The organism is Mesorhizobium sp. L103C119B0 (assembly GCF_000502235.1).
In the GTDB taxonomy this organism is placed as follows: domain Bacteria; phylum Pseudomonadota; class Alphaproteobacteria; order Rhizobiales; family Rhizobiaceae; genus Mesorhizobium.
The window spans coordinates 1-115,343 of record NZ_AYXE01000023.1 but is presented as its reverse complement, the minus strand read 5'-3'; the positions used below and the strand labels follow the sequence as shown (position 1 = coordinate 115,343).

Here is a 115,343-nt window from a genome sequence, read left to right as displayed (position 1 = left end):
GGTGTCGAATTTCGGTGGCCTGATCCAGGGCGTCGGCGCCGCCTGGATGATGACCACCATCGCCACGTCGCCCTATCAGGTGGCGCTGGTCCAGGCCTCGGCCACTCTGCCGATCATGCTGTTTGCACTCGTCGCCGGCGCCATCGCCGACAGCTTCAACCGGCGCAAGGTGATGCTGATCGCCCAAATCTTCATGCTGGTCGTCTCTGCACTTCTAACGCTGTTCACCTGGAACGGCTGGATGACACCGTGGACGCTGCTTGCCTTCACCTTCCTAATCGACAGCGGCACGGCGCTCAACAACCCGTCCTGGCAGGCATCGGTCGGCGACATGGTGCCGCGCAACAAGCTGCCGGCCGCGGTTGCACTCAATTCACTGGGCTTCAACCTGACACGCAGCGTCGGCCCGGCGATCGGCGGCATCATCGTTGCCGCCGCTGGTGCGGCTGCTGCGTTCGCCGCCAATGCGCTGAGCTATATAGGTCTCATCATCGTGCTATTCCGCTGGAAGCCGGAGCTGCCGGTCTCGACGCTACCGCGCGAGACGCTGGGCGCCGCCATGGGCGCCGGCCTGCGCTATGTCGCCATGTCGCCCAACATCGGCAAGGTGCTGGTCAGGGGCTCCGCCTTCGGCTTCAGCGCCGGCGCGGTTTTGGCGCTGCTGCCGCTGGTGGCGCGCGACGTCGTCAAGGGCGATGCCTTGACCTACGGCATCATGCTCGGCGCCTTCGGCATCGGCGCCGTCGGCGGCGCGCTGATCAGCGTGCGTCTCAGACAATTGCTATCCAGCGAGACGATGGTGCGGATGGCGTTCGCCGGCTTTGCCGTCTGCGCCTTCAACGCCGCCATCAGCCTCAATGCCTGGCAGACTGCGGCGGGTTTGCTCATCGGCGGCGCCTGCTGGGTGATCGCGCTGTCGCATTTCAACGTCACGGTGCAGATGTCGACGCCGCGCTGGGTCGTCGGCCGGGTGCTGTCGGTCTACCAGACGGCGACCTTCGGCGGCATTGCGCTGGGCAGCTGGATCTGGGGCGTCGTTGCCGATGCGCATGGCGCCGAAACCGCGCTGATTGCGGCGGCCATCGCGATGCTTGTTGGCGGCGCCATCGGCCTGTTCCTGCCGCTGCCGCAGCAGACGACTCTCAACCTCGACCCGCTCAACCGCTTCAAGGAGCCGCATCTCGGCCTCGACCTGAAGCCGCGCAGCGGCCCCATCGCCATCATGATAGAGTACAGTATCCGCGACGAAGATGTACCCGAATTCCTCGCCACCATGGCCGAGCGCGGGCGCATCCGCCGCCGCGACGGCGCCCGCAACTGGACGCTGGCTCGGGACCTAGAAAATCCCGCAGTCTGGATCGAACACTACCACACGCCGACCTGGCTGGAATACATCCGCCACAACCGGCGCGCCACCCATGCCGACGCCGTCGTCGGCGAGCGGGTGCGGGCGCTGCACAGCGGCGACGAACCGCCGCGCGTGCGCCGCCTGATCGAGCGCCCGACGACCGCCGGCACCGCGCTGGTCTCGCCGAAGGGGCCGATCGATCACTGAGCTCGCCATAGCCGTAGCGCCGGTCAGCCGGCGCTCTGGATCATGTAGAGCTTGCGCGTGGTCTCGCGTATCAGCCACTCGCCCTTCCAGCCCTGCGGCAGGACGAGGAGATCGCCCGGACCGAGTTCCCGCACCTCGCCATCGATGCGGCTCAGTTCCACGCGCCCCGAAATGATGTGGCAGATCTCCGACGAGTCCGAACGATCGGCGGTGAAGCGGCCGGGCGTGCATTCCCAGATGCCGACATCGACAGTCCCGTCCGGCGATTGAAAGAACGAGCGCACGGCCTCGACCTGATCCCCTTCAATCGAGGTTGGCTTAGGAGAGAACGCGCCGATCTCGGCCTTGGCGAGATCGTGGAAGGTCGAAAGATCGATCAAGTCTAGCTCCATGGATAAGAGCAATTCCAGGAAAGCGGTCTGCCCCGGAATTGCGTGAGAACAAATGGCTTTAGTGGCCGGTGATGCTGTCGGCCAACGCGGCCAGCTTCGAGGTGTGCGCAAGGCCTGCCGCCTCACGGCCATCGGCAATGCGATAAAGCTGGTACATCGAATGCACGCCCAGCCAGCGGAAGGGCTCCGGTTCCCATGGCCTGACCTTGCGGTTGACCCAGGGCAGCTTCGTCAGCTCGGTGTTTGCCCCGAGAACAAGGTCAGCCAGCGTGCGCCCCGAAAGGTTGGAGCTGGACACGCCGAGGCCGACATAGCCGCCGGCCCAGCCGATGCGGGTCGCGGGATCGAGGCCGACCGTGGTGCACCAGTCGCGCGGCACGCCGAGCACGCCGCACCAGGCGTGATCGATGCGGCATCCCTTGGTCTGCGGCAAGAGCGTCGTCAGGANGCGGCACGCCGAGCACGCCGCACCAGGCGTGATCGATGCGGCATCCCTTGGTCTGCGGCAAGAGCGTCGTCAGGATCGTGTGCAGCTGGTCGATCGTGGCCTGCTGCGTCTGGCCGTTGACGTCGGTGCGCGAGCCGTAGCGATAAGGCACGCCGCGTCCGCCCATCGTGATGCGTCCCTCACGCGTGCGCTGGGCATAGCAATAGGCATGCGCCGCATTGCCGAGCAGTTCGTGCCCTTCCCAACCGATGTCGCGCCACAGGTCGGCAGGCAGCGGCTCAGTCACGATCTGCGCGCTGTTGAGCGCCAGCCAGGTCCGCTCCTCGCCGGGGATGCCTGATGTAAAACCCTCGGTCGCGCGGATGATCGTCTCCGCCTGCACCGTACCGCGGTCTGTCGTCACGCTGCCCTTGGCGATGCTTGTCACCGTCGTCTTCTCATAGATCGGCACGCCCAGCCGCTCGACGGCATCGGCAAGCCCGCGCACCAGCTTGGCCGGCTGCACCCGCGCCTGGCCATGGACGACGAAGCCGCCCATGACGTTACGGATGTTGATGCGCGTGCGCGTTGAGGCGGCGTCCAGCATCTCGACGCGGTTCGGGTCGACATCCCAGGAACGGATCGTCTCGCATTCTTCGCGCACGCGCTCCAACTGCGCTGCGTTGGTGGCCACCGTCAGATTGTCGACGCGGCGAATGTCGGCGTCGATGCCTTCCTCGGTCGCGACCCGGATCACTTCATCAACGCAGCCTGCCATCGCCGCCTGCATCGCCATCACGCCTTGGCGGCTCGATGTCTTGAGATATTTTTCGCGCGACCAGCTGAAGCCGCCCGACAGCCAGCCGCCATTGCGCCCCGAAGCGCCGAAGCCGGCAAATTCGCGCTCGACGATCACGACGCGCAGCGATGGCTTCGCCTTTTTCAGATAGTAGGCGGTCCACAGGCCGGTATAGCCGGCGCCGACAATGGCGACATCGGCCTCGATGTTTCCAGGCAAGGACGGGCGCGGAACGGGAACCGCCCCCAGATCCGCATACCAGAACGATATGTCGCCGTTGCGCTTGGCTTGCATGGAATGACTTTCAGATGGGATCAGGCCAGATGGGATCAGGCCAGATGGAATCAGGTGAGTGTGGTGTCGGCGCTTGCGTCGTCCGCGAGCAGCTTGGCATCGCTGCCGTCGAAGCAGAGCTCGACCTTGTCGCCGAGGCCAAAACTCTCGCCGGTCAGTGGTGAGCGCACGATCGCGGCCGAGCCGTCGGCGAGCTTAACTTCGTATTTCGATTCCGAGCCGAGATAGATGGCTTCCGCGATCGTCCCCGACAGGCGGTTGGCGCCATTGGCAGCACTTTGGCCGGCTCTTCGGATCGCGAGCTTTTCGGGACGCAGCAGCATCACCGGACTGGCTTCTCCCGACAGCTTACGCGGTACCGTCACCGTCTCGCCGGCGATGCTCAGCGCGGTGCTGTTGCCATCGCTGCGCGCCTTGCCGCGCAGCACGGTGGAATCGCCGATGAAGCGGCCGACGAACAGCGTTGCCGGCTCGTCATAGAGCTGGCGGCCGGTGCCGACCTGCTCGATGCGCCCGCGGTTGAACACGGCGATGCGGTCCGACAGCACCAGCGCCTCTTCCTGATCGTGCGTGACATAGACGAAGGTGGTGCCGAGTTCGCGATGGATGCGCTTGATCTCGAGCTGAAGCCATTCGCGCAGCTTCTTGTCGAGCGCGCCGAGCGGCTCGTCCATCAGGAGCAGCGGCGGGTCGAAGACGATGGCGCGTGCCAACGCCACGCGCTGCTGCTGGCCGCCCGACAATTCGCTGGGATAGCGATGCGCGAAATCGCCCATCTTGACCATGTCGAGCGCCCTTGCCACGCGTGTCTGCCTCGTCGCCTGGTCGACGCCGCGAAGCGTCAGCGGATAGGCGACGTTGCGGCCGACGCTCATATGCGGGAACAGCGCGTAATGCTGGAAGACGACGCCGATGTTGCGCTTGTGCGCCGGCACGCCGACGACGCTTTTTTCCCCGACCAGAAGCTTGCCGCTGGTGACATCGGTGAAACCGGCAATCACGTTGAGCGTCGTCGTCTTGCCCGAGCCGCTGGGGCCGAGCAGCGTCATGAACTCGCCGGGCTCGATGCGCAGCGACACGCCGTCCAGCGCCTTGAAGCCGCCATAGGCCTTGCTGATCGCTTCGAGATCGATCGCCGCGCCCTTGCTTGTCGGCTTCGGATTCATTGGCGTCCTTTCCGCTCGCGGCCAAGAAGGAGCATGCCGCCGCCGATCAGGATCGTGGTCGCGAAAAGCAGGATCGTGCCGACAGCCGCCACCGTCGGATCGGCGTCGCGCGTGATCGAGGCAAAAATCTGCACCGGCAATGTCTTGAGATAGGGGTTCGTGATGAACAGCGACACGACAATCTCGTCGAACGAGGTGGCGAAAGCGAACAGCAGGCCTGAGAGCACGCCCGGCGCGATCAGCGGCAGCGTCACCGTGCGAAACGTGGTCAGTGCGCCGGCGCCCAGGCTCGCGGCGGCTGTCTCCAGCCGGCGGTCGAACACTTCGAGACTGGCCGAGACCGCGATCAGCACGAAGGGCAGCGCAAGGATGGTGTGGGCCAGCACGAAGCCGAGCAGCGTGCCGACGAGCTGCGTGTCGAGATAGACGGCATAGATGCCGATCGCCAGCACCACGCCCGGCACCACCATCGGCGTCAGCATCAGCATACGCAAAAGGTTCGCCGGCCGCGCCTTCATGCGGTCGAGGCCGAAGGCGGCAAGCGTGCCGAGCACCGTTGCCAGGACGGCAACGATGGAGGCGACTTTCAGCGAGTTCAGGAAGCTGTTCGACCAGTCCGGATTGGTGGCGAAATTCTGGTACCACTGCCAGGAAAAGCCTTGCGGCGGAAACGCCAGCGATTTGTTTTCGTTGAACGACATCGGCACCACGACCAGCGTCGGCGCCACCAGCCATATCGCCACCAGCAGGCAGACGAGCCCGAGAAGAACGCGGGTGAGCGGCTTCATCTCCATCAGCGCCGCCCCGCTTCCCGATGACTGGACCGCATCACAGGTGCTGCCAGCGCCAGCAGCACGAAGGTGGTGACCAGCAGAACGACGCCCATGGCGCCGCCCCTGCCCCATTGCAGCAGGCTGAGCACCTGCGTCTGCACCAGCGTCGACAGCATGGTCGAGCGCGGGCCGCCGAGCAAAGCAGGCGTGATGTAGAAGCCGAGCGACAGGATGAAGACGATGATCGCGCCGGCATAGACGCCGGGCAGCGACAGCGGCAGATAGACGGTGAAGAACGCGCGCGACGGCCGCGCACCGAGGCTTTGCGCCGCACGCATCAGCCTGAGGTCGATGCCTTGCATCACGGAATAGAGCGGCAGGATCATGAACGGCAACAGCACCTGCGCCATGCCGATGACCACGCCGGTCTGGGTGCGGATCAGCTTGACGCCGCCGAACCCGACCGAGCGCAGCAACGAATTGATGACGCCCGAATCCTGCAGCAGGATCACCCATGACAGCGTTCGCACCACACCACTCACCCAGAACGGGATCAGCACGCAAAGCACAAGCACCAGCCGGACGCGCGGCCCGACCGCGGTCATCAGATAGGCATAGGGATAGGCCGCGATGACGCAGACCAGCGTCACCCAGGCCGAAATGACGAAAGTCCGCTGCAGCACTGTCAGGTTGACCGGCGCGCCGAAGAACCAGGCATAGTTCTGCAGCCCCCACTCAGGTTCCGACAGGCTGCGCAGCACGATGGTGAGCAGCGGATACCCGATCACCGCGACGAGCAGGATGAGCGCCGGCGCCGTGAGCGCGAACGGCCGCCATGCCCGACCCGGCCGCGCATGGGCGGCGGGTTGGGCGATGGGTTCGGACGCGCTCACGGCCTGGCTCTCACTTGGCTGTTCAGTTGCCTGCCATCAGCGCCGACCACTTCTCCTGCGCCACCGGGAAGTTCTCGACCCAGAACTTGATGTTCTGCTTGTAACCCTGCTTCTGGCGCTCGGGCGTGTTGGTCAGGAAGGCGGCGACCGACGCATCGACCTTGGGCTGCGCGTCATTGTTGATCGGCGTATAGGAGGTCTGCTGCGCCAGGATCTCCTGCGCCCCCTTGCCGAGATAGGCATTGAGCAGCGCATAAGCCGCATCCGTATCCTTGACGCCGACCGGAATGGTCATCTGGTCCATCACCACCAGCCAGTCCTGCCAGGCCGGCGCATATTTGGCGCCGTTCTTCACCGCCGTCATGGCACGTCCGGTCCACATCATCAGCATGTCGGCTTCGCCAGATTCGGCAAGCTGCTGCGACTCAGCGCCGGTCTTCCAATAGATCGTGTCGGGACCGAGCTTGCGGATGACATCGATGGCCTTGTCGATGTCGGCCGCCGTCATCGCCTTCGGGTCGCCGCCAGACGCCTTCAACGCCTGCTCCAGCAGGCCGCCCGTCGGGTCGCCCGAACCGTCGAGCGCGCGCGTGCCGGGGAATTTTGCCGTGTCGAAGAAATCGGCCCAGTTCTTGGGCGGGTTATCCCCATACTTCTCCTTGTTGTACATCAGCACGACGCCGTAGTTCATGGCCGGCACCGAGCATTCGCCGACCTGGCCCTCGGGCACCTTGGAGACGTCAAGCTTGCTGAAATCAAGCTTCTGGAACAGCTTGCCGCAATAGACGTAAGGCGGCAGGTCGGCGGTGTCGACGACGTCCCAGGTGACGTTGCCGGATTCGACCTGCGCCTGCAGCTTGGCGATCTCTGTCGGCCCGTCATTGAGCAGCGTGGCGCCGGACTTTTCGACGAACTCCTTGAGCGCGGCGGCCTGGCCGTCCTGGTAGATGCCGCCATAGGAGACGAGCGTCAGCGTCTTGCCCTTGAGCGAGCCTTCCTTGACCTCACCCGCGACAGGCTTTTCCTGCGCGAACGCTGCGGTTGCCAGAACGCCGAGCGCCAGCACGGCGCCAAGGCCAAGATGTCTTGTTTTCAGCATGATTATTGTTCTCCCATTTGACCCGCATGGATTGAACCTACCTGGCTGCGAGCGGTTTCCAGGCCCTGTATTGATCGAGTTCGGCGCGCACCGAAGTCGGTGGCGCAATGATCCACATCACCTCGGCTCGGCCACTGCCGATGTTCTCTGAGCGATGTGCTGTCGATGTCGCGTATTCGATGCTGTCGCCCTCTTCCAGCACATGCCTGACATCGCCGAGCGAAACCTCGACGATGCCGCGCAGCACGACGAGCATCTCGTGCGCGTCGCCATGGGTGTAGAGCGCTGGGCCGGTCGAGCCGCCGATTTCGAACTCGCCGACATAGACTTCCATGTCGCTTAAAGGGGGACGCGAGAGCAGCATCTTGCGGCAGCCGTCGCTGGGCGGCAGGCTCGGCCGCTCGCTGCGCAGCAAGACCCCGCGCTGCCCGGCGGCACTATCCTCGAACAGCATCGCCACGCTCACCCCAAGCGCCGAGGCCATCTGGTTGAGCGAGGCGGTGCTGGCGCCGGTCAGGCCGCGCTCGAGCTGGCTGATGAAGCTGGCGCTGGTCCCGGTCAGCTCGGCGAGTTCGCGCAGCGAAAGCCGCCGGCCGAGACGCAGGCTCTTCAGCCGCTGGCCCAGCATCTGATGGGCATGCGTCGCCGTCGAGGCGACGCCATTCTTGACCGGAGCCTGGTCGGTGCTCATCCCGTCTTTTTCTCCCACTGAACAATTTGTACAGTGACACTGTACACGTGGCAAGCGCCGAGTAGGGACATTTAAGATGCCGGCCGAGGCCTAGTCTTCGCCCGACAGGTCGCGCCGCGCCTTGTCGAGTTCCTCGGCGTAGCGCCGTATCAGATGGCCCTCGGTCAAAAGCCCGACAACGGCCCGGTTGTCGAAATTCTCGACCACCGCCAGTTCCTCCGCGACGGCGCGCTGGATGGTTTCGGCGGTGGACTGGACGTTCATGGTCGGCACCAGCACCGCATGCCGGAATTTGGCCGGCGCCAGCACCGGCGTCTCACCATCGAACGGATCGCTGTGCAGTTCGGCGACGATCAGCACGCCGACATAATGCCGGCTGCTTGCGGCGCCATTCTGGCGCTGAGGCGCAGTCAGGCTTGCCGCCCCGCTTCAATTCCCCGCGAGCGTGTCGAGGTACATGAGCGATCGCTTACGCAATCGACGCAGCTGTGTTATTTTTGGCCGTCTCCATTTCCCTCAAGGAGGAGAAGATGAGTGCGCGGGGATTTTTTTCATTAGCTGTTGGCATGATTTTTTTGAGCTCGTCTGCGGTGAGCAATTCAAGCATGGATATGCCGGTTAGGTCTGTTGTGTCACACCCGATGTCTCTTTTTTTGGCGGGAGGCAATCCGGAAAACCAAAGCCGGCCGGCAAAGGAATTTATCCAGACTGCACAACAAGATGTTTGCTGTCCTGGCGGCTACCCTTGGTATCGCAATTCGACGAACACCTGCTACGGCAGCTATGAAGACTGCCACGATACCGATGGCGGCGGATGATCCTGCAGACAGGTAAACGCCTGCTAGACTTTCTTGGGCCTACGCCTTCTTGACTCTGCCCGGTCCTCAGATCGGCTTCGGCTCGCCGGCCTCGTAGAGCATGAGGTTGCGCTCGCCTATGCCGAGCGATGCCCAGCTCGCCCGCCAATCGGCGATGTGAGGCGAGCGGAAATGCGCGTCGAGCGCGGCCCTGTCGCTCCACACCTCGATTACATGGATGAGCCCGGCGTCGAGCACGTCCTGCGCGTAGGAGTATTCGATGCAGCCGGGCTCCGCCCAGCTGCCCAGTATCATGCGCCGCATGGCCGGCCTTGCCTCGTCGAGCCGTTCCGCCGGCAAGCGAATGGTGCCGATGATCACCAGCATGATCTCTCTCCTCAAGGCCTCTGTCGTCCCGGCAACTAACCAGTCCTCCCACCCTCGCGCAAGCTTGACCGGTTAGGCTCGAAGGGCTGTCGCGTGCTCGGCAGGCTTGTGATTGGGGACGACATGGCGGTCAGCGAAAGCTTAGCGACAGGAACAGTGGCCAAGAACGGCCGCGATGTCTTCTTCGCCATCGGCATCGTCATCATCCTGGCCGTGCTATTCCTGCCGATCCCGGCCTTCCTCATCGACATCGGCCTCGCCTTCTCGATCGCACTGTCGGTGCTGATCCTGATGGTGGCGCTGTGGATCCAGCGGCCGCTCGATTTCTCGTCCTTCCCGACCGTGCTGCTGATCGCCACCATGCTACGGCTATCGCTCAACATCGCCACCACGCGCATGATCCTGTCGCACGGCAATGAGGGCACGCACGCCGCCGGCTATGTCATCGCCGGCTTCTCCAAACTTGTGATGGCCAGCGATTTCGTCATCGGCCTGATCGTCTTCATGATCCTGATTGTGGTCAACTTCATCGTCATCACCAAGGGCGCCACCCGTATTGCCGAAGTCGGCGCCCGCTTCACCCTCGACGCCATCCCCGGCAAGCAGATGTCGATCGACGCCGACCTGTCCGCCGGCATGATCGACGACAAGACAGCGCAACTGCGCCGCCGCGAGCTGGAAGAGGAATCCTCCTTCTTCGGCTCGATGGACGGCGCCTCGAAATTCGTCCGCGGCGACGCCATTGCCGGCCTCATCATCACCGCCATCAACATCGTCGGCGGCATCGCCATCGGTTACATCAGGCACGGCATGGGCATGGGCGAAGCCGCCGATGTCTTCATCAAACTGTCGGTCGGCGACGGCCTCGTCACCCAGATCCCGGCGCTTATCGTTTCGCTCGCCGCCGGCCTGCTTGTTTCCAAGGGCGGCACGCGCGGCTCGACCAACCAGGCGGTGTTCGGCCAGCTCGGTGCGCATCCGCGCGCGCTCTATGTCGCGGCCTCGCTGCTCGTCCTGCTCGGCCTGATGCCCGGCCTGCCGTTCTTCCCGTTCTTCACGCTGGCTGCAGGCATGGCCGGCCTTGGCTACGTCATCCCGATGCGCGCCAACCGCGAGGCTGCCGCCGCCGAAGCGATCAAGGATCTGGAGAAGGCGAACAAAGTCGAGGAAGAGAAGAACTCGGTCAAGGCTTCTCTGACCACCGCCGAGATCGAGCTTCTGATCGGCAAGCAGCTGTCGACGCGGCTGCTGGTGTCGCATCAGGAACTGGTGTTCCGCATGGCCAAGATGCGCAAGAAATTTGCCACGCAATACGGCTTCGTCGTGCCGGAAGTCCGCGTCGCCGACGATTTCGGCATCCCGCCGAAAAGCTATCAGATCAAGGTCCACGGCACCGTCGTCGCCGAATACCAGATGCGCGTCGGCGAGATCATGGTGCTGCTAGGCAACCGGGATTTGCCCGACGTTCCCGGCGAGGAAATCCGCGAGCCGGCCTTCGGCATGCGCGCCTTCTCGGTGCTCGAAACCTTCGCCGAGGATCTGAAGCGCGAGAACTATGCCTTTGCCGACAACATGTCGGTGCTGCTCACCCATTTGTCCGAGGTGATCCGCAACAACCTGCCGCAGCTTCTGTCCTACAAGGACATGAAGGCGCTGCTCGAACGCCAGGATCCGGAATACCGCAAGCTGGCCGACGAGATATGCACCTCGCACATCTCCTACCCCGGCCTGCAGGCGGTGCTGAAATTGCTGCTGGCCGAACGCGTATCGATCCGCAACCTGCATTTGATCATCGAGGCTATCGCCGAGATCGCGCCCCATGTGCGCCGCACCGAGCAGATCGTCGAGCATGTCCGCATCCGCATGGCCCAGCAGATCTGCGGCGATCTCTCTGAGGGCGGCATGCTCAAGGTGCTGCGCCTCGGCAACCGCTGGGACCTCGCCTTCCACCAGAGCCTCAAGCGCGACGCCAAGGGCGAGGTGCGCGAATTCGACATCGACCCGCGCCAGCTGGAAGAATTCGGCCAGGACGCGACCAAGGCGATCCGCAAGCATCTCGAGGCCGGCGAGCGTTTTGTCCTCGTCACCGCGCCCGATGCTCGCCCCTATGTGCGCATGATCATCGAGCGCCTGTTCACGACGCTTCCCGTTCTCTCCCATGTCGAAATCGCCAAGGGCGTCGAGATCAAGGTGCTCGGGACGATCTCGTGAACATACTGTCGCAAGGCGTCGTCATCGCCGCCTTCCTCGCCTTCTGTCGCATCGGCGCCTGCTTCATGCTGATGCCGGGCCTGTCCAGCGCCCGCGTGCCGATCCAGGTCCGGCTGTTCGCGTCGATCGCGGCCACCGGTGGCCTGCTCGCCTTCCTGTGGGACAAGATCTTTCCCTTCGTCGATGCGCGTCCGCAGGTGCTGGCGCCGATGATCATCTCCGAACTTTTGGTCGGCGGGCTGATCGGCGCGATGACGAGGCTCTACATGGAGGCGCTGCGCTTCATGGGTTCGGCCATGGCCATGCTGATCGGCTATGGCGGCACCGGCGGCCCCGCCATCGAGGAGCCAGAACCGCAGGCGGCTCTCGCCGCCATCATCTCGTTTTCAGCGTTGCTGCTGCTCTTCGTCTTCGATTTCGACCACGAGATCATCCGCGCTCTGGTCGCCTCCTACACGGTGGCGCCGGTCAACGTCTTCTTCAATCCGCAGGCCGCCCTGGTCGATCTCACCGACACGGTGTCGGACGCCTTCTTCCTGGTCATCCGGCTCGGCAGCCCGTTCATCGCCTATGCCATCCTGGTCAATTTGACGATCGGCTTCGTCAACAAGCTGACGCCGCAGATTCCGGTCTACTTCATCTCACTGCCTTTCGTCATCGCCGGCGGCATGATCATCTTCTACTTCGCCATCGGCACCATGCTGTCGCTGTTCGTCGACGGCTTTGTCGATCTGACGCTGGCGAGGTGAGATGAGCACGCGCAAGGAACGGCTGAAGAAACTGGTCAAGGTGCAGGAGCAGTTGAAGGCCCTGCACGAGACGCGCCATGCGGCCTTCCTGGCGGCAGCGGCAACCGCCGAAACCGAGGCCAGGGAACTTGTCCAGCATTTCGACGCCGACCAGTCGATGGCGGTGCTGTTCCCTGACCTCTACCATCGCCGCATCGCCAATGCGCTAGTCCGGCAGGAAGCGAGCCTGGAAAGCGGCAGGCAGGAGGTCACGCTCATCGCCACTGCGACGGCGCGCACCAACATGGTCGAGCGCGCCTACAAGGACGTGCGCCGACGGGACGAACGCGAACGCTCCGACCGCGACCGGCTCGATCTGATCGCGCAGAGGCGCGGGCAGGAATAATCGAAAGTTAAAGCCGCGTCACTTGCGGACGGCGTTCGGTTTCGTTCCGTGCGGCGGGCTGTATTGGGTGTACGGCGCCGTGTTCGGCCTCTGCGCCTACGCCACCTACGATCTGACCATGGCGACGCCGGCAGCGCCCACCGCAAACGACCAGATCGCATCGACCCAGCCGGACTTGCCGCTGCTGATAGCAATGGCCCAGCATCCGGCGAAGGATTTCAAACCGGCAAGCCTGCCACAAGCTTGTTGCGGCATGGTCGCTCAGGAAACCCGGCAAAGAGGCGGACTTTCTTGGCGATTTCTCCACCCAGCGACATCGTTCTCGATGTTGCCCGAGCCGTCGACCCGACGGATATCGAGGCTGCCCGTGCCGCGCTGGCCAAGCGGGCCAACGGCGTTGGCGGTAATTTTTCTGTCGACATGGCTGCTTCGGTCGATGCCGGCTCGATCCTGTCGCGCGCTACCGCCGACAAGGCCGCCGCAAATGCCGATCCCGGCAGCAAGTTCAAGAAGTTCGAGGCGATGGTCTTGCAGACCTTCATCCAAAACATGCTGCCCAAGGACACCGAGGGCGTCTACGGCAAGGGGCTGGCCGGCGACATGTGGAAATCGCAGCTTGCCGAGCGTGTCGCCGACGTCATGGCCGAGCGCGGCGGGATCGGCATCGCCAAATCGCTGCTCGCCGACCACTACAAGGACGGCAAGCGCACCGTGCCGATCGGCCCGGTGTCAACCGGGCCGCACAAGACCGAGATCGACCAGCAGACCCGGCTGTCCACCTCGCTGGTCGAGGAATTGCAGCGCAAGGCCGCACGGTCGATGACCGGCGACGAGACGACCATCAAAACCGAAATCAAGATCTAGACCAGGATTTTCAATGGCCGATTTTTCAAAATACTCTTCCAACCTGCCGGCGCGTACGTCCGAAGCGCCGATCCCGTTTGCACGGCCGGGCAACCTTGCCGCCATCATCGGCCGCATCGAGGAAGCGGTCGAGGAAGAGACGGCCGGTTTGAAGAACGACACCAGCTATGACCTCAAGGCCTCCAACGCCCGCAAGAGCCGCTACCTCTATGAGCTGACCCGCGCCATGAAGGGCGCCAACGAGATCGAATTCCTGGAACAGCATCGCGACAGTCTGGCGCGGCTGCGCCAGAAGCTCGCGAAAAACGAGGCTGCAATCCTCGCCCACCTCAACGCGGTCAACGAAGTCGCCACGCTGTTGAAGAACGCCATTCAGCGCGCCGAAGCCGACGGCACCTATTCGGCCGGCGAATTCGGTTGGGCGAGCTGATGATCTCGGCAACAGGCGGGAACAACCGGTGATCAAATTCATCGCTGCCGCGATCTGGATCTGCGCCGCCACGCTTGGCGCGGTGTTCTATTCGTTCCAGGCGGCCGGTGAGCGCGGCGTCGGCGAGACGCCGAAACCGATGCTGGGTGGCCTCGACTACGTCAAGACCGACATCATCTCGGTGCCGCTGATCCGCGATTCCAAGATCGACGGCTATTTCCTCACCAAGCTCGTCTACACGGTCGAGCCGGCCGAGATAAAGAAGATGTCGATCCCGGCCGAAGCGCTGATGACCGATCAGGTCTATTCCTATCTCTACTCCAATCCTCAGATCGACTTCACCAAGAAGGAAACCATCGATCTCGATGCCTTCCGCAAGGCCATACGCGACACCGTCAACGCCCGCGTCGGCGCCGACCTGGTGCATGAAGTGCTGATCGACCAGGTCAACTTCCTGACCAAGGACGAAATCCGCGACAACGCCATGCGCCGCCGCAAGGATCCGGCCACGCCGACCGAACCGGCCCCGGCGGAATCGGCCCAGGCCGAGGCGGCGAAGCCCGCTGCTGAACACTAACCTTCGTCGCAGGGCGAATGTTCTCTGCCGCATTCCTTCCGACTGAAACGAGATGACGCATCGCGCGTTGACGTTTACGTCAACTCGAAGCTATATGCGCCAAGCGACCAGATCGCGGTACGCGCGAGACAGTGACTTCGGCGGAGGCCGGTCACTGAAGCGCGGCAAAACGCAACGAGACCAGGAGAACAGTCATGAGCGTTCAGGATATTGCCGAGAAGATGAGGTCGCGCGTGGCGAGCGCCGGGTTCGAACATTCCGTGAAGTTCGATACCGGCAGCAACGGCGTCATCGTCATCGACGGCGCGACCGTCTCGACCACCGACGCGCCGACCGACTGCACCATAAAGCTGTCGCTCGACGATCTGGATTCGCTGATCGCCGGCGACCTCAACCCGACCATGGCGTTCATGTCCGGCAAGATAAAGGTCGAAGGCGATATGTCGGTCGCCATGGCGCTCAGCCAACTGATCGGCTGAGCCCTTCGCAACAACAAAACGCCGCCCTCGCTGAAATGCAAAGGACCGGCGGCGTTTGTTTTTGGACAATCAGGCGGCCAGCGACAGCCTCTGTGCCTTGAGCTTGCGACCTGCAGCCTTCAGCGTGCCATGCGCGCCGTCGAGCGCACCATCGATCAGTTCCAGCGCCAGCAGGCGGTGCCGCTCGTACGGACCAGGCATGGCGAGCGCGCCGGTCTTCTCCGCCGAGAAGCCGAAGCGGCCATAGTAAGGCGCATCGCCGACCAGCAGCACCGCGGCATGGCCGAGACGCGCGGCCTCGGCCAAAGCATGGCGCATCAGCGCCGAGCCGATGCCGGCGTTCTTCAGCGCCGGATCGACGGCGAGCGGTCCGAGCAGAAGTGCTCCCGGGCCACCCTCGCCAAGACGCACGTCCCACAGCCGCACCGTACCAGCAACCGCGCCGGTTGCATCGCGCACGACAAAAGCGAGGCCTTCGGAAGGCCGGCGGCCGCGCCGCAGCTTCTCCGACGATTTCTTGCGCCGCATCGGCCCCATGGCGCGATCGAGCAACGCTTCACGCGATGCAATGTCTGCCGCAGTTTCGGCGACGATGGGAATGGCGCCGGCCATCTCCCCCTCGGGGGGGGAGAATCCAATGCCGTCAATGTAATTTACAATGTCCATTTCCGCGATCCTTCACGAGCGGAGCTTGTTCCACAGGCGAACCCGGGCGGACGCAAACGTCCGCCTGGGGTGATCTGAAGGCCGAAGCCGTCAGATCACGTAGGATCGGAGAGGCTCGAAGCCGTTGAAGGCGACCGCCGAGTAGGTGGTCGTGTAGGCGCCGGTGCCTTCGATCAGCACATCGTCGCCGATGGTCAGCGACAGAGGCAGCGGATACGGCGTCTTCTCGTACATCACGTCGGCCGAATCGCAGGTCGGGCCGGCGAGCACGCAAGGTGCGGTCTCCGAACCGTCATGGCGGGTGACGATCGGATAGCGGATCGCCTCGTCCATCGTCTCGGCCAGACCGCCGAACTTGCCGATGTCGAGGAACACCCAGCGCACATTGTCGTTTTCGGCCTTCTTCGAGATCAGCACGACTTCCGACTTGATGACGCCGGCATTGCCGACCATGCCGCGACCCGGCTCGATGATGGTCTCAGGGATCGCATTGCCGAAATGCTTGCGCAGCGCCGAGAAGATGGCCTGGCCATAGGCCTGGGCCGCCGGCACGTCACGCAGATAGCGCGTCGGGAAACCGCCGCCCATATTGACCATCTTGAGGACGATGCCTTCATCGGCGAGCGTGGCGAACACCTTCTTGGCGTCGGCCAGCGCACGGTCCCACGCCGTCAGGTCGGTCTGCTGCGAGCCGACATGGAACGACACGCCATAGGCGTCGAGGCCGAGCGTCCTGGCATGGCGCAGCACGTCGACGGCCATCGCCGGCACGCAGCCGAACTTGCGCGACAGCGGCCACTCGGCGCCTTCGCCGTCGGTCAGCACGCGGCAGAACACGCGGGCGCCGGGAGCGACGCGGGCGATCTTGTCGACTTCCTCGACGCAATCGACGGCAAACAGCCGAATGCCGAGCTGGTAGGCGCGTGCAATGTCACGCTCCTTCTTGATGGTGTTGCCGAAGGAGATACGGTCCGCCGGCGCACCGGCGTCCATCGCCATCTCGACCTCGGCAACGGAAGCGGTGTCGAAGGACGAGCCCATCGCAGCAAGCAGGCGCAGGATTTCCGGCGCCGGATTTGCTTTCACCGCATAGTAGATCCGGGAATCGGGCAGCGCCTTTTCGAAGGCGCGAAAATTGTCGCGCACGACATCGAGGTCGACGACGAGGCAGGGGCCGGACGGACGTCGGGTGGCGAGGAAGTCGAGGATGCGCTGGGTGGCCATCGGGGTCTCTCCATTAACGCCTTGCGGCGCGCAATAAGGCTGCGGACGCGGGGCTTTCGGCCTCGCGAACACGCGGTCAAACAAAGGCGGGACGGAAATCCATGGAACCAGCCGGTGGAGACCCCGGAACCATGAAACGCCATCTCGCGGCGGTGAACCTTGGCCTTGCCCGGCCTCGGTTCGCTTTGTCTGCCTTGGCTTGGATGGGAGACCCGTCCGCACTGCCGGCAATGAAGGTGTGCCTCTTCAGTAACCCCGGTCTTTGGACGACCGGCAGAACACCAGAAAGGCCCGCACCGTCGTTGCTTCAAGGTGTCCTCGGGCTGGCGGTTGGCCGCTAGACCGACTGGAGGGGTTAGCTCCAGTTACCTTACCGATTTCCCTCACCATTCGAGGATCGGCGGACACCCACAGGCACGTGCGACTTTGGGCAAGCGCGATATAAGATCGAAAGATTTCACAATCAATAAAAATCGTATCCCAGGTTGTAAAATTTCCGGCATCGAACAATGCTGGGCCTACTGTGTACGGATATCGAACGATGCCAGGCACGCACGGCCCGCTCAACGCCTTTCTCGACCTGCGCCGCATGCCGGTCGCCAATGCGGAACTGGGGCCGCTGGCCGGGCTCAGGCTGGCGGTAAAGGACATTTACGACGTCGCCGGCTACCGCACCGGTTGCGGCAATCCGGTGAAGTTCGACGAGGCGCATGCCGCGTCCAGCACGGCACCGGCCGTGCAGATGATTCTCGACGCCGGCGCGCGCTTCATCGGCAAGACGCAGACCGACGAGTTCGCTTTCTCGCTGATGGGCCAGAACGCGCATTTTCCGTTTCCGGTGAACCCGGCCGCTCCCGATCGCGTCACCGGCGGCTCGTCCTCCGGATCGGCGGCGGCGGTGGCCGACAAGCTTGCCGATATCGCCACCGGCTCCGATACCGGCGGCTCGATCCGTGCCCCGGCGAGCTTTTGCGGGTTGATCGGGCTGCGCACCACGCATGGCCGCATTTCGCTTGAAGGCACGATGAAGCTGGCGCCGAGCTTCGACACATTCGGCTGGTTCGCCGACGACATCGAGACATATGAGACAATCGGCAAATTGCTGCTCGGCCGCGACCCGCATCCGTATCCGCTCACCCGGCCGCTTTCGATCCGCTGGCTGGACGCTTTCGTGGCCGGCCCCGCCGAGGCAGCCGAATACGCCAGGATGAGAGCGCTGGCGGCCGGCCTTGTCGGCGAGCCGGCGCCGGTGGAATACACCTTCGCCTCCTTCCCCGACGAGCTCTACTGGTGCTTTCGCCGCCTCCAGGCCGCCGAGGCCTGGCAGCAGCATGGCGCCTGGATCATTTCGGGCGAGCGCGATCTCGGGCCGGGCGTCGAGGAGCGCTTTGGTTTCGGCAGGACAATCGACGAAAAGACCGCGCGGGCCGAGGCGGTGCGCCGCCTGACCTTCCGCTCCGAGCTAGCCGCGCTGCTCGGCCAGGACGGGTTTCTTGTCCTGCCCACCGTTCCAGGCCCCGCACCTCTGGTCAAAAGCGAGCCGCAGCAGCTCCAGGCCTACCGCGAAAGGGCCTTGCATCTTTTGTGCCTTTCGGGTCTTTCAGGCTTTCCGCAAATCACCCTGCCGCTGGGCTCGGTTGACGGTGCCCCTTTCGGCCTCTCGCTGCTCGGCCCTCCCGGCAGCGACATTGCCCTGATACGGCTCGGCCGGCGAATTCTCGATGCGGCACGAAAGGCCTGATGATGGATACACTGACCCGCATGCGCGCCTTCATCGACGTCGTCGAGGCCGAAGGCTTTTCGGCGGCCGCGCGCAAGATCGGTCGCTCCAAGGCGCTGCTGTCGAAATATGTGCGCGAACTCGAGGACGAACTCGGCGCGCTGCTGCTCAACCGCACCACGCGGCAGTTCTCGTTGACCGAGGCCGGCCATACCTATTACAGCCGCGCTTCGGAAATCGTGCGCGAGGTCGACAGCCTGGCCGACGCCGTGCGCGAATCCTCCGGCGACGTGCGCGGCAGGATCAAGCTGTCGGCGGCGCGCACCTTCGCCGACGCGCCGATAGGCCAATCGCTCATCGACTTCGCCAAACAGCATCCCGACATCGTGCTCGACATCCATCTCGACGACCGTTTTGTCGATCTGGTCGAGGAAGGTTTCGATCTTGCCGTGCGCATCTCGCGCCTGGAGAACTCATCGCTGATCGCCCGCCGCCTGGGGCCGTTTTCGATCAAGCTTTGCGCCTCGCCGGAGCTGATCGCCAAGCACGGCAAGCCGACGCGCCCGCAGGATCTCGCCAACTTGCCCTGCATCGTCGACACCAATGGCCGCTCGCTTGCCAACTGGCGCTTCAGGGGCGATGGCGAGGAGTCAGTCAGTGTCAACGTATCGGGTCCGATCGAGGTCAACAGCCCGATGGCCGCGCGAGCCGCCGCCGTGTCCGGTCTGGGCTTTACCATCCTGCCGGATTTCATCGCCGCGCCCGACCTCGCATCCGGGCTTCTGGTGTCGTTGCTCGACGACCGCATCCAGTCGGGCAGCGGCATTTTCGCCGTCTACCCGCACCGTCGCTATCTGCCGGCCAAGGTCCGTGTTTTCGTCGATTTCCTGGTGCAATGGTTCAAGAACCGCGAGAGCGCTTGAGCCGGCCCTGCCGTGCCGCGGTCCCAATTTCGCCCCGTTTCTGGTAACCTCTCGAAATCTCTCCGAGGCCGATGGAACAGCGACCGAGAATGCATCTGAAACGGCACGCAATCATGCTCGCTTCGGCCCTGGCGACGACTTTTGCCTCCGTCGGAGCGGCTGGCGCGCATCCTCATGTCTTCGCCGAGGCCCGCCTCGACGTGATCCTCTCGCCGGATCACCAAAGTGTGAAAGCGCTGCGTCACCTCTGGCGTTTCGATGATCTGTTTTCGAGTACGGTGATGATGGAGTTCGACAAGAACTCCGACCTGAAGCTTGACGACAAGGAGCTGAAGGATGTCGCCGACACAGTTCATGCCTCGCTGGCCGAATTCAACTATTTCCAGCTCGTCACCGTCGACGGCAAGGACGTGCCTATGACGCCGCCACCGCATCTGATGGCCAATTTCGACAACGACCAGTTGATCATCCTGTTCGAATCCGAACCCAAGGTGCCGATCAAGCTCGCCGGCAAGATCGATTTCGGCGTCTACGATCCAACCTTCTACACAGCGATCGACTTCACCGAGGATAGCAACATCACGGTGGAAGGCCTGCCCTCGAACTGCACCAAGAGCGTCATCCGGCCTGATCCAGACGAGGCGATCAAGGAAAACCAGAAGACCCTGACGGACGCGTTCTTCAACGACCCGACAGGCACCGACATGAGCAAGATCTTCGCCACCAAGCTCGAACTGAATTGCCCGCCAGAAGGATAGATCCGGTGATGAAACCGTCCCTGCGTTTGGCATTCGGCCTCGTGGCCGCTGCCCTGCTGATGACGCACTTTCTCGGGCAGGCCCATGCCCAGAGCTCACTCGGCATCGGCGTCAATGACGGCATGGCGCCCACCACCGGCCCGTTCGCCCACATCCTGATGTGGATCAATCTGCGCCAGCAGGAATTCTACCGCGCATTGGCCACGGCGATGAAAGCAATGCGCGAGGACGGCAGCAAGATGTGGCTGCTGATCGGCCTGTCCTTCGCCTACGGCATTTTCCACGCCGCCGGCCCCGGCCACGGCAAGGCGGTGATCTCGTCCTACATGGTGGCCAATGAAGTGGCGCTCAGGCGCGGTATCCTGCTGTCCTTCGTCTCGGCGCTGCTGCAGGGCCTGACCGCGATCCTGGTGATGCTGCTTGCCTATTTCGTCCTGCGCGGCACCGCGATCTCGATGACCGACGCAGCCTGGTTCATGGAGATCATGAGCTATGTCTTCGTCACTTTGTTCGGCGCCTGGCTACTGTGGCGCAAGCTCGGGCCTACGGTCCTGCGCTGGTTCGGCAAGGCGCCCGCCTACAGCCTGTCGGCAGCCCACGCCGGTCATTCCCATGGCGGCCATTCGCATGCCGCTCACAGCCACGCGGCGCATGCGCATTCGCATGCCTTGCATGTGCATCACGACCATTCGCATGATCATCACGATCACGCTGCGCACGACCACGACACACACGATCATTCCCATCACGACCACGCTCATCACGATCACGCCGCTCACGATCACCCAGCCGGCGAAGTCTGTGGTACGTGCGGCCACTCACATGCGCCCGATCCGGCGCTGCTGTCGGGCGACCGCTTCGACTGGCGCACGGCCTGGTCGGCAGTAGCCGCCGTCGGCATCCGCCCCTGCTCCGGCGCGCTGATTGTGCTGAGCTTCGCTTTGCTCAACGGCCTGTGGCTCGGCGGCCTGCTCTCGGTGCTGGCGATGTCGATTGGAACCGCCATCACAGTCTCGGCGCTGGCAACGATCGCAGTCACCGCCAAGAACTGGGCGGTCTATTTCGCCGGCGATGGCCGCATGGGCAACCGCATTCACACATTCGTCGAGATCGGCGGCGCCGCCTTCGTCTTCCTGTTCGGACTGTTGCTGTTGTCGGCGAGCCTGTCCGGAACTGTATGATCTCGGCGGGTCAGGCCTGACCCGCGATCTTTCCGCCCAGCTCATCCTCGATATGCGCGCGGATGATTTCATCGAAACTTTTTTCGGCGCTGAAGCCGAGGTCTCTTGACCGTCGCGCCTCGAAGCGCGTCGGCCAACCCTTGACGATCGCCCAGATCGTCTCGTCGGGCTCCTCACGGATCAGGCTCGCCACCTTGGTGCCCGCAATGCGTTCCAGCGCCTCGATCTGCTCGCCGACGGTGACGGCAACGCCCGGCATGGTGAGGTTGCGGCGTGGCCCGACGGCGGCACTGTCGATCCCGGCGGCATGGATCAGGAAGTTCACCGCCGAGCGCGGGCTGGCATGGGTGTGCAGCACCGAGCGCGGCACTGGCAGGATCGCCTCATGGCCGCTCAGCGGCTCGCGGATGATGCCGGAGAAGAACCCTGACGCCGCCTTGTTCGGCTTGCCGGGCCGCACGCAAATGGTCGGCAGCCTTATGCCGATGCCGTCGAAGAAGCCGCGCCTGGAATAGTCGGCCAGCAGCGCTTCGCTCATCTGCTTCTGCGTGCCGTAGGAGGTCAGCGGCGTCGGATGGAAGTCGTCCGGGATGACATCGGGGAACGGCGCGCCGAACACCGCGATCGACGAGGTGAAGACCAGACGCGGCGAAAAGCCCGCCAGCCGGACCGCATCGAACAGTGCCCGTGTGCCGTCGAGATTGACGCGGTAGCCGAGATCGAAATTGGCTTCCGCCTCACCCGACACGATGCCGGCGAGATGGAACATGACGTCGGGGCGTGAGGCGACCAGGCTCTCGGCAGCACCGGCGTCGGCAAGGTCGCCGGTATGCGTGGCGATGCTGACGCCGTCCATCGCCGGCGCCTGCGGCGGCACGATGTCGTGCAGGTCGAGCCCGGTGATCTTGCGGCCGTTGAGCGTGCCGTCCTTGGCCAGCCGGTCGACAAGCTTGCGGCCGACCATGCCGGCCGCGCCAGTAATCAGGATGCGCATTCGAAAGCCTCTTATTTGCCCTTATTCTGGCTGCGGCCCCGCAACCAGAACACCAGAAAAAATGCCAGCACGAAGGCGATGCCGACGATGCCGGCAAGTACGGTCGAGACATTGCCGACGGCCAGCATCACGGTCGGCAAATAGAACGCCGCGATGCCGAACAGCAGCATGATCCAGGCTGCGGCAATCAGCGCGTTTCGCGTGTCGCGGTCCATCATGCCGGCCCGCCATCGCGGGAACTCGTCAACTCGGATGCCAACGCCATGAAATTCCCTGTCAGTGATAATGGCCATGATGCGGTGGCGCACCATGGTCATGTTCATGATCGTGCTCGTCATGGCTGTCGGCGCACTGGCCGAATTCCGGTTCGACGGTGGCGTGGCTGATGCCGTGTTCGGCGGCGAGCCGCTTCTTGATGGCGCTGACCGCCTGGTGCGGATCGACGCCATCGTTGAGGCAGGCATGCAGCGTCGCCATGTTGCTGGACCCGTCGAGCGACCAGACATGCATGTGATGCACTTCGCGCACGCCCTTGACGGTGCCGGCAATGTCCTTGGCGATGAGGTCGCGGTCGAGGCTTGCCGGTACGCCTTCGAGAAGGACGTGGGCGGCTTCGCGCATCAGCGACCACGCGGTGGACAGGATCAGCAGGGAGACCAGCACCGACAGGATCGGATCGATCGGCGTCCAGCCGGTGGCCAGTATGACCAGCGCCGCCACGATCGCCGCCGCCGAGCCGAGCAGGTCGCCCAGCACATGCAGGATGGCGCCGCGCATGTTGAGGCTGTCGTGGTCGCCGCCATGCAGCACGAAGAACGAGGCGAAGTTTACCAGAAGGCCGGCGATCGCCACCACCAGCATCGGCCCGCCCAGCACCGGCGCCGGCGTCATCAGCCGGCCCCAGGCTTCGTAGACGATCCACAGCGCAATGGCGAAGATGGCAATGCCGTTGGTGTAGGCAACCAGCGTCTTGACTCGGCCGAAGCCGTAGGTGAGGCGCACCGTCGCCGGCCGCCCGCCAAGATGGAAGGCGTACCAGGCAAGGCCAAGCGCAATCGAGTCGGCGAGCATGTGGCCGGCGTCGGCCAGCAGCGCCAGCGATCCCGTCAAAAGGCCGCCAAGCCCTTCGGCCACCATGAAGCCGGCGGTCAGGCAGGCTGCGATCAGCACACGCTTCTTGTCGGTCGAGCCATGCACGTGGCCGGCGCCATGCCCAGCATGCAAACCATGATCATGGCTGTGCGCCATCGGAAGAAACTCCTGTTACGCGCCGAACTCGGCGCGGAAATCCTCGAGCCGCCGCTTCTGCCGGCCTTCGCCATCGAAATTGGCAGGATCGAGCCATGCCTCATAGGCTTTGCGCAGCGCCGGCCATTCCTTGTCGATGATCGAGTACCATGCCGTATCGCGGTTTTCACCCTTGACCACAAGATGCTGGCGGAAAATGCCCTCGAACTTGAAGCCGAACCGTTCCGCCGCGCGCTTTGACGGCTCGTTGCGGTTGTTGCATTTCCACTCGTAGCGGCGATAGCCGAGCCCGTCGAAAATATACTTCATGAACAGGAACTGCGCCTCGGTCGCTGCCGGCTTGCGCGAGATCAGCGGCCCCCAATAGATGTTGCCGATCTCGATGACGCCATAGGAGGGATCGATGCGCATCAGCGTCTGTCGCCCGGCGGCCTTGCCGCTGGCCTTGTCGATGACGGTGAAGAACAGCGGATCCTCGCTCGCCTCGACCTTGTCCAGCCATGGCTGGAAATCGGCGCGGGTTTGCGGCGGGTAGTCGGGCAGCCAAGCAAAGCGGCCGTCAATGTCAGGCACCGACGACGCCTCGTAAAGGCCGTCGCCATGCTTTTCGGCGCTCAGCGGTTCGAGCCGGACATAGCGCCCGTCAATGGGCTTGCGCTCGGGCCGCGGACGCGCTTGCCAATCTTTGAGATTTTCCGACACGCAAAACTCCAATCCGTTTGACTTTTGTGAGCAGACGCTCACAAAAACGCGACCTAACAGCAAGAACCACACGGACGGGAAAAATGCTCCACACGATTTCGGCCTTCGACCGCCTCGGCGAGGAAAACGCCTTTGCCGTGCTGGCGCGGGCGACCGCACTGGCTCAACAGGGCCGCGATATCGTCAATCTCGGCATCGGCCAGCCCGACTTCAAAACGCCGCAGCACATTGTCGACGCAGCGATCAAGGCGCTGCGCGACGGTCACCATGGCTACACCCCGGCCAACGGCCTGCTGGCGACGCGCGAAGCGGTGGTGCGGCGCACGCTGGCCACCACCGGCGTCGAGGTCTCGCCGGAAAATGTGATGATCCTGCCCGGCGGCAAGCCGACCATGTTCGCGGCGATCCTGATGTTCGGCGAACCCGGCGCCGAGATCCTCTATCCCGACCCTGGCTTTCCCATCTATCGCTCGATGATCGAGTTCACCGGCGCCGCGCCCATTCCGGTGCCGATCCGCGAAGAGAACGGCTTTGCCTTCTCGGCCGAGGAGACGCTGGGGCTGATCACCTCGAAGACGAGGCTGCTAATCCTCAACTCACCGGCCAACCCGACCGGCGGCGTCACGCCGCGCGCCGAGATCGAGAAGCTGGTGGAGGGGCTGCAAGCGCATCCGCAGGTCGCTATCCTCTCCGACGAAATCTACGACGTCATGACCTATGACGGCGAGACGCATTTTTCGCTGCTCAATTTTCCGGAAATTCGCGACCGGCTGATCGTGCTCAACGGCTGGTCGAAGACATGGGCGATGACCGGCTGGCGCATGGGCTGGTCGATCTGGCCGAATGGCGACAAGGGCGCGCATCTCTACGACAAGGTGCGCAAGCTGGCGGTCAATTGCTGGTCCTGCGTCAACGCGCCGAGCCAGTTCGCCGGCATCGCCGCCATCGACGGCCCGCAGGACGATGTCGACAAGATGATGCGCGCCTTCGACAACCGCAGGAAGATCGTGGTCGAGGGGCTGAACGCGCTGCCCGGCGTCTCCTGCATCACGCCCAAGGGCGCATTCTATGCCTTCCCGAATGTTTCGAAGACCGGCTGGAAGGCCAAGAAGCTCGCCTCGGCACTGCTCGAGGAGGCCGGCGTGGCGCTGATCGGCGGCCCCGATTTCGGCATTCTCGGCGAAGGCTACATCAGGCTCTCCTACGCCAATTCCGAAGAGAACATCTTGCGCGCGCTGGAGCGGATCGAGTCGTTTTTGAAGAGGTAGGCCTTCGGCTCTTCACCCACGCCCCACGAACGGCATCTTGGTCGCCATCACCGTCATGAACAGCACATTGGCATCGAGCGGCAGGCTGGCCATGTGGACGACGGCGTCGGCGACGCGCTGGACGTCCATCACCGCTTCGGCGGCGATGGTGCCATTGGCCTGCGGCACGCCGACCGTCATTGCGTGCGCCATATCGGTCAGCGCGTTGCCTATGTCGATCTGGCCGCAGGCGATGTCATAGGGCCGGCCGTCGAGCGCCAGCGTCTTGGTCAGCCCCGATATGGCGTGCTTGGTCGCGGTGTAGGGCACCGAGCCCGGCCGTGGCGCATAGGCCGACACAGAGCCATTGTTGATGATGCGGCCGCCCATTGGCTTTTGCTTGCGCATGACGCCGAAGGCGGCGCGGGCGCATAGGAACGATCCGGTGAGATTGACGCCGACAATATCGTTCCAGACCTCGACCGGGATCTCGTCGATCGGCGTCGACTTGTAGCTCATGCCGGCATTGTTGAAGAGCAGGTCGACGCGGCCGAAGGCTGCGGCCACCGTCTCGAACAGATCATCGACTTCGCCGGCCTTGCTGATGTCGCAGGCAACCGCCAGCGCCTTGGCGTCCGTTTTCCCTGCTTCGGCAATGGCGGCGTCGAGCACCGCTTTGCGGCGGCCGCAAAACACCGTGTTCCAGCCCGCCTTCAGCAGCGCCGTGGCGACGCTCTTGCCGATGCCGGTGCCGGCGCCGGTGATGATGGCGGTTTTCTCTGTGAGGACTGTCATGGATTTTGCTCCTGCGCGCCGCGCATCCCGGCAACAGATCGGGGTGCATCCGAATGCACCGACCCATCGCAAATGAAGGCGATCATGGCAAGCCGGACACTATGCATGTCGCTCAAAGTGGCCCCGGTTGTGAGAGAACGACATGCATCAGGACAAAAACATGAAGCGCGACGCACTTTATGTGATCGGTCCAACAAAAAGGGCGGTCATTGGCGACCGCCCTGATCTGAACCGGGCTTGGGAGGAGGAAAGCCGATCCGACTGACTAAAATCATGCGCTTCCTCGGTAAACGAGACGTTAACGCATTTTTTCCGGCCTCGGTCCCCTGCCCCAGGCGCGCGGCTGCGTTGTCTACCAGCGCGGGTTCGGCGCCGTGCCTGACGGAACCGGCACCTTGGCCGCCGACACCGTCGCCTCGACATGATCGACCAGCGCATCCGGCAGGCCGAGCCGGCCGGCGAGCAGGTCGAGATAGCCGCGTTCGGCGCGCGTATCGGGGTCAATCGTCAGTCGCGACGCCGTGTAGAGCTCGAGCCTCTGCTCATCGGTCTTGGCGCCGGCGACCANGGCTGTCCAGCTCCGCCATCAGAAACTTTTCCGCTTCCGTGCCGATGCCGGCCAGACTGAGCTTGCCGGCGATCTTTTGGCGTTCCGCGTCATCGACATGGCCATCGGCCTTGGCCGCCGAGATCATCGCCCGCACCAGGGTCAGCGTGAACTCGTCCTCCCCCTGTGGCGCCTGTGAAGGATGAAAGCCGGTGTCGGCGGGCGGCGGCAGCAATTCCGGCTGGCCGGCCGCCGGCGCCTGCTCGGGTGCATTGCCGGCCTTGTAATTCTGGTAGGCCTTGTAGGCGAGACCGCCGATCGCAGCCAGTCCGCCGAGCTTCACGGCCGTGCCGGTGACCTGCCGTCCCGTGCCGGTTCCAAGCAACACCGCAGCCAGCGCGCCGGCGGCCAGCGGATTGTCCTTGGCCATCTGCACAGCCTGCCCGGCCTTGTCGCGGACGGTGCCGGTTGTGCCGGGAACTTGCGAGCCGAGCAGATCGTCGAGAAGCTTTTTGGGGTCGAACATGGTGCCTCCAGAAAAGGGCCCGCGAAACGTGGACGGGCAGGTTTTGGACGTTGCAGACGTAGGGCCCGCACACTGACATTACAATGACGGACGCACGCTTTGCTATCGGCCCGGCAATGCCGCAAATCGGTAATCGGTGTGTCGATACCGGCCTCGGCTTGCGCTAATGTCGCCGCCGCATTGCCGAGGGAGGAACCTTGCCGTGACCGATCAACCTGGCCGGGAACCGGCGCGCGATCCGCAGGATCTGGAACGTCTGCTGATCGAGCGGCAGTGGGTGGGAGACATTGACGGCATGGTGGCGCTGTTCGAACCCGATGCCGCCATCGACACCGGAGCAGCCGAATTGACGCGTGGCCACGAGGCGATCCGCGCTTTGTTCGAAGCCTTTGCCGCGAGCGGGCGAAAATTCCAGCGCGGCGAGCAGCGCCCGGCGGCCATCAACGGCGACCTCGCGTTGACGTCGACCAGGCTTGCCGACGGCTCGATAACCTCAGAGGTCGCGCGCCGGCAGAGAGATGGCGCATGGCTGTGGGTGATCGACCGCTATTCCGTCGCGTGGTGACAGAAACGATACGAGCGATCGGGCGCTAATTGCCGATATGTCCCCTGCCCTGCGCCTGCGCAAGTTCGACCTGGCGCTGGCGCTCGGCATAGCGGGCGCGGTCCTCATCCGAGCGTGCCTCGTAGCAATGCGGGCATGACACGCCGGTGGAAAAATGCGGCGACAGCCGGTCCTCCGGCGTCAGCGGATGCCGGCAGGCGCGGCAGAGTTCGGCCTCGCCTTCGGTCAACCCATGCGACACCGAGACCCGCTCGTCGAAGACGAAACACTCGCCCTGCCACAGGCTGTTTTCGGCCGGCACCTCTTCAAGATATCTGAGGATGCCGCCCTTGAGATGGAACACATCCTCGCAGCCGAGCGACTTCACATAGGCCGTCGCCTTTTCGCAGCGAATGCCGCCGGTGCAGAACATCGCGACCTTGCGGCCGTCGAGTTGGTCGCGGTGTTTTTCCACCCAGGCCGGGAATTCGCGAAAGCTCGACGTGCGTGGATCCACCGCGCCCTCGAACGTGCCGATCGACACTTCGTACGTGTTGCGAGTGTCGATGACGATGGTGCCGGGGTCCGAGATCAGCGCGTTCCAGTCGGCCGGCGCGACATAGGTCCCCGCACCCGTCGCCGGGTCGAGGTCTTCGACGCCCATGGTGACGATCTCGCGCTTCAGCCGCACCTTCATGCGATGGAACGGCATTTCGGCGGCAGTGCTGTATTTGACCTCGAGATCGGCAAGACCCTCGATGGCCTCGAGATAAGCGATCAGGTCGGCTATGTCGGTTTCGCTGCCGGCGACCGTGCCGTTGATACCTTCCTGCGCCAGAAGCAATGTGCCCTTGATGCCGCGCCCGCAGCAGAAGGCGGCAAGCGGCGTGCGCAATTCTCGCAGCGCGTCGAAGTCGCCCAGCCTCGCAAATTTGTAGAGCGCAGCGACGCGCACGGGTTCATGGTTGGTCATCGCCAAGCCACTAAACCGTGGTCAAAGCGGATTCAAGGCAGAGCTAAAGACACCTTGTCGGTATTCGCCAGCAGGCTCGTTGGCCGGCATGTGACATCGCGGCAGGCCGGGTTTCGTGGACTCGGAATCGGCCTTCTGCTAATCGGTTGAAATCACCTAGGGAGAGACAAGCCAATGCCCAGCAAGACCGAAAAGCTCCTGTCGCTGCTCAATGGCCAGCCGGTCATTCCGGTGCTGAAGATCGCCAATGTCGCGGACGCCGTCCCGCTCGCCCGGGCGCTCGCCGCCGGCGGCCTGCCGGCGATCGAGATCACGCTGAGAACCGCCGATGCGCTGGAAGCGATCCGCCGCGTCGCCGGTGAGGTCGAGGGCGCCATTGTCGGCGCCGGCACAATTCTCGATGCCAAGCAGTTCGACGAGGCAGCGGCCGCCGGATCGAAATTCATCGTCAGCCCCGGCATCACGCGAGAGTTGCTGGCGGCGACCAAGGACAGCGACGTTCCCTTGCTGCCCGGCGCCATCACGCCCGGCGAGATCATGGCTGCCCGCGAGGCCGGCCTGCGGTTCCTGAAATTCTTCCCGGCCGAACAATCCGGCGGCATCGCCTCGCTGAAGGCCTTTGCCTCGCCGCTGGCCGACGTGAAATTCTGCCCGACCGGCGGCATCTCGGCCAAGAACGCCGCCGACTATCTCAGCCTGTCCAACGTTATCTGCGTCGGCGGCTCGTGGGTGGCGCCGGACGAGTTGGTCAAAGCCGGCAAGTGGGATGAGATCGAGGCGCTCGCACAGACCGCGAGCAAGCTCGGAAAATAACCTCCGCTACTTTGTCTTTGCGCAATTCCCAAGGAAGCGCTCCGCGCTTTCCCGGGAAAATCACAGTGTTCCCGGAATTGCACTCGGCACAAAAACCCGCCAGCTGCGCCGACCGGGTTTGCTACGCGTTGAGATTTTGGTTCCCGCTCATGGGCTCGAACCACGATTCACGCCTTCAAAGGGCGCTGTCCTACCATTAGACGAAGCGGGAATGCAGCTTGGTGGTTAGCATTCTGTGGCGATGGAAGCCAGTGCTCGAAATCTCGCTAAAAACAAAAGCCGCACAGGTTGCCCAGCGCGGCTTCGAGTCGATAACGCCCCGGTCACGCCCTTACTTCGTCTGGAAGCGGGCGACCGAAAGGAATTTTACGGCATTGCCGGTGAAGCGGTTGGCATCGGCCATCTGGTTGTCCGCCTGGAAGCCTGCGGTGTAGACCTCGCTCGGCGGCGTATGCACGATGTTGTAGGCATAGCGCGGCGCAGTCGTCGGGCTGGAAACGGTGGCGATGTTGTCGCCGCTGCTCAGCGCCCAGCGCGCCGCCTGCGGTTCGGCCGCCACCACCACTGCCTTCGGTCCTGGCTTCAGGTCGCGAGCCGAAGCCCTTGCTTCCTTGCGTGTCGTCTTGACGCCGGCGCCGATCACCGAGGCTGGATCGGTACCGGCGGGACGGGCAGCAATAGCACCGCGCGGCGATGCGGCATCGACACCTGACGGATCGTTGAACGCCGAGCGAGGCTCGAGCGACGCAACCTGATAGTCGTCGGTAGCACCGGCTGTATCGGCGGCGCTGGCCTGTTCGAGAACCGCCTTGACCTCGTCCGGACGCTGCGACGGCAGCACCGAGAACGCGTCGGTTGCGGTCTGCTTGTGGGCAGCCGTATCGGCCAGCGCCAGCAGAACGCCCTTGTCCTGCGGCGCAAGCTCAGCCGGCGGCGAAGAGCGGTCGGGACGCCAGGTCGGCAACGGGACGTTGACCGCGACCTGCGCCGGAGCGGCAGCTTGATCGGCCCCCTGGTCGGCATTGCTCGCATCGGCCGTGCCGAACGGCACATTGGCCGGCGCCTGCGCCGTCGCCACCGTCTGTTCGGTGGTGGCATCGGCGACGCCGAACGGCACGGTCTCAGGTTGTTGCGCGCCGACATCGGCCTTCGGCCGCGGTGCGAAAGCGGGCAGCGGCACTTCCTTGGCGGGCAGCGCGGCGATGATCGTCTCTGGCGTGTCCTGCGGCTCCGAATCGTCAGCGCTGTCGTCGGCAAGCTGCGGAATGTTGGCGCGCTTGGCGTTCTGCGGCGACACGATCGCGATGCCAGGCAGATTGCTGTTGTTGTTGCTCGTGGCAGCCAGCACCGGCTTCACGCTTCTCGGCGGCGGCGCGGCGGTAGCGACATCGGCGCTGTCGTCGGCTTCGTCTTCACCGCCACCGCCAAAGAACGCGGACAGGAAGCCACCGGATTTCTTGGTGCTGCCGCCTGCGCTGGCCATCATGATGGCAGGAGAACCGGCGCCCTTGCGCGCCTTGTAGGAGGCGAGCGCCTGGTCATAACCCGGCAACGGCCTGCCGTCGCTCGGCACATGCAGCGTCTTGCCATTGGGGAACAGGCTGACCAGTTCCTGGCGGCTGATGCCTGGCCAATGCCGCACATTGCCGACGTCCATGTGGACGAAGGGCGAACCCGACGACGGATAGTAGCCGACGCCGCCGCCCTGCATCTTGAGGCCGATGTTACGCAGCTTTTTCAGCGGCACACCCGGAATGTAGAAGTCCATCGCCTTGCCCAGCATATGCTGGCTTTCCTTGGCGACACCGCGGCTGCGGCTGCGCAGCATCGAATTGGTCGACGGCGAGCGATAGCCGCAGACGACCTGGATATAGTCGGTGGCGCCGGCCTGCCGGTAAGCTTCCCACACCAGATCGAGCAGGCGCGGATCCATCTTGGTCGGTTCGTTGCGACGCCAGTCGCGCAGGATGATGTTGATCTTCCTGAGGCCTGCCGGATCGTAGCGGCCATTGCGCTTGTAGACGATCTCGGCCTTTTCGTGCGTGTGGAGGTGATAGAGCTTGAGCGAGCGCGTTTCGGCGCTGGCGCCGGCAGCAGTTGCGGCAAGGAAAGCGAACGCAACGATCACCGCTGCCAGCCATCTCGGCCAGACGCCCATGTGATCGCGCCGCCCGTTTCTGTGTCGTTCGACTTTGTTCAAATCAAAAGGCCTTGCAGGCTGCCGTTTGTCCCCGGATTTGTCCAAACGGATGCGTGGTTCTCACATCCGAATATCGATCCTAATGGTTAATCATCGCTTATTGAAGCCGAAATGCGGTAACACCGTGGCGATATCCCGTCAAAAATAATACACAGGATTTCTTGGTAAACTGCTGGTTTAGATCAAGATTCAGCCTTTTCGCGCTACACGATCTGTTACCGCTGGCCTTAATGCGTGAACAACGCTGTCCGCATCAGCCATATTCCCGCCCCAACCCTTATGCAGCGCTGGATGTGGCATGGCAAGCTGGTCCCGGCCTTGCGTTGGCAAGCTGTGGAATTCGGCGTTCAGGAGGCAAGGCGGTCGAGGCGGCCGGTTTCCGGGTCGATGCCGTATTCCTTGAGCTTGCGGTAGAGCGTCGAGCGGCCGATGCCGAGACGCCGTGCGACCTCGCTCATCTGGCCGTTATAGTGGTTGATGGCGAGCTTGATCATTTCGAGTTCGACATCGGCCAGCGCACGCACATTGCCACGCTCGTCCAGCGCCCTCAATGTGCCGAAACGCTGAAGCAGCCTCGCCGGAGGGGCGAGCTCGGCAGCTGCAGTACCGGCGTCATCAGTCTGCGCGCCATCGCCTTGCAATTCGGTGCTCGAGGCCATTCCGGGGTCCGACAAGGACGCATCGGCGTCGAGATTGACGGTGCCGTCGACCTGCGCCCGGATCTGCGGAAATTCGTCAGTCGTCAGCACATCTCCTTCGGCAAGCACCGAGGCTCTGAACACGGCGTTTTCCAGTTGCCTGATGTTTCCCGGCCAGTCATAGGCCTGCAGCATGGCCAGTGCGGCATCCGAGATGCCGTGCAGGCGATTGCCCGCCGGCGCCACCTTGTCCATGAAATGCTTGACCAGATAGGGGATGTCGTCGCGGCGGTCGCGCAGCGGCGGCACGACGATCGGGTAAACGTTGAGCCGGTAGAACAGGTCCTCGCGAAACTTGCCGTCCTTGACCTGCTGCAGAAGGTTGCGGTGCGTGGCCGAGATCAGCCTGATGTCGACCCTGACGGTGGAACGGCCGCCGACCGGATCGACCTCGCCATCCTGCACGGCGCGCAACAGCTTGACCTGCACGTCGAGCGGCAGGTCGCCGATCTCATCCAGGAACAGCGTGCCCGAATGCGCCTCGACGAACTTGCCGGTGTGCTTTTCGGTGGCGCCGGTGAACGAACCTTTTTCGTGACCGAACAGGATCGATTCGACCAGATTGTCGGGGATGGCGCCGCAATTGACGGTGACGAACGGTTTTGTGCGGCGTTCGCCGCTGCCCTGGATGGCGCGCGCCACCAATTCCTTGCCGACGCCCGATTCGCCCTCGATCAGGATCGGGATGTTGGAGGCCGCAGCCTTCTGGCCGAGGCGGATCACCCGGTCCATCGCCGGGCTATGCGTGATCATGTCCTTGAAGGTCAGGTGGCCGCCGCGACGCCGCGACGTGCGCTTGACCTCGTCCTCGACCGCCTCGACCTTGAGGGCGTTGCCGACCGCGGTCTGCAGCCGGTCGGGAGACGCCGGCTTGACGACAAAATCGAAAGCGCCGTGGCGCATCGCCGAAACCACCGTTTCGATGCCGCCCTGCGCAGTCTGCACGATGACGGGAACAGTGATGCCGCGCTCGCGCATCGCCTTCAGCACGCCGATGCCGTCGAGGCCCGGCATGACAAGGTCGAGGATGACTGCCGAAATATCCCTCGCATTGGGTCCGTCAAGCGCGCTCAGACCGGCCTCGCCGCCATCGGCAACGATGGCGCTGTGGCCGAATTTCGTCACCGCCGCCTCGAGCAGCCGGCGCTGCACGGGATCGTCATCGACTATAAGAATGGAACCTGTCATGACTGATTTGAGTTGCCCGCCTGGGAAATTCCCATGGATCATCTTGGCACAGGGTTCTAAACAAGGTTTCAAAAAACCCGGTGAATGAATTCCTTAGGATTTGACCGGCTTGTCCTTTCCCCTTGATTCCAGAAGGTAATTGTTGATGCGCAGGATTCTCGGTCGGCAGCTTGCGGCGGCAGCGTCCGGTCAGGGCGCGGCGGAACTCGGCGACCTGCCGGAATGGAATCTCGCCGACCTTTATTCCGGCATGGAGGCGCCCGAACTGAAGCGTGACCTTGCCAAGGCGGCGGCCGATGCCGTCGCCTTCGAGAACCGCTGGAAGGGCACACTGGCCGCGGAGGCCGGGCGCGGCAGCGCCGGCAGGCTTGGCGAGGCGCTGACAGCCTATGAGGCGCTGGAGGAACTGATCGGCCGCATCGTCTCCTATGCCGGCCTGATCTATGCCGGCAATACCGCCGATCCGCAGCGCGCAAAGCTCTATGGCGACATCCAGGAAAAGATGACCGACGCCAGCGCGCATCTTCTGTTCTTCGCGCTGGAGCTGAACCTGATCGACGACAAGGCGCTCGAAGCAGCCCTCGCCGCCGACGCCGGCTTTGCCCATTACCGGCCTTGGGTGCTCGACCTCAGAATGGACAAGCCCTACCAGCTCGAGGATCGGGTCGAGCAGCTTTTCCATGAGAAGTCGATCACCGGACGCGGTGCCTGGAACCGGCTGTTCGACGAGACGATGACCGATCTGCGCTTCGACATAGACGGCGAGGAACTGACGCTGGAGCCGGCGCTGAACCGCCTGCAGGACGCCGATGGCGAGGTCCGCCGCCACGCCTCCGAAGCGCTGGCCGCGACCTTCCGCAAGAGCCTGCGCACCTTCACGCTGATCACCAACACGCTGGCCAAGGACAAGGAGATTTCTGACCGCTGGCGCGGCTTCGAGGACATCGCCGATTCACGCCATCTCGCCAACCGCGTCGAGCGCAGCGTGGTCGATGCGCTGGCGTCGGCCGTGCGCGAGGCCTATCCGCGCCTGTCTCATCGCTACTACGCGCTGAAGGCGCGCTGGCTCGGCATGGAGGTGATGAACCACTGGGACCGCAACGCGCCCTTGCCCGAAACGCCGCAGGCCGTGATCCCTTGGGACGACGCCAGGAACACCGTGCTGTCGGCCTATCAGCGCTTTTCCCCCGATATGGCGGAGATCGCCCGCGTCTTCTTCGACCGCAACTGGATCGACGCGCCGGTCAGGCCCGGCAAGTCGCCCGGCGCCTTCGCCCATCCGACCGTGCCTTCGGCGCACCCTTACGTGCTGCTCAACTACATGGGCAAGCCGCGCGATGTGATGACGCTGGCGCATGAACTCGGCCACGGCGTGCATCAGGTGCTGGCCGGCGGCCAGGGCGCGCTGATGGCTTCGACGCCGCTGACTTTGGCCGAGACGGCCTCGGTGTTCGGCGAGATGCTGACCTTCCGTTCGCTGCTCGACCAGACCACCGACAAGCGCGAGCGCAAGGCGATGCTCGCCCAGAAGGTCGAGGACATGATCAACACGGTCGTGCGCCAGATCGCCTTCTACGAGTTCGAACGCAAGGTGCATGCGGAGCGCAAGAACGGCGAACTGACCTCCGACAAGCTCGGCCAGTTCTGGCTCGAGGTGCAGGCCGAAAGCCTGGGGCCGGCGATCAAGCTGCGCGAGGGCTATGAGGTCTTCTGGACCTACATCCCGCACTTCGTCCACTCCCCCTTCTACGTCTACGCCTATGCCTTTGGCGACTGCCTGGTGAACTCGCTCTACGCGGTCTACCAGAACGCTGAGCATGGCTTCCAGGATAAGTATTTCGAGATGTTGCGCGCCGGCGGCACCAAGCATCACTCGGAGCTTCTCGCGCCCTTCGGCCTCGACGCCACCGACCCCGCCTTCTGGCAGATCGGGCTTGGCGTGATCGGCGGCCTGATCGACGAGTTGGAAGCGCTCGACAGTTAATGCGCGGACCCATTGGACCGATGGCGCAGAGTGGCAGGTTCAGCAGCGGCCTCGACTTTGCAGAATCGCAGAACAGTTTAGCCGGAATGCATGTGACGGCAGCTCTGTTCTTGTTCTAAATATCTGTTCTTGAATAACTCTCCGGCGAAAATTCCGTTAGCTTTCCCGAAACCGTATGATAGCTTTCCGACTGAAGCTCAGCCGGGCGCGCGGCTTAAGGCCGGACAGTATCCCGGCCCATGGCAGCGGTCTGACGAATGCGACAGCGACGGTTGGCAATGGGCGGAAAGCCGAACGCCGACACTCGACGACAGACCGGCTGTTCCCTGAGCCGCCGAACCACATTGGATGATCCGATCTGCCAAGGTCATGACTTGGGACGGCGGCGGACGGATCCGACTGGAGAGAGACGATGACCTTCTTTTACATTGTCCTGGCGTTCCTTGTAGGTGTGTTGGTTGGCTGGTTTATCTGGGGCCGGCTGCGCGGCGAACTCGACAGCCTGCGCGGCGATCTCGACCGCACCCGCAGCGAGCGTGACAGACTGCGCGCCGACGCCGATCGCCTGACTGGCGAACTCGACGCCTGCGGCAAGACCCGCGCCGATCTCGAACGGCGGCTGCGTGAAACATCAGCTCCATCCGCCAAGCCTTCAAGTTCGGCGCCGGCCGCCCTGGTATCGACAGCGGCAACGGCCAAGTCCGCCCCGGCCGCGAAACCGACCCCCGCCAAACCCGCCGCGGCCAAACCAGCTGCGGCCAAATCCGCGGCCGCAAAACCAGCGGCCAGCAAACCTGCCGCCGCCAAGGCCGCGCCCAAAGCCGCGGCTTCAAAGCCCGCCGCCGTCCCGAAGAAGGCCGCCCCGGCAGCTGGAAAGGCCGACAATCTGCGTCGCCTGATCGGTATCGGCCCGGTCAACGACAAACTGCTCAAGGGCCTTGGCGTCACGACCTACGCGCAGATCGCCGGCTGGACCGCGGCCGACGTCAAGCGCATCGAGGACACGCTGAATTTCGACGGCCGCATCGCTCGCGAAAAGTGGGTCGAGCAGGCCAAGCTGCTTGCCGCCGGCGACGAAAAGGAGTTCGCACGCCAATTCCCGAGCGCCGGGACCGCCAACAACAGCTGATCTGTCATCGGCAACATAAGCAGAAGGCGGCGCTCTCGGGCGCCGTCTTTGTTTTTGCATTCGCCACTGTCTTTGCGCCCTGCGACGCCGCTCCCTCGATTGCACGCCGCCCGGCCCCCATATAGAGCGGTTCTGGCGTCATCGACCGCAGTACCCGAGCCATGCCCCTGCCCTCTGCCATTTTCCGCAACGATGAAAGCGGCCGTCAGTTGGTCTTCGACCACCCGGCCGACATCATCATTGCCTATGATGCCAAGGATTTTCTGCCGGCGCTGGCGGCTGCGCAGGCGGCGAGCGATGCCGGCAAATGGCTGGCCGGCTATTTCTCCTACGAAGCGGGCTATCTGCTCGAACCGAAACTCGTGCCGCTGCTGCCTGAAGGCCGGCGCGCGCCATTGGTTTGTCTGGGTGTCTTCAATGCTCCGGCCGAAGAGGCCGTGCCGCGCAACGATGCGCCGGCCACCAATGGCCCCATCTTCGACGCCAGGGCCAGTTGGTCCGCTCAGGACTACGCCAAACGCTTCGCGCGCCTTCACGACCACATCCGCAAGGGCGACTGCTACCAAGGCAACCTGACCTTTCCGGTCCGTGCCCAATGGTCGGGCGATCCGGTTGCTGCCTTCGACGCACTGACAGGACGCCAGCCGGTCAAGTATGGCGCACTGATTTCGCTCGGCGATCCCATCATCTTATCGCGTTCGCCCGAGCTGTTCTTCGAGATCAATGCCTTAGGCATGATCGAAACCCATCCGATGAAGGGCACCGCACCGCGCGGCGCGACCAAGGCCGAGGACGCGCGGTTGAAGTCCTTCTTGCGCAGCGACGAAAAGAACCAGGCCGAGAACCGGATGATCGTCGATCTCCTGCGCAACGACATCTCCCTGATCAGCGAGATCGGCACGCTGGAAGTGCCGGAACTGTTCCGCATCGAGAGCTACCCGACCGTCCATCAGATGGTGAGCCGTGTGCGGGCGAAGCTTCTGCCTGATCTCGGCATCCGCCAAATCTTTGGCGCGCTGTTTCCCTGTGGCTCGATTACCGGCGCACCGAAAATCCGCGCCATGGAAATCCTGCACGAGCTGGAAGAGACACCGCGCGACGTCTATTGCGGCGCCATCGGCTGGATCGCGCCTGGCGGCATGATGCGCTTTTCGGTGGCGATCCGCACCATATCGCTCTTTTCCAGTGGCGAGGCCGTTTACAATGTCGGCGGCGGCGTCGTCTTCGATTCGACGGCGCAAGAGGAGTATCAGGAGTGTCTGCTGAAGGCGCGCTTCGCGACGGGGACACCGCCGATTTCGAGCTGATCGAGACGATGCGCTGGGAGCCCGGCCAGGGCTTTCTGCGCTTCGAACGCCATCTCGCACGCCTTTACGGCTCGGCGGAAGAACTCGGCTTTGCCTGCGATCCGCAGCGGATCGGCGAGGTGCTGGCGAATACTATCGGGGCGCAGCAGACGGCGCTGCGCACCCGGCTCGCCCTGCAGCGCAATGGCGAAGTGACCGCCTCGGTCCAGCCCTATGAGCCGTTCGCCGCCGACAAGGTCTGGCGGCTGCGACTGGCGCGGGTCCGGCTCTCTTCCTCGGACGCGCTGCTGCGCCACAAGACCAGCCGGCGACAGATCTACACCCACGCCCGCTCCGAATATCTGATCACCCAGGCCGACGAAGTGTTGCTCGCAAATGAGCGCAGCGAAATCTGCGAAGGCACCATCACCAACGTCTTCGCCGATTTCGGTGATGGCATGCTGATGACACCCAGGCTCGACTGCGGCCTGCTGCCTGGCGTATTGCGCGCCGAGCTGCTGGACGAAGGCCGCGCCCAAGAGGCGATCTACAGCTATGACGAGTTGAAATCCGCCAAAACACTGTTCGTCGGCAATTCTCTGCGCGGCTTGATCCCGGCAACATTGGCCTGATACGAAGCGGCTGCGAGAATAACCGCCGGCATTGGGCACTTTCTAGCGAAGCATGAATTCTCGTCAGCCCACGCACACGCCCTATGATGGCTCCTCAAAGCTCTTCACCATCGGGCTGAAGCCGCTCGAACTCGACAAGTGGATCGAGGTCGACCGGTATCTCTTCGACCATCTCGCCGAAAAGCGCCGGCTGTATGCCGAAATTCCCGACAAGGTGTTTGTCGAGGAAGACGGCACGCGCGACGCCCAGCGCGAAGTGCGCGGCCTCATCGAAGCACATCTGCTGTCGAGATTTCCCGGGATGTACCGGCGCACCAATGCCGGGGTTGAGGTCATTGGCGCCAAAGCCGACTCTGACGCCACCTTCCCCGATGCCCCGCTGGTCGCAGCGTCGCTGCTCGTCCAGGAAGACCTGATCCTGATGCGCCGTGACGACACCGGCTGGCGGCTCGCCGCCGGCTCGCTGTGTTTCCCGTCATCCTGGTCGCTGGTCGAGAAATTCGGCCGGCCGCTGCAGCAGATCCACGCACCGGTGCCGGGCTTCGGTCCGGGCACCAGGCCGGCCGAGCTCATCAACCGCATGTTCGACGGCCTGCAGGGTCAGGCTGTCGAACGCTTCAACTGGTCGATCCAGGCCGACGACGCGCTCTATCATCCGCTCTCCAATGTCGAGCGCATCGACCGTGCCACCAGGCGCCCCTCGCGATTTCCCGACGGCGACGTAAACGCCCACGCCTTCATCCGCGTCGAGCGCCAGACGCTGCGCAAACTGTCCGTCTCGCGCGACATCCTGTTCACCATCCGCATCCATCTCGACCCGTTGAAAGTGCTGGCGCGGCATCCCGACCGGGCAACACTTGCCGCCTCTTTCGCGGCGCAATTGCAGGCGCTGGATGAGGCTCAACTCGACTACAAGGGGATGACATCAGACCGTGACCGGCTGGTGCAACGCCTGCAAACCATGGCTCAGGAGTGACGATGGTCCGACATGTTCTGAAGCTAGCCGTCCTGCTCGGTGCATTCCTGGCGTTGCCGGCAACAGCGCATGCGGAACCGGTGACCTATGCGGGGAAGCTCGGCAACATCGACATCGTCGTCGAGTTTACCGGTGATCCTGCGACGGCTGGAGAGGCACTGGCGGCGCGCTATTTCTACCGTTCCAAGGGCGTCGATATTCCTCTGCAGGCGAAGTCGAGCAAGGGCGCCACCTTTCAATTGGCCGAGGAAGAAGCCTGCGATGCCAAGAAGTGCGGCGACGGCCAGGCTCCACCCATCGGCGCCGTCTGGCGGTTGAGTTCCGCCGACAAGGGCAAGACGCTGGAAGGCACCTGGACGGCCAAAAAGACCCTGCCGCTGAAGCTGACAAGGATCGCCAGCCGTGCCCAGACGGAGACGCCGGCGACGACGCCACGCGATCTCTATGATTTCACCGACATGACATTCTCGGGTGACGATGCGCCGATCACCATGGCGGCATCGCCCTACGACTATCTCAAGCTGGATTTCGCGCCCAAGGCAGACGCCAAGGAAGGTTGGCCGGATGCAGCCTACAACTATGTCACCGATCCGCGCACCAAATTCGCCAGGCCGCGCATCGTCGATCTCGCCGGCAGTGCGCCGATCGAAGCCGCCAATGCCTTGCTGCAGAACCGCCATTGGCATCACAGCCTCAGCGCCTTGACGTGCGCGGCGCTGCAATATGCCGGTTTCCACGACGGGCCGCCGATGGAGGGCATGGACGACGATTCGCTTGGCGGCTATGAAGACACGACGTCCAAAGTTACGTCATTGACGCCGAAGCTGATGAGCTGGTCGGAATCCGGCAGCCTCTATTGCGGCGGTGCGCATCCGAACAACTATTCCGACGCCTATGTCATGGACGTGCGCCGTGGCGCCTTGCTTACCCTTCAGGACATGTTTTCCGATACGGTCGACGGCAAGCCAGGCCCCTCGCTGGCCACCTTCGTCAAGGAGAAGCGCAAGAAGCCAAGCGACCAGACCGAGGTGGATTACGAGGCCGAATGCGGCATCCACGATTTGATCGGCGACTATCTCGGCGCCAGCCTGAAGCGCGATGGCGACAGGCAGGTTCTGGTCTTCGGCCTGCAAGGTTTGCCCAACGTCATCCAGGCTTGCGGCGGCGATCTCGTTGAAATGCCGGTCTCCGAAGCACAAGCGCTGTTCACACCGGAATTCGCGAAACTGCTCGAACCGTAGGCGTATCTGCGCGGCCGGGAACTAACCTTATCCCTGCTTTTCGCTTTATTGTGACAATGATCTATGGTTTGTCGCGCGGCGGTCGAACGGCCGTTTTGGCGCGTTGCTTGAAGGAGTGCTCGATAAAATGGCGAATGAAAACTGGCCCGTTTACGGTGAAATCACCGGCCCTGTCGTGATGATCGGCTTTGGTTCGATCGGACGGGGAACGCTGCCTCTGATCGAGCGCCATTTCAAATTCGACAAGTCGCGCATGACGGTCATCGACCCGCTCGACACCGACCGCAAGCTGCTCGACGAGCGCGGCATCGCCTTCGTGCAGGAGCATGTGACCGAGAAAAACTACAAGAAACTGCTGACGCCGCTTTTGACCAATGGTGGCGGCCAGGGCTTTTGCATCAATCTGTCGGTCGATACCGGCTCGGTCGACCTGATGCGGCTCTGCCGCAAGCTCGGCGTGCTCTACATCGACACCGTCGTCGAGCCGTGGCTCGGCTTCTATTTCGACGCCAAGGCCGACAATGCCAGCCGCACCAACTACGCGCTGCGCGAAGCCTTGATCAAGGAGAAGCACGACAAGCCCGGCGGCGCTACCGCGGTTTCGACCTGTGGCGCCAATCCGGGCATGGTCTCGTGGTTCGTCAAGCAGGCGCTGCTGAACCTTGCCGGCGACCTCGGCCTCGAGTTTTCCGAACCCGCGCAGGACGACCGTGACGGCTGGGCCAAGCTGATGAAGAAGGCCGGCGTCAAGGGCATCCACATCGCCGAGCGCGACACCCAGCGCACCAAGAAGCCGAAGCCGATGAACGTGTTCTGGAACACCTGGTCGGTCGAAGGTTTCATCTCGGAAGGGCTGCAGCCGGCCGAGCTCGGCTGGGGCACGCATGAGAGATGGATGCCGAAGAACGGCAAGGAGCACAAGCGTGGCTCCAAGGCTGCGATCTATCTCGAACAGCCCGGCGCCAACACCCGCGTGCGCTCCTGGTGCCCGACGCCGGGCGCGCAATACGGTTTCCTGGTGACGCATAATGAGGCGATCTCGATCGCCGACTTCTTCACCGTGCGCGGTAAGAAGGGCAAGGTCCAATACCGCCCGACCTGCCACTATGCCTATCACCCCTGCAACGACGCCGTGTTGTCACTCCACGAAATGTTCGGCGCTGCCGGCAAGCCGCAGCCGGTCCACCATGTGCTCGACGAAAACGAGCTGGTCGACGGCGTCGACGAGCTTGGCGTGCTGCTCTACGGCCATGCCAAGAACGCCTACTGGTACGGTTCGCAGCTGTCGCTGGCCGAAGCCCGCAAGCTGGCGCCCTACCAGAACGCTACCGGCATGCAGGTCACCTCGGCCGTGCTCGCCGGCATGGTCTGGGCGCTGGAAAACCCGGAAGCCGGCATCGTCGAGGCCGACGAGATGGACTACAAGCGCTGCCTAGAAGTGCAGTCCCAGTATCTCGGACCGGTCAAGGGCTACTACACCGACTGGACGCCGCTCGATAACCGTCCGGGCCTGTTTCCCGAAGACCTCGACAAAAGCGACCCGTGGCAATTCCGCAACATCCTCGTTCGATAGCGGTTCCATACCCCTGCATCACTGCCTTGCAATCGCCCGGAAATCGGGCGATTGAAGGGATGCGGACGAGCGCAGTGTGCATCCATTTGGACGCACGAGGGACGGCTCTGGAAACTTGAGGCCACGCACATCGTGTTCCCCAAAACGTCGTTTGACGATTGGGCCGATGCGTCAGGAGAGGATTTGATATGACGATTGCGCGCAAAATTCTTTCTGCGGGCGCGGCGGGCGTTCTTGCGACGATGCTTGCCGCCTGCACCACCGGCGGCTCCGACGGGCCACCGATCTCATCGCAGGCGCGAGGCGTCGAAGGCTCATGGCTGAACGCCGAAGGCAAGGCGGTCTCGACATTGAACGGCGGCGTCTTCACCACCGTTTCGGCGGAGACCGGTGAGAAATTCGCTGACGGCAGCTACACCAAGACCGGCGCCACCTCGGTCGAGATCAACGGAACCTCGCTGATCCGACAGCAGCCAATCGCTTTCAACTGCCTGCTGGTGTCCATAAACCAGCTGAATTGCACCAGCTCCGCCGGGCAGAACTTCGTGCTGACCAGGCGCGGCTGAACCTTTCCCATGCGGCTTTGCGGATGGCGGCGGCGCGATGCCGCCGCCTTTTTTATGCCGGCAAACCGATGCCGGTTATCCGCCCTGATTCTTCTTGCATCGCCACAACCGCGATGTGAACATACCCGAAATGCTGGCTGTTATCCTGCAGTCGGGCAAGAGCGTTAAACGCCTTTGATCATATCCGGGAGACGAAGATGAAGAAGCTCGCCGCCATTGCCGCCCTCTCTGCCTCGACACTCGGCCTGTCGGCCGCACCATCCTTTGCCGATTACACGTTGAACATCCTGCATTTCAACGATTGGCACAGCCGCATCGAAGGCAACAACAAATACGAGTCAACCTGCTCGGCCGAGGAAGAGACCAAGGGTGAGTGCATCGGCGGCGCCGGCCGGCTGGTCACCGCGATCGCACAGGAGCGCAAGAAGCTCGAAGGCCAGAACGTGCTGCTGCTCAATGCCGGCGACAGCTTTCAGGGATCGCTGTTCTACATCACCTACAAGGGCACGGCGGAGGAGGAATTCCTCAATCAGATCAAGCCCGACGCGGTGACGCTCGGCAACCACGAATTCGACGATGGCGAGAGCGCGCTGGTGCCTTATCTCGACAAGGCGAAGTTCCCGATCGTCAGCGCCAATGTCGTGCCCAACGACAAGTCCGGCGCCGCAGGCAAGATCAAGCCGTCGATTGTGCTTGAGGTCGGCGGCCAGAAGATCGGCATTGTCGGCGCCGTGACCAACGACACGCCGGAACTCGCCTCTCCCGGCCCCAACATTACCATCGAGGACGACGTCAAGTCGATCACCGCCGAGGTCGAGAAGCTGAAGGCGCAAGGCGTCAACAAGATCATTGCCGTCACCCATATCGGCTACAGGCGCGAGCGCGATGTCATCGCCAAGATCCCGGGCATCGATGTGGTGGTCGGCGGCCACAGCCATTCGCTTCTGTCCAACACCGACCCGAAGGCTGAAGGCCCCTACCCGACGATGGTCGACAACCCCGACGGCTCCAAGGTGCCTGTGGTGCAGGCCGCGTCCTATTCGAAATATCTCGGCGAATTCAAGGTCGTGTTCGACGACAATGGCAACGTCAAGGAAGCCAGCGGCGACCCGATCTTCCTCGACAAGTCGATCACTCCCGATCCGGCCGTTCTTGCCCGCATCAAGGAGCTTGGCGCGCCGATCGAGGCGCTGAAGAACAAGGAAGTGGCCGAGACCACCGAGGCCATCGACGGCAGCCGCGAAAGCTGCCGCACCAAGGAATGCGCGATGGGCAACCTCGTCTCCGACGCCATCCTCGACCGCGTCAAGGGACAGGGCGTCGAGATCGTCGTCTCGAATGGCGGCGGCCTGCGTGCTTCGATCGACAAGGGCACCGTCACCATGGGCGAGGTGCTGACCGTGCTGCCGTTCCAGAACACGCTGGCGACCTTCCAGATTTCCGGCAAGGATCTGGTTGCCGGGCTGGAAAACGGCGTCAGCCAGGTCGAGGACGGCGGCGGCCGCTTCCCGCAGGTGGCAGGTCTTAAATACTCCTTCGACAAGTCGGTCGCGCCCAATGCCGGCCGAGTCAAGTCGGTCGAGGTGATGCAGAACGGTGCCTGGGCGGCGATCAATCCGGACAAGGACTATCTGGTCGCCACCAACAATTACGTCCGCCAGGGCGGCGACGGCTACAAGGTCTTCGCCGAGAAGGCCAAGAACGCCTATGATTACGGCCCGGGCCTCGAACAGGTGGTCGCCGACTATCTCGCCGCGCACCGGCCCTACACGCCCAAGCTCGACGGCCGCATCACCGAGGTTGCCGCAACCGTAGCGGCTGCCCCGGCCGCCGAGCCGGCAAAACCAGCCGAACCGGCACCTGCTCCAGCGGAACCGGCAAAACCGGCCGAGGCTGCACCGGCGGAGCCGGCGATGCCCGCATTGCCGGCAGGCTCCGGCGACATCACCACCACGCCGCCGACTGTCCCGGCGGAAACCGCCCCGGCAACGCCGGCTCCGGCCGAACCGGCAAAACCGGCCGAAGCCGCACCTGCTCCGGCAAAGCCGGCTGACGCCGCCCCGGCCGAAGCCAGCCATGTCATCGTCGCCGGCGATACCTATTGGGATCTCGCCAAAAAGGCCTACGGCGACGGCGCCAAGTGGAAGGTGATCTCCGAGGCCAACAAAGGCTACGAACCACGCCGGCTTCCTGTCGGCGCGACCTTGACCATTCCGGCGAAGTAACCTCGCTTCGCACTTGCGACCAGCAAAACCCGTCCGGGTAACCGGACGGGTTTTTGGCTTTCAAGGTAAGGTGCGGCCAGACGCAGCATTGAAAACTTGCTCCGCATCGCTAGTTTCGCCCGACATCGTCGGTTTTCGCGGTGTCGGGAGACCTTCATGACGCTTTCCACGCCTGTCGACCCCAAAGCCGCGAAAGCGCTCGACCCGCTACCGGCCGGACATCCGCCGGTAAAGGCAGGCAAGATCGGCGTCATGTTGGTCAATCTCGGCACGCCCGACGGTACCGATTTCAAGCCGATGTGGCGCTATCTCCGCGAATTCCTGTCCGATCCGCGCGTCATCGAACTCAACAAGGCGATCTGGTATCCGATCCTCTACGGCTTGGTGCTGACCACCAGACCGAAGAAGTCCGGCGCCAATTACGCCAGGATATGGAACCGCGAGAGGAACGAGTCGCCGCTGCGCACCTACACCCGGGCGCAGGGCGAAAAGCTGGCCGCAGCGCTCATCGACCTACCCGATGTCGTGGTCGACTGGGCGATGCGCTACGGCAACCCCTCGACCGCGAGCGTCGCTCAAAGGCTGGTCGAGCAAGGCTGCGACCGCATCCTGTCGTTCCCACTCTACCCGCAATATTCGGCGACCACGACCGCCACCGCCAATGACCAGCTTTTTCGCGCGCTGATGAAAATGCGTCGCGCACCGGCGGTCCGCAGCGTGCCGCCCTACTATGACGAGCCGGTCTACATCGAGGCGCTCGCCCATTCGATCGAACGGCATCTGGCAACGCTAGACTTCGAGCCGGAGGTGGTCATCACCTCCTATCACGGCATCCCGAAGCCCTATTTCGAAAAGGGTGATCCCTATCACTGCCACTGCCAGAAGACGACACGACTGTTGCGTGAACGACTGGGGTGGGATGAAAAGAAGCTGATCATCACCTTCCAGTCGCGCTTCGGCGTCCAGGAATGGCTGCAGCCCTACACCGACAAGACGATCGAGAAACTGGCGAAGGACGGCGTCAAATCGATCGCCATCGTCAATCCAGGCTTTTCCGTCGACTGCATCGAGACGTTGGACGAAATCGGCCGCGAGGCGGCCGAGACCTTCCATCACGCCGGCGGCGAGAAATTCGCCCACATCCCGTGCCTCAACGACAGTGCAGAAGGCATGGCGGTGATCGAGGCGATGGTGCGGCGCGAGCTGTCGGGCTGGGTCTGAGGCCGCCACGTTGCGGCGATCGACCGCCGCAGTTGCGCTATTCCATGCACTAATAATCAACGATCACCTGATTGTAACATTATTGAAACACACCTAAGTGTTTGGTGAAGTCGGTTGCATGGAATCAACGCCATGGCCGGCATCTGAGGGAGATTCAAATGGACTTCAGTGGTTTCGGTATTGCGATTGGTGCGCTTGCCTTTCTGGTATTGGTGCTTCTTATCAAAGGCATCCGGACAATCCCGCAAGGCTATAATTATACGGTGGAGCGCTTTGGTCGTTACACCAAAACACTAAGCCCCGGCCTCAACCTCATCGTGCCGTTCGTCGACCGCATCGGCGCCAAGATGAACATGATGGAGCAGGTGCTCGACGTTCCGAGCCAGGAAATCATAACGCGCGACAACGCCATTGTCGGCGTCGACGGCATCGCCTTCTACCAGATCCTCAATGCGGCGCAGGCCGCCTACCAGGTCGCCGGCCTGGAGAACGCCATCCTCAATTTGACGATGACCAACATCCGTACCGTCATGGGCTCGATGGACCTCGACGAATTGCTGTCGAACCGCGACGCCATCAACGAACGGCTGCTGCGCGTGGTCGACGAAGCGGCCCATCCGTGGGGCATCAAGATCACCCGCGTCGAGATCAAGGATATCAATCCGCCGGCCAACCTCATCGAATCGATGGGTCGTCAGATGACGGCTGAACGTAACAAGCGTGCGCAGATCCTCGCCGCCGAAGGCCTCAAGCAGTCGCAGATCCTCGAGGCCGAAGGCCGCAAGGAAGCCGCCTTCCGCGACGCCGAGGCGCGCGAACGCTCGGCCGAAGCCGAAGCGCGAGCCACCCAGGTTGTATCGGAAGCCATCTCCAAGGGCGACGTGCAGGCACTCAACTACTTCGTGGCGCTCAAATACACCGAAGCGATGGGCAAGATCGGTACCGCCAACAACAGCAAGGTCGTGCTGATGCCGATGGAAGCCTCGGCGCTGATCGGCACGCTCGGCGGCATAGGCGAGATCGCCAGGGAGGTGTTCCGCAGCGAAGGCACCGCCGGCGCCGCCAGGCAGGCCGCCCGCCCTCCGGTGGTTCGCCCAAGCGAAAACTGAGATCGGGCGAGAACTGAGGTCGCGAGCATGATCCCGAAAAGTGGGAACCGGTTTTCGGAAAAGATCATGCTCCACAGGAAGTAGGAGCGCACTCCCATGTTCGACCGCATCATTTCCGAACTTGGTCCGTGGAACTGGATGGTTCTGGGCTTCGTCCTCCTGGTGATGGAGGTCATCGCGCCAGGAATATTCATGCTGTGGATCGGCATCGCCGCATTGGTGATCGGTGTGATTTCCCTGCTCGTCTGGGACGCAAGCTTCTGGGCCTGGGAAGTCCAGGTCCTCGCCTTCCTGGCCCTGTCGCTGGTCTCGGCCCTTGCCGGAAAGAAGCTGGTTGGTGGGCGTAATACCCCTAGCGACCAGCCGCTGCTCAACCGGCGCGGCGCGCAGTTGGTCGGCAGGATGGCAACGCTGGCCGAGCCGATCAAGGACGGTCGCGGCCGCATCAAACTCGGCGACACACTGTGGCGCGTCTCGGGTCCCGACCTGCCGGCCGGCACGCAGGTGCGCGTCGTCAGTTCGGCCGACACCGATCTGGAACTGACCGTCGAGGCCGTCTGAGCGCCCGAAGGCCCGCAGCGCATTTGGCAGCAATCGAAGCGCGCCGCGTAGGTCACCCCAACGCAATGCGGTTTTAGTTTCCTCAGGCTGCGCCGATACGCAGCAAATCGTGGAAGTGAACCACCCCAACGGGCATCCTGTTTTCCGTCACTACCAGCGCACCGATATTGTATTCGTTGAGAAGCGCGATCGCCGTTCCGGCCAGCGTCTGCGGATCGACCGTCTTCGGCGTGCGGGTCATGATGTCGTCCACGGCGATATCGGCCAGGTTTCGATGCAGATTGCGCGCGACATCACCGTCAGTGATGATCCCGACCAGCTCGCCCTTCCCGTCGACGACACAGACACAACCGACTTTCTTGTTCGACAACGTCATGACCGCTTCCGGCATCTTGGTACCGAGCGCCGCTAGCGGAATCTGATCGCCGACCCGCATGATCTCGGAGACGAGAGTCAGATTGGCGCCGAGCTGGCCGCCGGGGTGGAATGTGCGGAAATGGTCGGGCGTGAAGCCGCGCGCTTCGAGCAGCGCTATGGCCAGCGCATCGCCGACCACCAGTTGTAGCAGGGTCGATGTCGTCGGCGCCAAACCGTGCGGGCAGGCTTCCGGCGCGGACGGCAGGAGCAGCACCACGTCGGCCGCGCGCGCCAGCGCCGAGGCCGCGCCCGCGGTAATCGCAATCAGCGGGATCGAGAAGCGCCTGGAATAGGCGACGATGCCCATCAATTCTTTGCTCTCGCCGGACCATGACATGGCGATGATGGCATCGTCTCTGGCGATCATGCCAAGGTCGCCATGATTGGCCTCCGCCGGATGGACGAAGAAGGCTGGCGTGCCGGTCGAAGCCAGACTAGCCGCGATCTTAGTGCCGATATGGCCGCTTTTGCCGACGCCGGTGACTATGACGCGGCCATTGATGCGCGACACCATGTCGACGGCGCGGGCGAAAGGTTCGGCCAGTTCGTTCTCCAGCGCGGCGGCCAATGCCGCCACGCCGGCCTGTTCCGTGGCTACCGTTCTCAGCGCCGAGGCGACCGAAGCCTCCAAAGGCTTCTTTTCTGGGGATCCCGCATGCATGGCTGATGCGATTAGCGCTTTGCCGTTCGCCTGTCCAACAGAATTGCCGTCCAGCCATGTCGTACAGGCACACCTTCAACCCTCCGTTAACCATCCCCGTTTACGGTTCGGTAAGTATGGCGCGCTTGCGCCGCGCAAGCAGTGGTGACGATGTCGCGGGCCCAGCCTCAAGAGAAAAAAGGTCGAACGGGCAGAGCCTTTTGCGCTCTGCTTCTGGCGACGAGCGTGCTCGCTTTGCTGCGGCCAACTGCGCTTCATGCCCAGGAGACCGAGCTGCGCGGCGAAGTTTCGGAATCGGCGATCCTGTCCGACCAGCAGCGCCGGGCCAGGCAATTGACCAAGGCCAACACGCAGGTCAAGCCCGCCCCTGCCGACACCGCCCCCACGGGAAACACGCCAACCGCTTATGTGCCGGCCAGCGATGGCGCCTTGCCTGACGACACCGACCCGTCACAGGCCGGCGCAAACAGCATTTTCGACCCGCCGGCGACCATCGACGATTCGTTCGTCGACAAGCCGCCAACCGTCCAGCCACGCCGGCCATCGACGGCAAAACAACGCGCCGCCGCGGATGCAGACAAGGCCAAGGACAAAACCAAGGCTGCCGACAAGAAGAAGCCTGGCAAAGCCACGGACCAGACCACCACCGGAACGACCCCGGACGGCACTGCGGCAGGCGACGCCGATCAGGACACAGCCAACCGCCGTGTCCTCACCGTCGGCGGTGTCGACCGACGAAAGCTCGACCCCGGCGCCGAGCGCACCGACGCCATCGAGGGCCAGAAGAAGAAGCTCGAGGACGACCCGTACGCGGCAACCGGCATCAAGGTCGGCTCGTTCCTGCTGCGGCCGACGCTCGAGCAGGGCGTTGCCGTCACGTCGAACGCCGATTCCAGCGCTGGCGGCAAGTCGGCGGTGCTGTCCGAAACGGCGCTGCGTTTCTCCGCCGCCTCCGATTGGCGCGAGAATTCGGCGGTCATCGACGGCTACGGCAATTTCCGCAACACCATTTCGGGCCAGAAGATCAATGAGGCACGCGGCCGTATCCAAGGCACGTACAATGTCGACCTCGACAATGAACTGCGCGCCATCGCCAAGCTCGGCTACGAGATTGCGCCGGAATCGGCCTCCGCGCCCGACGCCATTGCCGGCGTCACCTCGCAGCCGATCCGCCAGACTGTCGACGGCAGCCTCGCCGTCGAGAAGGATGTCGGCAAGCTGCGCTTTGCGCTGACCGGTGCGGTCTCCCACGACATCTATGGCGACGCCAAGCTAACGGACGGCACCGTGTTGTCGCAGAAGGATCAGGACAACACGCTCTACACCGCAACGTTGCGGACCGGCTATGAAATTTCCCCGGCTCTGACGCCCTTTGCCGAGATTGAGCTCGGCCGCCGGGTATATGACCAACGGATCGACAACAAGGGCTTCGAGCGCTCTTCGACCCGGCTTGGCGCACGCGCCGGTATCGAAGTCGACATGGGCGAGAAGCTCAAGGGTGAGTTCTCGGCCGGCTGGCTGCGGGAAGCGATCGACGACAAGAACCTGGAGGCGATTTCGGGAGCCACCATCAATGCCGACCTCAAATGGTCACCCGAGCGCGGCACCATCATCGGCCTCACCGGGCAAACCACGGTCGAAGGCACGACGAACGCCGGTGAGAGCGGCGACATCCTCTATTCCGGCCGCCTCACCGGCGAGCGGCAGATCCGCACCGACTTGACCGGCAACGCAGCCCTTGGGCTCGACTGGCGCAATTACACCGGCTCCGACGGCCATGACATGACGCTAAGTGCAGAGGCCGGGCTGACCTGGTGGCTGAACCGCTATGTCGGCCTCACCAGCCGCGCCCGCACCGAAAAGCTGACCAGCTATCTGCCCGGGCGCAACTACACCGCCAACAGCATCTATTTGGGGCTGAAGCTGCAGCGATAGCTAAAAAGCAGCGCCGCGACGCTCGGACGGCTTCATCTCATCGAGCAGCGTGCGGATGACGCCGGCCATGTTCTCGTTCATGTCGCTGCGCCACAGCGCGAAGGCGACATTGGCCTCGACGAAGCCTTCCGGCGAGCCGCAATCGAAGGTGCGGCCCTGAAAGTGGTAGCCAAAGAAGGGCTGCTGCTTTTCCAGCTTCAGCATCGCGTCGGTGAGCTGGATCTCGTTGCCGGCGCCCTTTTCCTGGCTTTCGAGGATCTTGAAAATCTCGGGCTGCAGGATGTAGCGGCCGTTGATGTAGAGATTGGACGGCGCGGTGCCGGTCTTCGGCTTTTCGACCATCTCGGTGATGCGGAAGCCGTGATGCGTGTCCTCGCCGCGGCCGACAATGCCATATTTGTGGGTTTCGGCCGGATCGCATTCCTGCACCGCGATGATGTTGTTGCCGGTCTCCTCGTAGAGCTCGACCATGGCCTTCGTGCAGCTCTTCTCCGACTGCATGATCATGTCGGGCAGCAACAGCGCGAAGGGTTCGTCGCCGACCAATTCGCGGGCGCACCAGACGGCGTGGCCGAGACCCATCGGCACCTGCTGGCGGGTGAACGAGGTCTGCCCCGGCGCCGGCTGCAGCCGCTGCAAGCGGGCCAGCTGATCGTCCTTGCCGCGCTGTGCCAGCGTATCATAGAGCTCGAACTGGATATCGAAATGGTCTTCTATGACCGCCTTGTTGCGGCCGGTGACGAAGATGAAATGTTCGATGCCGGCCTCGCGCGCCTCATCGACGACATACTGGATGACCGGCCGGTCGACGACGGTCAGCATCTCCTTGGGAATGGCCTTGGTGGCCGGGAGAAACCGTGTGCCGAGACCGGCGACCGGGAAAACTGCCTTGCGAACTCGCTTCATGCGTCAATTATCCGTTTGAGGGCGTGCCCGGCAATCCCGCCTCGCGACATTTTCGCGCCGGAATTGTGGATTATCGGGCCATTGAGGGAAACATCAACCGGTAAAGCATCCAGGTGTCTTTTCGTTCCAGGCGCCGCCTATGGTAAACCAATTGCTAACCCGGTTCGGCGATGAATGGTCTTTCCTGAGATAGAGAAAGGGGAAAATATGTCCGTTCGCAGTGCCGCAAAACTCTTTACCAGCGTGCTGACGGCGGCCAGCCTCTCGCTCACCTTGCTGATGCCGGCCGGACCGGCCTTCGCCGATGCCGGGTTTCGGCAATGGGTCGCCGGCTTCCGCGCCACGGCCGTGGCGGGCGGCGTTTCCGGCGCGGTCTACGACCGGGCGTTCCGGGGCATCAATGAACCCGACCCGGTGGTGCTGGAAAAGGCACGCACCCAGCCCGAATTCACCGCACCTGCCTGGGACTATTTCGACAACCGCGTCCACGACCAGTCCGTTGCCGTCGGCCAGCAGATGGCCAAAAAATGGAAGCCGTGGCTGGAACGGATCGAGGCGAGGTTCGGCGTCGACCGCTACATCCTGCTCGCCATCTGGTCGATGGAATCGAATTACGGCGAGATCCTCAAGCGCGACGACATCATGCGCAATGTCATCCGCTCGCTGGCAACCCTCGCCTATGGCGACCCGAAGCGTTCGAAATTCGCCCGCACCCAATTGGTCGCCGCGCTGAAAATCCTGCAGACCGGCGACATCGACGAAAGCCACCTGATGGGCTCCTGGGCCGGCGCCATGGGCCAGACCCAGTTCATCCCGACCAGCTACCAGCATTATGCCGTCGACATGGACGGCAACGGCAAGCGCGACATCTGGAATTCGATCCCCGATGCGTTGGCGACATCAGCCAATCTGCTGAAGAAGAATGGCTGGCAGGGCGGCAAGACCTGGGGCTACGAGGTCACCATTCCAGCCGGCAAACTGCCTGCCGGCTCGAAGACATTGGCGCAGTGGCAGGCGCTCGGCGTAGCCAGGGCCAATGGCAAGCCGTTCAAGAACGCAACCGAAAAGGCGACGCTGAAAGTGCCGGACGGCCGCGGCGGACCGGCCTTCCTGATGATCAAGAACTTCTCCGTCATCAAGGCCTACAACAACGCCGACAAATATGCCCTGGCCGTCGGCCTTCTTGCCGACGAAATCGCCGGCTCTAATGGTCTGGTGCAGGACTGGAAGCGGCCTTTCACCAAACTGTCCTTCGAGGAAAGGCAGGAGTTGCAGAAGCGGCTTTCGCAGCACGGACTTTACGACGGCAAGTTCGACGGCAAGATCGGTGACGGCACGAAAACCGCCATCATGACCTATCAGGCAACGGTCGGCTTGACCCAGGACGGGTATCCGAGCATGGAAGTGCTCAAATGGCTCAGAAAGAAATAGAGCCAGCGACGGCAGCTTGCATTTGCGACGCAAGGGATGCCGTAGCATCGGTCTGTGCATGATCCCCTGCAAGGGCCATGCACCAAGGGATGGAGAGGGTGCTTGGTTTCGGCAGCGCGTATCCGTGTGATCGTTTTCCGCTTGCCGATCCTCATTCTGGCCATCGTCGTCCTGGCGACGGGGGTCGCCGGCAGTTTCCACACACCGGCTTTGGCGCAGGAGCAACCGCAGAACCGCGGCTGGTCGCTGCGCGACCTTCTGTTCCCGCGCCGCAGCGAACGCATCGAGCCGCCGCTCGACGTCCGCAAGGCAAAGCCGAAGGTCAAGAAGAAGCCCCGTGCACCCGTTGAACCTTCCGCTCCGATTGTCGAGAAGACACCGGATGCCCGCGTCGTTCTGGTGATCGGCGATTTCATGGCCAACGGCCTGGCCGAGGGCCTCGAAACAGCCTTTGCCGACAATGCCAACGTCAGGATCGTCGAGCGCGCCAACGGTTCTTCGGGTTTCGTGCGCGATGATGTCTACAATTGGCCCGAACAGGTCAAATCGCTGGTCGAGACCGAAAAACCCTCCGTGGTCGTCGTCATGCTCGGCTCCAACGACCGCCAGCAGATGCGCGTCAACGATGTGCGCGAGCAGCCGCGCTCCGAGAACTGGACCAAGGAATACGAACGCCGGACCGAAGCCTTGGGAAAGGCACTGGCGGCGACCAAGGTGCCTTATCTGTGGGTCGGCATGCCAGCCTTCAAGACGCCGAAGATGACCTCCGACATGCTGGCATTCAACGACATCTACCACTCGGCAGCCGAGAAGAACGGCGGCGAATTCGTCGATGTCTGGGATGGGTTCGTCGACGAGAACGGCGCCTTTGTCTCGACCGGCCCCGACATTAACGGCCAGGCCGTGCGGCTGCGCTCCGACGACGGCATCAACGTCTCGAAAGCCGGCAAGCGAAAGCTCGCCTTCTACACCGAAAAGCCGCTGGCCAAGATCCTCGGCCTGGCAGCGCCGGGAAGCGTGGTGACGGCTGCCGCACCGGCCGGCGCCCCGGTCGAGGCGCCGTCGCTGCCCGCCGCCCCGATCGTGGTCGACCGCACCGTTCCAATGCTGCTCAACGATCCGGCGCTCGACGGCGGTACCGAACTTCTCGGTGCGGCGGCGGCGCCGAAAGCCAATCCGGATCTGCCCGGCGAAAAACTAATCCTCGAAGGCAAGGCGCCCGAGGCCTCGCCCGGCCGCGTCGACGACTTCTCGTGGCCGCCCAAGGCCGCTGCCGCGACGGATACGACGACGGCGATCAACCGTTAACGGGGGAGTACCGTCGACCCCATCAGCGCTTCATCGATCGAGCGCGCGGCCTGGCGGCCTTCGCGGATCGCCCACACAACCAGCGACTGGCCGCGGCGCACATCACCTGCGGCGTAGAGTTTGTCGACGCTGGTCTTGTAGTCGCGATCGTTGGCTTCGACATTGCGGGAACGGCGGCTGTCGGTGGTGATTTTCATCTCACCGTCCAGCTCTTTCGCGACGCCGGCGGCAGCCGGTCCGGCAAAGCCGATGGCGATGAAGGCGAGGTCTGCACGGATGACGAATTCGGTGCCGGCGATCGGCTTGCGCTTCTCGTCGACTTCGCAGCATTTGACGCCGGTCAGTTGGCCGTCCTCGCCGATGAATTCGAGCGTCGCCACCTGGAATTCGCGCTCCGCACCTTCGGCCTGTGAGGACGAGGTGCGCATCTTGGTCGCCCAGTAAGGCCAGACCGAAAGCTTGTCTTCCTTCTCCGGCGGCTGCGGGCGGATGTCGAGCTGGGTGACGCGCACCGCGCCCTGGCGGAAGGCGGTGCCGACGCAGTCGGACGCGGTATCGCCGCCGCCGACGACGACGACATGCTGGCCGCCGGCGATGATCGGATGCGACGGCCAGGCCACCGACTGGATCGGCTCGCCGCCAACGCGACGGTTCTGCTGCACCAGATAGGGCATGGCGTCATAGACGCCGCCGAGATCGTCGCCCGGAATGTTGGCCGGACGCGGCGATTCCGAACCGCCGCAATAGAGCACCGCATCATATCCGGCGAGCAACTCTGCCACCGGCTTGTCGACGCCGACATTGACGCCGCAATGGAAGGTCACGCCCTCGCCCTGCATCTGCTCGATGCGGCGGTCGATATAGTGCTTCTCGATCTTGAAGTCGGGAATGCCGTAGCGCATCAGCCCGCCGGGACGGCTCTCACGCTCATAAACGCTGACCTCGTGGCCGGCGCGGCCAAGCTGCTGCGCCGCCGCCATCCCTGCCGGGCCGGAGCCGATGACAGCGACCCGCTTGCCCGTCTTCTTCTCTGGCGGATAAGGCCGGATATGGCCGGTTTCATAAGCCTTGTCGGCGATTGCCTGTTCGACAGTCTTGATGGCAACCGGAATGTCCTCGAGGTTCAGCGTGCAGGCTTCCTCGCAGGGCGCGGGGCAGATGCGGCCGGTGAACTCGGGGAAATTGTTGGTCGAATGCAGGTTGCGGATCGCATTGTCCCAGTCGCCATTGTAGACGAGGTCGTTCCAGTCCGGGATCTGGTTGTGGATCGGGCAACCGGTCGGCCCGTGGCAGAACGGGATGCCGCAATCCATGCAGCGCGCCGCCTGTTTCTCGACCTCCTTGTCCGACATCGGCAGCGTGAATTCACGAAAATGCCGGATGCGGTCGGAGGCCGGCTGGTACTTGTGCACCTGCCGGTCGATTTCGAGAAAGCCTGTTACCTTGCCCATAGTCCAGTTCCTGCTGTCCAGATGGTGCGGTTTTCGCACCCGTTAACCCCTTGAGGCAGCCGTGGCAACCTTGCATCCGAGGTCAAACTGTCGCTGAAAGTTCCGCCGGGAAGCCTGCGCCTCCCGGCAAGTCGAAAAACCTATTCCGCCGCCACGCCCATGCGCATGCGTTCCATCTCGATCAGCGCGCGGCGGTATTCGACCGGCATGATCTTGCGGAATTTCGGCCGGAAGGTCGTCCAGTCGTCGAGTATCTCGCGGCCGCGTACCGAACCGGTGAAATGGACGTGGTTCGAGATAAGCTGGTAAAGCCGTTCCTCGTCATGGGTGGTCATGTCGCCCGAGACGTCGACGCGACCCTTGTGGTCGAGGTCACCGCCATGATGCAGCAGCCTTTCCATCAGATCGTCTTCTTCCGGAACCGGCTCCAGCTCGACCATCGCCATGTTGCAGCGCGCGGCGAAATCGCCGGCCTCATCCAGAACATAGGCCACGCCGCCCGACATGCCGGCAGCGAAGTTGCGACCGGTCTGGCCGATGACGACGACGATGCCGCCGGTCATGTATTCGCAGCCATGATCGCCGACGCCTTCAACGACGGCGGCGACGCCCGAATTGCGCACCGCGAAGCGCTCGCCGGCGACACCTGCGAAATAGGCCTCGCCCTCGGTCGCGCCATAGAGGACGGTGTTGCCGACGATGATCGATTCCGCCGCGACGATCCTGGACTCCTCCGGCGGCCGGATGACGATGCGTCCGCCCGACAGGCCCTTGCCGACATAGTCGTTGGCCGCACCGACGAGATCGAACGAGATGCCGCGCGCCAGGAAGGCGCCGAACGACTGGCCGGCGGTGCCGGTCAGCTTCACCTGGATCGTGTCCTCGCGCAGGCCCTTGTGCCTGAAGCGCTTGGCGACTTCGCCCGACAGCATGGCGCCCGTGGAGCGATCGACATTGCGGATGTCGACCTCGATCTTGACCGGCTGCTTGCTTTCGAGCGCGGGCTTCGCCAGTTCGATCAGCTTGCGATCGAGTACATCGTCGATCGGGTGTTTCTGCCGTTCGGTCCAGTGCACCGCCTCATGCGGCGCGTCCGGCTTGAAGAACATCTTGCCGAAATCGAGCCCACGCGCCTTCCAATGCTGGATCATCTCGCGCTTTTCCAGCAGGTCGCTGTCGCCGATGATCTGGTCGATATGGGTGTAGCCCATCTCGGCCAGCAGCCCCCTCACCTCTTCCGCAACATAGAAGAAGAAGTTGATGACATGCTCGGGCGTGCCCTTGAAACGCTTGCGCAGAACCGGATCCTGCGTCGCGACGCCGACCGGGCAGGTGTTCAAGTGGCACTTGCGCATCATGATGCAGCCGGCCGCGATCAGCGGCGCGGTCGAGAAGCCGAACTCGTCGGCACCGAGCAGCGCACCGATGATGACGTCGCGCCCCGTGCGCAAGCCACCATCGACCTGCAGTGCAACGCGCGAGCGCAGCCCGTTCAGCACCAGCGTCTGGTGCGTCTCGGCAAGGCCCATTTCCCATGGACTGCCGGCATGCTTGAGCGAGGTCAGCGGCGACGCGCCGGTGCCGCCATCATAGCCGGAGATGGTGATGTGGTCGGCGCGCGCCTTGGCGACGCCCGCCGCAACCGTACCGACACCGACTTCCGACACCAGCTTTACCGAAACGTCGGCCGCCGGGTTGACGTTCTTCAGGTCGTAGATCAGCTGCGCCAGATCCTCGATCGAATAAATGTCGTGATGCGGCGGCGGCGAGATCAGGCCGACGCCGGGCGTCGAGTGCCGGACCTTGGCAATGGTCGCGTCGACCTTGTGGCCGGGCAGCTGGCCGCCCTCACCGGGCTTGGCGCCCTGCGCGACCTTGATCTGCATGACATCGGAATTGACGAGATACTCGGCGGTGACGCCAAACCGTCCCGAGGCGACCTGCTTGATCGCCGAACGTTCGGGGTTCTTGCCGCCGCCCGGCAGCGGCAGATAGCGGTCGGCCTCTTCGCCGCCCTCGCCGGTGTTCGACTTGCCGCCGATCTGGTTCATGGCGCGCGCCAGCGTCGTGTGTGCCTCGCGCGAGATCGAGCCGAACGACATCGCCCCGGTCGAGAAGCGCTTGACGATATCGGCCGCCGACATCACGTCCTCTATCGCCACCTTCTTGCGGCCGGTCTCTTCCGCAAGCTTGATCCTGAACAGGCCGCGTATGGTCTGGGCATGGGCCGTCTCGCTGTTGATCTGCGCGGAAAACTCCTTGAACGTCTCCCACGAGCCCTGACGCACGGCGTGCTGCAAGGTGGCGACGGCGTCGGGCGACCACATATGGGCTTCGCCGCGCATGCGGTACATGTACTCGCCGCCGACCTCGAGGCTGTTGCGCAGCACCGGATCGTTGCCGAAACCGTCGGTGTGGCGGCTGAGCGTCTCGGCCGCGACCTCGTCCAGGCCGACACCTTCGATCAGCGTCGCTGTGCCGGTGAAGTACTTCTCGACGAAATCCGACTTCAGCCCGATGGCGTCGAATATCTGCGCGCCGCAATAGGACTGATAGGTGGAGATGCCCATCTTCGACATCACCTTGAGGATGCCCTTGCCGATAGACTTGATGTAGCGCGAGACCACCTCGTAGGCGTCGACCTCAGCCGGCAGTTCGCCACGCTTGTGCATGTCGAGCAGCGTGTCGAAGGCAAGGTAGGGGTTGATCGCCTCGGCGCCGTAGCCGGCGAGACAGCAGAAATGATGCACTTCGCGTGGCTCGCCGGATTCCACGACCAGGCCGACCGCGGTGCGCAGACCCTTGCGGATCAGGTGGTGGTGCACGGCAGCCGTCGCCAGCAGTGCCGGAATGGCGATACGGTCGGGACCGACCTGGCGGTCGGACAGGATGATGATGTTGTAGCCGCCGGCGACAGCGGCTTCCGCCCGCTCGCACAGACGCTCGACGGCGCCCTGCATGCCGGCCGCGCCCTCGCTCGACCCGTAGGTGATGTCGATGGTCTTGGTGTCGAAACGGTCCTCTGTGTGGCCGATCGAGCGGATCTTTTCCAGATCGCCATTGGTCAGGATCGGCTGGCGCACTTCGAGCCGCTTGCGGCGCGAATTGCCGACCAAGTCGAAGATGTTCGGCCGCGGCCCGATGAACGAGACAAGGCTCATCACCAGTTCCTCGCGGATCGGGTCGATCGGCGGGTTGGTGACCTGGGCAAAATTCTGCTTGAAGTAGGTGTAGAGCAGCTTCGACTTGTCCGACATCGCCGAGATCGGCGTGTCCGTGCCCATCGAACCCACCGCTTCCTGGCCGGTGGTCGCCATCGGCGACATCAGCAGCTTGGTGTCTTCCTGGCTGTAGCCGAACGCCTGCTGGCGATCGAGCAGGCTGACATCCTTGCGCAGCGCGCGCGGCTCGACCGGCTTCAGATCCTCGAGGATCAGCTGCGTGTTGTTGAGCCAGGTCTTGTAGGGATGCCTGGTGGCGATCTCCGACTTGATCTCCTCGTCGGAAATGATGCGGCCCTTGGCAAGGTCGATCAGAAGCATGCGGCCAGGCTGCAGCCGCCACTTCTTGACGATCCTCTCCTCCGGCACCGGCAGCACGCCGGCTTCGGACGCCATGATGACGCGGTGGTCGTCGGTGACGATGTAGCGCGCCGGGCGCAGACCGTTGCGGTCGAGCGTGGCGCCGATCTGGCGGCCGTCGGTGAAGGCGACCGCGGCCGGCCCGTCCCACGGCTCCATAAGGGCTGCGTGGTATTCGTAGAAAGCCTTGCGGTCGGCATCCATCAGCTTGTTGCCGGCCCACGCTTCGGGGATCAGCATCATCATGGCATGGCTGAGGCTGTAGCCGCCCTGGAACAGGAATTCGAGCGCATTGTCGAAGCACGCCGTGTCGGACTGGCCGTCATAGGAGATCGGCCACAGCTTGGAGATGTTGTTGCCGAACAGTTCGGAATCGACCGAGGCCTGGCGCGCCGCCATCCAGTTGTTGTTGCCGCGCACCGTGTTGATCTCGCCATTATGCGCGACCATGCGGTAGGGGTGCGCGAGCTTCCATGACGGGAAGGTGTTGGTCGAGAAGCGCTGGTGGACGAGGATCAGCGCGGTCTCGAAACGCGGATCCGACAAATCCTTGTAATAGGCGCCGACCTGGTAGGCCAGGAACATGCCCTTGTAGACAATGGTGCGCGCCGATAGCGACACACAGTAGGCGCCGATATCCTTGTTGTTGTTCTCGGCGTAGATGCGGCCGGAAATCACCTTGCGCAGCAGGTACAGCCTGGCCTCATATTCCTCGTCATCTGGAATGTCTGATGTGCGGCCGATGAAGACCTGGCGATGGAACGGTTCGGAGGCCGCGATATCGGGCGCCTTCGACAGCGATGAATTGTCGACCGGCACGTCGCGAAAGCCGAGCAGCGGCAGCCCTTCTGACTGCGCCGATTCGGCGATGATCTCTTCGATATGGGCGCGCAGTGCCGCATCCTGCGGCATGAACCAGTGGCCGACGCCGTATTGGCCTGCCGCCGGCAGTTCGACGCCCTGGGCCGCCATCTCTTCGCGGAAGAAATGATCGGGGACTTGCACCAGCACGCCGGCGCCGTCACCCATCAGCGGATCGGCGCCGACAGCGCCGCGATGCGTCAGGTTTTCGAGCACGAAGAGCCCGTCCTTGACGATCTGGTGCGACTTCACGTTCTTCATGTTGACGATGAAGCCGACGCCGCACGCGTCATGCTCGTTGCGCGGATCGTAGAGACCATGCGCCGACATTCCATTGGTGGTTCGGCCGTTGGTGGTCAGGCCGTTGATGGTTCGCCGGTCATTTGCCAAAGGTGCATTGGTCAGAACGGCATCTTTAACGGCTGCCGCTTTCGTCTGCGCGGCCCGGCCGATAATCGCAGATGGCGTCAGTTCCGTCATCGTCCTGTCCTCCGTTCCGGCCCCTTGCACGTCTAGCGTTTGGGGCGCTGGTCTACCTTGGGAAGCGACTGGCTTCCGCTCTCATTCTTGCGGCACGTCTTTTCGAAATCCTTGGCGGACCGTGTGGTGCGCCGCCGGTTCGTATCCGGTATCGTACAGGCCACAGCCGAGCCGTCTACCCGTCGCTCGCGGCAACGGCCGGAGTGGCCCAAATGATACGCCAATCCAGCCTGACTTGTGCGACAAAATAAGACAGCACTACTGTCCTAAATTTTTATGGCAGAAATCCTGGGCGCACACAAGACCGATTCACCAAATTCTTGGATGTTTGGCGACAGAAAATTACGTCAGGCGATGTCGAAACGAAATTTCGGTCCCGGCACTCCTTCGTGATCGCCTTTGGCTTTACCGCTTTTTCAGCCCTTGGCCCTTGCGCGTCAAACCCCGAAACGGCCATGGTCGCGCTCTTGTCGCAACCAGACTTTCTCAACCAGACAGGGACTTTCCTGATGTTCTTTGCATCCGACAACTGGGCGGGCGTCCATTCCAACATTGCCGCCGGGCTGTCAGCCAATGCCGGCGGCTTTTCGACCGCCTATGGCGATGGCGATCTCGACCGCGCCGTCTACCAGCGTTTCAGCGAGATCTTCGAACGCGAGGTCGCGGTGTTCTTCGTCGCTACCGGCACGGCGGCCAACTCGCTGTCCCTGGCCGCTTACAACAAGCCCGGCGGCATTTCCTTTGCGCACCGCGAATCGCACATCATCGAGGACGAATGCGGCGCGCCGGAATATTTCAGCGGCGGCTCGCGTCTCCATGCTGTCGACGGCGCCCTGGGCAAGATCGATCCGCACAATCTTGAACGCGCCGTCGCCCGTTTCGCATCCGAAATCGTCCATTGGGGACGCCCGACGGCCGTCTCGATCACCCAATCGACCGAAGTCGGCACAGTGTACGGGCTCGACGACATTTCCACCATTTCGGAGGTCGCCAAACGCTTTTCCCTGCCGCTGCATATGGACGGCGCCCGTTTTGCCAACGCATTGGTCGCGCTTGAGACGACGCCGGCCGAAATGACCTGGAAGCGCGGCGTCGACATCGTCTCGTTCGGCGGCACCAAGAACGGCTGCTGGTGCGCCGAAGCGGTGGTGCTGTTCGATCTAGACCGCGCCAAGGAGTTGTCCTTCCTGCGCAAGCGCGCCGCACAGCTGTTCTCCAAGTCGCGCTTCATCGCAGCGCAGTTCGACGCCTACTTCACGGACGGCCTGTGGCTGGACACGGCCCGTCATGCCAATGCCATGGCCGCGCGCCTGGCGGCTGCGATCGAGGATTCGGCAACGGCGAAGCTCGCCTGGTTGCCGCAGGCCAACGAGGTGTTCGCGGTGATGAAAAAGGCGGAAGCCGAAAGGCTGCAATCCGTCGGCGCAGCCTTTTACGACTGGCACAGGCCGCACGGCTTCGACGGCCATGTCGGCGAGGACGAGTTGCTCTATCGCTTCGTCACCAGCTTTGCCACGACTTCAGATGAGGTCGATCGCTTCGGCCAGATGATCGCCTGAACCCGCGAGACCGCGCCAATGACAAAGCCACCTCTCGGCTCAACCATGCGGCTGGTTCGCCCGGCGCCAAACGTGCTCGGCTTCTATGATGGCCGCGTTGACGGCGTTCGCGCCTGGTCGGACGAGCCGAACTGGCTGGACGACGGCGCCTATGCCCTCGGCATCTGCACCTATGCGATCGTCGATGGTTCGCAGGCGCTTGTCTACGACACGCATATTTCGCTGCCTCACGCGCGCTTCATCAGGCAGACGCTCGAAGACATGGGCGCAACATCGATCCGGGTCGTGCTCAGCCACTGGCATGACGATCATATTGCCGGCAATGAGGTGTTTCAGGATTGCGAGATTATCGCCAACACGCTCACCGCCTCGGCGCTCGCGAACAACCGGGCTGAGATCGAAAGCGGTGTTCCACCGATCAAGCCTCTCGTGCTGCCGAACAGGACCTTCGCAGGCAGTCTTGACCTCGCCGTTGGATCGATCGCCGTCGAACTGCGTCAGGTCGAAATCCACAGCCATGACGGCACGGTGCTGTTCATGCCCGAAACCGGCCTGCTCCTGGCGGGCGACACGCTCGAGGATCCGATCACCTATGTCAGCGAGGCGGATCGGCTGGCGCAACATCTGGTCGATCTCGAACGCATGGCCGGCTGGTCGATAGACCGCATCTTGCCCAATCACGGCTCGCTCGAAGCGATTGAGCGAGGCGGCTACGACAAAGGCCTCATCGCCGCGACGCAAGCCTACGTTCAAAAACTGCTTCGCTGCCGGCGTGAGCCTGATCTTGCGAAGCAGGATCTGAAAACCTGCGGCGCCGACATGTTCGCCACGGGCGCGGTCGAGTACTTCGCGCTGTACGAGCCCGTCCACCGGCAAAACGTCGAGGCCGTTCTCGCAACCGGTACCGATCGCTAAGCAAGGAAAGGCCGCGCCAAAAGCTCGAGGCCAAGCAAGATCAGGAAAACAAGAAACCAGCGCCGGAAGGTCGCCGGGCTGATCCGCTGCCGGAGCAACTGTCCGAGCCACATGCCGAGCAAGGCCGGCGCAACCGCCAGCGACGACATGGCGACATGCCCGACCTGGAACGCGCCGTGCGAGGCAAGGCCGGCAGCGAGCGCGATCGTCGACACGGTGAAGGACAGGCCGAGCGCCTGGATCAGATCGTCACGGCTCAAGCCCAGCGCCTGAATGTAAGGTACAGCGGGCACGACGAACACGCCGGTGCCGCCGGTGACGATGCCGGTAAGGAAACCGACGATGGGCGACGACCAGCGCTCGGCTGACGCGGGAACCGTCAACTGCCGCGCCAGCAGCGTATAGACGGCATAGACGATCAGCGCCGCCCCGAGGCCGGCCGTCGTCCATTTGACATTGTCGCTGGCCAGCAGCCATGAGCCGGCCAGCGTGCCGGCGACGATGCCGACCATCATCAGCCACAGCCGACTGAGGATCCATCCGAAGCTCGGGCCGGCAAACAGCTGCCAGATATTGGTGACGAAGGACGGCACGATCAGCAGCGAAGCCGCGGCGACCGGCGGCATGATTGTGCCCAGCAGCCCCATCGCCAACGTCGGCAGTCCCATACCGGTAACGCCCTTGACGATGCCGGCCAGCAGGAAGGTCACCGTAATGGTTGCCGTTAGGGCCAGGGAAAAATCAGCCGAGAGATCAGACATCGCCCTTCATGGGAAGACGGCGCCCGCCGCAAAAGAGCCAGAACTCTTCGGTTGGGGTGACAGAGGCTGCGGCGAAAAAAAGCGGCGCCTCGCGGCGCCGCTTTCGTCTCGGGAGGAAACGCTTTTAACCTTGGGCGTTGTGACGCCGCCGTCTTGATCACGCGGCGTTCTTGGCCTCGATCTGCTTGGCGTTGGCCGAAGAGGCGGTAATCGCGATTTTGCGCGGCTTCAGCTCCTCGGGGATGTTGCGCTTAAGGTCGACGAAAAGCAGGCCGTTCTTCAGCGTGGCGCCGACGACCTCGACATGGTCGGCAAGCTGGAAGCGGCGCTCGAACGAACGCGAGGCAATGCCGCGGTAGAGCAGCTCGGAGCCTTCGCCATTGCCCTCTTCCTTGCGCTCACCCTTGACGGTCAGCACGTTGCGGTGGGCTTCGATCGAAATCTCTTCGTCCGAGAAGCCGGCAACCGCCATCGAGATGCGATAGGCGTCCTCGCCGGTGCGCTCGATGTTGTAGGGCGGATAGGTCTGCGCGCCATCGGGCTGGGCCAGCGAGTCGAGCATGGTGAACAGGCGGTCGAAGCCGACGGTCGAGCGATAGAGCGGGGAAAAATCAACGTGACGCATGAGGTGTTCTCCTGTTGAGCAACATGTTTGCGTGTGGCCGGTGCGAAACCCTGGAAAGGCGTTTCGGGTGGACCAGCAGCCCCGACATCGGCGGCTGCATCCGACATTTGGGGAGCGCAAAAGCTCATTTCAAGGATTTTTGAAGAGCGCCAATCGAGGCGTCGATGAACGGCAGATGAACCGCTGCTTCGGCGCCCGTTCAGCCGGCCGGCGCTAGAGTGCCCCCAGGATAAAGAACCAGGCGGCGCCGGATGAAAGCGCCGCGACGAGGCCGACCGGGTGTAACGTCCCTTCCTCCCGGATCGACAGAGGCCGGAAGCACGCCGCCGCAGGCTGCTTCCGGCCTTGCTTGTCGTTCGTCCGCCCCCTTGGCGTCCTCCCTTTGCTTTTCATCCATTGGCGTCTATCACCATGCCGACGCCCTGCCGGGTGAGACACCACGAAGACGCAAGCGCCTAATGACGGATCTCTTCCATCCCACGCCAGGCAATCCGCCGCCGCAAAATGTCGCCGGCGGCTTTTTCACCACGCGCGACGGCAAGAAGATCCGCTACGGCCTGTTTGCCGCGGTCACTCGGCCGCTGAAAGGCACCGTCGTGCTGCTGCCCGGCCGCAACGAGTGCATCGAGAAGTATTTCGAAACCATCCGCAACCTGACCGACCGCGGCCTCGGCGTCGCCACGCTCGACTGGCGCGGCCAGGGCGATTCCGACCGGCTGATCGCCGACCCGCAACGCGGCTATGTCCGCTCCTTCTACGATTACACCGGCGACCTCGAACAGTTCTTCGAGGACATCGTGCTGCCCGACTGCCGCGGCCCGTATTACATCCTCGCCCATTCGATGGGCGCCGTGATCGCGCTGCTCGCGGCGCCGTCGATGGTCAACCGGGTGCGTCGAATGGTGCTGATTGCGCCTTTCCTGACGGTGCCCGACTCGCCCGTGTCGGCAAAAACGGCGCGCCGCGTCTGCTCGGTATTGTGCTTTCTCGGCCTCGGTCGGCTCTACGCCGCCTGGGGTCCGCGTCCCAGGGAAACCCTGCCCTTCGCCCTCAACAAGGTGACATCGGACCCCGGGCGCTATCAGCGTAACACGAAAATCTACGAGCACTATCCGCAACTGGCGCTCGGCGGGCCGACGATCCGCTGGCTGCAGGCGGCAATCAAGGCAGGCGAAGCCATCAGCGAGCCCGACTTCATGGCCAGGATCCAGGTGCCGCTGCTGATGATCGCCGCCGGCGCCGATCAGGTCGTCTCGACCAAGGCCGTGGAAGCCTACGCCAGGCGTCTGCGCCTCGGCTCGCTGCTGATGATCGATGGCTCGAAACACGAGATCCTGCAGGAGGCCGATGTCTATCGCGAGCAGTTGCTCGCCGCCTTCGACGCCTTCATACCCGGCAACGACGACCCCACAGCCTGATGCCGCCGGCGCTGCATGTTACGGCGCCTTGAGCTTGCGCCTGCTGACAGCCTTCTGTCAGGAGCAGCGCCGGCAGCACACAAAGAGCTAAAGATTCTGACAGCCGGTGCCGCCCCGGAATGCTCATCTCTCCGTGTCGAACCGAACGCCAAGGAGATGACGTCATGACCGAGAAAACCTGCGCTGCCTGCGATTGCCAGCTGGACGCCAATCCGATCCGCGTCAAGGTCGGCGGCAAGACCGTCGAGGTCTGCTGTGAGGAATGCGCGATTGCGCTGAACGAAGCCGGCGCATCAGTGGCCGGCAACGGGGAAGCCTGAGCGATGCGCCCCGATCATGCAGCGCAATGCCTCGCACATCAGCCGACAACTCAAACCGCGACGTTCCGGCGGTCCTTGCGGACACAAGGCATCGCGGCGGCCAACTGGATCGGCCGTCAACTGGAAAGGCGCCGAAGCCGCCTTGCCTTGCTCGAAATGACCGACGAACAGCTCAAGGACATCGGCCTGTCGCGCAGCGACGCTCACTGCGAATACATGCGCCGTTTGTGGGACTGAGCCATGGCCGCACGAAGGGCCTGACAGGTGAAGTCTCCTGACAGGTTTGGACAAGCCAATCGCCTAATGTGCCGGAGCAGCTTTCGGCGCAAGGGTAGAATGCAACGGCCATGTCTCAGCTCACCATGTCGCAGTTCACGGTACAGACGCTTCTGGACACCGGCACCGTCAGGGTGAGGGATGTCCTCTGCAGCGGCGAATGCCGGCACAAGAGCGAAGAAGAGTGCACCGCTGCCACGCATCTTGTGTTTCCCTACCGCGGCGTCTTCGTGCGCCATGTCGGCCGCAACGATGCGGTCGCCGAAGCCAACCAGTTGTTGTTCTTCAACAACGCCGAAGGCTACCGGATCAGCCATCCCGTCGAGGGTGGCGATTCCTGCCTCGATCTCGTTGTCGAGGAGGCGCAACTGCAGGAGTTGACGCCGAAGGAGCAGTTGCGCTCGGGCAGCGCCGTGGCGTTTCGTCGTCAGCGCCGCCGCATCGACCCGCGGGCTCAGGCGCTGGTGGCGGTGCTGCGCCACAGCCTGAGCCGCAACATTGCCGAAACGCTGGAGGCCGAAACCCTGGCGCTGACGCTGGTGCGGCGCTCCCTCGGCGAGCGCACCTCGCATGCCGCCGGCGCCAGCGCTGGCCGGCAGAAGCTGGTCGATCGCGCCAAGCTCGTCCTGTCCTCGGATCTTTCGCGGCGCTGGACGCTGGCCGAGATCGCCGCTGAAGTCGGGGTATCACCGGTTTATCTCACGCAGGTTTTCCAGCAGGTCGAGGCGATGCCGCTCTATCGCTACCATCTGCGCCTGCGGCTGGCGCGCGCGCTCGACCTGCTTGGCTGCTACGACAATCTGACCACGCTCGGCCTGGACCTCGGCTTCTCCAGCCACAGTCATTTCAGCTCAGCGTTCAGGCAGGTCTACGGGCGAACGCCGGCGGAATTCCAGCGCTCGATCAAGCCGCGCTGATCGGGTCGACTATCAGCCGCGCAAGGCTGCCATTGCAGCCGCGTGAAGCTCCGGCGTTGCGGCGGCCAGGATGTCGCCGCCCTTTTCCGCCGGACCGCCCTCGAATGTGGTGACGACGCCGCCGGCCTTTTCGATGATCGGGATCAGCGCCACGATGTCGTAGGGTTTCAATCCGGGATCGGCGACGATGTCGACGCTGCCCGAGGCAATCATGGCAAAGGCGTAGCAATCGGCGCCGTAGCGGGCGAGCTGGATCTGTTTCTCGAACGCGTCGTAGCGGGTGCGCGCCTCGCCCTTGAAAAGCGCCGGCGTGGTGGTGAACAAGGTCGCCTCGTCAAGCTTCGTCCTCTTGCGGGTCGACAGCTTCCGCGGCCCGCCGGGGCCTTCGTAGTGGGAGCCGGAAGCGTTGGCGTAGAACAGCTCGCCGGTGAAGGGCTGCGCCATCATGCCGGCGACGGCGTCACCGTCGACCGTCAATCCGACCAGCGTTCCCCACACCGGCAAGCCTGAGATGAAGGCGCGGGTGCCATCGATCGGATCGATCACCCAGACATGCCTTGAGGAGATGTTTTCGCTGCCATGTTCTTCGCCGAGGATACCGTGATCGGGATACTCAGCCGAGATCAGCGCCCGGATGGCGCGCTCGGCCTCGCGGTCGGCCTCGGTGACCGGGTCGAAACTGCCTTTTTCCTTGTTGGCCACCGCGCCCTGTGCGCGGAAACGCGGCAGGGTTTCAGCCGCCGCCGCTTGCGCGATCCGGCGCATGAAATCGATGCTGATGTCCACGTGATTCTCCCGCATTGCAGAGTGCCAACCGGTCTGGCGGCACTTTCCCGCCAAAACAAGCCGGTTTATCGATTTATCAGAGACATCAGCGTTGCCGAAATGTCACACATCGGGACCATCGAAACGCATTTTCACATCAGAGTGAATTAAAAAGCGTGGGATCGATTGACATTTGTGCATCGCACAATAAATTTGTTCTCGGACAGGTTTTCCTGTCCATGCCCTCCTTGGGCGTTTCCTCCCTAGACTTCGACCGTGTCGTGCAAACGATGCGGTCTTTTTTTACGCTGCGGGATGGCCAGCGCGGGATTGCATGAACAGCCGCCGCTCCGGCGTCATTCGGCGGCCAGTGGCAGGTCGACGAAGTGGTGGTCGGGCATCGCCATCAGGTCGGCCGAAAAGCGCGCCATATCGTCGGCCAGCGCATCGAAGCCGGCCGATTTCTGGAACGTCCGCTCATTCATGTAGAGGCCGCGATTGACCTCGATCTGCAGCGCATGCAGGTGGCGCGCCGGCCGGCCGTAATGCTCGGTGATGAAACCGCCTGCATAGGGTTTGTTGTGGGCGACGGTGTAGCCCATGCCGATGAGCAGGCCGATCGCCGTTTCGGTCAGGGCCGCCGTGGCCGAGATGCCGAAACGGTCGCCGACGATGAAATCCGGCCGCAGGCCGCTGTCGCCCACCCTGATGCTCGCCGGCATCGAATGGCAGTCGATCAGCACGGCATAGCCGAACCTGGCATGGGTTCTGGTCAAAAGCCGCTTCAGCGTCTCGTGATAGGGTTTGTAGACCGCCTCTATACGCTGGACGGCCTCCGCCAGCGGCAGACGGCCGGAATAGATGTCGAGCCCCTCACCCACCAGCTTGGGCACGGTGCCGAGCCCGCCGGCAACGCGCGCCGAGCGGATGTTGCAGAAGGACGGCACCGGCTCGGCGAACATGCGCGGGTCGAGTTCCCAGGGCTCGCGGTTGACGTCGAGGTAGGCGCGCGGAAAATTCGCCGCCAGTATCGGCGCGCCCAGCGCCACCGCGCCGCCGAACAGCTCGTCGACATAGCAGTCCTCGGAGCGGCGGATGGCGTTCCGGTCGAGCCGCGCCATGGCCAGGAAGCGGTCTGGATAATAGCGGCCGCTATGCGGTGAGTTGAAGACGAAGGGAACGCGCTGCTCGGCGCCCGATCGGATTTCGAAGGGTGGAACGACCGAAAAATCTTCGGCTGCCGTCGTCAATTTGAACGAACCCGGAAACAGCAATGCATCATGATGGGAAACTGCCACCTCATCGGCCGCATGTCCAGCATTTCGGCATGTCAGGAACCCCGTCAAATCAGGATTAATGCAGCCAACGTTCACTTGATGTTTACCGTCAGCTCCTCATATACAGGATGGTTAACGGGCTTGCCGGACGGCAGGCTCGGCTGGGGTGATTCGGACGGGACAAGATGGCACGCATTCTGCTGGCGGAAGACGACGACGACATGCGCCGGTTCCTGGTCAAGGCACTGGAGCGGGCCGGCTATCACGTCAGCGATTTCGACAATGGCGCCAGCGCCTACGAGCGGCTGCGCGAAGAACCTTTCTCCCTGCTGCTGACCGATATCGTCATGCCGGAGATGGACGGCATCGAACTCGCCCGCCGCGCCACCGAGATCGATCCCGACCTCAAGGTGATGTTCATCACCGGTTTCGCGGCCGTCGCGCTCAACCCCGATTCCAAGGCGCCGAAAGACGCCAAGGTGCTGTCCAAGCCCTTCCACCTGCGCGATCTCGTCAATGAGGTCGAAAAAATGCTTCAGGCCGCCTGAAGCGCGCACAGTGTGATCTCGCCGCTTCGTCGGCGGCGCGGCAAAACGAGCCTTTCTTTCCCTTTTCCGGCTATTGACGCGCTGGACCAAAAATGGTGTATGCGCGGCTTCGGATGGGCGTGTAGCTCAGCGGGAGAGCACTGCATTGACATTGCAGGGGTCACAGGTTCAATCCCTGTCACGCCCACCATCCTTTCAATAACTTAGCCAAGCCCGTTTTTGGCGCACCCCTTCGACGACTTAGCCGGTAAGGCGGCCACCGCTTGTGGCAGCCGCCTCGTGTTTGTGGACATTCTAATGCATGGCGCTCAAAAGTGGCCCCGGTTTTGAGACGACGACATGCATAAAAACAAAGACCTAAAGCGCGTCGCCTGAGTCCGTTCAAACGCGACGCGCTTTAGACGTGGTGCGGACTTAGCGTCCTTGAAGGCGCAGGCTCGATGCCGTCCTCCATAAGAATATCCTTCTTGCGAGCGAACGCGACGAAGACGCCTCGTGCTGTCTCGGGTTCCACATCACCAATCAGAGCGGCTTTGCAAGCGCGAATAGCAGCTCTCTGCTCCGGGCTGTTGCCACACCATTCGGCTGCGAATTGATAGGCATCCGCGACCGTGTTGAGTTGGCGGGGAAAGCCCAATCCCACCCACACCCGGACTGGCTTTTCAAAAGGTTTCGATAGCATCATGACCTCCTTTCCTAATGCATGTCACCCAGAAGTATGCCGCGGTTCTGGGACAACGACATGCATCAAAACAAAGACTTAAAGCGTGTCGCATGAATCGGTTTCAGCGCGACGCGCTTTAGGCAGTCACTCCTCCGCCTTCGCCACCTCTGCCCATCATCCACGGCATTGTCGTGGATACTTCCTCAAGGATTCTGGCTGCTTTCGCAAAACCGCTGAACGCTTCTCTGGCTGCGGAAAGCGGATAATCGCTATCGAAAGCTCGCTGGCAGGCCCGCAATGCGGTTTGGTGAATGGGGCCGCGCCTGTCCTTCGGCCATTCATAGAGGAACTCCAGAGCGTCCTCGAGACACGTGATTTCCTGAACAAGGTTGTCGCCGCTTTTCACGAAAACGGCGCTGTCAAACATCCGATCGTTCATATGATCCTCCAAATTGAACGAACCATTGAGTTTCATGGTTTGCGCGGTCCAGGCCAACTGCAGGCGCGCGACAGAGGCGCGCCAGTACGTCCTGCAGTGATCATCTTCGTTTCTCCGCAATCACAGCCTCCCGGCCGGAACCGGGAGGCGGACCCGCAGTTCAAAGTGTGACAGATCGACAGGATTACGCGGCTTTACGCGCGCGGTCCGTGTCTTGCGTGATCTGAGTGGCGGCCGTTGGCGTGTCGCCGACGCCGATGCTAATGCGGCGCGGTTTCAGCTCTTCGGGAATCTCACGGACGATTTCGATCGAGAGGAGGCCATTCTCCAGTTTGGCTGCCTTGATCTTCATGTGGTCGGCAAGCTTGAACGTCTGCCTGAAACTGCGATAGGCGATGCCCTGGTGNAAAAGCCGGTCGAAACCGACGGTGGTCCGATAGAGGGTATCAAAGGTTCTCATAGCCACATCCTCCTTGAAGCAACATGGGTACAAGGACGCCGCCCCGTGCGGCGCCGCCATTTTTTGCCGAGCCTTATGGCCTTGGCGGAAATCGAATTAGGAGGCGCCCCAAATGAGTTCAAGAGCATCTCGAATTTTTTTTAGTAGCATCCTCCCATCGACGGAAAGCGAAATCTGAGTTTCTCCAGGACCTTCCCTTCGAACAGTCGAACAGCCCCTTGAAGTACAGATCCGGCGGGAAGTTTTCGCGCGATCTGCGCGACCGCATCGTCTACTGCCCCGCCGTCCCGTTTCGTACTCAAATGCCGGCCAGCAAGGAACCGGGTAGCGGCCTTCCGATCCGTAAATCCACCCTGTCGGAGGGCGAAACGTCCCGGCACGTGCCGGGACGTTTCAGGCTCGCGGATCATTGCGGCCGCGGATCGGGCCTGTCGGGCTTGTCATGAGGGGCGTTGCTGCCTTCACGGCACGGGGTGCCGATGCCGCAGCATTTGCCGTTGTAGGTGACACCGGGCTTGGTCTTCTCGCATTCCCTCGGCGGTGCCGTCTGACACCCTGCCAGCACCGAAACCGCGATGGCGGCGAGAAATGCGTTTCTTGAAGTGATAAACATTGACGTTCTCCTTGATGGACCGTGTTTGCTACACACCGCTTGGTCGCGGGCGGCAGCGAAATGGTTCAAGGAAAATTGGAATCAGGCCGCGCCGAGGCGGACATCACCCTTCTCAACATGGTTGAGAAACCACGCATACGTCTGTTCCAATCCACCGCGAAGTGCGTAGCGCGGGCGCCATCCCGTTGCAAACAGTCGCGAAACATCCATCAACTTGCGCGGCGTGCCATCTGGCTTGGTCGTATCGAAGGCGATATCAGCCTCGACGCCGGCGACCGATGCGACGGTCTGGGCAAGCTCGGCAATGGTGACATCCTCGCCCGAACCGACATTGACGTGGCTGTCGCCGGCATAATTCTTCAACAGCCAGACCAAGGCATCGGCGGCGTCGTCGACATGCAGGAATTCACGCCGTGGCGTGCCCGAGCCCCAGACCTCGAGGCTGTTGCCGCCGCTCAGCGCCAGCGCATGCGCCTTTCGCATCAGGGCCGGCACGACATGGCTGGACTGGAGATCGAAATTGTCGCCAGGACCGTAAAGGTTGGCCGGCATCGCCGAGATGTAGTCGACGCCATGCTGGCGCCGATAGGCCTGGCACAGTTTGAGCCCGGCGATCTTGGCGATCGCATACCATTCATTGGTGGGTTCGAGCGGACCGGTCAGCAGCGCGTCTTCCCTGATCGGCTGCGGCGCGAGCTTTGGATAGATGCAGGACGAGGCGAGAAACAAAAGCTTGCCGACCTCGCTGCGAAAGGCGCCTTCAATGACATTGCCCTGCATAACCAGGTTTTGCTGCAGGAAATCGACAGGGAACCGGTCATTGGCCAGGATACCGCCGACTTTGGCGGCCGCCATCACCACCGCATCCGGCCTGTGCTCGGCCATCCAGCGCCGCACCCCTGCCTGGTCGAGCAGGTCGAGCCTGTCGCGCGATATGGTGAGTATCTCGCAGTCCTCGCTCGCCAGCCGGCGCACGACGGCCGAACCGACCATGCCGCGATGCCCGGCGACGAAGACACGCTTGCCTTTCAGATCAAATGTCGCGTCCATGAACCTGCCTCACGCAGAACGGCTGTTCTGCCGCGTGCCGCCGGCGGTGCGCGCCAGATCGGCCTGCACCATTTCCGCCACCAGATCCCTGAAGCCGGTCGTGTGCGACCACCCCAGCCTGGCTTTGGCCTTGGCGGGGTCGCCGAGCAGCAGGTCGACCTCGGTCGGCCGGAAATAGCGCGGATCGATGCGCACCAGGACAGTGCCCGAACCGGCATCGACACCGACTTCATCGACACCCTCGCCTTGCCAGCGGATGGTGCGTCCGGTCTCGGCAAAAGCCAGTTCGACGAATTCGCGCACCGAATGCGCCTCACCGGTCGCCAGCACGAAATCGTCGGCTTCACTGTGCTGCAGAATGCGCCACATGCCCTCCACATAGTCGCGCGCATGGCCCCAGTCACGCTTGGCGTCGAGATTGCCGAGATAGAGCGTGGCCTGAAGGCCGTGATGGATCGAGGCGACGGCCCGCGTGATCTTGCGGGTGACGAAGGTTTCGCCGCGTGTCGGGCTTTCGTGGTTGAACAGGATTCCGTTGGCGGCGAACATGCCGTAAGCCTCGCGGTAGTTGACCGTGATCCAGTAGGCGTAAAGCTTGGCCGCGGCATAGGGCGAGCGCGGATGGAAGGGCGTCGCCTCGCTTTGCGGGACCTCGCGCGCCTTGCCGTAAAGCTCCGACGTCGATGCCTGATAGAAGCGCACCGACTTCTCCAGGCGCAGGATGCGGATCGCCTCGAGCAGCCTGAGTGTTCCCAGCGCATCGGCATTGCCGGTGTATTCCGGCGTCTCGAAACTCACCTGGACATGACTCTGGGCGCCGAGATTGTAGATCTCGCCGGGCTGTGTCTCCTGCACCAGGCGAATAAGGTTGGTCGCGTCGGTCAGGTCGCCATAATGCAGGAAGAAACGCGCACCGCGCTCGTGCGGATCGACATAGATGTCGTCAACGCGCTCGGTGTTGAACGAGGACGAGCGGCGTTTGACGCCATGGACAATATAGCCCTTCTGCAGAAGCAATTCTGCGAGATAGGCCCCGTCCTGCCCGGTAACCCCGGTGATGAGCGCCACTTTTTCCGTCATTGCCGCTCCGTCCGCATCCAATCCCGGCAACCGAATACAGATTTGGCGCGAGAACGCAAATCCCCATACGGGGGACAGGTTTCAGCCAGCGATTGTGTCGTTCTCAGGCACCTGCAACCGCGCAGAAATGCTTCATCCTGGCCAGCGCAAGCTCGGGATCGGCGAGCAACCCTGCCTGGTCGGCAAGGCGGAAGATGTCGGCATAGTGCAGGATGCCGCGCGCCGACTGCATGCCGCCGACCATGGCGAAATGGTCCTGATGGCCGTTGAGCCAGGCAATGAAGACGATGCCGGCCTTGTAATACTCCGTCGGCGCCTCGAAGATCTTGCGCGACAACGGCACTGTCGGCGCCATCAGCGCGTCAAAGCCGGCGCGGTCGCCGTCAGCCAGTTTCGCGAGCGCCGCACTGGCGACCGGCGCGATGGCGTCGAATATGCCGAGCAAGGCGTGCGAGTGCCGCTTCCCGTCGCCGGCAATCAGTTCGGGATAGTTGAAATCGTCGCCGGTGAACATGACGACGCCTTCCGGCAACCGGTTGCGCAAGGCAACTTCCTTGCCGGCATCGAGCAGGGAAATCTTTATCCCCTCGACCTTGCCGGCATGGCGCTCGATGATGGCGACGACGGTGTCGAGCGCGGCCTCGAAATTGCCGCTGCCCCAATAACCTTTCAGTGCAGGATCGAACATGTCGCCCAGCCAGTGCAGGATGACCTTGCCGGATGCCTGGCTGAGGATGCGATCGTACACCCTGATATAGTCGTCCGGACCCTTTGCGACCGCTGCCAGCGCCCGGCTGGCCATCATGATCGCCTTGCCGCCCTCGCCTTCAATGAAAGCGAACTGCTCCTCATAGGCGGCGATCACATCTTCGAGTGATCTCGAATTGGCCGGCGCCAGATGATCGGTGCCGGCGCCCGAGGCGAGGTCTGCGCCTTCGACGCTGTGCGCCTCGGCGATCGAGCGCCGGATCAATTCCTGCGCATTCGCCCAGTCGAAACCCATGCCGCGCTGCGAGGTGTCCATCGCCTCGGCGATGCGGAAGCCAAGCCGCCACAAATGATGCCGAAACGCCATCGTCTTGTCCCAGTCGACCGCAGGCTTCGACCAGGGGTCGGTCATCGCGAAAGGGTCGGCGACGACATGGGCCGCGGCATAGGCGATGCGCGGGAAAACCGCACCGATTACGGGCTCGACCGGACTGCCCGCGAGCTTGTAGCTGACGCGGCCGCCATTCTGCGTAGGCAGGGTGATATCCATGGCAACCTCCGTCTTCGGCACCCTATAAATGGAACGTTCCAATAAATCAAGGAACTTTATGATTCCGGCGATTGAACCGGGCCAAACGTTGAAGAAGGCAAAGAGTCCTTGCTAGGAACCACATTCATCACCTTTTCGACCTCCGCAAGAATCCCGATTGACTCTCGTTTGGCAGAGTGATTAGAACGTTCCAATAGATTTTCTCATTCAGGCGGAGGAAACTACCGACATGGCCAGCCGGGCCAAGGCAACGATCCTGGACATCGCCCGCGAGGCTGGTGTGTCCAAATCGACGGTGTCGCTTGTGCTGCAAGGCTCAGGGCTGATCCGGCCTGAAACCGCGGTCAAGGTTCGCAAGGCGATCGAGGATGTCGGATATGTCTACAACCGCGGCGCCGCCAATCTGCGCAAAGCCCATTCCAACGTCATCGGCATGGTCATCAACGATCTCACCAACCCCTTTTTCGCCGAGCTGGCGGTCGGCATGGAGCGCGTCTTCCAGTCGGCCGGCATCGTGCCCTTCATCGCCAACACGGCGGAGAACCCGGTACGCCAGGAAGAAGTGCTGAAGTCGCTGATGGAACAGGGCGTCGCAGGCCTGATCGTGTCACCGGCACGCGGCACCACGCCGGGCGCCTTCCGTCGCCTCGAGATGGCGGGCGTGCCGGTCGTCTTCGCCATGCGCCGCCTGCCGGACAGCCGCATCCCGGTGATCGCTCCTGACAACCATCGCGGCGCGTATCTCGCCGCCGCCCATCTGATCGGCAAGGGCCATCGCCGGCTGGCCTTCTTCGGCGGCACCTCCGACCTGGTCGTCTATCAGGAGCGCCTGGGCGGTTTTCGTGAAGCTTGCGAAACATTGGGCATTGCCAGGCGCGACGTGCTTGTCGTCGAAGGCGAGACCAGCCGCAGGGGCGGAATCGCGTGCCTGGAAACCGCCCTTGCCATGGCCGAGCCGCCGACGGCGGCACTGTGCTTCAACGATGCCGTCGCCTTCGGCGTCATGCTGGCGCTGCGCAAGCGCGGGCTGGAGCCCGGCGCGGACTTTGCCGTCGTCGGCTTCGACGACGTGGTCGAGGCCGAGCATTATATGCCGGCGCTGACCAGCGTCTCGGTCGACACACCCGGCCTCGGTGAACGCGCCGCTCACGTCATGCTGAAGATGATCCAGTCGCGCATCACCCATGCCGAGGACCATGTCGGCGCGGTCAATCTGGTCGTCAGGGACAGCTGCGGTCCCGATCGCCGCGCCCATGACACATCAGCAGGAATGGGAGACGCAGCATGAGCGTCAGATGGGGACTGATCGGCGCCAGCACGATCGCCAAACAGTTCATGATCAACGCAATTCGGGCGCAAGAGGGTGGCGAGATCGCCGCGGTGATGAGCTCCAGCCCGCAGCGCGCCAAAACTTATGCCGTGGAACAGAACATTCCGCTTGCCGTCTCGACACTGGACGACCTGCTCGGCGCCGACATCGACGCCGTCTACATCTCGACCACCAATGAACTGCATCTCGAACAGGCGCTGGCCGCGATCAAGGCGGGAAAGCATGTCCTATGCGAAAAGCCACTTGCGCTGACCAGCACTGACGCGCGCACCATGGTCGCCGCCGCCAAGGAAGCCGGCGTGGTGCTTGGCACCAACCATCATCTGCGCAATGCCGGCGCCCACCGCGCCATGCGCGACGCCATATCAGCCGGCCGCATCGGTAAGCCGATTGCCGCGCGCGTCTTCCATTCCGTCTATTTGCCGGAAAACCTGCAGGGCTGGCGCATTACCAAGCCTGAGGCCGGCGGCGGCGTGGTGCTCGACATCACCGTGCATGATGCCGACACGCTGCGCTTCGTGCTCGGCGACGACCCGGTCGAGGTCTCCGCCTTCACCCAGTTGGCCGGCATGGCCAGCAGCGGGCTGGAAGACGGCGCCATGTGCATCTGGCGCTTCGGGTCGGGCATCATCGCCCAGTCGCATGAAGGCTTCACAACCAAGTTCGCCGATACCGGCTTTGAGGTGCATGGTTCCGAAGGTTCGCTGATCGCAAAAAATGTGATGACGCAGAAGCCAGTCGGCTCGGTGCTGCTACGCACCGCCAAAGGCGAGGAAGAACTGAGCTTCGACCGAGAAGACCTCTACGCCAGGTCGCTGCGCCAGTTCCATGCCGCCATGCGTGGAGAAGGCCAGCCCTCCGCCACCGGCGAGGACGGCGTCTGGTCGCTGGCCTCAGCCGAAGCAGCGTTGCAGTCGGCAAAGTCCGGCAAGGCCGTCACTATCGATCCGAAAGGTGTCGTGTGAGCAAGCTCGTCTCCGCCGCTGAAGCAGCAAGCCTCATCAAGGACGGCATGACCGTCTCCGTCTCGTCGTCGAGCGGCCTTGGCTGCCCGGATGCCGTGCTGGCTGCCATCGGCGAGCGCTTCGACGCTGAAGGCCATCCGAAAGACATCACCACGCTGCATCCGATCGCCGCCGGCGACATGTATGGCATCAAGGGCATCGACCATCTGGCTAAGCCTGGCTTGTTGAAGCGCACGCTCTGCGGCTCCTATCCCTCAGGCCCCTCCTCGTCCGAGCCGCCGCAGATATGGAAGATGATCGGCGACAATTCGATCGCTGCCTACAATGTGCCCTCCGGCATCTTGTTCGACATGCACCGCGAGGCCGCCGCCAAGCGGCCGGGTGTGCTGACCAAGGTCGGCCTCGACACTTTCGCCGACCCGCGCCACCAGGGCTGCGCCATGAATGAGGCTGCAAGCGAGCCGATCGTCTCGGTGCAGCAGTTCGACGGCGAGGAATGGCTCTATTTCCGCTCGATCGTGCCCAACGTTTCGATCATCCGCGCCACCACCGCCGACGAGCGCGGCAACCTCACCTACGAGCATGAAGGCGCCTATTTGGGCGGCCTCGAACAGGCGCTCGCCGCCCGCAACAATGGCGGCATCGTCATTGCGCAGGTCAAGCGCGTCGTCGAGAACGGCACGCTGAAGCCGCATGACGTGCGCGTGCCCGGCGTCCTGGTCGACCACATCGTGGTGGCGCCGGACCAGTTGCAGACGACGTTGACGCTTTACGACCCGGCGATTTCGGGCGAGATCTTCCGGCCGTTGTCCAGCTTCCGCAATGCCGAGATGAATGTGCAGAAGGTCATCGCGCGCCGCGTCGCCATGGAATTGCGCGACGGCATGGCCGTCAATATCGGCTTCGGCATCTCGGCCAACGTGCCGCGCATCCTTCTCGAGGAAGGCCAGCACGGCAAGGTCACCTGGGTGATCGAACAAGGTGCCGTCGGCGGCGTGCCGCTGCTCGACTTCAAGTTCGGCTGCGCTTCCAATGCCGAGGCGATCATGCCCTCGCCGCATCAGTTCATCTATTTCCAGGCCGGCGGCTTCGATGCCTCGCTGCTCTCCTTCTTGCAGATCGACCGCCATGGCTCCGTCAACGTGTCGAAACTCTCGGCCCGGCCACATGTCACCGCCGGGGCCGGCGGCTTTGTCGACATCACGGCCCGGGCGAAAAAGATCGTCTTCTCCGGCTTCTTCAATGCCGGCGCAAAACTGTCGCTCGCCGATGGCGGCATCCGCATCGATGCGGAAGGCAAGGTCAAGAAGGTCGTCAACGAGGTAGAGCACATCTCGTTCTCAGGCAAGCGCGCCGTCGCACAAGGGCAGGACATCACCTACGTCACCGAGCGCTGCGTGATGAAGCTGACGCCGGACGGTCTGATGGTGACGGAACTGGCGCCTGGCATCGACCTCGAACGCGATGTGCTGGCGCAGTCAGAGATTCCGCTCGGCATCGCCAACGACCTCAAGGTCACGCCGGCGGCTCTTTATCAGGACCGGCCGATCGGCCTGTCGCTGAATGGTGGCGCTTCTCTCGGAGGCGCGCATGGCTGAGCGCCTCGTCACCTTCGAGCAGGACGGCGCCATCGGCATCGTCACGCTGCGCCGGCCGGAGAAGTTCAACGCGCTGGACATTCCGATGCTGCGCGCGCTCGAAACAGCGCTCGACGAAGCCGAAATGGCTGAAGGCGTGCGCGTCGTGCTGATCCGCGGCGAAGGCAAAGGCTTTTGCGCCGGCGGCGATGTCGAGGCCTGGGGCGAGATGAGCGCTGCCGACTTTCAGGTGCAATGGGTGCGCTACGGCCACCGCGTCTTCGACCGACTGGCGCGGCTGCGGCAGCCGACCATCGCGGTGCTTTCCGGCCATGCGCTGGGTGGCGGGCTGGAACTGGCGGTCGCCTGCGACTTCCGTGTCGCCGAAACACAGGTGAAGCTCGGCTTTCCCGAGACATCGATCGGCGTCGTCCCCGGCTGGTCCGGCACGCAGCGCGCCGTGCGCCGCTTCGGTGCGCAGATCGTGCGCCGCATGGCGCTCGGCGGCGAGGTCTTTGCCGCCCCCGACGCGCTCGCCCTCGGCATTGTCGATCGTGTGGTCGAGACCGGCCAGGCGCTGGCCGAGGCGAAGGCGTGGGGAGAAAAGATCGCCGAACGGGGGCCGCTCGCAACTGAAGCCGCCAAGCTGATGATTGCGGTCGCCGAAGGCGAGGAAAGTGCGGCCGCCACCGAGGCGCTCGCCAGCGGCTTCGTTGCGCTGACCGGCGACCTCAAAGCCGGCGTGAGCGCCTTCAAGGCCAAGCAGAAGCCGGCCTTTTCAAGATCCTAGAGAAAGCATGATGAACGCACCGCTCAACATTTCCATGCCGGCCGAGGCGTCCAAGGCGCCGAAGGCTTACAAGCTCCTGATCGACGGCAAGCATGTCGATGCCCGTGACGGCCGCACGATTGCGCGCAACAGCCCCGGCCATGGCTTCACCGTTTCGCGCTATGCGCAGGCAGGCGAGGCCGAGGTGGAGGCGGCCATGCAGGCCGCGCACAAGGCATTCGAGACCGGCCCGTGGCCGCGCACGAAGGCGGCCGAGCGCGCCGCCATCCTGCTCAAGACGGCCGACCTGATCGAGGCCCAGCTCGAAGACATCGCCCGACTCGATGCGCTGGAATCCGGCAAGCCGATCGCCCAGGCGCGCGGCGAGATCGGCGGCGCCATCGACATCTGGCGCTATGCCGCCTCGCTCGCCCGCACGCTGCACGGCGAAAGCTACGCCAATCTCGGCGACGCCATGCTGGGCGTGGTCCTGCGCGAGCCGATCGGCGTCGTCTCGATCATCACCCCGTGGAATTTCCCGTTCCTGATCGTCAGCCAGAAACTGCCCTTCGCGCTCGCCGCCGGCTGCACCGCGGTGGTCAAGCCGAGCGAAATGACCTCGGCCTCGACCTTCGTGCTCGGCGACATCCTGATGCAGGCCGGCCTGCCCGCGGGCGTCGTCAACATCCTGGCCGGCCTCGGCGCCGATGTCGGGGGGCCGATGGTCAGCCATCCGCTGGTCGAGATGGTGTCGTTCACCGGCTCTACCCGCGTCGGCAAGATGACCATGGCTTCCGCCGCGCAGTCGCTGAAGAAAGTCTCGATGGAGCTCGGCGGCAAGAACGGCCAGATCGTCTTCCCCGATGCCGATCTCGAGGCGGCCGCTGACGCAGCAGTGTTCGGCGGCTTCTTCAACGCCGGCGAATGCTGCAATGCCGGCAGTCGGCTGATCGTGCATGAAGCCATCGCCGACGATTTCCTCGCCACTGTCAAGGCCCTGACCGCCAAGGTAACGGTCGGCGACCCACTCGACGACCGAACCAAGGTTGGCGCGATGATATCAGCCGACCATCTGACCAAGGTCGCGGGTTACGTCGCGGTAGCAGCAAAAGACGGCAGCAATGTCTATTGCGGTGGCGGCCAGCTGGCGTCCAATGCCGGCCAGTACCTCGATCCGACCATCATCCGCGGCGTTACCGAAGACATGGCTATTGCGCGCGAGGAAGTGTTCGGCCCGGTGCTCTCCGTGCTGACTTTTGGATCGATTGAAAAGGCGTTGCACATCGCCAACAACACGCCCTATGGTCTGTCGGCAGGGGTGTGGAGCGCCAGCATCGACACTTGTATGTCGGTGGCGCGTGGTGTGCGTTCGGGGACCGTTTGGGTGAACACATTCATGGAAGGCTTTCCCGAGTTGCCATTCGGGGGCTACAAGCAGTCCGGCATCGGACGCGAACTCGGCAAACGCGCTGTCGAGGATTATACCGAGGAAAAGACAATCCAGTTTCATCGCGGCCAGCGCACCGGTTGGTGGGTCGGCTGAGTTTGGAAGAACCCGGTGGGCTTCCACCGGTCGTGTAATGCAACAAGGGAGGTAGAACATGTTGCGCAAACTGCTTATCGGAACGGCTCTGGCGACGGCCTTTGCTTTCTCGGCCCATGCCGAGGACGTCAAGGAAGTGCAGATGCTGCATTGGTGGACGTCGGGCGGCGAAGCGGCTGCTCTCAACGTCCTCAAGGGCGACCTTGCCAAGGAAGGCTATGCCTGGAAGGACGTGCCGGTGGCCGGTGGTGGCGGCGACGCCGCCATGACTGCGCTGAAGGCGATGGTCGCGGCCGGCAATTACCCGACCGCGTCGCAGATGCTCGGCTACACCGTGCTCGACTATGCGGCGGCCGGCGTCATGGGCGACCTGACCGAGACGGCGAAGAAGGAGGGCTGGGATAAGTCGGTTCCGGCAGCCCTGCAGAAGTTCTCCGTCTATGACGGCAAGTGGGTCGCTGCTCCAGTCAACGTCCACTCCGTCAACTGGCTGTGGATCAACAAGGCGGTGATGGACAAGATCGGCGGCACCGAGCCAAAGACCTTCGACGACTTCGTCGCCCTGCTCGACAAAGCCAAGGCGGCTGGCGTCATTCCGCTCGCCCTTGGCGGCCAGAACTGGCAGGAAGCCACCATGTTCGACTCGGTTGTGCTGTCGACCGGCGGACCTGAGTTCTACAAGAAGGCCTTCAACGACCTCGACGACGAGTCCCTCAAGTCGGACACGATGAAGAAGTCGTTCGATAACCTCGCCAAGCTCGTCACCTATGTCGACCCGAACTTCTCGGGCCGCGACTGGAACCTTGCCACCGCCATGGTCATCAAGGGCGATGCCCTGGTGCAGGTGATGGGTGACTGGGCCAAGGGCGAGTTCAACGCCGCCAAGAAAACGCCGGGCACCGACTTCCTGTGCTATCGCTTCCCGGGCACGGAAGGCTCGGTCGTCTACAACTCCGACATGTTCGGCATGTTCAACGTTCCGGACGACCGCAAGGCCGCCCAGGTCGCGTTGGCCACCGCCACCCTGTCGAAGAGCTTCCAGTCGGCCTTCAACGTCGTCAAGGGTTCGGTTCCCGCCCGTACCGACGTTCCGGACACCGACTTCGACGCGTGCGGCAAGAAGGGCATCGCCGACCTGAAGGCTGCCAACGAAGGCGGCACGCTGTTCGGCTCGCTTGCCCAGGGCTATGGCGCGCCTCCGGCAGTCGCCAATGCCTACAAGGACGTCGTTTCGAAGTTCGTCCATGGTCAGATCAAGACCTCGGACGAAGCCGTGACCGAACTGGTAAAGGCGATCGACGACGCCAAGTAAGCGCTAGCCAGAAACACACCTTCCCCGCTTCGGCGGGGAAGGTTTCACCTAAGGATTGGCCAGCTGGCGCAATTCCAGGAAAAGTGTGAGCGGTTTTCCGGCCGGAATTGCGTAAAAGAAAGAGTTAGAGAGGTTCGCCGTTTCCGTGAAACGGTGAAAACGCTCTTGAACACCATGCCGACCAGAGACCCGTATGCACGGGGTCGCCTTGCCGCCTGACGGCAGAGCACGGACAACCCGAAACGGGAGGAGCCTCATGAGCAGTGTAGCGACAACCCAGATCAAGCTGACGCCGGAGCGGTCGCGCCCCTCGGTGCGCGCGCGACTGCAGGACGCGCTGCCGAAGATCGTGCTGGCGCCGAGCTTCGCCATCACCATCGTCTTCGTCTATGGCTTCATCCTGTGGACGGTCTATCTGTCCTTCACCAATTCCAAGACTTTTCCGTCCTATGTCATCACCGGACCGCGCGCCTACCTACGGCTATGGGGCTGGACGTTCGACTCCGACCCGCCATCGAGCTGGTACACGTCGATCGTCAATATGGGCATTTTCGGCTTTCTCTACATCGCCATGTGCCTGGCGCTCGGCCTGTTCCTGGCCATCCTGCTCGACCAGAAGATCCGCGGCGAAGGCGTGTTGCGGCCGATCTATCTCTACCCGATGGCGCTGTCCTTCATCGTTACCGGCGTCGCCTGGAAATGGTTTCTCGATCCCGGCCTCGGCCTTGAGCAGACCCTGCATCAATGGGGCTGGACGAGCTTCCATTTTGACTGGATCAAGAACAAGGATTTCGTCATCTACACGGTGGTCATCGCCGGCGTCTGGCAAGCCTCCGGCTTCATCATGGCGATGTTCCTGGCCGGCCTGCGCGGCATCGACGGTGAGATCATGAAAGCGGCGCAGATCGATGGCGCCACTACTTTCCAGCTCTACCGCCGCATCGTCATTCCGCTGCTGCGGCCGATCTTCCTGTCGGCCTTCATCGTGCTCGCCCACCTCGCCATCAAGTCCTACGATCTGGTGGTGGCGCTGACCAGCGGCGGCCCCGGTGGCTCGGCCTGGCTGCCGTCCAACTTCATGTATGAGTACACGTTCAAGCGCAACGAAATGGCTGTCGGCTCGGCGAGTGCCGTGATCATGCTGATGACCATCGTCGCCATCATCGTGCCCTATCTCTATTCGGAACTGCGGGAGAAGCCGCAATGAGCGCCGTTGCCACCCCTGCCCGCCAGGCCTCTAGCGGCATGAGCACCAAGACCCTCAACCGCATCGTCATCTACGGACTGCTGGCGCTGTTTGCGTTGTTCTACCTGATGCCGCTGTTCGTCATGCTGGTGACCTCGTTCAAGACCATGGAGGAGATCCAGAACGGCAACATGCTGGCGCTGCCCCAGGCGCCGACCTTCGACCCATGGATAAAGGCGTGGAGCGAAGTTTGCTCGGGCCTGACCTGCGTCGGCATGAAGGGCTATTTCTGGAACTCGATCAAGATGGTGGTTCCGGCAGTCATCATCTCGACCCTGCTCGGCGCGCTCAACGGCTATGTGCTGACCAAATGGCGCTTTCGCGGGGCGACGCTGGTGTTCGGGCTGATGCTGTTTGCCTGTTTCATCCCGTTCCAGTCGGTACTGCTGCCGATGGCAACGATCCTCGGCAGCTTGGGCCGGTTCGGCGTCAAGCTGCAGAACGCGACCGGTTTCACCTTCGGCTTTGGCAATCCGACCGTGAACCTGGTGTTCGTTCACGTCGTCTACGGCATCGGTTTCACCACCCTCTTCTTCCGCAATTACTACGAAGCGTTTCCGAACGAGCTGGTGAAGGCGGCGCAGATCGACGGGGCAAGCTTCTTCCAGATCTTCCGGCGCATCATGCTGCCCAACTCGCTGCCGATCATCGTGGTGACGGTGATCTACCAGTTCACCAACATCTGGAACGACTTCCTGTTCGCCTCCGCCTATGCCGGCTCCGGCGACGTGATGCCCATGACGGTGGCGCTCAACAACGTCGTCAACACCTCGACAGGCGTCGTCGAATACAACGTCAACATGGCTGCGGCGATGATCGCAGCCCTGCCCACCCTTCTCGTCTATGTGGTCGCCGGCCGCTACTTCGTGCGTGGCCTGATGGCGGGCGCGGTCAAAGGATAATCTGATGGCTTTTCTGGAAATTGATGGGCTGAAGAAGCGCTTCGGGAATGTCGAGATCCTGAAGGGCATCGATGTCGAGCTCGAAAAGGGCGGCTTCCTGGTGCTGGTCGGCCCGTCCGGCTGCGGCAAGTCCACCTTGCTCAACACGATTGCCGGCCTGGAGCAGATCACCGAGGGCGAAATCCGCGTCGACGGCCGCGCCATCAACGATCTGCACCCATCCAAGCGCGACATCGCCATGGTGTTCCAGAGCTATGCGCTCTATCCGAACATGACGGTGGCCGGAAACATCTCCTTCGGCATGGAGATGCGCGGCGTGCCGGCCGACGAACGCCAAAAGGCGATCGACAAGGTGGCCAAGGTCCTGCAGATCGGCCACCTCCTGCAGCGCAAGCCGAGCCAGCTTTCCGGCGGCCAGCGCCAGCGCGTCGCCATGGGCCGCGCGCTGGTGCGCGACCCCAAGCTGTTCCTGTTCGACGAGCCTTTGTCCAACCTCGACGCCAAATTGCGCGTCGATATGCGCATCGAGATCAAGCGCCTGCATGCCACCACCGGCACAACCATCGTCTACGTCACCCACGACCAGATCGAGGCGATGACGCTGGCGACCAAGATCGCCGTTATGCGCGACGGCGAGGTGCAGCAGTTCGGCACCCCGGCCGAAATCTACAACAACCCGACCAATTTGTTCGTCGCCGACTTCATGGGTTCCCCGGCGATGAACCTGATCCCGGCGACCATTGCCACGTCGGGCAATGCGCTGTCCGTCGTGTTGGAGCGCGAGGCGCGCGAGCCGATCACGCTGCCGATGGCCAACGCGCCGGCGGGTCTTTCGGCATTCCAGGGCAAGCCGATCATCTTCGGCGTGCGCCCGGAAGCGCTGACCGATCCGGAAGGTGCGGAACGCAACGCCTCCAACATTGCCACTGCCGACCTGCACATCGAAGTGGTCGAGCCGGCAGGGTCCGATACTTTCGCGGTGACCAACCTCGGCGGCAAGGGCGTGGTGGCGCGGTTGCGGGCCGACGCCAACATCCAGCCGGGCACCAGCACGCCGCTCGCCTTCAACCTGACCAAGGCCGTGTTCTTCGATCCGGCGACCGAACACCGCATCCGCTGATCGAGATGGTCAGCCCCGATATCGTCATCATCGGCTCCGGCATCGGCGGCGCTACGATCGCTTCCGGCCTGGCCGGCAGCGGCGCCTCGGTCCTGATGCTGGAGCGCGGCGAGCCCTTGCCGGCAACGCCGCATGCCCGCGACACGCGCTCGATCTTCGTCGATGGCCACTACCGTCCGAAGGAGATGTGGCGCGAGCCCGGCGGCGGCGCCTTCAACCCCGGCAATTACTACTATGTCGGCGGCAATTCGAAATTCTACGGCGCGGTGCTGATCCGCTACCGCAAAGAGGATTTCGCCGCCATGGAGCACTTCGGTGGCGTCTCGCCGGCATGGCCGTTTTCCTACGATGAATTCGAGCCTTGGTATTCGAAAGCCGAGCAGCTGTTTCGCGTCCGCGGCTCGCTCGGCGAGGACCCGACCGAACCGTTCCACTCGATCCCCTATGCTTTCAAGCCGGTGCCCGACGAAGCGCCGATTGCGCGCGCCCGCGCCGAGCTGAAGGGACTGGGCCTGCACCCCGCCTCGCTGCCGCTCGGCGTCGACATCGACACCTGGCTGAAAGAGGGCAAGACCGGCTGGGACGCATTCCCCAATACCGCCCAGGGCAAGGTTGATGCGCAGACCGGACCGCTGACGGCGGCACTCAAGGACAGCAATATCCGACTCCAAACCGGCTGCCATGTCGAATATCTCGAAGCGTCGTCCGACGGCAAAAGCATCGCTGCCGTTCACTACCGTCAGAATGGCGAGCTGAAGAAAGTCGCGCCGAAGCTGGTCATCCTGTCCGCCGGCGCGGTCAATTCCGCCGTCATCCTGCTGCGCTCGCCGTCATCAGACGGCAAAGGCCTCGCCAACAGCTCCGACCAGGTCGGCCGCAATTTCATGAACCATAATTCGAGCGCCATGCTGGCGATCGATCCGCGCCGCAGGAACGACAGCGTCTACCAGAAGACGCTGATGCTGAATGACTACTATCTCTCCGACGGCAAAGGCGGCAAGCCGCTCGGCAACGTCCAGCTGCTCGGCAAGATCGACGGCAACATGTTGAAGGCCAACGTCAAACGCGTGCCGAAATTCGCGCTCGATTACATGGCCGGTCACGCCGTCGACTGGTATCTGATGTGCGAGGATCTACCCGATCCGGAAAGCCGCATCATGATCGACGGCAAGGACATCGTCATGCAATGGCGGCGCTCCAACATGCAGTCGCTGGACGGGCTGACCAAGCTGATGCGTGAGAACTTCCGCGCCTGCGGTTATCCCATCGTGCTGTCGCGTCCCTTCGACAAGCGCACGCCCTCGCACCAGTGCGGCACGGTGAAAATGGGCGACGATCCGGCGACGTCGCCGCTCGACCCTTTCTGCCGCGCCTTCGACCACCCGAACCTGTTCGTTGTCGACGCCAGTTTTTTGCCGAACTCTGCCGCCATGAATCCGGCGCTGTCGATTGCGGCACAGGCGCTGCGCGTGGCCGAGCATATTCGCCGGACGGACCTCGCGGCATGACCCGCCCCGCAGCAATCGTCACCGGCGGTGCGCGCGGCATTGGGCTCGCCTGCGCCGAGGCGCTGGCCGGGGCCGGCTTCGACATTTTGATCGCCGACCTTGCCGAACAAGCGCCGGACGAACTGGCCGCCAACATCACCACACGGGGTGCGGAGTTCGCCTATGTCCGTTGTGATATCGCCAACCTCGAGGATCACACGGCCCTCGTCGACGCCGCCATACGTGCCTTCAGCCGAATCGACTGCCTCGTCAACAATGCCGGCGTCGGCGCCATGGTGCGCGGCGATCTGCTGGAGCTGAAGCCCCAAAACTTCGACCGTGCGCTGGACGTCAATCTGCGCGGCACAGTCTTCCTTAGCCAGGCCGTCGCCAAGGCGATGCTGGCGGCTCCCAGCAATCATCCGCGCTCGATCATCACCATCACCTCGGTCAGCGCCGATATGGCCTCGCCGGAACGCGCCGACTACTGCATCTCGAAAGCCGGCCTTTCGATGTGGGTGAAGAACCTGGCGCTACGGCTTGCACCGGAAAACATCGGCGTGTTCGAACTGCGGCCGGGCATCATTCGCACCGACATGACCGCGAGCGTATCAGCCAAATACGACGCGCTTATCGACAGCGGCCTGGTGCCGGCAAAACGTTGGGGCGAAGCATCGGACATCGGCGCCGCGGTGGCGACGCTTGCCGCCGGCAAGCTCGGCTTTTCCACAGGCTCGATTATCAATGTCGACGGCGCGCTCTCCGTGCCTCGACTGTAGGTGGGTAGAGTTATGACCGACTACATCATCGTAGGTGCCGGCCCGGCCGGCTGCGTTCTGGCCAACCGGCTGAGCGAGGATCCAGCGAATTCCGTGCTGCTGCTCGAGGCCGGCGGCAAGGACTGGCACCCCTACATCCACATGCCGGCGGGCTTTGCCAAGATGACCAAGGGCATCGCTTCCTGGGGCTGGTCGACTGTGCCGCAGAGGCACATGCAGGACCGCGTCTTCTGGTATACGCAGGCGAAGGTGGTCGGCGGCGGCTCGTCCATCAATGCCCAGATATACACGCGCGGCAACGCTCGCGACTACGACGCATGGGAGAAGGAAGAGGGCCTCGCGGGCTGGGGCTATCGCGACGTGCTGCCCTATTTCAAGCGCGCCGAGAACAACCAGCGCTTCGCCAACGATTTTCACGGCGACCAGGGGCCGCTCGGCGTGTCGAACCCGATTTCGCCGCTGCCGATTTGCGAGGCCTATTTCCGCGCCGGCCAAGAGATGGGCATCCCCTTCAACCCGGATTTCAACGGCGCTAGCCAGGAAGGCGTCGGCTACTACCAGCTGACCCAGAAGGACGCCCGGCGCTCATCCGCTTCGGTCGCCTATTTGAAGCCCATCCGCGCCCGCAAGAACCTGACAGTCCGAACCGATGTGCTGGTCACCCGCATCGTCGTCGAGAAAGGCCGCGCCATCGGCGTCGAGATCGTCGACAAACCCGGCGGCGAGAAGACCATCATGCGCGCCGAGCGCGAAGTGATCGTCTCGTCCGGCGCCATCGGTTCGCCGAAGCTGTTGATGCAGTCGGGCATCGGCCCGGCTGATCACCTGAAATCGGTCGGCGTGACGCCGGTGCATGATCTGCCCGGTGTCGGCTCCAACATGCAGGACCATCTCGATTTGTTCGTCATCGCCGAATGCACCGGCGACCACACCTATGACAACTACGCCAAGCTGCACCGCACCGCGTGGGCCGGCTTGCAGTATCTGCTGCTGAAGAAAGGGCCGGTCGCCTCCAGCCTGTTCGAGACCGGCGGCTTCTGGTACGCCGATCCGACCGCCGCCTCGCCCGACATCCAGTTCCATCTGGGACTGGGCTCCGGCATCGAGGCCGGCGTCGAGAGGTTGAAGAACCCCGGCGTGACCTTGAACTCGGCCTTCCTGCGCCCGCGCTCGCGCGGCACGGTGCGGCTGAGCAGCGCCGACCCGGCCGACCACCCGCTGATCGATCCCAACTATTGGTCGGACCCTTATGACCGCGCCATGTCGATCAAGGGCCTCAGGCTTGCGCGCGAGATCATGCGGCAGAAGGCGCTTGCACCTTACGTGTTGCGCGAGGTGCTGCCCGGACCATCGCTCGCCAGCGACGACGAGCTGATCGACTATGCCTGCCGCACCGCCAAGACCGACCATCACCCCGTGGGCACCTGCCGCATGGGCCATGACGATATGGCGGTGGTCACACCGGACCTGCGCCTGCGCGGCATCGAGGGCCTGCGCGTCTGCGATGCCTCGGTGATGCCGCGCGTGCCTTCCTCCAACACCAATGCGCCGACCATCATGGTCGGCGAAAAAGGCGCCGACATCATCCTCGGCCGCGAGCCGCTTCCGCCGGCGGTGTTCTCCGGCAATCGGGCCGCATAGCCACTTAGGAGAACGAACCAATGATCAGACACTGCGTCTTCGTACGCTTCCACAGCGATGTGCCCGCCACCGAGCGCACGGCAATCCACGCCGATCTCGAAGCACTGCGCTCCGTCGTTGACGGCATGGACACGGTCCATTTCAGCACCAATGTCAGCCCGGAGCCGTTCGCGCGCGGCTTCAGCCATGCCTTCACCATCGACTTCCGCGATGCCGCCGCCCGCGACGCCTATCTCGTGCATGAAGCGCATCAGCGCGCCGGCGCCCGATTGGTCGCAGCGCTCGAAGGCGGCACCGACGGGCTGATGGTGTTCGATCTCGACATTACGAAAAAGTGACCGCGCTTCTTTCGAAAGCCGGCTGACGCCTGTTCTCTTTTGCGCCCCAAGGAACATACCGTTCCCCGGGGGCGTTTAGGAGGAACGTCGTGGCTCTCACCGCCCAGCAGAAGAAAACCGTCCTTGCCTCCTTCCTCGGCTGGACGCTCGACGCTTTTGATTTCTTCCTTCTGACGTTCCTGCTCACCGATATCGCAACCGAATTCAACACTGACGTCCCGGCAGTCTCCAAAGCGTTGTTCCTGACGCTGGCGACACGCTTCATCGGCGCCTTCTTCTTCGGCAGGCTGGCCGACAAATATGGCCGCAAGCCCATTCTGATGCTCAACATCGTCAGCTATTCGGTGATCGGCGCGCTGGCTGCCTTCTCGCCCAATCTCGGCATTTTCCTGGCGCTGCGCGCTCTGTTCGGCATCGCCATGGGCGGCGAATGGGGGCTGGGCAGTTCGCTCGCCATGGAGTCCATTCCGCCCAGTGCCCGCGGCATGGTCTCGGGCATCCTGCAATGCGGCTATCCCACCGGCTACCTTCTGGCGGCCGTGGTTTACGGCGTGCTTTACGAGCAGACGATCGGCGGTTACACGATCGGCTGGCGCGCCATGTTCCTGCTCTCCTTCCTGCCGGCACTGATCGTGCTCTTCATCCGCTCGCATGTGCCGGAATCGCCGGCCTTCGTCGAGGCGCAGAAATCCGTCAGACCTAGCCTTCTTGAAACGCTGCGGAAGCACTGGGGCGTCGCCGTCTATGCGGTCGTGCTGATGATGTTCTTCAATTTCTTCAGCCACGGCACGCAGGACCTCTACCCGACCTTCCTCAAGAAGCAGCATGGCTTCGACCCGCACACGGTGAGCTGGATCACCATCGTCGCCAATATCGGCGCCATCGTCGGCGGGTTGGCGTTCGGCGCACTGTCGGAGAAGATCGGCCGCGTCAACGCGATAACGCTCGCCTGCCTGATTGCCTTGCCCTCGATTCCGCTCTGGGCCTTCAGCTCGACACCGTTCATGCTGGCCATCGGCGCCTTCGTCATGCAGGTCGCGGTGCAGGGCGCCTGGGGCGTCATCCCGGTGCATCTTAACGAGCTGTCGCCCGGCGCCGTGCGGGCAACCTTGCCCGGCTTCATCTACCAGGCCGGCAATCTCGCGGCGTCCTATGGCGGTCCCTACCAGGCCGGCATCGCCGAGGCGTCTGGAGGCAGCTATGGCTACGCGCTGGCGCTGTTTGCCGGCGTGGTCGCCGTCTGCATCATCGTCGTCATCCGCTTCAGTCCGGAACGGCGCGGACAGGTGATGACGGTGCTCGGCTGAAGTATCAGGCTCTCAGCCCAGTCTGAGGGCCACGACACCGGCGACGATGCTGAGCGCGGCGGCGCCGCGCCAGCCTGTCATTTTCTCGCCGAGCGCGAAAACCGAGATCATCATGGCAAACAGGATCGACGTCTCCCGCAACGACGCCACCGAGGCGATCGGCGCCTTGGTCATCGCCCACATGACGATCCAGTAGGCCGCGCCGCTGAGCACGCCGGTGAACAGGCCTGCTTTCCAGTCACGCGCCAGCACGGGCAGCGCCTTGGGCCCGCGAAAGATGAGGCACAGCACCAGCGCCCACGTGGCATCGCAGATGAACAGCCATGCGGCATAGCTCGTTGCCGTTGCGGCCAGCCGCGCGCCGCTGCCGTCGGAGAGCGTATAGCTGGATATGAAGATCGAAGTGCCGAGCGCAAAGCCGACCGCCCGCACATTGATCCGCTCCAGATGCGCGCCGCCGCGAAACGACATCACCAGCGTGCCGGCTGACAACAAGAGGATGCCGAGGATGGCGAACGGCGCCGGCATCTCCTGCACCACGACAACGCCGCCGAGGGCGGTCAAAAGCGGCGCCGTGCCGCGCGCCAGCGGATAGGTCTGGGCGAAATCGCCGGCCTTGTAGGCGCCGATCAGGAAGGTCCGGTAGCCCATGTGAAAGAGCACCGAGGCGATTATAAAGGGCCATACCGCGGCCTTTGGAAACTCGACGAAGGGCAGCACGAACAGTGCGGCAAAACCCATGCCCAGCGTCATCAGCGTGATCGACAGGAAGCGATCGAGATGCACCTTGACCAGCGCGTTCCAGATCGCGTGCATGGCGGCGGCGGCAAGCACCGCGAAAAAGACGAAAAGCGTCATCGAGGGCTCACCGATCTCCCGAGCTCAAAGGCGTCGAGATCGATATCGATCCGGACCGGAAAATGGTCTGAAGCGATCTCGCCTATATCGGCACTGACCGAGCGCACACGGTCCGCGAACATACCGCCGACGAAGCAATGGTCGAGCCGGCGTTTTGCCACTTTCCCGTCGATCGTTTTCACATGGGTGTGGAAATCGGCAGCCGGCTCGCTAGCGACGGCAGCGGCATCAACAAAGCCGTCGAGATAAGCTGCCCCGCGATGATAGGGCGTGCTGCCGACGATGCGGCTGTATTCGGCGCTGCCCGGCTCCATGTTGAAATCGCCCATCCAGATCGCAGCTGTCGGGTTTTCCGGCTCGGCCTCGCCACTGGTCCAGTTGCGCGAAGGCTCATCGTCCGCGCCGCTCCACGGGCCGCCCTCGGACGGCGCGCGGCGATGCTCGGCCAAGAGATAGTCGATCTGCTCCAGACGCTCCTCCGCCGCGATATGGGCGAGATGCAGCGACAGGACCCTTACCGGTCCGGCCGGCGTGCGGATCATGCATTCGAGCGCGGCGTTGCGCGTGTTGAGCGGCCGCAGCGTGCGGCGCATGGGCAGCGCGTGCAGCCGCGACCAGGCGATCGGCAGCTTCGACAGCAGCATGGTGCCGAACTGGCGGCGGCGGTTGACGACCCGGCCGTCGCGCTGCTCACTGGCGTCCATGTCGAAGGCCGGGCCATAGACCCAGTAATAGCTAGGCAGCAGCTTGGACAGGACCTCCGGCTGGTCGTCCTCATTGGTGCGCTGCCAATGCCGCTCGACCTCCTGCAGCGCGATGATATCGGCGCCGTCGACCAGCTTGGTGCAGCGCGAAAGATCGTAACGGCCATCGCCGCCGAACCCGTACTGGATGTTGTAGCTGACCAGTTTCATTGCTTATCCGGCTCAATTTCGCTTTGGCAGTAGCGGTTCGGCAGATGGGTTGCAATGTACCGGCACGACGGCGGAACTGGGCCAGCGTCTATGATGTGGTCAGCGGCTGGAACCGGCCCGCCGGCGATGCCGCCAGTTCGGCCCAGTCGATCTCTTCCTCCAGCCGGTGGTAGGCTTCGTCGCCGATCGTGCCGTTGCTGCGCAACTCCTCGAGCGTGTCGCGCTGGCGGTTGATGGCATAGAGGCGCAGCCGGTCGTATTCGGTCGCGGCCTGAGCGTCCTCCGGGTTTTCCGCAATCAGGCGCTGCGCTTCATACTGTTCGCGCACGACGGCGGCGGCCGCAGATGTCTTGCGGCTCAGCACGTCCAGTGCTGCCTGCATGATGGCGACGCGCGCCTGCGCCACCTCATTGTCGACGGTTCTATCGGGGTCGAAGTTGATCCAGCGCAGCAGCGGCTTCAGCGTCATGCCTTGCAGCACCAGCGTGCCCAGCACCACCGCGAAGGCGGCAAGCACTATCGGGTCGCGNGCTTCAGCGTCATGCCTTGCAGCACCAGCGTGCCCAGCACCACCGCGAAGGCGGCAAGCACTATCGGGTCGCGGCCGGGAAAATCGGCCGGCAGCGCAATGGCCACCACCAGCGTCACCAACCCACGCATGCCGCACCAGCCGACAATGACGGCGCCGCCGAACGTCGGCAATTCCCGCCTTGCCTCTTGGCTGCCGAAGCGGGCAAGCCACCGGATGATCGCGACGTAACTCGCCACCCAGACAAGGCGCGCGACGATAACGACGACCAGCACCGTTGCGGCGAAAAGGAATGCTTCGCCTTGCCCGTCGCCGGCCAGCCTGCCAACGATCGTGCGTGCCTGCAGGCCCATCAGCACGAAAGCCAGCACGTTGAGCACGAACACCGCCGACTCCCAGACCGAATAGGTGCTGACGCGGCGTCTCGCCGACGACTGGCGCGGCGCCCTGCGCGCAATGGTCATGGCATAGACGACGATGGTGATGATGGCGGAAAGGCCGAGCCTGTCGGCGATGATCCACACGGCGAAGGTTCCGGCAAACTGCACCACCGTGCTGCTCGCCGCATCCTCGATGCGGCCGAGCGCCAGCAGCGAGACGCGGCCAAACAGATAGCCCGCGATCACACTGCCGATCGTTGCCAGCAGGATCACCGGAACGGCGTTGCTGAGCATGATCGTGCCAAGCGCCGCCGAAACCGCCAGCCGGTAGATCAGCAGCGCCGTGGCATCGTTGAGCAGGCTCTCGCCCTGCAGGATGGCGGTGATGCGGTGCGGTACCTTGAACTGGCTGAGCACGGCGGATGCGGCCACCGCATCCGGTGGCGCGACGATGGCGCCAAGCGCGATTGCCGCCGCGATCGGCAGGCCGGCCATCTTCCAGCCGACCAAGGCAACCACCACGGTGGTGAAGACCACGGCGCCTAGCGCGAGCAACGCGAGCGACAGCCGGTAGCGCTTGAGGTCGCGCAGCGACGTGTCATAGGCGGCGTCGAGAAGCACCGGCGCGATGAACAGGGCAAGCGCCAGCTCCGGATCGATCTCGATCGTCGGCGCACCGGGTACGAAGGCAATCGCGACGCCGGCCAGAGCCAGCAGGGACGGATAGGGAATTTCCAGCCGCCGCGACAGCGCCGTCAGCGCGACGGCAGCCAGAAGCAGGATGAGGGTAAGTTCGAATAGCGCCATGGCCCATCGTAGCGGCGAAGCGGCATCATGGGCAGTGGCTGGATGGCAAGATGCTGTTGATTGTCCAGCAAACGCCCGACCTTGGCAGGATACGGCCGTTCATCGCGCTGGCCTGATTCGACCGTCTCGGTTCCCTTGGGATGCTGCTTTTACTAGTGCAGCACCAGCATGTCGCTCGATGAAAACGATATCTCCGCCTTCTCGCCAACAGCCGGCGGTGGTGTGGCCGGGCTGTTGAAGGTGTCGAGCGACACCGTGTTGCCGCCGATGCCGACGCGAACGCGAATGACCGAGCCGAGGAAGTGCACTTCGGAGATTTCGCCCGACAGGCTTGAATCGCGACCGGGCTGGCGTCCGAGCGAGATCGCCTCGGGACGCAGCGCCAGCGACAGCGTGTCGCCCGACTTCGAGCCGTTGAGCTTGCCCTTGAGCGAGACTTCCTGCGTGTTGACTTGCACCGTGCCGGCCGCGGCGTCAGTGACCTTGCCTTCGAGCACGTTCAGCGTGCCGACGAAGTTGGCGACGAACTTGGTCGCCGGCCGGTTGTAGATCTCGAACGGCGTGCCGACCTGCTCGGCCTTGCCGCCATACATCACCGCGATGCGGTCGGAGATCGACAGCGCCTCTTCCTGGTCATGGGTGACGAAGATGGTGGTGATGCCGAGCTTCTTCTGGATCGAGCGGATTTCCTCGCGCAACGACACACGTACCTTGGCGTCGAGCGCCGACAGCGGCTCGTCGAGCAAAAGCAGCTTCGGCTTCGGCGCGATGGCACGCGCCAGCGCGATGCGCTGCTGCTGGCCGCCGGAAAGCTGGTAGGGATAGCGGTCGGCCATCTGCGGCAGCTTGATGATGTCGAGCATCTCGGCCACGCGTCTGTCGATGTCCGCCTTGGGCATGCCGGCGACCTTCAGGCCAAAGCCGATGTTTTGCGCCACCGTCAGGTTGGGGAACAGCGCATAGGCTTGGAACACCATGCCGACATTGCGCTGGTTGGGCTTTAGCCTCGTGATGTCCTTGCCTGCGACGACGATCTTGCCCGCCGACGGCTCTTCGAAACCGGCGACCATGCGCAGCACGGTGGTCTTGCCGCAACCCGATGGCCCAAGGAAGGATACGAACTCGCCCGGCTCGACATCAAGATTGAAATCTTCGACCACGGTGGTGGCGCCGAAGGATTTTCGCACATGCTGGATGGAGAGGAATGGTTCGGCCATGGCTTTTTCTTTCGATCAGTACTTTGTCGATCAGTTCGGGCGGTTCGCCGATCTCGGCGCGAAACGGGACAGGATCTGGATCAGCGACATACAGCCCCAGGTGATGGCGAAGGCGATGATGGCAAGCGCCGCCGGCTCATAGGCGCGGTTGGCGCCAACGTTTTGCAGATAGGGGCCGAAGGCGGGCCGGTTGAGCAAGCTGGCCATGGTGAATTCGCCAATGACGATGGCGAAGGTAAGGAAGGCGCCCGACAGCACGGCGATCAGCACATTGGGCAGGATCACACGACCAATGATCGTGCCCCAACCGGCGCCAAGGATCTGCGCCGCTTCGGTCAGCGTCCTGACGTCGATGGTGCGCAGTCCGGTATCGACCGCGCGATACATGTAGGGCAGCGCCAGCATTGCATAGCCGATGACCAGCAAGGCATTTGTGCCCATGTCGGTCGCCAGGAACGGCAGCGGCGAATTCGAACCGTACATCCTGATATAGCCGAAGACGATGACGATGGCGGGAATGACCAGCGGCAGCAGCGTGATGAACTCTACGATCGGCCGCAGTTGCGGCAGGCGCAGTCGAATCCAGTAGGCGGCGGGCACCACGATCAACACGCCCAGAATGATGGTGAAGATGGCGGCAAGCACTGAGTAGCCAAAGGTCGCCTGAAAACGAGGGTCGCCAAGCACGATCTGATAGGCGTCGAAGGAATAAGCGCCGCGCCGCATGCGCAAGGAAAATTCCACCGTCGCGATCAGCGGAATGAAGAAATAGGCCGCGCCCAGCCCGAAGACGACCCAGGCCCAGAATTTTCCGGACTTCATTTCAGCCACCTCTCCGAGCGCGTCCGGAACCAAATGTAGAAGACATTGGCCAGCCCGGTGATGACGATCATGCCGAAGGCGATCGCATAGCCGAGATGGGCATTGTGCAGCACGTCACCGCGTATCTGCGCATAGAGCAGGATCGGCACGATGTTGAGTGAAGAGCCGGTCAGCGCATAGGCGGTGGCGATGGCGCCGAAGGCATTGGCGAAGAGCAGGATGACCGTGCCGAGGAAACTCGGCCAGATCACCGGGATGACCACCATGCGCCAGTATTGCGTCTGGGTGGCGCCAAGCGTCGCCGCAGCCTCGCCCCACTCCTTCTTCAAGCCGTCGATCGCCGGCGTGATGATGACCACCATTAGGGGAATCTGGAAATAGACATAGGTCAGCGTCAGGCCCCAGAACGATAGGATGTTGAAGCCGTGCGCATAAATGTTGAGGCCGAACACGGTGTTGAGCAGCACCGTGGCGAGACCGAGGCGTCCGAGCGTGGCGATGAAGGCGAAGGCCAGCGGTACGCCGGCGAAATTGGAAGCCACGCCGGAGAATGTCAGCGTCGCCGAACGTATCCACTCCGGCAGGCCGCCGCGCACGATGGCGATGGCGATGCCGAGACCTGCGAAGGCGCCGATCAGCGACGAGGAAAGGCTGACCTTGAGCGAGATCCAGTAGGCGGCGACAATCGATGGCTGCGCCAGTGCTGCTATGTTTTCGAACGTGAATTCGCCGGCATCGTTCTGGAATGCACCCAGCATCAGATAGAGCGTGGGTAGGATCAGGAACATGATGGCGAAGATGAAGAATGGCGCAACGCCGAGCCATTGCGTCGGCAGTCGCATTGCACGCGCCTCGCTGGGGGGCGCGGTCTTCCCGGCAACTGCTTGATCGGAAAGCGAGATATCTGTCATGCGCCGGCTGCCGTCTCCGAGGAACACCGGGCGGCCGCGAGGCCGCCCGGTTGGTTTCAAGTCTTACTTGACGTTGGCGCCGACGACGGCATCCCAGTTCTTGGTGACGGCTTCCTTTGCCTTGCCCTGCTCGTCCAGCGTCGGGAACACCGCGGCAGCGTAAGCCTCGGCCGGCGGCAGCTTGGCCATCACGTCCGCCGGGAGCTTGCCGTTCTTGGCAAGATCGTTGAAGCGGATCGGGTGGCAATAGCCCTTCAGCCAGCCGATCTGGCCTTCGTCGGAGTAGAGATACTCCAGCCAGAGCTTGGCAGCGTTCGGATGCGGTGCGAAAGCACTGATCGCCTGCACATAGACGCCGGCAACGACACCGGTCTTCGGCACGACGACGTCGACGGGCGGATTGCCCTTCAGCGTGTCGCGACCGGCAAGTGCATTGTAATCCCAGGTCACCAGGATCGGCGTTTGGCCTTGTGCCAGGGTCGCCGGTTTGCCGATGACCGGCACGAAATTGCCGGCGGCGTTAAGCTTCTTGAAGAAGTCGAGACCAGCAGTGCCAGCAGCTTCGCCGGCAGCCGCACCACCGGAAATGCCGGCCGCGTAGACGGCCTGGATGGCCTGGTTCGAGGCGCGCGGGTCGCCGGCAAGCGCCACGGTGTTGGCGAATTCCGGCTTCAGCAGGTCAGCCCAGTCAGCCGGCGCTTCCTTGACGAGGTCCTTGTTCACCAGGAAGGATAGCACGCCATAGTAGTCGCCGGTCCAGTAACCATCGGCATCCTTGGCGCTGTCGGGGATCGAGTCCCAGGTCGACACTTTGTAGGGCTGGATCAGGCCGTCAGCCTTGGCGGTCGGGCCGAAGGACAGGCCAACGTCGATGACGTCGGGCGCCTGCGGGCCCTTGTTGTCCTTGTTGGCCTTGATCGCCTCGACCTCGTCGCCGGAGCCGGCATCGGGGTTGAGTTCGTTGATGGTGATCTCAGGATACTTTGCCTTGAAGCCGTCGATGACGGCGCCGTAGCCGCACCAGTCATGCGGCAGCGCGATGGTCGTGAGCTGGCCTTCCTTCTTCGCAGCGGCAACCAGTTCATCCATGGACTGGGCCGACGAGATAGCAGAGGTCGCCATGAGGGCGACGGCCGAAAGGGAAAGCACTTTCCCTGTGAACTTGAACATGTGTTCTCTCCGTTGAACTGGCGTCCTGGACGCCTGCGATGCGGTATCGGTTTCATATGACAGCCAGATGAAAGCTTTTTGAAACTGGCCCCCGGCGGTACGAAAAGTTAACTCTTTTTAACCGGCTGTAGCAATTAGCCTCGACTTAATTTCCCGGCTAATGGTTTATTGCCTTGCTTTTTGCCCCCTTGCCCTTCCTTTCCCTTCGTTTTTAGATCACGTCCGGCGCAGAAACCGCCTCAGACAGTGCCGGCGATAGTGTTCTCGAGCAGCGTCAGCGCCGCCTTTTTGGTCAGCCTGACCGGGTTGCCGCCGGCGGTCGGATCGACCACCGCCATGTCGGCGATCAGCCCTTTGCGCTTCTTGTCCATGTCGAGCCCCTTGATCAGATCGGGCAGCGCATGCGGCACCTTCAATTCCTTGCGCAGCTTGATGATCGCTTTGGCAAAGCCGTCGAAGCCACCCTTGATGCCGCAATAGGCAGCGAGCCGGGCAATCCGCTCCTCGATGGAGTCGCGATTGAAGGCCAAGACATAGGGCATGAACACCGCATTCGTCATGCCGTGATGGGTGTCGTAGAGCGCGCCGATCGGATGCGACAGCGAGTGGATGGCGCCAAGACCCTTCTGGAAGGCGGCAGCACCCATGGCGGCCGCACTCATCATGTGGGCGCGCGCGACAAGGTCCTTGCCGTTGGCGTAGGCCTTGGGCAGGTTCTCGAACACCAGGCGCACACCTTCCACCGCAATGCCGTCGGCCATCGGGTGATAGCCCGGCGCGCAATAGGCTTCGAGGCAGTGCGCCAGCGCATCCATGCCGGTGCCGGCGGTGATGAAGCCGGGCATGCCGACCGACAGTTCCGGATCGGCAATGACGATTGCCGGCAAAAGCTTCGGATGGAAGATCACCTTCTTAGTGTGCGTCGCCTCATTGGTGATGACGCCGGCACGCCCGACTTCCGAGCCTGTGCCGGCAGTGGTCGGCACGGCTATGATCGGCGCGATGGCATCCGAATTGGCGCGCGTCCACCAGTCGCCGACATCCTCAAAGTCCCAGATCGGCCGCGTCTGGCCAGCCTGGAACGCGATCAGCTTGCCGAGATCGAGCGCTGAACCGCCGCCGAAGGCGATGACGCCGTCATGCTTGCCCTTCTTGAACACGGCGATCCCGGCGGTGAGGTTGGAATCGACCGGGTTCGGCTTCACCTCGGAGAACACGCCATAGGATACCTTGGCGTCGTCGAGGATTTTCAGCGTCGAAGCGACGACCGGCAGTTTCGCCAACCCCGGATCGGTGACGAAAAGCGGCCGCTTAATGCCGGTGGCCGCGAGCACCTCAGGCAGTTCCTTGATGCGCCCGGCACCGAAGCGGACGGTGGTCGGGTAGTTCCATTTGGAGATCAGCTTGGACATGTCTTGTCTTTCAAAAAATCAGATGGCTTCGCGCAGATGGAAGGATTTCGGCCGGGTCAGATTGTCGTAGCCGAGCGCCGAAAGGGCGACGCCTTTGCCGGTGTCCTTGACGCCGGTCCAGACCAGCGCCGGATCGAGGTAGTCGCAGCGGTTCATGAACACGGTGCCGGTCTCGACGCGGTCGCCGATCGCCACCGCATGCTCGATATCGTCGGTCCAGATCGAAGCGGTCAGCCCGTAGGGGCTGTCGTTCATCAGCGCGATCGCCTCCTCGTCGTTGCGCACCTTCATGATGCCGACGATCGGGCCAAAACTTTCCTCGCGCATGACGCTCATCTGGTGGTCGACGCCGGTCAGCACTTCCGGCGCCAGATAGGGCGAGCCGGCCTTGTCGTTAGCCACCTTCATATTGATGTGTGCGATTGCACCCTTGCGCAGCGCCTCGGCCTTCTGCTCGCGGATCAGGTCGGCAAAGCGCGCCTGCGCCATCGGCCCCATTGTCGTCGCCTGTTCTAGCGGATTGCCGACGGCATAATTCTTCGTCTCGGCGATGAAACCTTCGACGAACTGGTCGTAGACCTTCTCATGCACATAGACGCGCTCAATGCCGCAGCAGCACTGGCCGGAATTGTAGAAGGCGCCGTCGACCAGATTGGCCACCGCATGGTCGAGCTTGGCGTCGGGCAGCACATAGGCCGGATCCTTGCCGCCGAGTTCGAGCCCGAGCGTCATGAAGGTGCCGGCCGCCGCCTTCTCGATGGCGCGGCCGCCGCCGACCGAACCGGTGAAATTGACATGGTCGATCTTGCCCGAGCCGAGCAGCTTCTCGGTCTGGGCATGGTTCAGCACGACATTCTGGAACACGCCCTTGGGCAGCCCAACCTTGTCGAACGCCTGCTGGAACCGTTCGCCGACCAGCAGCGTCTGCGCCGCATGTTTGAGGATAACGGTATTGCCGGCCATCAGTGCCGGCACGATGGTGTTGACGGCGGTCAGATAGGGATAGTTCCACGGCGCGATCACCATGACGACGCCGAGCGGATCCTTCTTCACATAGCGTCGGAAGCCGTCCTTCGGGTTGGATGCCGGCACGGATTTCAGCGCGGCTTCAGCGATCTCGACCATGTAATTGGTGCGTTCCCTGACGCCGCCGAACTCGCCGCCATAGCGCACCGGTCGCCCCATTTGCCAGGCGATCTCCGGCACGATCTCGTCGGTCATCGCGACCAGCGCTTCGAGCATCGCCAGCATAAATTTGCCGCGCTCGACGATCGGTGTCAGCGCCCACTTCTCCTGCGCCGCCTTGGCGCGCTCGACCGCGGCATTGATCGCCTGGTCGGTCGCGATCGGCCGCTCGGCGTAAATCGAACCATCGATGGGCGATTTGAGTTTTACGGTTTCCAAAGGATACTCCAAGTTAGCAGGCTAGGGTGCGCAGATGGCCATTGCGGCCATAGCGAAGGATGGGCTCGTCACGCGTCACCAGAACCATGTCCAACGCTCTCGCACTTGCCATCAGTATCCGATCGATGGGATCACCATGAGGCGGACCGGGCAGGTTGGATGACGCAATCAGAATGGCTGGTGAGATAGCGCTGAGCTTTGCCGACATTCGCTCGATGAATCGCTCCACGAAGTCGAGTGGTGCCAATGGCAGATTGAGCCGACCCTTGGCTACGCCGATTCCGATCTCCCATGCCGACATCGGTGAAAGATACAGACGGCCGTCATAGGCCGCTTCCGAAATCTCCCGGCTTGCGTGCGGATCGATCAGACTATCGTTGGCGACAAAGATCACCGCACATGTATCCAGAAGCAGGTTTGGCCCTTCGCTCATTTACGCACCGCAAGTTTGCCGTCACGCGCGTCAGCCTCACCGCCCAGATAGCCCCGGTCCCATGGCTCGTCATCGAAAGGTTTGGTGATATCAAATCCGGCTTCGATCGTTATTAGGCCCTTCATGAAACCAAAACCGGGGTGGCGATCCGCGCGCGCCTCCTTTGGCGCGGCAGGCACGCTACCACTGGGCGGCGCCGAAATGGGCTCTTTGCGAACGCGGCGAAATACCAGTTTCCCACTCCCTATATTGACGGATTCGGTCTCGAACCCAGCCTCAAGCCACTCCCTTGTCATGGGATTGTTGCTCGGATTGTTGCTCCACCATGCAGGGTATTGCTTCGATGCGGGCAGCGGCAGATTGAGCACTCTCTCGATTTCGGCGAACGACATCGGAACGCGATCGACATTCTGGGCAATGAGAAAGTCCTTGAGCGGCGCATATTTGGACATTGCAAACTCCTCAATGTAGCGCACTGCAGTTTACAGGTACCATATGGTACTAACTTCACCACATTGTCAACATTAAAGCTGTATAAAGTTTTAGTACCGCTCGAACCCTCTGTGCAGTTCCCAATCCGTAATGCGGCGGTCGTATTCGAACTGCTCCCACTTTGCGGTGTGGACATAATGTTCGAGCACATCGTCGCCGAGCGCCTGCTTCAGCATCTTCGACTTGGCCAGCGTCTCGGTGGCGTCACGCAGCGTTTTCGGGATCTCCGGCAGGCGCGAGGCCTGGTAGGCATCGCCGACGAACGGCTTCTGCAGTTCGAGCTTCTCGTCGATGCCGGCAAGGCCGGCGGCGATCAGCGCCGCGAAAGCGAGATAGGGGTTTAGGTCGGCGCCGCCGATGCGGCATTCCATGCGGATGCCCTTGGTGCCCTCACCGCACAGGCGGAAGCCGGCGGTGCGGTTGTCCTCGCTCCACATGATCTTGGTCGGTGCGAAGGTGCCGGCCTGGAAGCGCTTGTAGGAGTTGATGTAGGGCGCCAGGAACCAGGTAAACTCCCTGGCGTATTTGAGCTGCCCAGCCGCCCATTGCTGGCCAAGCGTGGACAAAGTCCAGTCCGCCTTCTTGTCGAAGAACAATGGCGTCTTGCCATCGGCGCTCCACAGCGAATTGTGGATGTGGCTGGAGTTGCCCGCGAGCCCGTAATTGTATTTCGACATGAAGGAAATCGACTTGCCTTCGGACTCGGCAATCTCCTTGGCGCCGTTCTTCAGGATGACGTGGCGGTCCGCCATGTCGAGCGCCTCGGCATAGCGCACATTGATCTCTTCCTGGCCCGGGCCCCATTCGCCCTTGGAGTTTTCGATCGGGATGCCCGCCGCTTCCATCTCGTTGCGAAGCCGGCGCATGACGCCTTCTTCCTTGGTGGTGATGCCGATCTGGTAGTCGCCGATATAAGGCGACGCGGTGTCGAGCCCCTGCCAGTGCTTCTTGCGGGCGGAATCGTAGGTCTCGTTGAACAGGTAGAATTCGAGCTCGGAGGCGAAGTAGCCGATATAGCCGCGTTCGGTGAGCCGCTTGACCTGCTTTTTCAGCATCGCGCGCGGCGAATGCGGAAGGTCGTCATAGGTGTGGTGGTCGAGCACGTCGCAGATCACCAGCGCGGTCTTTTCCAGCCACGGAATCCGCCGCAGCGTCGCAAGGTCCGGCTTCATGACGAAGTCGCCATAGCCCTTCGACCAGCTTGCCGCCTTGTAGCCCGGCACCGGCTCCATATCGATGTCGGCGGCGAGCAGATAGTTGCAGCCATGCGTCTCGTCATGAGCAGAATCCACAAAGTACTGCGCCAGGAAACGCTTTCCCGCGAGCCGCCCCTGCATGTCGACGATGCAGGCCAGCACCGTGTCGATCTCGCCACTGGAGACCGCTTTCTTCAACTGATCGAACGAGAAATTTCCGGCCATTTCCTTTGGCACTCCAGTGCTTGGTCGTTGAGGACGAAACCATAGCCGGCTGCACGCCGGCCATGGCCATGATGGTGACGTCAGTGGCCGGTTTCGCCGACCGCCTGTTCGGCGGCCTTGATCGCTGCCTGACGTGCCGCGATGATGTCCCCCAGCGGCGGGCCCTGGAAGCGATTGCGCTCGAAGGCGAACCAGACAATCGCCGTCAGGATGAAGAAGCCGACGGTGATGTACAGCGCCCAGTCGTTCGGCGGCTGGATGCCGATGATGAAGATCAGGATCATCGACACGATCGAGAGAACGCCGAACAGCATGAAGATGCCACGGCCCAGGTTCCACGGTCCCATCTTGTCCCACTTCGGCGTTCCCCAGGCCACCATGCCGAGCACGATCGGCACGGTGAAGGACAGGAACAGGAAGATGACGGTGCAGGACACGACGATGGTGTAGGCCGAGGTGCCGGCGACCGAAACCAGCGTCGAACCCCAGACGAACAGCACCGACAGGACCGACGCCGTCCAGATCGCCGCCACCGGCGTGCGATAGGTCGGGCTGACCTTGGCCAGTGCAGACGAGCCCGGCAGGCCGCCGTCACGCGAGAAGGCAAAGATCATGCGCGAAGCCGAGGTGACGGTTGCGAGGCCGCACAACAGCTGGGCGATGAACACGACGAGGTAGACGAACTCCTTGAGGCCGGGACTGACGCGCTGGTCGAAGGCCCAGAAGAACACGTTCCAACCCTGCTTGGCGGCGTCGTCCATGTTGGGGATCATCAGTACGAAGGCGGCCAGGAACAAATAGCCGAAGACCGCCGACCAGATAACCGACATCACCATCGCACGCGGCACCGATGAGGCCGCCTTGATGGTTTCCTCGGAAGTGTGTGCCGAAGCATCGTAGCCGGTGATGGTGTAGATCGGCAGCAGAAGGCCGAGAGCGAACACCCAGGCGTTCGAGACGGACGGCCAGACGCTGGCGCCGGCCTCACCCGAGTAGTTGTGGAAGGTGAAGAGCCGGCTGAAATCCCAGGTCTCGGCGGAGAACAGGCAGACGACAGCAATCAGGATCGAGCCGAAGAAGATCAGGTAACCCGAAAAGTCGGTCAACTTCGCAGTCAGCTTGATGCCGAGATGGTTGATCAGCGCTTGGGCGCCGGTGATGATGACCAGGAAGATCATCTGATTGGTCAGCGTACCCTCGATGCCGAGCGTCGGCCCGAAGGCGCCGATGAAGAACGTCCAGGTGCCGACATTGATGGCGCCGAGCACGGTGATCAGGCCGAGCAGGTTGAGCCAGGCCGTCACCCAGCCAGTGCCGCGATTGCCGAGGATCGAACCCCAGTGATAGAGGCCGCCGGCCGTCGGATAGGCCGAGCTGATCTGCGACATGGCGACCGCGAAGGTCAGCGAGACGAAGCAGCCGACCAGCCAGCCGATGCCGATGCCGATGCCACCGGCGCCCGACGTTGCCTGCGCCAGCGAATTGATGCCGCCCGACAGGATGCAGATGATGGACAAGGAAACGGCGAAGTTGGAGAAGCGGCTTAGCCGCCGCTCAAGTTCCTGGGCGTAGCCCATGGAATGGAGGTGCTTTACGTCTTCCGCCTTGTCTGTGTCTGAATAACCCGGTGCTGCCATTGTAGTCCCCTTTGCGTTCTTAGCTGGCCGGCCCTGCCCCGGTCGGCTTGCACCGGCCGGAGCATCTAGTCTTTGCTGTTAGCCTGCCGTCTGGCCGACGGCTGCTTCCGCGGCCGCGATCTCGGAAGCGCGGCGAGCAATGTCGGCGCCGATCGGCGGGCCCTTGAAGCGGCGCGATTCGATGCCGAACCACAGCACCACGAGCAGAACGATCAGGCCGATGGCATAGTTGATCAGGATGTCGAAGGGCGGCTGGATGCCGGCATACATCAGCACCAGAACGCCAAGCACCGTGATGACGGCGAACGGCTTGGACCAGATGCCGAGGCGGAACGGGCCGAATTCGGTCCAGCTCTTGCCCTCGGCAAGCAGGCCGGCGGCCACGGGCATGGCGTAGGACACGTAGAGGAACAATGCACAGCCGGCCGCCAGTGCGGCAAAAGCCGGCGAGTACAATGTCGCTGCGACCGCGAGCACCGCTCCGAGCCAGATCGCCGCCACCGGCGTGCGCCATGTCGGGCTGACGGTTTTCCACACCGACGAACCGGGCAGGCCGCCGTCACGCGCGAAGGCAAAGATCATGCGCGAGGTCGACGTCAGTCCGGCAAGAGCGCAGATGAAGTTCGCCAGCACGATCGCGATGGCAATGATGCTCTTCAGCAGGAATGGTGCCGGCAGGTTGTTGAAGAGATTGAACCAGGCATTGGCGCCATCCTTGGCCGTCGCTGCCAGATCGGGGCTGGCCAGTACGAACGAAACGGCCATGACGAAGCCGAACACCAGCGACCACAGGACCGAATGGATCATGCCGCGCGGCACCGCCACGCGGGCATTGTGGGTCTCTTCGGACGTGTGGGCCGAAGCGTCGAAGCCGGTGATGGTGTAGAGTGGGTAGAGCAGGCCGATCAGGAAGGCGACGAGTGCCGTCCGTGCGGTCGGAACGTAGCCTGCGCCTGGATCACCGGTGTTGTTGACGAAGGTGGTGAGCCGCGAGAAATCCCAGCTTGCGCCCCAGATCAGGAACATCGCGGTCAACACGACGGCGACGACCAGAATGAGGTAGCCCGAGAAATCCGTCAGCATGGTGGTGAGCCTGATACCGAAATGGTTGATCAGCGCCTGCGCGACCGTGATGATCACAACGCCGATCACCTGCTCCTGATAGCCCCACGCGGAGACGTCGTTACCGAACACGCCGGACCAGACAAGGTCCTTGAACAGCGCGTAGACGCCGACATTGACCGAGGCGACGACGAAGACCAGGCCGAGCAAGTTGATCCAGGCCGTGGCCCAGCCCCAGCCGCGCCCGCCGAGAATTGACGACCAGTGGTAGAGACCGCCGGCCGTCGGATAGGCCGAGCCGATCTGGCCAAGGGACGCGGCAACGACAAGTGCAAAGACGCCGCCGATGACCCAGCCGACAGTCGCCTCGAAGCCGCTGCCGGTCGCCATGGCCAGCGGGAAGGACGTGATGCCGCCCGCCAGAATGCAAATGATCGAAAAGGAAATAGCGAAGTTCGAGAAGCCGCTCATGCGGCGAGCCAACTCCTGGGCATAGCCCATGCTATGGAGGGTTTTTACATCCTCCGATCTTTCAGCGTCTGATTTGTCCGGTCCTGCCATTTTCGTCCCCTGTTTTTCTAGCTGGCCGATTGAACTGACTTTCCCACTGCGTGTCGCCGGGAACCCTTGGCCTCCTCGGGTTCCAGGTCAGAAAAAATGCCTGTGAGCAGATCCGCCCATTTCCGCTGCCCGGTCTCGCCGGAGATCTCGTCGTTGCGGATTTCGATCATTGCGCAGGCAAGGCCGCGCGAGCGTGCATGGCGCTCCAAAGTGAAATAGACGCGGTCGGCCGGCGAATAGGGCTCGTTGATGCCGACAGTGACGCCGGAGAGCCGCTGCAGCGCCGCTATGAGCGGCGACGCCAGCCGGCGGTCGTCATCGTGGATGATGCCGATATGCCAGGGCCGGTTCTTGCCCTTGTAGACCGGGGTGAAGGAGTGCACCGACACCAGCCGGGTCTCCTGCCCACGCGCCTGCCGGTCGTCGATGATCGATGCGATCGTGTCGTGGAACGGCCGCCACGACAAAGCGATGCGCTCGGCGCGCTCACTGTCCGACAGGCCGGCATTGCCCGGAATGGCCGTCGTCTCGCTGACCGGCGGCACCAGGTCCGGTGCGTCGAGCGGACGGTTGCAGTCGATTATCAGGCGCGAGATGCGGGTTTCGATGAGCGTCGCATCGAGGGCGGTCGCGATGCGGCGGGCCACCGGCAGCGCGCCGGGGTCCCAGGCGATGTGGCGGGAGAGATCTTCGGCCGGCAGGCCAAGCGTGCCGAATTCGGATGGCAGGAAGTTGGAAGCGTGGTCGCAGGTCAGCACTAAAGGGCTGGACCCGCCGGGGTTCGTCACCCCTATGGTATCAGACGATGCAAGGCTGGCGGGCCGTGCTCTCTCCATAATCTGCCGTCCCCTGGGGAGCGCTGTATCTTATGTTACGTATTTTGCCTCATTGCGTCCCTGTGGATGATTTCATACAGTTTGTCCGGCTTTGTCAAACGCGATTTCGGGGAAGCGGTCTGGACGGGCTCAGGGGTGGGGAAAACGATGATTTCCAGCATTGCCGAACTGATTTCGGACCGCATCGGCACGATGCCGGCCGGCGAGCGCCGCGCCGCGCAAACGCTGATTGCAAACTATCCGCTGATCGGGTTGAAGACGGTCGCCGAGTTCTCGACCGCCGCCGGCGTATCGTCGCCGACAATCCTGCGCTTTGTCTCGAGGCTGGGGTTCCAGAACTATCCCGAATTCCAGTCGGCGCTGCAGGACGAACTGGCGGCGCAATTGCAGTCGCCGGCATCGCGCACGCTCAATCCGGCCTCGCCAGGCAGCAGTGCCGTGTCGCCAATGCTGGAGGCGACGCTGGACAATATGCGCGAGACCTTCAGGCATCTCTCCGACAGGCAGCTTGCCGACATCGCCGCAAGGCTCGCCGAACGGCGCGGCAAGACATTCCTGATCGGCGGCCGCTTCACCGATCCGTTGGCGCGCTACATGGCCGCCCACCTCGCCATCATCCAGCCCGATGTTTATCACCTCGCCGGCCAGGAGAGCATCTGGCGCGACCGGCTGATCGACATGGGCAAGCGCGACGTGCTGGTGATCTTCGACATCAGGCGCTACCAGGACAGTCTGGTGCGCTTTGCCGAGACCGCGCATCAGCGCGGCGTGCAGATCGTGCTGTTCACCGACCAGTGGCTATCGCCGATCGCCCGCTTCGCCCGCCACGTCATTGCCGGACGCACCGCCGTGCCTTCGGCGTGGGACTCCTCCGCCGCTCTGTTCGTTGTCGCCGAGACGCTGATCGGCGCCGTCACGAGGCAGCTCGAGGCAGACAGCGCCAGGCGCATCCGCGACCTGGAAAGCCTGCGCTGACACGTTCAATCCCCGCCCCAGGTGCGCAAAATTACGCAGATTTAATGTGCATGGAAGCGGCAGAATTGCCATAAAGCCATGATATAGCGGCGGCTTCGCACATACCGGGTGCGTCGCTGCGCGTTTTTTTGCTTGGCGAAACCGGTAGACGTTTTGCCAACCGGAGTGTCGATGGTCGCCTGGAAACAGATCGTTTTTGCGCTTGTGATCCTGGTCGCGGCTGTCCTCGCCTGGGCGCGATTCTTCCCGGGCGCGCCGGAGGTTCTGGCACGCTGGGGCATCGACTGGACCTATGCTTCGGCGCCCGCCACAACCGGTGCGGTCGACACGACAAAACAGGCAGGCGGCCGCAACGCTGCCGGCCGCCCGGCAAATGTCGTCGCCTTGCCGGCGACCACCGCCACCATCAACGATCGCCTGCAGGCGATCGGCACCGGCCGCGCCAACGCCTCGGTGACGGTCAACCCATACAGCTCTGGGCGCCTCGTCGAATTTCTCGTCCAATCCGGCACCCGCGTCGAAAAGGGGCAGATCATCGCTGTTCTCGATTCCGAGACCGAGGTGATCTCGCAGGATCGTGCCAAGCTCGCCTTGCAGGATGCCCAGGACAAGCTCGAGCGGGTGAAATCATTGAGGGCCTCCAACGCCGCGACCCCGGTCGCCGTCGCCGATGCCCAAGTGGTGCTGGCCGGCGCCAAACTGGCGCTGCAGGATGCCGAACTCGCCTTGCAGCGTCGTTCGATCGTCGCCCCTATCGCCGGCACGGTCGGCATCCTGCCGATATCGGCCGGCAATTACGTCACCAGCCAGTCGGCGATCGCCACGCTTGACGACCGCTCCTCCATCCTGGTCGATTTCCTGGTGCCCGAGCGCTTCGCCGCCGCCGTCAAGGTCGGCGCGCAACTGTCGGCGACGCCGATCGCCAATCCGAGCAAGGCCTATACCGGCACTGTGTCGGCCATCGACAACCACATCGACGAAAAGAGCCGCACTCTGCTGGTCAAGGCTGCAATCGCCAATCCAGCGGATTCGCTGCGCGCCGGCATGTCGTTCGGCATCACCATGCGCTTCCCCGGCGACACCTACCCGGCCGTCAGCCCGCTGGCGATCCTGTGGGGTTCCGACGGCGCCTATGTCTGGCAGATCGAGGACGGCAAGGCCAGGCGCGTTCCCGTGCGCATCATCCAGCGCAACACCGAGACGGTGCTGATCGACGCCGAGATCGAGGATGGCGACATGGTTGTGACCGAGGGCACCCAGAGCGTCAGCGAAGGCGGTGCGGTCCGCATCGCCGGCCAGGATCAGCGGGCCGCGGACGCGGCCGAAGGCTCATGACCGCGCCTGTCAGCACCGCCAGCGAAACCGGCTTCACCGCTCTCTTCATCCGCAGGCCGGTCATGGCCTTCGTGCTGAACACGCTGATCGCAGTGGCCGGCCTTGCCGCTTTCTACGGCGTCGAAATCCGCGAACTGCCCGATGTTGACCGCGCCGTGGTCACCGTGTCGACGGCCTTCGAGGGTGCCGCCGCCGAAACCGTCGACCGTGAACTGACCGACACCATCGAGGGCGCGGTCGCCCGCGTCTCCGGCGTCAAGTCGATCTCGTCGACCTCTTCCTTCGGCCAGAGCCGCGTCACCATCGAGTTCAACGATGGCGTCGATTTGAACGTCGCCGCCTCCGACGTGCGCGACGCGGTCGGCCGTGTCGCCAACATGATACCGGAGACCGCCGACCCGCCGCGCATCATCAAGGCCGATGCCAATTCCGATGCCGTGATGCGACTGGCCGTAACCTCCGACACCATGTCGGTGCAGGACATGACGGTGATCGTCCAGGACCAGATCGAGGACGAACTGGCTGCCGTGCCTGGCGTCGCCGACGTTCAGGTCTATGGCGACCGCGACAAGATCTTCCGCATCGATGTCGACCAGAACAAGCTCGCCAGCCTCGGCTTCACTGTGGCCGATCTGAGGGCAGCGCTTGCCTCGGTCGCTTTCGATTCACCGGCCGGTTCGATCACCACCACCAACCAGGATCTCATCGTCCGCACCACGGCCGATGTGACGACGCCGGAAGAATTCGAAAACATCATCATCGGCGGCACGACGCGCATCCGCGACGTCGCCACCGTCACGCTCGGTCCCGACATCGGCCAGACCTCGTTGCGCTCCGACGGCAAGACCGGCATTGGCCTTGGCATCATCCGCCAGGCGGAATCGAACACGCTGGATATTTCCACCGGAGTGAAGGCAGCCGTCGCCAAGCTGCAGGAAAACCTGCCCAAGGGCATGTCGATCAAGATCACCAGCGACGACGCAGTCTTCGTCAACGGCGCCGTGCACGAGGTCGAGATCGCGCTCGGCCTGTCGATCTCCATGGTGCTGATCGTCATCTACATCTTCCTGCTCGACTGGCGCGCGACGCTGATCCCTGGTCTGTCAATGCCGGTCGCCATGATTGGCACCATCGCCGCCATCTATCTCGCCGGCTTCTCCATCAACATCCTGACGCTTCTGGCGCTGGTGCTGGCAACCGGCCTTGTCGTCGACGACGCCATCGTCGTCCTGGAAAACATCGTGCGACGGCGCAACGAAGGCATGGGGCCTCGTGCCGCCGCCGTGCTCGGCGCCCAAGAAGTGTTCTTCGCAGTCATCGCCACGACGCTGACGCTCGTTGCCGTTTTCGTGCCGATCTCCTTCCTGCCGGGACAGACCGGCGGCCTGTTTCGCGAATTCGGCTTCGTCCTCGCCATGTCGGTGCTGCTCTCCTGCGTGGTGGCGCTGACGCTGTGCCCGATGCTGGCCTCGCGCATGTTGACCGGCGCATCGCTCCACCATGAAGGCGGTCACGGCATTGGCGCGCGCGTCGGTGGCGCGCTGAACGCGGCCTACAAGCGCGCCCTGCATGCCTGCCTCGGTGCGCCGTGGATCGTGCTGCTGGTTGCGGTGCTGTTTGCGGGCGTCGCCTTCAGCCTGTTCGGCACCATCCGCCAGGAACTGACGCCGAGCGAGGACCGCACCGTCGTGCTGTTGCGCATCAACGCGCCGCAAGGCGTCAGCCTCGATTACACCACGCAGCAGATGCAGAAGATCGAGCGGCTGATCCAGCCGCTGCGCGATTCCGGCGAGATCGTCTCGACCTTCGAAAACGCCGGCCAGAACGGCGCCTACAATTCCGGCTTCATGGTGATGACGCTGGCGCCGTGGGACGAGCGCACGCGCAGCCAGCAGGAGATCATGGCGCAGATAAGCCAGCTGACCCGGCAGGTGCCATCCGTGCGCATCTTCCCGGTGCAGGCCAATAGCCTCGGCATTCGCGGCGCCGGCAACGGCCTGCAATTCGCGCTGGTCGGCAACGACCGCAAGGCGCTCGGCGACGCGGCGGTGAAGATCATCGCCCGGATGCAGGCCGATCCGCGCTTCCAGACGCCGCGGCTTTCCATCGACCCGACGCAGCCGCAGCTGGCGGTGGCCATCGACCGCGAGCGCGCCTCCGATCTCGGCATCGACATATCGGGTCTCGCCAACACCTTGCAGGCGATGCTCGACGGCAACGATGTCGTCGATGTCTACATCGCCGACCGCAGCTATGGCGTGAAGCTGGTCTCGACCACCAACCCGATCAATGATCCGACCGATCTGGAAAACATCTTCCTGAAGACCGCCGACGGCCGCTTCGTGCCGATGTCGACCATCGCCACGCTGACCGAGCGCGCCGTGCCGCCGTCGCTGACCCGCGAACAGCAGCAGCCTTCGGTGGCGATCACCTCGAACCTGAACGGCAATTTCGCACTGGGTGACGCGCTCGGCGTTGCCGAGCAGATCGCCGCCCCGCTGCTGCCGCCGGGCAGCCGCGTCCTGCCGCTGGCCGAAGCCGCGACGCTCGGCGAGACCAACAGCGCCATGATCACCATTTTCGGCTTCGCGCTGGTCATCATCCTCCTGGTGCTCGCCGCCCAGTTCGAAAGCTTCGTCAGCGCCGTCATCATCATGGCGACGGTCCCCCTCGGCCTTGCCTGCGCAATCTTTGCGCTGCTTTTGTCAGGCACCAGCCTCAATGCCTACAGCCAGATTGGCCTCGTGCTTCTGGTCGGCGTCATGGCCAAGAACGGCATCCTCATCGTCGAATTCGCCAACCAACTGCGCGACCGCGGCCTCGGCGTGCGCCAGGCGATCGAGCAGGCCTCGATCATCCGCCTGCGGCCGGTGATGATGACGATGATCTGCACCATCCTCGGCGGGGTCCCGCTGGTGCTGGCCGCCGGCGCCGGTGCCGAAGCGCGCATCGCGCTCGGCTGGGTCATCGTCGGCGGGCTGGGTCTCGCCACCGTCTCGACGCTGTTCCTGACCCCGGTCGCCTACCTCCTGCTCGGCCGCTTCGTCACGCCGAAGGCGCATGAGGAAGCGAGGCTGAAGCGGGAGCTTGAGGAAGCGGCGTACGCCAATGTCGAGCCGGCGGAGTAGCTCCGCTTACCCTCCCCCTTGTGGGGAGGGTCGGACCGCAGGTCCGGGGTGGGGTGCAGCGCCAACTAACGTCGGTGCAGCGCTCCCGCGAATAACAGAGGTAGGAGCCAAGACCCCCACCCCCACGAAAGAGCAAAATTGCTCTTTCGTCGACCCTCCCCACAAGGGGGAGGGTAGAAAGTCACGGTGTCCGAACCGGATAGATAGGTAACAGAATGGACCGATAGCATGGGTGACAGTTTTCTTGTCCGCCGGGAGGACCGGCGATGGTTTGGCGAGAGACTGGCATCATGGACGAGCGGCTACGGTTTGTTGTGGAGTGTCTTTCT

Annotated in this window: 103 protein-coding genes, 2 tRNA genes and 3 pseudogenes (1 of these 108 running past the window's edge); 57 read left to right on the top strand and 51 right to left on the bottom strand. The window is 63.1% G+C overall.

Going from position 1 to position 115,343, the window contains the following annotated elements:
• Positions 1-1,555 carry the 3' portion of an MFS transporter gene (locus tag X728_RS139375; RefSeq protein WP_023832949.1) on the top strand. It extends 89 nt beyond the left edge of the window, so 1,555 of the gene's 1,644 nt are visible here — the last part of the coding sequence; the start codon falls outside the window, past its left edge; its stop codon occupies positions 1,553-1,555.
• A gap of 23 nt (positions 1,556-1,578) precedes the next feature.
• Here X728_RS139375 and X728_RS139380 read toward each other — a convergent pair whose 3' ends face one another.
• The 8 genes and pseudogenes from X728_RS139380 to X728_RS139410 all read right to left on the bottom strand — a co-directional run bounded on the left by X728_RS139380 (position 1,579) and on the right by X728_RS139410 (position 8,449).
• On the bottom strand, positions 1,579-1,947 hold the full coding sequence (locus X728_RS139380; RefSeq protein WP_081726812.1) for a cupin domain-containing protein: 369 nt from the start codon (positions 1,945-1,947) through the stop codon (positions 1,579-1,581).
• 58 nt (positions 1,948-2,005) lie between these two features.
• Positions 2,006-3,467, bottom strand: a pseudogene (locus tag X728_RS01000000167245) (FAD-binding oxidoreductase).
• Between the two features lie 50 nt (positions 3,468-3,517).
• The gene (locus X728_RS139385; RefSeq protein ID WP_023686365.1) at positions 3,518-4,633 is read right to left on the bottom strand and encodes an ABC transporter ATP-binding protein; all 1,116 of its coding nucleotides are present in this window, start codon (positions 4,631-4,633) and stop codon (positions 3,518-3,520) included.
• Entirely contained in the window at positions 4,630-5,427 is a 798-nt protein-coding gene (locus X728_RS139390) for an ABC transporter permease (RefSeq protein WP_023695739.1), read from the bottom strand. Before X728_RS139390 ends, X728_RS139385 begins: the two co-directional genes overlap by 4 nt.
• On the bottom strand, positions 5,427-6,299 hold the full coding sequence (locus tag X728_RS139395; protein WP_023691735.1) for an ABC transporter permease: 873 nt from the start codon (positions 6,297-6,299) through the stop codon (positions 5,427-5,429). Before X728_RS139395 ends, X728_RS139390 begins: the two co-directional genes overlap by 1 nt.
• A 22-nt stretch (positions 6,300-6,321) precedes the next feature.
• The gene (locus X728_RS139400; RefSeq protein ID WP_023728389.1) at positions 6,322-7,398 is read right to left on the bottom strand and encodes an extracellular solute-binding protein; all 1,077 of its coding nucleotides are present in this window, start codon (positions 7,396-7,398) and stop codon (positions 6,322-6,324) included.
• A gap of 37 nt (positions 7,399-7,435) precedes the next feature.
• The gene (locus tag X728_RS139405; RefSeq protein ID WP_027049833.1) at positions 7,436-8,089 is read right to left on the bottom strand and encodes an XRE family transcriptional regulator; all 654 of its coding nucleotides are present in this window, start codon (positions 8,087-8,089) and stop codon (positions 7,436-7,438) included.
• Between the two features lie 90 nt (positions 8,090-8,179).
• Positions 8,180-8,449, bottom strand: coding sequence for a hypothetical protein (locus tag X728_RS139410; protein WP_023740977.1), 270 nt, complete (start codon positions 8,447-8,449; stop codon positions 8,180-8,182).
• 170 nt (positions 8,450-8,619) lie between these two features.
• On the opposite strand from X728_RS139410, the gene X728_RS1000000170600 reads away from it, so the two are divergent.
• Positions 8,620-8,907: a hypothetical protein gene (locus tag X728_RS1000000170600; RefSeq protein ID WP_155924037.1), complete on the top strand. Its 288-nt coding sequence runs from the start codon at positions 8,620-8,622 to the stop codon at positions 8,905-8,907.
• 66 nt (positions 8,908-8,973) lie between these two features.
• Here X728_RS1000000170600 and X728_RS139415 read toward each other — a convergent pair whose 3' ends face one another.
• A complete protein-coding gene (locus X728_RS139415; protein WP_023691739.1) occupies positions 8,974-9,273 on the bottom strand; it encodes a putative quinol monooxygenase in 300 nt (99 codons plus the stop codon).
• Positions 9,274-9,396: 123 nt separating this feature from the next.
• Here X728_RS139415 and flhA point away from each other — a divergent pair, with 123 nt between their 5' ends.
• The 7 genes from flhA to X728_RS139450 all read left to right on the top strand — a co-directional run bounded on the left by flhA (position 9,397) and on the right by X728_RS139450 (position 14,968).
• Entirely contained in the window at positions 9,397-11,484 is a 2,088-nt protein-coding gene (gene flhA / locus X728_RS139420; RefSeq protein ID WP_023832948.1) for a flagellar biosynthesis protein FlhA, read from the top strand.
• The gene (gene fliR / locus X728_RS139425; RefSeq protein ID WP_023832947.1) at positions 11,481-12,233 is read left to right on the top strand and encodes a flagellar biosynthetic protein FliR; all 753 of its coding nucleotides are present in this window, start codon (positions 11,481-11,483) and stop codon (positions 12,231-12,233) included. The genes flhA and fliR overlap by 4 nt, the downstream gene beginning before the upstream one ends.
• Before the next feature lies 1 nt (position 12,234).
• On the top strand, positions 12,235-12,618 hold the full coding sequence (locus X728_RS139430) for a hypothetical protein (RefSeq protein ID WP_023832946.1): 384 nt from the start codon (positions 12,235-12,237) through the stop codon (positions 12,616-12,618).
• Positions 12,619-12,909: 291 nt separating this feature from the next.
• Positions 12,910-13,482, top strand: coding sequence for a rod-binding protein (locus X728_RS139435; RefSeq protein WP_023832945.1), 573 nt, complete (start codon positions 12,910-12,912; stop codon positions 13,480-13,482).
• Positions 13,483-13,495: 13 nt separating this feature from the next.
• Positions 13,496-13,912 carry a hypothetical protein gene (locus X728_RS139440; protein ID WP_023671919.1) on the top strand — a complete coding sequence of 139 codons (417 nt, stop codon included), beginning with the start codon at positions 13,496-13,498 and terminating at the stop codon, positions 13,910-13,912.
• Between the two features lie 28 nt (positions 13,913-13,940).
• Entirely contained in the window at positions 13,941-14,489 is a 549-nt protein-coding gene (locus tag X728_RS139445) for a hypothetical protein (RefSeq protein ID WP_023683275.1), read from the top strand.
• A 194-nt stretch (positions 14,490-14,683) separates the two neighbouring features.
• Positions 14,684-14,968 (top strand): SCP2 sterol-binding domain-containing protein, encoded by a 285-nt coding sequence (locus X728_RS139450; RefSeq protein ID WP_023683274.1) that lies wholly within the window; start codon positions 14,684-14,686, stop codon positions 14,966-14,968.
• A 69-nt stretch (positions 14,969-15,037) separates the two neighbouring features.
• Here X728_RS139450 and X728_RS139455 read toward each other — a convergent pair whose 3' ends face one another.
• A complete protein-coding gene (locus X728_RS139455; RefSeq protein WP_023686385.1) occupies positions 15,038-15,580 on the bottom strand; it encodes an N-acetyltransferase in 543 nt (180 codons plus the stop codon).
• A gap of 144 nt (positions 15,581-15,724) precedes the next feature.
• Positions 15,725-16,858: an ornithine/lysine decarboxylase gene (odc2, locus tag X728_RS139460; protein ID WP_023671923.1), complete on the bottom strand. Its 1,134-nt coding sequence runs from the start codon at positions 16,856-16,858 to the stop codon at positions 15,725-15,727.
• Between the two features lie 541 nt (positions 16,859-17,399).
• Between odc2 and X728_RS139465 the strand changes: the two genes are divergently transcribed.
• The 4 genes from X728_RS139465 to X728_RS139480 all read left to right on the top strand — a co-directional run bounded on the left by X728_RS139465 (position 17,400) and on the right by X728_RS139480 (position 21,440).
• Complete coding sequence (locus X728_RS139465; RefSeq protein ID WP_023725171.1) at positions 17,400-18,599, top strand: amidase; 1,200 nt, start codon at positions 17,400-17,402, stop codon at positions 18,597-18,599.
• A 2-nt stretch (positions 18,600-18,601) separates the two neighbouring features.
• On the top strand, positions 18,602-19,501 hold the full coding sequence (locus X728_RS139470) for a LysR family transcriptional regulator (RefSeq protein ID WP_023671925.1): 900 nt from the start codon (positions 18,602-18,604) through the stop codon (positions 19,499-19,501).
• Positions 19,502-19,590: 89 nt separating this feature from the next.
• On the top strand, positions 19,591-20,259 hold the full coding sequence (locus X728_RS139475; protein WP_023671926.1) for a DUF1007 family protein: 669 nt from the start codon (positions 19,591-19,593) through the stop codon (positions 20,257-20,259).
• Positions 20,256-21,440, top strand: a complete 1,185-nt coding sequence (locus X728_RS139480) for a nickel/cobalt transporter (protein ID WP_023747153.1) — start codon at positions 20,256-20,258, stop codon at positions 21,438-21,440. The genes X728_RS139475 and X728_RS139480 overlap by 4 nt, the downstream gene beginning before the upstream one ends.
• 10 nt (positions 21,441-21,450) lie before the next feature.
• Here the strand turns inward: X728_RS139480 and denD are convergent, their stop codons facing one another.
• Genes denD through X728_RS139500 form a run of 4 tightly spaced genes read right to left on the bottom strand, consistent with a single transcriptional unit; the run spans position 21,451 to position 24,384 of the window.
• Positions 21,451-22,434, bottom strand: coding sequence for a D-erythronate dehydrogenase (denD, locus tag X728_RS139485; RefSeq protein ID WP_023747152.1), 984 nt, complete (start codon positions 22,432-22,434; stop codon positions 21,451-21,453).
• An 11-nt stretch (positions 22,435-22,445) separates the two neighbouring features.
• Positions 22,446-22,652: a hypothetical protein gene (locus tag X728_RS139490; RefSeq protein ID WP_023686390.1), complete on the bottom strand. Its 207-nt coding sequence runs from the start codon at positions 22,650-22,652 to the stop codon at positions 22,446-22,448.
• A 58-nt stretch (positions 22,653-22,710) separates the two neighbouring features.
• Positions 22,711-23,682 carry a cation diffusion facilitator family transporter gene (locus tag X728_RS139495; RefSeq protein WP_023832944.1) on the bottom strand — a complete coding sequence of 324 codons (972 nt, stop codon included), beginning with the start codon at positions 23,680-23,682 and terminating at the stop codon, positions 22,711-22,713.
• Positions 23,683-23,697: 15 nt separating this feature from the next.
• Positions 23,698-24,384: a GNAT family protein gene (locus X728_RS139500; protein WP_023832943.1), complete on the bottom strand. Its 687-nt coding sequence runs from the start codon at positions 24,382-24,384 to the stop codon at positions 23,698-23,700.
• Positions 24,385-24,467: 83 nt separating this feature from the next.
• On the opposite strand from X728_RS139500, the gene X728_RS139505 reads away from it, so the two are divergent.
• A complete protein-coding gene (locus X728_RS139505; RefSeq protein ID WP_023671932.1) occupies positions 24,468-25,652 on the top strand; it encodes a pyridoxal phosphate-dependent aminotransferase in 1,185 nt (394 codons plus the stop codon).
• 12 nt (positions 25,653-25,664) lie between these two features.
• Here X728_RS139505 and X728_RS139510 read toward each other — a convergent pair whose 3' ends face one another.
• Positions 25,665-26,426 carry an SDR family oxidoreductase gene (locus X728_RS139510; RefSeq protein ID WP_023832942.1) on the bottom strand — a complete coding sequence of 254 codons (762 nt, stop codon included), beginning with the start codon at positions 26,424-26,426 and terminating at the stop codon, positions 25,665-25,667.
• A 142-nt stretch (positions 26,427-26,568) separates the two neighbouring features.
• Here X728_RS139510 and X728_RS1000000172135 point away from each other — a divergent pair, with 142 nt between their 5' ends.
• Positions 26,569-26,691: a hypothetical protein gene (locus tag X728_RS1000000172135; protein ID WP_023710951.1), complete on the top strand. Its 123-nt coding sequence runs from the start codon at positions 26,569-26,571 to the stop codon at positions 26,689-26,691.
• Between the two features lie 87 nt (positions 26,692-26,778).
• Here X728_RS1000000172135 and X728_RS01000000167240 read toward each other — a convergent pair.
• Positions 26,779-27,499: pseudogene (locus X728_RS01000000167240) on the bottom strand (tellurite resistance TerB family protein).
• A 202-nt stretch (positions 27,500-27,701) separates the two neighbouring features.
• On the opposite strand from X728_RS01000000167240, the gene X728_RS139515 reads away from it, so the two are divergent.
• Positions 27,702-28,064: a nuclear transport factor 2 family protein gene (locus X728_RS139515; RefSeq protein ID WP_023832941.1), complete on the top strand. Its 363-nt coding sequence runs from the start codon at positions 27,702-27,704 to the stop codon at positions 28,062-28,064.
• A 25-nt stretch (positions 28,065-28,089) separates the two neighbouring features.
• Here the strand turns inward: X728_RS139515 and X728_RS139520 are convergent, their stop codons facing one another.
• Complete coding sequence (locus X728_RS139520) at positions 28,090-29,016, bottom strand: rhodanese-related sulfurtransferase (RefSeq protein WP_023832940.1); 927 nt, start codon at positions 29,014-29,016, stop codon at positions 28,090-28,092.
• 174 nt (positions 29,017-29,190) lie between these two features.
• On the opposite strand from X728_RS139520, the gene X728_RS139525 reads away from it, so the two are divergent.
• On the top strand, positions 29,191-29,829 hold the full coding sequence (locus X728_RS139525) for a 2-dehydro-3-deoxy-phosphogluconate aldolase (RefSeq protein ID WP_023817276.1): 639 nt from the start codon (positions 29,191-29,193) through the stop codon (positions 29,827-29,829).
• Between the two features lie 137 nt (positions 29,830-29,966).
• Here the strand turns inward: X728_RS139525 and X728_RS139530 are convergent.
• The 3 genes from X728_RS139530 to X728_RS139540 form a co-directional block, all read right to left on the bottom strand.
• A tRNA-Gln gene (locus X728_RS139530) sits at positions 29,967-30,040 on the bottom strand.
• Positions 30,041-30,160: 120 nt separating this feature from the next.
• Positions 30,161-31,987: a DUF882 domain-containing protein gene (locus tag X728_RS139535; RefSeq protein ID WP_023832939.1), complete on the bottom strand. Its 1,827-nt coding sequence runs from the start codon at positions 31,985-31,987 to the stop codon at positions 30,161-30,163.
• 389 nt (positions 31,988-32,376) lie between these two features.
• On the bottom strand, positions 32,377-33,915 hold the full coding sequence (locus tag X728_RS139540) for a sigma-54 dependent transcriptional regulator (protein WP_023832938.1): 1,539 nt from the start codon (positions 33,913-33,915) through the stop codon (positions 32,377-32,379).
• Between the two features lie 145 nt (positions 33,916-34,060).
• Between X728_RS139540 and X728_RS139545 the strand changes: the two genes are divergently transcribed.
• The 12 genes from X728_RS139545 (at position 34,061) to X728_RS139600 (ending at position 48,418) form a co-directional block, all read left to right on the top strand.
• The gene (locus X728_RS139545; protein WP_023832937.1) at positions 34,061-35,899 is read left to right on the top strand and encodes a M3 family oligoendopeptidase; all 1,839 of its coding nucleotides are present in this window, start codon (positions 34,061-34,063) and stop codon (positions 35,897-35,899) included.
• Positions 35,900-36,311: 412 nt separating this feature from the next.
• Positions 36,312-37,028: a protein in NADH-ubiquinone oxidoreductase complex gene (locus X728_RS139550; protein ID WP_023671943.1), complete on the top strand. Its 717-nt coding sequence runs from the start codon at positions 36,312-36,314 to the stop codon at positions 37,026-37,028.
• Between the two features lie 161 nt (positions 37,029-37,189).
• The gene (locus X728_RS139555; RefSeq protein ID WP_023671944.1) at positions 37,190-38,335 is read left to right on the top strand and encodes an aminodeoxychorismate synthase component I; all 1,146 of its coding nucleotides are present in this window, start codon (positions 37,190-37,192) and stop codon (positions 38,333-38,335) included.
• Positions 38,284-38,946: an aminotransferase class IV family protein gene (locus X728_RS139560; protein WP_031196012.1), complete on the top strand. Its 663-nt coding sequence runs from the start codon at positions 38,284-38,286 to the stop codon at positions 38,944-38,946. Before X728_RS139555 ends, X728_RS139560 begins: the two co-directional genes overlap by 52 nt.
• Before the next feature lie 52 nt (positions 38,947-38,998).
• Positions 38,999-39,922, top strand: a complete 924-nt coding sequence (locus X728_RS139565) for a DUF3445 domain-containing protein (RefSeq protein ID WP_023832935.1) — start codon at positions 38,999-39,001, stop codon at positions 39,920-39,922.
• Between the two features lie 2 nt (positions 39,923-39,924).
• Positions 39,925-41,163, top strand: coding sequence for a hypothetical protein (locus X728_RS139570; protein ID WP_023832934.1), 1,239 nt, complete (start codon positions 39,925-39,927; stop codon positions 41,161-41,163).
• Positions 41,164-41,290: 127 nt separating this feature from the next.
• Positions 41,291-42,736: a homospermidine synthase gene (locus X728_RS139575; RefSeq protein ID WP_023832933.1), complete on the top strand. Its 1,446-nt coding sequence runs from the start codon at positions 41,291-41,293 to the stop codon at positions 42,734-42,736.
• A 188-nt stretch (positions 42,737-42,924) separates the two neighbouring features.
• Positions 42,925-43,302 carry a hypothetical protein gene (locus X728_RS139580; RefSeq protein WP_023671949.1) on the top strand — a complete coding sequence of 126 codons (378 nt, stop codon included), beginning with the start codon at positions 42,925-42,927 and terminating at the stop codon, positions 43,300-43,302.
• 197 nt (positions 43,303-43,499) lie between these two features.
• Positions 43,500-45,527 (top strand): bifunctional UDP-sugar hydrolase/5'-nucleotidase, encoded by a 2,028-nt coding sequence (locus tag X728_RS139585; protein ID WP_023832932.1) that lies wholly within the window; start codon positions 43,500-43,502, stop codon positions 45,525-45,527.
• Positions 45,528-45,683: 156 nt separating this feature from the next.
• Entirely contained in the window at positions 45,684-46,748 is a 1,065-nt protein-coding gene (gene hemH / locus X728_RS139590; protein ID WP_023828224.1) for a ferrochelatase, read from the top strand.
• A 158-nt stretch (positions 46,749-46,906) separates the two neighbouring features.
• On the top strand, positions 46,907-47,857 hold the full coding sequence (locus X728_RS139595) for an SPFH domain-containing protein (RefSeq protein WP_023832931.1): 951 nt from the start codon (positions 46,907-46,909) through the stop codon (positions 47,855-47,857).
• A 96-nt stretch (positions 47,858-47,953) separates the two neighbouring features.
• The gene (locus tag X728_RS139600; protein WP_023686409.1) at positions 47,954-48,418 is read left to right on the top strand and encodes an NfeD family protein; all 465 of its coding nucleotides are present in this window, start codon (positions 47,954-47,956) and stop codon (positions 48,416-48,418) included.
• An 82-nt stretch (positions 48,419-48,500) separates the two neighbouring features.
• On the opposite strand, the gene X728_RS139605 is transcribed toward X728_RS139600, so the two are convergent.
• Positions 48,501-49,496 carry a KpsF/GutQ family sugar-phosphate isomerase gene (locus tag X728_RS139605; RefSeq protein WP_023832930.1) on the bottom strand — a complete coding sequence of 332 codons (996 nt, stop codon included), beginning with the start codon at positions 49,494-49,496 and terminating at the stop codon, positions 48,501-48,503.
• A 150-nt stretch (positions 49,497-49,646) separates the two neighbouring features.
• On the opposite strand from X728_RS139605, the gene X728_RS139610 reads away from it, so the two are divergent.
• On the top strand, positions 49,647-51,431 hold the full coding sequence (locus tag X728_RS139610) for an outer membrane beta-barrel protein (RefSeq protein WP_031196011.1): 1,785 nt from the start codon (positions 49,647-49,649) through the stop codon (positions 51,429-51,431).
• Here the strand turns inward: X728_RS139610 and galU are convergent, their stop codons facing one another.
• Complete coding sequence (gene galU / locus X728_RS139615; RefSeq protein WP_023671956.1) at positions 51,432-52,337, bottom strand: UTP--glucose-1-phosphate uridylyltransferase GalU; 906 nt, start codon at positions 52,335-52,337, stop codon at positions 51,432-51,434. It abuts the gene before it with no gap.
• 207 nt (positions 52,338-52,544) lie between these two features.
• Here galU and X728_RS139620 point away from each other — a divergent pair, with 207 nt between their 5' ends.
• Positions 52,545-53,768: a lytic murein transglycosylase gene (locus X728_RS139620; RefSeq protein WP_023832928.1), complete on the top strand. Its 1,224-nt coding sequence runs from the start codon at positions 52,545-52,547 to the stop codon at positions 53,766-53,768.
• 102 nt (positions 53,769-53,870) lie between these two features.
• Positions 53,871-55,076, top strand: coding sequence for a DUF459 domain-containing protein (locus X728_RS139625; RefSeq protein ID WP_023832927.1), 1,206 nt, complete (start codon positions 53,871-53,873; stop codon positions 55,074-55,076).
• Here the strand turns inward: X728_RS139625 and X728_RS139630 are convergent.
• Positions 55,073-56,527: a glutamate synthase subunit beta gene (locus X728_RS139630; protein ID WP_023671207.1), complete on the bottom strand. Its 1,455-nt coding sequence runs from the start codon at positions 56,525-56,527 to the stop codon at positions 55,073-55,075. The genes X728_RS139625 and X728_RS139630 overlap by 4 nt on opposite strands.
• Before the next feature lie 140 nt (positions 56,528-56,667).
• Complete coding sequence (gene gltB / locus X728_RS139635) at positions 56,668-61,449, bottom strand: glutamate synthase large subunit (protein WP_023832926.1); 4,782 nt, start codon at positions 61,447-61,449, stop codon at positions 56,668-56,670.
• Positions 61,450-61,958: 509 nt separating this feature from the next.
• On the opposite strand from gltB, the gene X728_RS139640 reads away from it, so the two are divergent.
• The gene (locus tag X728_RS139640) at positions 61,959-63,008 is read left to right on the top strand and encodes a low specificity L-threonine aldolase (RefSeq protein ID WP_023832925.1); all 1,050 of its coding nucleotides are present in this window, start codon (positions 61,959-61,961) and stop codon (positions 63,006-63,008) included.
• An 18-nt stretch (positions 63,009-63,026) separates the two neighbouring features.
• Positions 63,027-63,923: an MBL fold metallo-hydrolase gene (locus X728_RS139645; RefSeq protein WP_023832924.1), complete on the top strand. Its 897-nt coding sequence runs from the start codon at positions 63,027-63,029 to the stop codon at positions 63,921-63,923.
• On the opposite strand, the gene X728_RS139650 is transcribed toward X728_RS139645, so the two are convergent.
• Entirely contained in the window at positions 63,920-64,684 is a 765-nt protein-coding gene (locus tag X728_RS139650; RefSeq protein WP_023832923.1) for a sulfite exporter TauE/SafE family protein, read from the bottom strand. The two genes, X728_RS139645 and X728_RS139650, sit on opposite strands and share 4 nt — an antisense overlap.
• Before the next feature lie 157 nt (positions 64,685-64,841).
• Positions 64,842-65,309 (bottom strand): Hsp20 family protein, encoded by a 468-nt coding sequence (locus X728_RS139655; protein WP_023671202.1) that lies wholly within the window; start codon positions 65,307-65,309, stop codon positions 64,842-64,844.
• Between the two features lie 458 nt (positions 65,310-65,767).
• On the opposite strand from X728_RS139655, the gene X728_RS139660 reads away from it, so the two are divergent.
• From X728_RS139660 to X728_RS139670, 4 genes are all read left to right on the top strand, one after another.
• On the top strand, positions 65,768-66,727 hold the full coding sequence (locus X728_RS139660; RefSeq protein WP_023704020.1) for an alpha/beta hydrolase: 960 nt from the start codon (positions 65,768-65,770) through the stop codon (positions 66,725-66,727).
• 164 nt (positions 66,728-66,891) lie between these two features.
• Complete coding sequence (locus X728_RS1000000171140) at positions 66,892-67,047, top strand: hypothetical protein (RefSeq protein WP_023704021.1); 156 nt, start codon at positions 66,892-66,894, stop codon at positions 67,045-67,047.
• Positions 67,048-67,050: 3 nt separating this feature from the next.
• Positions 67,051-67,284 (top strand): DUF1127 domain-containing protein, encoded by a 234-nt coding sequence (locus X728_RS139665; protein ID WP_023671199.1) that lies wholly within the window; start codon positions 67,051-67,053, stop codon positions 67,282-67,284.
• A gap of 125 nt (positions 67,285-67,409) precedes the next feature.
• Positions 67,410-68,240 (top strand): AraC family transcriptional regulator, encoded by an 831-nt coding sequence (locus X728_RS139670; protein WP_023704022.1) that lies wholly within the window; start codon positions 67,410-67,412, stop codon positions 68,238-68,240.
• Positions 68,241-68,252: 12 nt separating this feature from the next.
• On the opposite strand, the gene hisN is transcribed toward X728_RS139670, so the two are convergent.
• Both hisN and X728_RS139680 read right to left on the bottom strand, forming a co-directional pair.
• Positions 68,253-69,026, bottom strand: coding sequence for a histidinol-phosphatase (gene hisN / locus X728_RS139675; protein WP_023671197.1), 774 nt, complete (start codon positions 69,024-69,026; stop codon positions 68,253-68,255).
• Positions 69,027-69,361: 335 nt separating this feature from the next.
• Complete coding sequence (locus tag X728_RS139680) at positions 69,362-70,303, bottom strand: N-formylglutamate amidohydrolase (RefSeq protein ID WP_023710935.1); 942 nt, start codon at positions 70,301-70,303, stop codon at positions 69,362-69,364.
• A 164-nt stretch (positions 70,304-70,467) separates the two neighbouring features.
• On the opposite strand from X728_RS139680, the gene X728_RS139685 reads away from it, so the two are divergent.
• Complete coding sequence (locus X728_RS139685; protein ID WP_023671195.1) at positions 70,468-70,830, top strand: response regulator; 363 nt, start codon at positions 70,468-70,470, stop codon at positions 70,828-70,830.
• 115 nt (positions 70,831-70,945) lie between these two features.
• A tRNA-Val gene (locus X728_RS139690) sits at positions 70,946-71,020 on the top strand.
• A gap of 207 nt (positions 71,021-71,227) precedes the next feature.
• Here X728_RS139690 and X728_RS139695 read toward each other — a convergent pair.
• The 7 genes from X728_RS139695 to X728_RS139720 form a co-directional block, all read right to left on the bottom strand.
• Positions 71,228-71,515, bottom strand: a complete 288-nt coding sequence (locus X728_RS139695) for a DUF982 domain-containing protein (RefSeq protein WP_245260022.1) — start codon at positions 71,513-71,515, stop codon at positions 71,228-71,230.
• A gap of 115 nt (positions 71,516-71,630) precedes the next feature.
• Positions 71,631-72,053 carry a DUF982 domain-containing protein gene (locus tag X728_RS139700; RefSeq protein ID WP_348625649.1) on the bottom strand — a complete coding sequence of 141 codons (423 nt, stop codon included), beginning with the start codon at positions 72,051-72,053 and terminating at the stop codon, positions 71,631-71,633.
• Between the two features lie 64 nt (positions 72,054-72,117).
• Positions 72,118-72,393, bottom strand: coding sequence for an Hsp20 family protein (locus X728_RS139705; protein WP_023832922.1), 276 nt, complete (start codon positions 72,391-72,393; stop codon positions 72,118-72,120).
• 406 nt (positions 72,394-72,799) lie between these two features.
• A complete protein-coding gene (locus tag X728_RS1000000169590) occupies positions 72,800-73,006 on the bottom strand; it encodes a hypothetical protein (RefSeq protein WP_081732499.1) in 207 nt (68 codons plus the stop codon).
• Positions 73,007-73,087: 81 nt separating this feature from the next.
• A complete protein-coding gene (locus X728_RS139710) occupies positions 73,088-74,056 on the bottom strand; it encodes a GDP-L-fucose synthase (RefSeq protein ID WP_023832921.1) in 969 nt (322 codons plus the stop codon).
• A gap of 9 nt (positions 74,057-74,065) precedes the next feature.
• Entirely contained in the window at positions 74,066-75,136 is a 1,071-nt protein-coding gene (gene gmd / locus X728_RS139715; RefSeq protein WP_023686427.1) for a GDP-mannose 4,6-dehydratase, read from the bottom strand.
• 103 nt (positions 75,137-75,239) lie between these two features.
• The gene (locus tag X728_RS139720; protein WP_023832920.1) at positions 75,240-76,394 is read right to left on the bottom strand and encodes a dihydrodipicolinate synthase family protein; all 1,155 of its coding nucleotides are present in this window, start codon (positions 76,392-76,394) and stop codon (positions 75,240-75,242) included.
• A 229-nt stretch (positions 76,395-76,623) separates the two neighbouring features.
• Between X728_RS139720 and X728_RS139725 the strand changes: the two genes are divergently transcribed.
• From X728_RS139725 to X728_RS139790, 14 genes are all read left to right on the top strand, one after another.
• A complete protein-coding gene (locus X728_RS139725; protein WP_023832919.1) occupies positions 76,624-77,682 on the top strand; it encodes a LacI family DNA-binding transcriptional regulator in 1,059 nt (352 codons plus the stop codon).
• Positions 77,679-78,689, top strand: a complete 1,011-nt coding sequence (locus tag X728_RS139730; protein WP_023832918.1) for a Gfo/Idh/MocA family oxidoreductase — start codon at positions 77,679-77,681, stop codon at positions 78,687-78,689. The genes X728_RS139725 and X728_RS139730 overlap by 4 nt, the downstream gene beginning before the upstream one ends.
• Positions 78,686-80,287, top strand: a complete 1,602-nt coding sequence (locus tag X728_RS139735) for an acyl CoA:acetate/3-ketoacid CoA transferase (protein ID WP_023832917.1) — start codon at positions 78,686-78,688, stop codon at positions 80,285-80,287. The genes X728_RS139730 and X728_RS139735 overlap by 4 nt, the downstream gene beginning before the upstream one ends.
• Positions 80,280-81,056 carry an enoyl-CoA hydratase/isomerase family protein gene (locus X728_RS139740; RefSeq protein ID WP_023832916.1) on the top strand — a complete coding sequence of 259 codons (777 nt, stop codon included), beginning with the start codon at positions 80,280-80,282 and terminating at the stop codon, positions 81,054-81,056. Before X728_RS139735 ends, X728_RS139740 begins: the two co-directional genes overlap by 8 nt.
• Before the next feature lie 10 nt (positions 81,057-81,066).
• Positions 81,067-82,578: an aldehyde dehydrogenase family protein gene (locus X728_RS139745; protein ID WP_023704032.1), complete on the top strand. Its 1,512-nt coding sequence runs from the start codon at positions 81,067-81,069 to the stop codon at positions 82,576-82,578.
• 58 nt (positions 82,579-82,636) lie between these two features.
• Positions 82,637-83,890, top strand: a complete 1,254-nt coding sequence (locus X728_RS139750) for an ABC transporter substrate-binding protein (RefSeq protein ID WP_027049809.1) — start codon at positions 82,637-82,639, stop codon at positions 83,888-83,890.
• Between the two features lie 256 nt (positions 83,891-84,146).
• Positions 84,147-85,097 carry a sugar ABC transporter permease gene (locus tag X728_RS139755; RefSeq protein ID WP_023832915.1) on the top strand — a complete coding sequence of 317 codons (951 nt, stop codon included), beginning with the start codon at positions 84,147-84,149 and terminating at the stop codon, positions 85,095-85,097.
• Complete coding sequence (locus X728_RS139760) at positions 85,094-86,038, top strand: carbohydrate ABC transporter permease (protein WP_023704034.1); 945 nt, start codon at positions 85,094-85,096, stop codon at positions 86,036-86,038. The genes X728_RS139755 and X728_RS139760 overlap by 4 nt, the downstream gene beginning before the upstream one ends.
• Positions 86,039-86,042: 4 nt before the next feature.
• On the top strand, positions 86,043-87,158 hold the full coding sequence (locus X728_RS139765; RefSeq protein ID WP_023671180.1) for an ABC transporter ATP-binding protein: 1,116 nt from the start codon (positions 86,043-86,045) through the stop codon (positions 87,156-87,158).
• A gap of 5 nt (positions 87,159-87,163) precedes the next feature.
• The gene (locus tag X728_RS139770; protein WP_023832914.1) at positions 87,164-88,666 is read left to right on the top strand and encodes a GMC family oxidoreductase; all 1,503 of its coding nucleotides are present in this window, start codon (positions 87,164-87,166) and stop codon (positions 88,664-88,666) included.
• Entirely contained in the window at positions 88,663-89,424 is a 762-nt protein-coding gene (locus tag X728_RS139775; protein ID WP_023832913.1) for a 3-ketoacyl-ACP reductase, read from the top strand. Before X728_RS139770 ends, X728_RS139775 begins: the two co-directional genes overlap by 4 nt.
• A 12-nt stretch (positions 89,425-89,436) precedes the next feature.
• The gene (locus tag X728_RS139780) at positions 89,437-91,065 is read left to right on the top strand and encodes a choline dehydrogenase (RefSeq protein ID WP_023691834.1); all 1,629 of its coding nucleotides are present in this window, start codon (positions 89,437-89,439) and stop codon (positions 91,063-91,065) included.
• Positions 91,066-91,085: 20 nt separating this feature from the next.
• Positions 91,086-91,403 carry a Dabb family protein gene (locus tag X728_RS139785; RefSeq protein WP_023832912.1) on the top strand — a complete coding sequence of 106 codons (318 nt, stop codon included), beginning with the start codon at positions 91,086-91,088 and terminating at the stop codon, positions 91,401-91,403.
• A gap of 89 nt (positions 91,404-91,492) precedes the next feature.
• Positions 91,493-92,710, top strand: a complete 1,218-nt coding sequence (locus X728_RS139790; RefSeq protein ID WP_023832911.1) for an MFS transporter — start codon at positions 91,493-91,495, stop codon at positions 92,708-92,710.
• A 12-nt stretch (positions 92,711-92,722) separates the two neighbouring features.
• Here X728_RS139790 and X728_RS139795 read toward each other — a convergent pair whose 3' ends face one another.
• The 15 genes and pseudogenes from X728_RS139795 to X728_RS139860 all read right to left on the bottom strand — a co-directional run bounded on the left by X728_RS139795 (position 92,723) and on the right by X728_RS139860 (position 109,576).
• On the bottom strand, positions 92,723-93,568 hold the full coding sequence (locus tag X728_RS139795) for an EamA family transporter (protein WP_023683217.1): 846 nt from the start codon (positions 93,566-93,568) through the stop codon (positions 92,723-92,725).
• Positions 93,565-94,482, bottom strand: a complete 918-nt coding sequence (locus X728_RS139800) for an endonuclease/exonuclease/phosphatase family protein (RefSeq protein WP_023832910.1) — start codon at positions 94,480-94,482, stop codon at positions 93,565-93,567. Before X728_RS139800 ends, X728_RS139795 begins: the two co-directional genes overlap by 4 nt.
• Before the next feature lie 88 nt (positions 94,483-94,570).
• A pseudogene (locus X728_RS01000000167235) lies at positions 94,571-96,198 on the bottom strand (sodium:proton antiporter).
• A 152-nt stretch (positions 96,199-96,350) separates the two neighbouring features.
• Positions 96,351-97,415, bottom strand: coding sequence for an ABC transporter ATP-binding protein (locus X728_RS139805; RefSeq protein WP_023683214.1), 1,065 nt, complete (start codon positions 97,413-97,415; stop codon positions 96,351-96,353).
• 30 nt (positions 97,416-97,445) lie between these two features.
• On the bottom strand, positions 97,446-98,237 hold the full coding sequence (locus tag X728_RS139810) for an ABC transporter permease (protein WP_023671171.1): 792 nt from the start codon (positions 98,235-98,237) through the stop codon (positions 97,446-97,448).
• Complete coding sequence (locus X728_RS139815) at positions 98,234-99,148, bottom strand: ABC transporter permease subunit (protein ID WP_023825180.1); 915 nt, start codon at positions 99,146-99,148, stop codon at positions 98,234-98,236. The genes X728_RS139810 and X728_RS139815 overlap by 4 nt, the downstream gene beginning before the upstream one ends.
• Positions 99,149-99,211: 63 nt before the next feature.
• Positions 99,212-100,318 (bottom strand): ABC transporter substrate-binding protein, encoded by a 1,107-nt coding sequence (locus X728_RS139820; RefSeq protein WP_023671169.1) that lies wholly within the window; start codon positions 100,316-100,318, stop codon positions 99,212-99,214.
• Positions 100,319-100,557: 239 nt separating this feature from the next.
• Positions 100,558-101,730, bottom strand: a complete 1,173-nt coding sequence (locus X728_RS139825; RefSeq protein ID WP_023683212.1) for an iron-containing alcohol dehydrogenase — start codon at positions 101,728-101,730, stop codon at positions 100,558-100,560.
• Positions 101,731-101,748: 18 nt separating this feature from the next.
• Positions 101,749-103,134: an aldehyde dehydrogenase family protein gene (locus X728_RS139830; RefSeq protein ID WP_023691838.1), complete on the bottom strand. Its 1,386-nt coding sequence runs from the start codon at positions 103,132-103,134 to the stop codon at positions 101,749-101,751.
• A gap of 13 nt (positions 103,135-103,147) precedes the next feature.
• Positions 103,148-103,567: a type II toxin-antitoxin system VapC family toxin gene (locus tag X728_RS139835; RefSeq protein WP_027049802.1), complete on the bottom strand. Its 420-nt coding sequence runs from the start codon at positions 103,565-103,567 to the stop codon at positions 103,148-103,150.
• Positions 103,564-104,019, bottom strand: a complete 456-nt coding sequence (locus X728_RS139840) for a hypothetical protein (RefSeq protein WP_023671165.1) — start codon at positions 104,017-104,019, stop codon at positions 103,564-103,566. Before X728_RS139840 ends, X728_RS139835 begins: the two co-directional genes overlap by 4 nt.
• Before the next feature lie 90 nt (positions 104,020-104,109).
• Positions 104,110-105,480, bottom strand: coding sequence for a glutamine synthetase family protein (locus X728_RS139845; protein ID WP_023832909.1), 1,371 nt, complete (start codon positions 105,478-105,480; stop codon positions 104,110-104,112).
• Between the two features lie 80 nt (positions 105,481-105,560).
• Positions 105,561-107,117: an amino acid permease gene (locus tag X728_RS139850; RefSeq protein ID WP_023832908.1), complete on the bottom strand. Its 1,557-nt coding sequence runs from the start codon at positions 107,115-107,117 to the stop codon at positions 105,561-105,563.
• Between the two features lie 78 nt (positions 107,118-107,195).
• Positions 107,196-108,740 (bottom strand): amino acid permease, encoded by a 1,545-nt coding sequence (locus tag X728_RS139855; protein ID WP_023691842.1) that lies wholly within the window; start codon positions 108,738-108,740, stop codon positions 107,196-107,198.
• A gap of 17 nt (positions 108,741-108,757) precedes the next feature.
• Entirely contained in the window at positions 108,758-109,576 is an 819-nt protein-coding gene (locus X728_RS139860) for an N-formylglutamate amidohydrolase (RefSeq protein ID WP_023832907.1), read from the bottom strand.
• 147 nt (positions 109,577-109,723) lie between these two features.
• On the opposite strand from X728_RS139860, the gene X728_RS139865 reads away from it, so the two are divergent.
• From X728_RS139865 to X728_RS139875, 3 genes are all read left to right on the top strand, one after another.
• Positions 109,724-110,551, top strand: coding sequence for a MurR/RpiR family transcriptional regulator (locus X728_RS139865; RefSeq protein ID WP_023832906.1), 828 nt, complete (start codon positions 109,724-109,726; stop codon positions 110,549-110,551).
• 171 nt (positions 110,552-110,722) lie between these two features.
• Positions 110,723-111,886 carry an efflux RND transporter periplasmic adaptor subunit gene (locus X728_RS139870; RefSeq protein WP_023832905.1) on the top strand — a complete coding sequence of 388 codons (1,164 nt, stop codon included), beginning with the start codon at positions 110,723-110,725 and terminating at the stop codon, positions 111,884-111,886.
• Positions 111,883-115,014 carry an efflux RND transporter permease subunit gene (locus X728_RS139875; RefSeq protein ID WP_023832904.1) on the top strand — a complete coding sequence of 1,044 codons (3,132 nt, stop codon included), beginning with the start codon at positions 111,883-111,885 and terminating at the stop codon, positions 115,012-115,014. The genes X728_RS139870 and X728_RS139875 overlap by 4 nt, the downstream gene beginning before the upstream one ends.
• Positions 115,015-115,343: the final 329 nt, after the last annotated feature.

Bases quoted from the DNA above. Each gene is read 5' to 3' on its own strand.
- X728_RS139805 (WP_023683214.1), bottom strand. From the start codon at position 97,415: ATGGCCGAACCATTCCTCTCCATCCAGCATGTGCGAAAATCCTTCGGC.
- X728_RS139630 (WP_023671207.1), bottom strand. From the start codon at position 56,527: ATGGGCAAGGTAACAGGCTTTCTCGAAATCGACCGGCAGGTGCACAAG.
- X728_RS139570 (WP_023832934.1), top strand. From the start codon at position 39,925: ATGGTCCGACATGTTCTGAAGCTAGCCGTCCTGCTCGGTGCATTCCTG.
- X728_RS139535 (WP_023832939.1), bottom strand. From the start codon at position 31,987: ATGGGCGTCTGGCCGAGATGGCTGGCAGCGGTGATCGTTGCGTTCGCT.
- X728_RS139670 (WP_023704022.1), top strand. From the start codon at position 67,410: ATGTCGCAGTTCACGGTACAGACGCTTCTGGACACCGGCACCGTCAGG.
- X728_RS139665 (WP_023671199.1), top strand. From the start codon at position 67,051: ATGCGCCCCGATCATGCAGCGCAATGCCTCGCACATCAGCCGACAACT.
- gmd (WP_023686427.1), bottom strand. From the start codon at position 75,136: ATGACGGAAAAAGTGGCGCTCATCACCGGGGTTACCGGGCAGGACGGG.
- X728_RS139380 (WP_081726812.1), bottom strand. From the start codon at position 1,947: ATGGAGCTAGACTTGATCGATCTTTCGACCTTCCACGATCTCGCCAAG.
- odc2 (WP_023671923.1), bottom strand. From the start codon at position 16,858: ATGGCCACCCAGCGCATCCTCGACTTCCTCGCCACCCGACGTCCGTCC.
- X728_RS139810 (WP_023671171.1), bottom strand. From the start codon at position 98,237: ATGAAGTCCGGAAAATTCTGGGCCTGGGTCGTCTTCGGGCTGGGCGCG.
- X728_RS139855 (WP_023691842.1), bottom strand. From the start codon at position 108,740: ATGGCAGGACCGGACAAATCAGACGCTGAAAGATCGGAGGATGTAAAA.
- X728_RS139450 (WP_023683274.1), top strand. From the start codon at position 14,684: ATGAGCGTTCAGGATATTGCCGAGAAGATGAGGTCGCGCGTGGCGAGC.
- X728_RS139695 (WP_245260022.1), bottom strand. From the start codon at position 71,515: ATGATGCTATCGAAACCTTTTGAAAAGCCAGTCCGGGTGTGGGTGGGA.
- X728_RS139655 (WP_023671202.1), bottom strand. From the start codon at position 65,309: ATGCGTCACGTTGATTTTTCCCCGCTCTATCGCTCGACCGTCGGCTTC.
- X728_RS1000000170600 (WP_155924037.1), top strand. From the start codon at position 8,620: ATGAGTGCGCGGGGATTTTTTTCATTAGCTGTTGGCATGATTTTTTTG.
- X728_RS139525 (WP_023817276.1), top strand. From the start codon at position 29,191: ATGCCCAGCAAGACCGAAAAGCTCCTGTCGCTGCTCAATGGCCAGCCG.
- X728_RS139825 (WP_023683212.1), bottom strand. From the start codon at position 101,730: ATGTCCAAGCTGATCTCCAAATGGAACTACCCGACCACCGTCCGCTTC.
- X728_RS139835 (WP_027049802.1), bottom strand. From the start codon at position 103,567: ATGAGCGAAGGGCCAAACCTGCTTCTGGATACATGTGCGGTGATCTTT.
- denD (WP_023747152.1), bottom strand. From the start codon at position 22,434: ATGCGCATCCTGATTACTGGCGCGGCCGGCATGGTCGGCCGCAAGCTT.
- X728_RS139610 (WP_031196011.1), top strand. From the start codon at position 49,647: ATGTCGCGGGCCCAGCCTCAAGAGAAAAAAGGTCGAACGGGCAGAGCC.
- X728_RS139565 (WP_023832935.1), top strand. From the start codon at position 38,999: ATGAATTCTCGTCAGCCCACGCACACGCCCTATGATGGCTCCTCAAAG.
- X728_RS139650 (WP_023832923.1), bottom strand. From the start codon at position 64,684: ATGTCTGATCTCTCGGCTGATTTTTCCCTGGCCCTAACGGCAACCATT.
- X728_RS139595 (WP_023832931.1), top strand. From the start codon at position 46,907: ATGGACTTCAGTGGTTTCGGTATTGCGATTGGTGCGCTTGCCTTTCTG.
- X728_RS139870 (WP_023832905.1), top strand. From the start codon at position 110,723: ATGGTCGCCTGGAAACAGATCGTTTTTGCGCTTGTGATCCTGGTCGCG.
- X728_RS139775 (WP_023832913.1), top strand. From the start codon at position 88,663: ATGACCCGCCCCGCAGCAATCGTCACCGGCGGTGCGCGCGGCATTGGG.
- X728_RS139640 (WP_023832925.1), top strand. From the start codon at position 61,959: ATGTTCTTTGCATCCGACAACTGGGCGGGCGTCCATTCCAACATTGCC.
- X728_RS139600 (WP_023686409.1), top strand. From the start codon at position 47,954: ATGTTCGACCGCATCATTTCCGAACTTGGTCCGTGGAACTGGATGGTT.
- X728_RS139710 (WP_023832921.1), bottom strand. From the start codon at position 74,056: ATGGACGCGACATTTGATCTGAAAGGCAAGCGTGTCTTCGTCGCCGGG.
- X728_RS139740 (WP_023832916.1), top strand. From the start codon at position 80,280: ATGGCTGAGCGCCTCGTCACCTTCGAGCAGGACGGCGCCATCGGCATC.
- X728_RS139645 (WP_023832924.1), top strand. From the start codon at position 63,027: ATGACAAAGCCACCTCTCGGCTCAACCATGCGGCTGGTTCGCCCGGCG.
- X728_RS139545 (WP_023832937.1), top strand. From the start codon at position 34,061: ATGCGCAGGATTCTCGGTCGGCAGCTTGCGGCGGCAGCGTCCGGTCAG.
- X728_RS139770 (WP_023832914.1), top strand. From the start codon at position 87,164: ATGGTCAGCCCCGATATCGTCATCATCGGCTCCGGCATCGGCGGCGCT.
- X728_RS139865 (WP_023832906.1), top strand. From the start codon at position 109,724: ATGATTTCCAGCATTGCCGAACTGATTTCGGACCGCATCGGCACGATG.
- flhA (WP_023832948.1), top strand. From the start codon at position 9,397: ATGGCGGTCAGCGAAAGCTTAGCGACAGGAACAGTGGCCAAGAACGGC.
- X728_RS139510 (WP_023832942.1), bottom strand. From the start codon at position 26,426: ATGACAGTCCTCACAGAGAAAACCGCCATCATCACCGGCGCCGGCACC.
- X728_RS139725 (WP_023832919.1), top strand. From the start codon at position 76,624: ATGGCCAGCCGGGCCAAGGCAACGATCCTGGACATCGCCCGCGAGGCT.
- X728_RS139800 (WP_023832910.1), bottom strand. From the start codon at position 94,482: ATGAAACTGGTCAGCTACAACATCCAGTACGGGTTCGGCGGCGATGGC.
- X728_RS139520 (WP_023832940.1), bottom strand. From the start codon at position 29,016: ATGACCAACCATGAACCCGTGCGCGTCGCTGCGCTCTACAAATTTGCG.
- X728_RS139505 (WP_023671932.1), top strand. From the start codon at position 24,468: ATGCTCCACACGATTTCGGCCTTCGACCGCCTCGGCGAGGAAAACGCC.
- X728_RS139585 (WP_023832932.1), top strand. From the start codon at position 43,500: ATGAAGAAGCTCGCCGCCATTGCCGCCCTCTCTGCCTCGACACTCGGC.
- X728_RS139860 (WP_023832907.1), bottom strand. From the start codon at position 109,576: ATGGAGAGAGCACGGCCCGCCAGCCTTGCATCGTCTGATACCATAGGG.
- X728_RS139405 (WP_027049833.1), bottom strand. From the start codon at position 8,089: ATGAGCACCGACCAGGCTCCGGTCAAGAATGGCGTCGCCTCGACGGCG.
- X728_RS139465 (WP_023725171.1), top strand. From the start codon at position 17,400: ATGCCAGGCACGCACGGCCCGCTCAACGCCTTTCTCGACCTGCGCCGC.
- X728_RS139390 (WP_023695739.1), bottom strand. From the start codon at position 5,427: ATGGAGATGAAGCCGCTCACCCGCGTTCTTCTCGGGCTCGTCTGCCTG.
- X728_RS139620 (WP_023832928.1), top strand. From the start codon at position 52,545: ATGTCCGTTCGCAGTGCCGCAAAACTCTTTACCAGCGTGCTGACGGCG.
- X728_RS139685 (WP_023671195.1), top strand. From the start codon at position 70,468: ATGGCACGCATTCTGCTGGCGGAAGACGACGACGACATGCGCCGGTTC.
- X728_RS139815 (WP_023825180.1), bottom strand. From the start codon at position 99,148: ATGACAGATATCTCGCTTTCCGATCAAGCAGTTGCCGGGAAGACCGCG.
- X728_RS139440 (WP_023671919.1), top strand. From the start codon at position 13,496: ATGGCCGATTTTTCAAAATACTCTTCCAACCTGCCGGCGCGTACGTCC.
- X728_RS139795 (WP_023683217.1), bottom strand. From the start codon at position 93,568: ATGACGCTTTTCGTCTTTTTCGCGGTGCTTGCCGCCGCCGCCATGCAC.
- X728_RS139780 (WP_023691834.1), top strand. From the start codon at position 89,437: ATGACCGACTACATCATCGTAGGTGCCGGCCCGGCCGGCTGCGTTCTG.
- X728_RS139475 (WP_023671926.1), top strand. From the start codon at position 19,591: ATGCATCTGAAACGGCACGCAATCATGCTCGCTTCGGCCCTGGCGACG.
- X728_RS1000000172135 (WP_023710951.1), top strand. From the start codon at position 26,569: ATGCATCAGGACAAAAACATGAAGCGCGACGCACTTTATGTGATCGGT.
- galU (WP_023671956.1), bottom strand. From the start codon at position 52,337: ATGAAGCGAGTTCGCAAGGCAGTTTTCCCGGTCGCCGGTCTCGGCACA.
- X728_RS139850 (WP_023832908.1), bottom strand. From the start codon at position 107,117: ATGGCAGCACCGGGTTATTCAGACACAGACAAGGCGGAAGACGTAAAG.
- X728_RS139785 (WP_023832912.1), top strand. From the start codon at position 91,086: ATGATCAGACACTGCGTCTTCGTACGCTTCCACAGCGATGTGCCCGCC.
- X728_RS139820 (WP_023671169.1), bottom strand. From the start codon at position 100,318: ATGTTCAAGTTCACAGGGAAAGTGCTTTCCCTTTCGGCCGTCGCCCTC.
- X728_RS139575 (WP_023832933.1), top strand. From the start codon at position 41,291: ATGGCGAATGAAAACTGGCCCGTTTACGGTGAAATCACCGGCCCTGTC.
- X728_RS139660 (WP_023704020.1), top strand. From the start codon at position 65,768: ATGACGGATCTCTTCCATCCCACGCCAGGCAATCCGCCGCCGCAAAAT.
- X728_RS139430 (WP_023832946.1), top strand. From the start codon at position 12,235: ATGAGCACGCGCAAGGAACGGCTGAAGAAACTGGTCAAGGTGCAGGAG.
- X728_RS139760 (WP_023704034.1), top strand. From the start codon at position 85,094: ATGAGCGCCGTTGCCACCCCTGCCCGCCAGGCCTCTAGCGGCATGAGC.
- X728_RS139750 (WP_027049809.1), top strand. From the start codon at position 82,637: ATGTTGCGCAAACTGCTTATCGGAACGGCTCTGGCGACGGCCTTTGCT.
- X728_RS139385 (WP_023686365.1), bottom strand. From the start codon at position 4,633: ATGAATCCGAAGCCGACAAGCAAGGGCGCGGCGATCGATCTCGAAGCG.
- X728_RS139470 (WP_023671925.1), top strand. From the start codon at position 18,602: ATGGATACACTGACCCGCATGCGCGCCTTCATCGACGTCGTCGAGGCC.
- X728_RS139455 (WP_023686385.1), bottom strand. From the start codon at position 15,580: ATGGCCGGCGCCATTCCCATCGTCGCCGAAACTGCGGCAGACATTGCA.
- X728_RS139415 (WP_023691739.1), bottom strand. From the start codon at position 9,273: ATGCTGGTGATCATCGGCACCATTCGCTTGCCGGCGGAACGGCTCGAC.
- X728_RS139555 (WP_023671944.1), top strand. From the start codon at position 37,190: ATGCCCCTGCCCTCTGCCATTTTCCGCAACGATGAAAGCGGCCGTCAG.
- X728_RS1000000171140 (WP_023704021.1), top strand. From the start codon at position 66,892: ATGACCGAGAAAACCTGCGCTGCCTGCGATTGCCAGCTGGACGCCAAT.
- X728_RS139730 (WP_023832918.1), top strand. From the start codon at position 77,679: ATGAGCGTCAGATGGGGACTGATCGGCGCCAGCACGATCGCCAAACAG.
- X728_RS139875 (WP_023832904.1), top strand. From the start codon at position 111,883: ATGACCGCGCCTGTCAGCACCGCCAGCGAAACCGGCTTCACCGCTCTC.
- X728_RS139840 (WP_023671165.1), bottom strand. From the start codon at position 104,019: ATGTCCAAATATGCGCCGCTCAAGGACTTTCTCATTGCCCAGAATGTC.
- X728_RS139845 (WP_023832909.1), bottom strand. From the start codon at position 105,480: ATGGCCGGAAATTTCTCGTTCGATCAGTTGAAGAAAGCGGTCTCCAGT.
- X728_RS139490 (WP_023686390.1), bottom strand. From the start codon at position 22,652: ATGATGGACCGCGACACGCGAAACGCGCTGATTGCCGCAGCCTGGATC.
- X728_RS139550 (WP_023671943.1), top strand. From the start codon at position 36,312: ATGACCTTCTTTTACATTGTCCTGGCGTTCCTTGTAGGTGTGTTGGTT.
- X728_RS139720 (WP_023832920.1), bottom strand. From the start codon at position 76,394: ATGGATATCACCCTGCCTACGCAGAATGGCGGCCGCGTCAGCTACAAG.
- X728_RS139495 (WP_023832944.1), bottom strand. From the start codon at position 23,682: ATGGCGCACAGCCATGATCATGGTTTGCATGCTGGGCATGGCGCCGGC.
- X728_RS139745 (WP_023704032.1), top strand. From the start codon at position 81,067: ATGAACGCACCGCTCAACATTTCCATGCCGGCCGAGGCGTCCAAGGCG.
- X728_RS1000000169590 (WP_081732499.1), bottom strand. From the start codon at position 73,006: ATGTTTATCACTTCAAGAAACGCATTTCTCGCCGCCATCGCGGTTTCG.
- X728_RS139540 (WP_023832938.1), bottom strand. From the start codon at position 33,915: ATGACAGGTTCCATTCTTATAGTCGATGACGATCCCGTGCAGCGCCGG.
- X728_RS139755 (WP_023832915.1), top strand. From the start codon at position 84,147: ATGAGCAGTGTAGCGACAACCCAGATCAAGCTGACGCCGGAGCGGTCG.
- gltB (WP_023832926.1), bottom strand. From the start codon at position 61,449: ATGACGGAACTGACGCCATCTGCGATTATCGGCCGGGCCGCGCAGACG.
- X728_RS139765 (WP_023671180.1), top strand. From the start codon at position 86,043: ATGGCTTTTCTGGAAATTGATGGGCTGAAGAAGCGCTTCGGGAATGTC.
- X728_RS139400 (WP_023728389.1), bottom strand. From the start codon at position 7,398: ATGCTGAAAACAAGACATCTTGGCCTTGGCGCCGTGCTGGCGCTCGGC.
- X728_RS139605 (WP_023832930.1), bottom strand. From the start codon at position 49,496: ATGCATGCGGGATCCCCAGAAAAGAAGCCTTTGGAGGCTTCGGTCGCC.
- hemH (WP_023828224.1), top strand. From the start codon at position 45,684: ATGACGCTTTCCACGCCTGTCGACCCCAAAGCCGCGAAAGCGCTCGAC.
- X728_RS139580 (WP_023671949.1), top strand. From the start codon at position 42,925: ATGACGATTGCGCGCAAAATTCTTTCTGCGGGCGCGGCGGGCGTTCTT.